The organism is Pseudoalteromonas sp. SWN166 (assembly GCF_015864485.1).
Classification (GTDB): Bacteria; Pseudomonadota; Gammaproteobacteria; order Enterobacterales; family Alteromonadaceae; genus Pseudoalteromonas.
In genome coordinates this window covers 1-115,343 of record NZ_JADYXB010000012.1, presented here as the reverse complement: position 1 = coordinate 115,343, position 115,343 = coordinate 1, and the positions used below count along the sequence as shown (strand labels likewise).

General features: G+C 40.4%; 103 protein-coding genes and 1 riboswitch (1 of these 104 running past the window's edge). Of the genes, 56 read left to right on the top strand and 47 right to left on the bottom strand.

What is annotated here, in order from left to right:
* Both I6F49_RS09735 and I6F49_RS09730 read left to right on the top strand, forming a co-directional pair.
* A protein-coding gene (locus tag I6F49_RS09735; protein ID WP_197180119.1) for a LysR family transcriptional regulator crosses the window boundary here: on the top strand, positions 1-729 show its 3' portion. The gene continues 183 nt to the left of window position 1, outside the view; only the last 729 of its 912 coding nucleotides appear in the window; the start codon falls outside the window, past its left edge; the stop codon is at positions 727-729.
* A gap of 128 nt (positions 730-857) precedes the next feature.
* Positions 858-1,103, top strand: a complete 246-nt coding sequence (locus I6F49_RS09730; RefSeq protein ID WP_197180117.1) for a YdcH family protein — start codon at positions 858-860, stop codon at positions 1,101-1,103.
* 58 nt (positions 1,104-1,161) lie between these two features.
* On the opposite strand, the gene I6F49_RS09725 is transcribed toward I6F49_RS09730, so the two are convergent.
* Together I6F49_RS09725 and I6F49_RS09720 are read right to left on the bottom strand one after the other, a co-directional pair.
* Positions 1,162-1,518: a putative quinol monooxygenase gene (locus tag I6F49_RS09725; protein WP_197180115.1), complete on the bottom strand. Its 357-nt coding sequence runs from the start codon at positions 1,516-1,518 to the stop codon at positions 1,162-1,164.
* A complete protein-coding gene (locus I6F49_RS09720; protein WP_197180114.1) occupies positions 1,518-2,348 on the bottom strand; it encodes an SDR family NAD(P)-dependent oxidoreductase in 831 nt (276 codons plus the stop codon). Before I6F49_RS09720 ends, I6F49_RS09725 begins: the two co-directional genes overlap by 1 nt.
* Before the next feature lie 267 nt (positions 2,349-2,615).
* On the opposite strand from I6F49_RS09720, the gene galE reads away from it, so the two are divergent.
* The 7 genes from galE (at position 2,616) to glpD (ending at position 11,625) form a co-directional block, all read left to right on the top strand.
* Entirely contained in the window at positions 2,616-3,629 is a 1,014-nt protein-coding gene (gene galE, locus I6F49_RS09715) for a UDP-glucose 4-epimerase GalE (protein WP_197180112.1), read from the top strand.
* A 1-nt stretch (position 3,630) separates the two neighbouring features.
* Positions 3,631-4,695 (top strand): UDP-glucose--hexose-1-phosphate uridylyltransferase, encoded by a 1,065-nt coding sequence (locus tag I6F49_RS09710; protein WP_197180109.1) that lies wholly within the window; start codon positions 3,631-3,633, stop codon positions 4,693-4,695.
* Positions 4,685-5,833, top strand: coding sequence for a galactokinase (galK, locus tag I6F49_RS09705; RefSeq protein WP_197180107.1), 1,149 nt, complete (start codon positions 4,685-4,687; stop codon positions 5,831-5,833). Before I6F49_RS09710 ends, galK begins: the two co-directional genes overlap by 11 nt.
* A 19-nt stretch (positions 5,834-5,852) precedes the next feature.
* A complete protein-coding gene (locus I6F49_RS09700; protein ID WP_166420097.1) occupies positions 5,853-6,857 on the top strand; it encodes a Gfo/Idh/MocA family protein in 1,005 nt (334 codons plus the stop codon).
* Between the two features lie 29 nt (positions 6,858-6,886).
* Positions 6,887-8,209, top strand: coding sequence for an alpha/beta hydrolase family protein (locus tag I6F49_RS09695; protein ID WP_197180106.1), 1,323 nt, complete (start codon positions 6,887-6,889; stop codon positions 8,207-8,209).
* Positions 8,210-8,416: 207 nt separating this feature from the next.
* A complete protein-coding gene (gene glpK / locus I6F49_RS09690; protein ID WP_197180105.1) occupies positions 8,417-9,916 on the top strand; it encodes a glycerol kinase GlpK in 1,500 nt (499 codons plus the stop codon).
* A 203-nt stretch (positions 9,917-10,119) separates the two neighbouring features.
* Complete coding sequence (glpD, locus tag I6F49_RS09685; protein WP_197180104.1) at positions 10,120-11,625, top strand: glycerol-3-phosphate dehydrogenase; 1,506 nt, start codon at positions 10,120-10,122, stop codon at positions 11,623-11,625.
* Between the two features lie 79 nt (positions 11,626-11,704).
* On the opposite strand, the gene I6F49_RS09680 is transcribed toward glpD, so the two are convergent.
* Together I6F49_RS09680 and I6F49_RS09675 are read right to left on the bottom strand one after the other, a co-directional pair.
* Entirely contained in the window at positions 11,705-12,655 is a 951-nt protein-coding gene (locus I6F49_RS09680; RefSeq protein ID WP_197180103.1) for a 2-dehydro-3-deoxygalactonokinase, read from the bottom strand.
* A 3-nt stretch (positions 12,656-12,658) separates the two neighbouring features.
* On the bottom strand, positions 12,659-13,417 hold the full coding sequence (locus I6F49_RS09675; RefSeq protein ID WP_197180102.1) for an SDR family NAD(P)-dependent oxidoreductase: 759 nt from the start codon (positions 13,415-13,417) through the stop codon (positions 12,659-12,661).
* A 186-nt stretch (positions 13,418-13,603) separates the two neighbouring features.
* On the opposite strand from I6F49_RS09675, the gene I6F49_RS09670 reads away from it, so the two are divergent.
* On the top strand, positions 13,604-14,305 hold the full coding sequence (locus tag I6F49_RS09670; RefSeq protein ID WP_165728301.1) for a FadR/GntR family transcriptional regulator: 702 nt from the start codon (positions 13,604-13,606) through the stop codon (positions 14,303-14,305).
* 202 nt (positions 14,306-14,507) lie between these two features.
* Here I6F49_RS09670 and accC read toward each other — a convergent pair whose 3' ends face one another.
* The 5 genes from accC to cutA all read right to left on the bottom strand — a co-directional run bounded on the left by accC (position 14,508) and on the right by cutA (position 19,210).
* Positions 14,508-15,848, bottom strand: a complete 1,341-nt coding sequence (accC, locus tag I6F49_RS09665) for an acetyl-CoA carboxylase biotin carboxylase subunit (RefSeq protein WP_165728302.1) — start codon at positions 15,846-15,848, stop codon at positions 14,508-14,510.
* Between the two features lie 26 nt (positions 15,849-15,874).
* Positions 15,875-16,333 (bottom strand): acetyl-CoA carboxylase biotin carboxyl carrier protein, encoded by a 459-nt coding sequence (gene accB / locus I6F49_RS09660; protein ID WP_007580042.1) that lies wholly within the window; start codon positions 16,331-16,333, stop codon positions 15,875-15,877.
* Between the two features lie 40 nt (positions 16,334-16,373).
* Positions 16,374-16,826 carry a type II 3-dehydroquinate dehydratase gene (gene aroQ, locus I6F49_RS09655; protein ID WP_166420101.1) on the bottom strand — a complete coding sequence of 151 codons (453 nt, stop codon included), beginning with the start codon at positions 16,824-16,826 and terminating at the stop codon, positions 16,374-16,376.
* 228 nt (positions 16,827-17,054) lie between these two features.
* Complete coding sequence (locus tag I6F49_RS09650) at positions 17,055-18,890, bottom strand: protein-disulfide reductase DsbD (protein WP_197180101.1); 1,836 nt, start codon at positions 18,888-18,890, stop codon at positions 17,055-17,057.
* Positions 18,890-19,210 (bottom strand): divalent-cation tolerance protein CutA, encoded by a 321-nt coding sequence (gene cutA, locus I6F49_RS09645; RefSeq protein WP_165728305.1) that lies wholly within the window; start codon positions 19,208-19,210, stop codon positions 18,890-18,892. Before cutA ends, I6F49_RS09650 begins: the two co-directional genes overlap by 1 nt.
* Positions 19,211-19,388: 178 nt before the next feature.
* Between cutA and I6F49_RS09640 the strand changes: the two genes are divergently transcribed.
* From I6F49_RS09640 to I6F49_RS09620, 5 genes are all read left to right on the top strand, one after another.
* Positions 19,389-19,865, top strand: coding sequence for an FxsA family protein (locus I6F49_RS09640; RefSeq protein ID WP_007580034.1), 477 nt, complete (start codon positions 19,389-19,391; stop codon positions 19,863-19,865).
* 110 nt (positions 19,866-19,975) lie between these two features.
* The gene (locus tag I6F49_RS09635) at positions 19,976-20,263 is read left to right on the top strand and encodes a co-chaperone GroES (protein WP_007580032.1); all 288 of its coding nucleotides are present in this window, start codon (positions 19,976-19,978) and stop codon (positions 20,261-20,263) included.
* A 48-nt stretch (positions 20,264-20,311) separates the two neighbouring features.
* Complete coding sequence (gene groL / locus I6F49_RS09630; RefSeq protein WP_197180099.1) at positions 20,312-21,958, top strand: chaperonin GroEL; 1,647 nt, start codon at positions 20,312-20,314, stop codon at positions 21,956-21,958.
* Between the two features lie 193 nt (positions 21,959-22,151).
* On the top strand, positions 22,152-22,565 hold the full coding sequence (gene rnk / locus I6F49_RS09625; RefSeq protein WP_166420104.1) for a nucleoside diphosphate kinase regulator: 414 nt from the start codon (positions 22,152-22,154) through the stop codon (positions 22,563-22,565).
* Positions 22,566-22,964: 399 nt separating this feature from the next.
* Complete coding sequence (locus I6F49_RS09620; RefSeq protein ID WP_197180097.1) at positions 22,965-23,426, top strand: VOC family protein; 462 nt, start codon at positions 22,965-22,967, stop codon at positions 23,424-23,426.
* 22 nt (positions 23,427-23,448) lie between these two features.
* Here I6F49_RS09620 and I6F49_RS09615 read toward each other — a convergent pair whose 3' ends face one another.
* Positions 23,449-24,924 carry an NAD(P)H-hydrate dehydratase gene (locus I6F49_RS09615; protein ID WP_197180095.1) on the bottom strand — a complete coding sequence of 492 codons (1,476 nt, stop codon included), beginning with the start codon at positions 24,922-24,924 and terminating at the stop codon, positions 23,449-23,451.
* A gap of 249 nt (positions 24,925-25,173) precedes the next feature.
* Between I6F49_RS09615 and gmk the strand changes: the two genes are divergently transcribed.
* From gmk to I6F49_RS09590, 5 genes are all read left to right on the top strand, one after another.
* Positions 25,174-25,794: a guanylate kinase gene (gene gmk, locus I6F49_RS09610; RefSeq protein WP_197180093.1), complete on the top strand. Its 621-nt coding sequence runs from the start codon at positions 25,174-25,176 to the stop codon at positions 25,792-25,794.
* A 125-nt stretch (positions 25,795-25,919) separates the two neighbouring features.
* Positions 25,920-26,195 carry a DNA-directed RNA polymerase subunit omega gene (gene rpoZ, locus I6F49_RS09605; protein WP_007378835.1) on the top strand — a complete coding sequence of 92 codons (276 nt, stop codon included), beginning with the start codon at positions 25,920-25,922 and terminating at the stop codon, positions 26,193-26,195.
* Positions 26,196-26,317: 122 nt separating this feature from the next.
* Complete coding sequence (spoT, locus tag I6F49_RS09600) at positions 26,318-28,423, top strand: bifunctional GTP diphosphokinase/guanosine-3',5'-bis pyrophosphate 3'-pyrophosphohydrolase (RefSeq protein ID WP_166420108.1); 2,106 nt, start codon at positions 26,318-26,320, stop codon at positions 28,421-28,423.
* A 12-nt stretch (positions 28,424-28,435) separates the two neighbouring features.
* Positions 28,436-28,828, top strand: coding sequence for a RidA family protein (locus I6F49_RS09595; protein ID WP_197180091.1), 393 nt, complete (start codon positions 28,436-28,438; stop codon positions 28,826-28,828).
* A 147-nt stretch (positions 28,829-28,975) separates the two neighbouring features.
* Positions 28,976-30,583: a DUF342 domain-containing protein gene (locus I6F49_RS09590; protein ID WP_197180089.1), complete on the top strand. Its 1,608-nt coding sequence runs from the start codon at positions 28,976-28,978 to the stop codon at positions 30,581-30,583.
* 40 nt (positions 30,584-30,623) lie between these two features.
* Here the strand turns inward: I6F49_RS09590 and asnA are convergent, their stop codons facing one another.
* Positions 30,624-31,619, bottom strand: a complete 996-nt coding sequence (asnA, locus tag I6F49_RS09585) for an aspartate--ammonia ligase (protein ID WP_197180087.1) — start codon at positions 31,617-31,619, stop codon at positions 30,624-30,626.
* Between the two features lie 197 nt (positions 31,620-31,816).
* On the opposite strand from asnA, the gene asnC reads away from it, so the two are divergent.
* From asnC to recG, 3 genes are read left to right on the top strand one after another with little or no spacing between them, the layout of a single operon-like run.
* On the top strand, positions 31,817-32,275 hold the full coding sequence (asnC, locus tag I6F49_RS09580; RefSeq protein ID WP_002958822.1) for a transcriptional regulator AsnC: 459 nt from the start codon (positions 31,817-31,819) through the stop codon (positions 32,273-32,275).
* Positions 32,276-32,316: 41 nt separating this feature from the next.
* A complete protein-coding gene (gene trmH / locus I6F49_RS09575) occupies positions 32,317-33,003 on the top strand; it encodes a tRNA (guanosine(18)-2'-O)-methyltransferase TrmH (RefSeq protein ID WP_076925783.1) in 687 nt (228 codons plus the stop codon).
* 58 nt (positions 33,004-33,061) lie between these two features.
* Positions 33,062-35,143: an ATP-dependent DNA helicase RecG gene (gene recG, locus I6F49_RS09570; protein ID WP_197180085.1), complete on the top strand. Its 2,082-nt coding sequence runs from the start codon at positions 33,062-33,064 to the stop codon at positions 35,141-35,143.
* Positions 35,144-35,292: 149 nt separating this feature from the next.
* On the opposite strand, the gene I6F49_RS09565 is transcribed toward recG, so the two are convergent.
* The 7 genes from I6F49_RS09565 to I6F49_RS09535 form a co-directional block, all read right to left on the bottom strand.
* Positions 35,293-37,425, bottom strand: a complete 2,133-nt coding sequence (locus I6F49_RS09565; RefSeq protein ID WP_165728310.1) for an alpha-galactosidase — start codon at positions 37,423-37,425, stop codon at positions 35,293-35,295.
* Positions 37,426-37,749: 324 nt separating this feature from the next.
* Positions 37,750-39,234 carry an SLC5 family protein gene (locus tag I6F49_RS09560; protein ID WP_165728311.1) on the bottom strand — a complete coding sequence of 495 codons (1,485 nt, stop codon included), beginning with the start codon at positions 39,232-39,234 and terminating at the stop codon, positions 37,750-37,752.
* A 52-nt stretch (positions 39,235-39,286) separates the two neighbouring features.
* Positions 39,287-40,048, bottom strand: a complete 762-nt coding sequence (locus tag I6F49_RS09555; RefSeq protein ID WP_165728312.1) for a SapC family protein — start codon at positions 40,046-40,048, stop codon at positions 39,287-39,289.
* Between the two features lie 12 nt (positions 40,049-40,060).
* Positions 40,061-41,587 (bottom strand): tryptophan halogenase family protein, encoded by a 1,527-nt coding sequence (locus tag I6F49_RS09550; RefSeq protein ID WP_165739435.1) that lies wholly within the window; start codon positions 41,585-41,587, stop codon positions 40,061-40,063.
* Positions 41,588-41,779: 192 nt separating this feature from the next.
* On the bottom strand, positions 41,780-44,527 hold the full coding sequence (locus I6F49_RS09545) for a TonB-dependent receptor (RefSeq protein WP_165728314.1): 2,748 nt from the start codon (positions 44,525-44,527) through the stop codon (positions 41,780-41,782).
* Positions 44,528-44,714: 187 nt separating this feature from the next.
* On the bottom strand, positions 44,715-45,689 hold the full coding sequence (locus tag I6F49_RS09540; RefSeq protein ID WP_197180083.1) for an aldose epimerase family protein: 975 nt from the start codon (positions 45,687-45,689) through the stop codon (positions 44,715-44,717).
* Positions 45,690-45,889: 200 nt separating this feature from the next.
* A complete protein-coding gene (locus tag I6F49_RS09535) occupies positions 45,890-46,288 on the bottom strand; it encodes an acyl-CoA thioesterase (RefSeq protein WP_165728316.1) in 399 nt (132 codons plus the stop codon).
* A 33-nt stretch (positions 46,289-46,321) separates the two neighbouring features.
* Between I6F49_RS09535 and I6F49_RS09530 the strand changes: the two genes are divergently transcribed.
* On the top strand, positions 46,322-47,026 hold the full coding sequence (locus tag I6F49_RS09530) for a 2OG-Fe(II) oxygenase (protein WP_197119395.1): 705 nt from the start codon (positions 46,322-46,324) through the stop codon (positions 47,024-47,026).
* Between the two features lie 19 nt (positions 47,027-47,045).
* On the opposite strand, the gene I6F49_RS09525 is transcribed toward I6F49_RS09530, so the two are convergent.
* From I6F49_RS09525 to I6F49_RS09500, 6 genes are all read right to left on the bottom strand, one after another.
* The gene (locus I6F49_RS09525; protein ID WP_197180081.1) at positions 47,046-48,281 is read right to left on the bottom strand and encodes a cysteine desulfurase-like protein; all 1,236 of its coding nucleotides are present in this window, start codon (positions 48,279-48,281) and stop codon (positions 47,046-47,048) included.
* A 9-nt stretch (positions 48,282-48,290) separates the two neighbouring features.
* Positions 48,291-48,923 carry a 2OG-Fe dioxygenase family protein gene (locus I6F49_RS09520; RefSeq protein ID WP_197180079.1) on the bottom strand — a complete coding sequence of 211 codons (633 nt, stop codon included), beginning with the start codon at positions 48,921-48,923 and terminating at the stop codon, positions 48,291-48,293.
* Between the two features lie 200 nt (positions 48,924-49,123).
* Positions 49,124-51,721, bottom strand: a complete 2,598-nt coding sequence (acnB, locus tag I6F49_RS09515; protein ID WP_197141284.1) for a bifunctional aconitate hydratase 2/2-methylisocitrate dehydratase — start codon at positions 51,719-51,721, stop codon at positions 49,124-49,126.
* 292 nt (positions 51,722-52,013) lie between these two features.
* A complete protein-coding gene (locus I6F49_RS09510; RefSeq protein ID WP_007579984.1) occupies positions 52,014-53,075 on the bottom strand; it encodes an OmpA family protein in 1,062 nt (353 codons plus the stop codon).
* A 396-nt stretch (positions 53,076-53,471) separates the two neighbouring features.
* Positions 53,472-54,881: a protein adenylyltransferase SelO gene (locus I6F49_RS09505; RefSeq protein ID WP_197141286.1), complete on the bottom strand. Its 1,410-nt coding sequence runs from the start codon at positions 54,879-54,881 to the stop codon at positions 53,472-53,474.
* Positions 54,882-54,892: 11 nt separating this feature from the next.
* Positions 54,893-55,588 (bottom strand): DNA-3-methyladenine glycosylase I, encoded by a 696-nt coding sequence (locus tag I6F49_RS09500; RefSeq protein ID WP_165728322.1) that lies wholly within the window; start codon positions 55,586-55,588, stop codon positions 54,893-54,895.
* Between the two features lie 192 nt (positions 55,589-55,780).
* Positions 55,781-55,980: riboswitch (Lysine riboswitch) on the top strand.
* A 190-nt stretch (positions 55,981-56,170) separates the two neighbouring features.
* Here I6F49_RS09500 and dapA point away from each other — a divergent pair.
* The 5 genes from dapA (at position 56,171) to I6F49_RS09475 (ending at position 61,385) form a co-directional block, all read left to right on the top strand.
* The gene (dapA, locus tag I6F49_RS09495) at positions 56,171-57,055 is read left to right on the top strand and encodes a 4-hydroxy-tetrahydrodipicolinate synthase (protein WP_007579977.1); all 885 of its coding nucleotides are present in this window, start codon (positions 56,171-56,173) and stop codon (positions 57,053-57,055) included.
* Between the two features lie 15 nt (positions 57,056-57,070).
* The gene (locus I6F49_RS09490) at positions 57,071-57,811 is read left to right on the top strand and encodes a 2,3,4,5-tetrahydropyridine-2,6-dicarboxylate N-succinyltransferase (RefSeq protein WP_007376223.1); all 741 of its coding nucleotides are present in this window, start codon (positions 57,071-57,073) and stop codon (positions 57,809-57,811) included.
* Positions 57,811-59,016 (top strand): PLP-dependent decarboxylase, encoded by a 1,206-nt coding sequence (locus I6F49_RS09485; protein WP_197180077.1) that lies wholly within the window; start codon positions 57,811-57,813, stop codon positions 59,014-59,016. Before I6F49_RS09490 ends, I6F49_RS09485 begins: the two co-directional genes overlap by 1 nt.
* Before the next feature lie 5 nt (positions 59,017-59,021).
* On the top strand, positions 59,022-60,143 hold the full coding sequence (locus I6F49_RS09480; RefSeq protein WP_197180075.1) for a succinylglutamate desuccinylase/aspartoacylase family protein: 1,122 nt from the start codon (positions 59,022-59,024) through the stop codon (positions 60,141-60,143).
* A gap of 207 nt (positions 60,144-60,350) precedes the next feature.
* Complete coding sequence (locus I6F49_RS09475) at positions 60,351-61,385, top strand: phospholipase A (protein ID WP_165728327.1); 1,035 nt, start codon at positions 60,351-60,353, stop codon at positions 61,383-61,385.
* A gap of 72 nt (positions 61,386-61,457) precedes the next feature.
* Here the strand turns inward: I6F49_RS09475 and I6F49_RS09470 are convergent, their stop codons facing one another.
* Positions 61,458-62,351 carry a bifunctional GNAT family N-acetyltransferase/hotdog fold thioesterase gene (locus I6F49_RS09470; protein WP_197180073.1) on the bottom strand — a complete coding sequence of 298 codons (894 nt, stop codon included), beginning with the start codon at positions 62,349-62,351 and terminating at the stop codon, positions 61,458-61,460.
* Positions 62,352-62,596: 245 nt separating this feature from the next.
* On the opposite strand from I6F49_RS09470, the gene I6F49_RS09465 reads away from it, so the two are divergent.
* Complete coding sequence (locus I6F49_RS09465; protein WP_197180071.1) at positions 62,597-63,310, top strand: spermidine synthase; 714 nt, start codon at positions 62,597-62,599, stop codon at positions 63,308-63,310.
* Here I6F49_RS09465 and dtd read toward each other — a convergent pair.
* A complete protein-coding gene (dtd, locus tag I6F49_RS09460; RefSeq protein WP_197180069.1) occupies positions 63,299-63,736 on the bottom strand; it encodes a D-aminoacyl-tRNA deacylase in 438 nt (145 codons plus the stop codon). The genes I6F49_RS09465 and dtd overlap by 12 nt on opposite strands.
* Positions 63,737-64,642: a virulence factor BrkB family protein gene (locus I6F49_RS09455; protein ID WP_007582159.1), complete on the bottom strand. Its 906-nt coding sequence runs from the start codon at positions 64,640-64,642 to the stop codon at positions 63,737-63,739.
* Positions 64,643-64,729: 87 nt separating this feature from the next.
* On the opposite strand from I6F49_RS09455, the gene I6F49_RS09450 reads away from it, so the two are divergent.
* From I6F49_RS09450 to I6F49_RS09435, 4 genes are all read left to right on the top strand, one after another.
* Positions 64,730-65,386 (top strand): DUF2959 domain-containing protein, encoded by a 657-nt coding sequence (locus I6F49_RS09450; protein ID WP_197180067.1) that lies wholly within the window; start codon positions 64,730-64,732, stop codon positions 65,384-65,386.
* A gap of 73 nt (positions 65,387-65,459) precedes the next feature.
* Positions 65,460-66,539, top strand: a complete 1,080-nt coding sequence (locus I6F49_RS09445; RefSeq protein ID WP_197180065.1) for an MBL fold metallo-hydrolase — start codon at positions 65,460-65,462, stop codon at positions 66,537-66,539.
* Between the two features lie 67 nt (positions 66,540-66,606).
* Entirely contained in the window at positions 66,607-67,335 is a 729-nt protein-coding gene (locus I6F49_RS09440) for a CBM9 family sugar-binding protein (protein WP_197160717.1), read from the top strand.
* Positions 67,336-67,695: 360 nt separating this feature from the next.
* The gene (locus I6F49_RS09435; protein ID WP_197180063.1) at positions 67,696-68,355 is read left to right on the top strand and encodes a hypothetical protein; all 660 of its coding nucleotides are present in this window, start codon (positions 67,696-67,698) and stop codon (positions 68,353-68,355) included.
* Positions 68,356-68,555: 200 nt separating this feature from the next.
* On the opposite strand, the gene typA is transcribed toward I6F49_RS09435, so the two are convergent.
* Positions 68,556-70,379 carry a translational GTPase TypA gene (gene typA, locus I6F49_RS09430; RefSeq protein WP_024589533.1) on the bottom strand — a complete coding sequence of 608 codons (1,824 nt, stop codon included), beginning with the start codon at positions 70,377-70,379 and terminating at the stop codon, positions 68,556-68,558.
* 507 nt (positions 70,380-70,886) lie between these two features.
* Here typA and glnA point away from each other — a divergent pair.
* From glnA to I6F49_RS09405, 5 genes are all read left to right on the top strand, one after another.
* Positions 70,887-72,293 carry a glutamate--ammonia ligase gene (glnA, locus tag I6F49_RS09425; RefSeq protein ID WP_024594310.1) on the top strand — a complete coding sequence of 469 codons (1,407 nt, stop codon included), beginning with the start codon at positions 70,887-70,889 and terminating at the stop codon, positions 72,291-72,293.
* Between the two features lie 113 nt (positions 72,294-72,406).
* A complete protein-coding gene (locus tag I6F49_RS09420) occupies positions 72,407-72,928 on the top strand; it encodes a DUF4124 domain-containing protein (protein ID WP_165739236.1) in 522 nt (173 codons plus the stop codon).
* An 82-nt stretch (positions 72,929-73,010) separates the two neighbouring features.
* Complete coding sequence (glnL, locus tag I6F49_RS09415; protein WP_165739234.1) at positions 73,011-74,081, top strand: nitrogen regulation protein NR(II); 1,071 nt, start codon at positions 73,011-73,013, stop codon at positions 74,079-74,081.
* 14 nt (positions 74,082-74,095) lie between these two features.
* On the top strand, positions 74,096-75,481 hold the full coding sequence (gene ntrC, locus I6F49_RS09410; protein ID WP_165739232.1) for a nitrogen regulation protein NR(I): 1,386 nt from the start codon (positions 74,096-74,098) through the stop codon (positions 75,479-75,481).
* A 29-nt stretch (positions 75,482-75,510) separates the two neighbouring features.
* Positions 75,511-75,969, top strand: a complete 459-nt coding sequence (locus I6F49_RS09405) for a cyclic nucleotide-binding domain-containing protein (protein WP_166421825.1) — start codon at positions 75,511-75,513, stop codon at positions 75,967-75,969.
* Positions 75,970-75,978: 9 nt separating this feature from the next.
* On the opposite strand, the gene I6F49_RS09400 is transcribed toward I6F49_RS09405, so the two are convergent.
* Together I6F49_RS09400 and I6F49_RS09395 are read right to left on the bottom strand one after the other, a co-directional pair.
* Entirely contained in the window at positions 75,979-76,644 is a 666-nt protein-coding gene (locus I6F49_RS09400) for a hypothetical protein (protein WP_197119408.1), read from the bottom strand.
* Between the two features lie 55 nt (positions 76,645-76,699).
* Positions 76,700-76,987 carry a hypothetical protein gene (locus tag I6F49_RS09395; RefSeq protein WP_165739228.1) on the bottom strand — a complete coding sequence of 96 codons (288 nt, stop codon included), beginning with the start codon at positions 76,985-76,987 and terminating at the stop codon, positions 76,700-76,702.
* Between the two features lie 256 nt (positions 76,988-77,243).
* Between I6F49_RS09395 and I6F49_RS09390 the strand changes: the two genes are divergently transcribed.
* The 4 genes from I6F49_RS09390 (at position 77,244) to I6F49_RS09375 (ending at position 81,496) form a co-directional block, all read left to right on the top strand.
* Positions 77,244-77,627 carry an RNA-binding S4 domain-containing protein gene (locus I6F49_RS09390; RefSeq protein ID WP_165728335.1) on the top strand — a complete coding sequence of 128 codons (384 nt, stop codon included), beginning with the start codon at positions 77,244-77,246 and terminating at the stop codon, positions 77,625-77,627.
* Between the two features lie 101 nt (positions 77,628-77,728).
* The gene (locus I6F49_RS09385) at positions 77,729-78,157 is read left to right on the top strand and encodes a hypothetical protein (RefSeq protein ID WP_165739227.1); all 429 of its coding nucleotides are present in this window, start codon (positions 77,729-77,731) and stop codon (positions 78,155-78,157) included.
* Between the two features lie 202 nt (positions 78,158-78,359).
* Positions 78,360-81,104: an aconitate hydratase AcnA gene (gene acnA / locus I6F49_RS09380; RefSeq protein WP_197180050.1), complete on the top strand. Its 2,745-nt coding sequence runs from the start codon at positions 78,360-78,362 to the stop codon at positions 81,102-81,104.
* Positions 81,105-81,241: 137 nt separating this feature from the next.
* Positions 81,242-81,496: a hypothetical protein gene (locus I6F49_RS09375; protein ID WP_165739223.1), complete on the top strand. Its 255-nt coding sequence runs from the start codon at positions 81,242-81,244 to the stop codon at positions 81,494-81,496.
* Here I6F49_RS09375 and I6F49_RS09370 read toward each other — a convergent pair whose 3' ends face one another.
* The 4 genes from I6F49_RS09370 to I6F49_RS09355 all read right to left on the bottom strand — a co-directional run bounded on the left by I6F49_RS09370 (position 81,497) and on the right by I6F49_RS09355 (position 86,547).
* On the bottom strand, positions 81,497-82,045 hold the full coding sequence (locus tag I6F49_RS09370) for a DUF4124 domain-containing protein (RefSeq protein ID WP_165739221.1): 549 nt from the start codon (positions 82,043-82,045) through the stop codon (positions 81,497-81,499).
* Between the two features lie 144 nt (positions 82,046-82,189).
* Positions 82,190-82,930, bottom strand: coding sequence for a phosphoadenylyl-sulfate reductase (locus I6F49_RS09365; protein ID WP_197180048.1), 741 nt, complete (start codon positions 82,928-82,930; stop codon positions 82,190-82,192).
* A gap of 43 nt (positions 82,931-82,973) precedes the next feature.
* Positions 82,974-84,671 carry an assimilatory sulfite reductase (NADPH) hemoprotein subunit gene (cysI, locus tag I6F49_RS09360; RefSeq protein WP_197180046.1) on the bottom strand — a complete coding sequence of 566 codons (1,698 nt, stop codon included), beginning with the start codon at positions 84,669-84,671 and terminating at the stop codon, positions 82,974-82,976.
* A 61-nt stretch (positions 84,672-84,732) separates the two neighbouring features.
* Positions 84,733-86,547, bottom strand: a complete 1,815-nt coding sequence (locus I6F49_RS09355; RefSeq protein ID WP_197180036.1) for an assimilatory sulfite reductase (NADPH) flavoprotein subunit — start codon at positions 86,545-86,547, stop codon at positions 84,733-84,735.
* Between the two features lie 303 nt (positions 86,548-86,850).
* Between I6F49_RS09355 and I6F49_RS09350 the strand changes: the two genes are divergently transcribed.
* Entirely contained in the window at positions 86,851-88,476 is a 1,626-nt protein-coding gene (locus tag I6F49_RS09350) for an endonuclease (protein WP_197180028.1), read from the top strand.
* A gap of 87 nt (positions 88,477-88,563) precedes the next feature.
* On the opposite strand, the gene I6F49_RS09345 is transcribed toward I6F49_RS09350, so the two are convergent.
* Complete coding sequence (locus tag I6F49_RS09345) at positions 88,564-89,550, bottom strand: hypothetical protein (RefSeq protein WP_197180018.1); 987 nt, start codon at positions 89,548-89,550, stop codon at positions 88,564-88,566.
* Between the two features lie 420 nt (positions 89,551-89,970).
* On the opposite strand from I6F49_RS09345, the gene I6F49_RS09340 reads away from it, so the two are divergent.
* On the top strand, positions 89,971-91,470 hold the full coding sequence (locus tag I6F49_RS09340; RefSeq protein WP_197141310.1) for a DUF3360 family protein: 1,500 nt from the start codon (positions 89,971-89,973) through the stop codon (positions 91,468-91,470).
* Positions 91,471-91,563: 93 nt separating this feature from the next.
* Here I6F49_RS09340 and leuD read toward each other — a convergent pair whose 3' ends face one another.
* The 5 genes from leuD to fabR all read right to left on the bottom strand — a co-directional run bounded on the left by leuD (position 91,564) and on the right by fabR (position 97,279).
* Positions 91,564-92,163 carry a 3-isopropylmalate dehydratase small subunit gene (leuD, locus tag I6F49_RS09335; protein ID WP_197180016.1) on the bottom strand — a complete coding sequence of 200 codons (600 nt, stop codon included), beginning with the start codon at positions 92,161-92,163 and terminating at the stop codon, positions 91,564-91,566.
* Positions 92,163-93,563, bottom strand: a complete 1,401-nt coding sequence (gene leuC, locus I6F49_RS09330) for a 3-isopropylmalate dehydratase large subunit (protein ID WP_197180015.1) — start codon at positions 93,561-93,563, stop codon at positions 92,163-92,165. The genes leuD and leuC overlap by 1 nt, the downstream gene beginning before the upstream one ends.
* Before the next feature lie 60 nt (positions 93,564-93,623).
* On the bottom strand, positions 93,624-94,700 hold the full coding sequence (leuB, locus tag I6F49_RS09325) for a 3-isopropylmalate dehydrogenase (protein WP_197180013.1): 1,077 nt from the start codon (positions 94,698-94,700) through the stop codon (positions 93,624-93,626).
* On the bottom strand, positions 94,697-96,250 hold the full coding sequence (gene leuA / locus I6F49_RS09320; protein ID WP_008171909.1) for a 2-isopropylmalate synthase: 1,554 nt from the start codon (positions 96,248-96,250) through the stop codon (positions 94,697-94,699). Before leuA ends, leuB begins: the two co-directional genes overlap by 4 nt.
* Before the next feature lie 405 nt (positions 96,251-96,655).
* Positions 96,656-97,279, bottom strand: a complete 624-nt coding sequence (gene fabR, locus I6F49_RS09315) for an HTH-type transcriptional repressor FabR (protein WP_166421497.1) — start codon at positions 97,277-97,279, stop codon at positions 96,656-96,658.
* Positions 97,280-97,406: 127 nt separating this feature from the next.
* On the opposite strand from fabR, the gene I6F49_RS09310 reads away from it, so the two are divergent.
* Together I6F49_RS09310 and sthA are read left to right on the top strand one after the other, a co-directional pair.
* Entirely contained in the window at positions 97,407-98,540 is a 1,134-nt protein-coding gene (locus I6F49_RS09310; protein WP_197180010.1) for an acyl-CoA desaturase, read from the top strand.
* A gap of 13 nt (positions 98,541-98,553) precedes the next feature.
* A complete protein-coding gene (gene sthA, locus I6F49_RS09305; protein WP_182193767.1) occupies positions 98,554-99,984 on the top strand; it encodes a Si-specific NAD(P)(+) transhydrogenase in 1,431 nt (476 codons plus the stop codon).
* A gap of 95 nt (positions 99,985-100,079) precedes the next feature.
* On the opposite strand, the gene hemE is transcribed toward sthA, so the two are convergent.
* Positions 100,080-101,144, bottom strand: coding sequence for a uroporphyrinogen decarboxylase (gene hemE / locus I6F49_RS09300; RefSeq protein ID WP_002961084.1), 1,065 nt, complete (start codon positions 101,142-101,144; stop codon positions 100,080-100,082).
* A gap of 530 nt (positions 101,145-101,674) precedes the next feature.
* Between hemE and I6F49_RS09295 the strand changes: the two genes are divergently transcribed.
* Positions 101,675-102,145, top strand: a complete 471-nt coding sequence (locus I6F49_RS09295; RefSeq protein ID WP_007582240.1) for an Rsd/AlgQ family anti-sigma factor — start codon at positions 101,675-101,677, stop codon at positions 102,143-102,145.
* Between the two features lie 65 nt (positions 102,146-102,210).
* Here the strand turns inward: I6F49_RS09295 and fkpA are convergent, their stop codons facing one another.
* On the bottom strand, positions 102,211-102,957 hold the full coding sequence (fkpA, locus tag I6F49_RS09290) for an FKBP-type peptidyl-prolyl cis-trans isomerase (protein WP_007582243.1): 747 nt from the start codon (positions 102,955-102,957) through the stop codon (positions 102,211-102,213).
* A 215-nt stretch (positions 102,958-103,172) separates the two neighbouring features.
* Between fkpA and I6F49_RS09285 the strand changes: the two genes are divergently transcribed.
* Both I6F49_RS09285 and I6F49_RS09280 read left to right on the top strand, forming a co-directional pair.
* Positions 103,173-104,171, top strand: coding sequence for a WD40 repeat domain-containing protein (locus I6F49_RS09285; protein WP_197180008.1), 999 nt, complete (start codon positions 103,173-103,175; stop codon positions 104,169-104,171).
* Positions 104,158-104,373: a SlyX family protein gene (locus I6F49_RS09280; RefSeq protein WP_004335946.1), complete on the top strand. Its 216-nt coding sequence runs from the start codon at positions 104,158-104,160 to the stop codon at positions 104,371-104,373. Before I6F49_RS09285 ends, I6F49_RS09280 begins: the two co-directional genes overlap by 14 nt.
* A 32-nt stretch (positions 104,374-104,405) precedes the next feature.
* Here the strand turns inward: I6F49_RS09280 and I6F49_RS09275 are convergent, their stop codons facing one another.
* Positions 104,406-104,609 carry a YheV family putative zinc ribbon protein gene (locus I6F49_RS09275; protein ID WP_004589620.1) on the bottom strand — a complete coding sequence of 68 codons (204 nt, stop codon included), beginning with the start codon at positions 104,607-104,609 and terminating at the stop codon, positions 104,406-104,408.
* A 132-nt stretch (positions 104,610-104,741) separates the two neighbouring features.
* Here I6F49_RS09275 and I6F49_RS09270 point away from each other — a divergent pair, with 132 nt between their 5' ends.
* From I6F49_RS09270 to I6F49_RS09250, 5 genes are all read left to right on the top strand, one after another.
* On the top strand, positions 104,742-106,664 hold the full coding sequence (locus tag I6F49_RS09270) for an ATP-binding cassette domain-containing protein (protein WP_197180007.1): 1,923 nt from the start codon (positions 104,742-104,744) through the stop codon (positions 106,662-106,664).
* Complete coding sequence (locus tag I6F49_RS09265) at positions 106,648-107,070, top strand: TIGR02444 family protein (protein WP_197179997.1); 423 nt, start codon at positions 106,648-106,650, stop codon at positions 107,068-107,070. Before I6F49_RS09270 ends, I6F49_RS09265 begins: the two co-directional genes overlap by 17 nt.
* Positions 107,071-107,817: 747 nt before the next feature.
* On the top strand, positions 107,818-108,810 hold the full coding sequence (locus I6F49_RS09260) for a hydrolase (protein ID WP_165741905.1): 993 nt from the start codon (positions 107,818-107,820) through the stop codon (positions 108,808-108,810).
* Positions 108,807-109,061, top strand: a complete 255-nt coding sequence (locus I6F49_RS09255) for a YheU family protein (protein ID WP_197179996.1) — start codon at positions 108,807-108,809, stop codon at positions 109,059-109,061. The genes I6F49_RS09260 and I6F49_RS09255 overlap by 4 nt, the downstream gene beginning before the upstream one ends.
* A gap of 57 nt (positions 109,062-109,118) precedes the next feature.
* Complete coding sequence (locus I6F49_RS09250; protein WP_197179994.1) at positions 109,119-110,315, top strand: dipeptidase; 1,197 nt, start codon at positions 109,119-109,121, stop codon at positions 110,313-110,315.
* Positions 110,316-111,132: 817 nt separating this feature from the next.
* Here the strand turns inward: I6F49_RS09250 and I6F49_RS09245 are convergent.
* Genes I6F49_RS09245 through rph form a run of 3 tightly spaced genes read right to left on the bottom strand, consistent with a single transcriptional unit; the run spans position 111,133 to position 112,942 of the window.
* A complete protein-coding gene (locus tag I6F49_RS09245) occupies positions 111,133-111,513 on the bottom strand; it encodes a diacylglycerol kinase (RefSeq protein WP_197179992.1) in 381 nt (126 codons plus the stop codon).
* Between the two features lie 56 nt (positions 111,514-111,569).
* Complete coding sequence (pyrE, locus tag I6F49_RS09240; protein ID WP_197179990.1) at positions 111,570-112,214, bottom strand: orotate phosphoribosyltransferase; 645 nt, start codon at positions 112,212-112,214, stop codon at positions 111,570-111,572.
* Between the two features lie 14 nt (positions 112,215-112,228).
* Positions 112,229-112,942, bottom strand: coding sequence for a ribonuclease PH (gene rph, locus I6F49_RS09235; RefSeq protein WP_002958890.1), 714 nt, complete (start codon positions 112,940-112,942; stop codon positions 112,229-112,231).
* Between the two features lie 179 nt (positions 112,943-113,121).
* Between rph and I6F49_RS09230 the strand changes: the two genes are divergently transcribed.
* Positions 113,122-113,982, top strand: a complete 861-nt coding sequence (locus tag I6F49_RS09230; protein WP_002958889.1) for a YicC/YloC family endoribonuclease — start codon at positions 113,122-113,124, stop codon at positions 113,980-113,982.
* Between the two features lie 338 nt (positions 113,983-114,320).
* Here I6F49_RS09230 and tuf read toward each other — a convergent pair.
* On the bottom strand, positions 114,321-115,343 hold a 1,023-nt coding region (gene tuf / locus I6F49_RS09225), incomplete at its 5' end, for an elongation factor Tu (protein WP_121955492.1).

Sequence of the window (115,343 nt, the reverse complement as noted above, 5' to 3'; positions counted from 1 at the left end):
GAGGCATTTTTACCTCATGCACAAGAAGTGTTAGCAACGCTTGAAACTGCCCGTGCGTCTGTAGGTGCAGGAAGTTTAGTACCACAAGGTACATTACGTATCACGGCTCCTGCTTCATTTGGACGCATGCATATAGTTCCTGCATTAAAAAGCTTTATGCAAGAATACCCAGAATTGACTATCGATTGTCGCTTTAGCGATACTATTATTGATTTAGTAGAAGGCGGTTTTGATATTGCAATTCGCGATGCGGCACTTAAAGATTCAAACCTAATTGCTCGTAAACTGGCATCAGATAACCGTATTGTATGCGCATCGCCTGAATACATAGCTAAAAACGGCTTGCCTAAAACGCCACAAGACTTAGTTAATCATCAAACGATTAACTTAGCCAGTGTAGAAAGTTGGGCTTTTAAATCAGGTAAAGACACTCTTAATATTAAAACCAAAGGCGCACTTCGTTTTGATAACGGCGAAGCGGTTCGTGATGCATGTGTACAAGGGTTAGGTATTACTATTAGTTCTAATTGGTGTAGCTATAAATGTTTAGAGGATGGCAGCCTAATAGAAGTGTTAAAAGACTTCCCGCTGGTAGCTAATGCCGATATTTGGGCTGTATATCCAAGCAATAGATTATTAGCTCCTAAGGTGCGTGCGTTTATCGATCATTTTATTGCTTACTTTGGTGAAGTCCCTTATTGGGAAAAAGCAGCAACTGCTAAAAAGTAAAAGCGGTTGTTTGCGCTATATCAAATTAAGTTGCCAATGGTTGATTTATGATTGTTTAAACCCCAGTGTATTATATGAAGGCAGTAATTCACTTAAACAACTCATTTATATCCTACTAAGGAGCAAATATGTTAGGCGAAGACCACTCACTCACTAATGACTTTCCAGAGTATTTAAATACCATTGCCAAGCTAAATGAAAGCGATACTGAGTTTGCAAAAAAAGCAGATAAGTACGATAAGCTAGACAAAGAAATTAGAATATTAGAACTTAAAGATGCGCCAATTAGCGACGAGCAAATGCATCTATTAAAACACGACCGATCAGAGTTAAAAGATTGGCTGTATGAGCACTTACAACAAGCTACACAATAAGCAAAAAAAAGAGCTCACTGATGAGGTGAGCTCTTTAGATCAACAATGGGTATTTTCTCTAAAACTTTACAAAGCCACCCACTGGTTTCATAAATACTGTGCTTGGGCCTGCAAAAGCTTGCGCAAACTCTTCTGATAATTGACTAAATACCGTTACTTTATCCATATCAACTACGCTTAAAAATAATGGCCCACTTTTGGCCCAACCAGCAAGATGTGTTTTAGCTGCGTCTTCATTTTGGTAGCGCTCGTAAATGTGCACACTGCGTTTATCTTCACTTACTGTCCACTCATATATTAAAGTCCCAGCTTCACTTTTAGCCGAAGCAATTAGTTGTGCCATTACCAGTAAAAACTCGTCATATTTACCTTCTTTAATTTGGCCTTGTACAGTCCACGTAACGTGATTTTTCATTATGCTTTACCTAATTTAAGTTGCGTTATAATACTGTTTAACGTGTCTACTAGCTGTTGGTTTTTAACATTATTAAGTGCATCAACATGAGGAGGCGCAAAGCGTCCTGTATCGTTATCAAAATACAGGCCTGCGGCATCTTTAAATTCATCGCTAAGCGCTGCGCGACAAAAAATGTCTGCGCCAATTTTTAAATCGCCGCCATTTATACCGTAAGCGTCTTTTACCATTTTACTACCCAATAATGATTTAGGGTTTACCGATACAACTAATGGCCCACTACCTTTAAGCTCCAACCCTAAATGACGCGACCACATAGTAATAGCCAATTTACTTTGTGCATAAGCCGCACTATCTGAAAGTTCAATGTTACCTACTAGCGCGTCTAGGTTAACGCTTGATTGCGCAGCTGATGACACATTAACCACTCGTGAATCACGGCCAAGAACAGGTAATAATAGTTTTGTAAGAAGATAAGGTGCAATCGTGTTTACAACAAAGCGAGCATCAAGACCATCAACCGTTGTAATATCAGCTAATTGATAAACGCCTGCATTATTAATCAGTACGTCGAGCTGCTTATTATTTTCGGCCAAGTCGGCTATTACTGTTTGTGCCAATACCTGTACTTGGCTCATATCGCTTAAGTCAGCAATATAGGTATGTGTACTTCCACTTGGGTATTGCTCGGTTAAAGCTATTTGTAGCGCGCTGAGTTTTGCTTGGCTGCGGCCATGCAATAATACAGTGTGACCTTGTGCTAATAACATTTTGGCGGTTTCAAGCCCAATGCCATCGGTAGCACCGGTAAGTAATATTGTTTTGTTCATGTTGATCTCCCCTTACTTTATTTTCGCTATGTTAGCACCCCAACTTACTGCTGATAATTAGGCCAATAGTTGAATCAGTTTATAGAATTAATTGATAAAGCTAAGCCTATGTTAGTTAATGTAAAAATATTACTTTAAAAGGCAGATGAGTATTTAAGCTGAATGTTTTTTATGCTTTTATTTGAATTACCCAACAATCATAACTATTGTTTTTAAACCACCTTAATAGTAGTATTTATCATATAAATACACTTTTCGAGAAATAACATGAAAGTTTTAGTTACTGGCGGCATGGGTTACATAGGTAGCCACACATGCATTGCATTACATGAAGCGGGCATTACACCTGTTATTTACGATAACTTGTCTAATGCTAGCCTTCGCGTACTTGACCAACTCGAAAAGATTACTGGTACTCGGTTTAAGTTTATTTTGGGCGACATACAAGACGAGCAACAATTTAAGCTTGCTCTAAAACACACTCAAGCTGAGGCTGTATTTCACTTCGCTGCTTTAAAAGCCGTTGGTGAATCAACTGAGCAACCACTGCGTTATTATCAAAATAATGTGTCGGGTACATTAAGTATGTTACAAAGCATGCAAGAAGCCGATGTTAACCACATTATATTTAGCTCATCAGCTACTGTGTACGGCGAGCCAGACTACCTCCCTATTGACGAAAAGCACCCTATACGCGCAACAAACCCATATGGTTGGACTAAAGTCATGGTTGAGCAAGCCATGCAAGACGTATGTAATGCCAATAGTCAATTTATGGGCATAGCTCTTCGTTACTTTAACCCAGTAGGTGCGCACCCAAGTGGTTTATTAGGTGAAAGCCCTAATGGTATTCCTAATAACTTAATGCCATTTATTGCTCAAACGGCGGTAGGTAAACGCGACGTGGTTAATATTTTTGGTGACGACTACGACACTGAAGATGGCACGGGCGTACGTGACTATATTCACGTTTTAGATTTAGCTAAAGGCCATGTGGCGGCATTTATGCAGCATAAAACAGATACCGCCTTTCATGCTTACAACCTAGGCACAGGCCAAGGTTATTCAGTGCTTGATATGATTAAGGCATTTAGCGCATCAGCTGGTAAAAATATTCCGTATAAGAGTGCACCGCGCCGTGCAGGCGATATTGCCTGTAACTACGCCGATGCCACAAAAGCGCAAAACACACTTAACTGGCACGCAGAACTAACGCTTAGCGACATGACCAACGATACATGGCGCTGGCAAACTAATTACCCTAGTGGGTTGGAGAGTTAACATGGCTTTATTAGAAAGTACTCACAGACGTAAAAACCCACTAACGGGTCGTTGGGTATTAGTTTCACCTCATCGTAATAACCGCCCATGGTTAGGCGCAACAGAAGCAGTAAACGAAAGCGTACTGCCTAAGCACGATGAAAGCTGCCCACTTTGCCCAAGTAACACCCGTGCAAATGGCGATAGCAATCCAGATTACAAATACACACATGTATTTAGAAATGATTTTGGTGCACTTACGCCTAATACCAGCGAGCAATCTCAAAGCTTAGAGTCAGACAGCGATTTATTTGTTGCTGACGAAGCAAGCGGCGAATGCCGTGTAATTTGTTTCTCGCCAGAGCATAATAAAACACTGCCAGAGCTTGAGCACGACGCCCTGCATGAAGTAGTAAAAACCTGGAAAGACAACTACACAGAACTTGCACAGCACTATGAGTGTGTGCAGGTGTTTGAAAATAAAGGCGAGATAATGGGTTGCTCGCAACCTCATCCACATGGTCAAGTGTGGGCGCATTCGCACTTATCAACCGAAATAGAAGCCGAAGATACGCAGCAGCTTGCCTATTTTAAAAAGCATGGCAGCGCAATGCTTGCCGATTACGTGCAAAAAGAGCAAACAGATAAAACCCGTGTTGTATTTGAAAACGAACATTGGCTTGTTGTGGTGCCATTTTGGGCAGCGTGGCCGTTTGAAACAATGATCGTAACTAAAGATAACATTCAAAACTTTAGCCAGCTAAACGATGCGCAAACCGACTCTTTAGCACAAGCACTTAAAGTATTAACCACTAAGTACGACAACGTATTTAATTGTAGCTTCCCGTATTCTATGGGATGGCACAATGCACCGGCTAATCGAGGCTCAGATGAGCAACATTGGCGCTTGCACGCCCATTTTTATCCGCCGCTACTTCGCTCAGCTACCGTGAAAAAACACATGGTTGGCTACGAAATGCTAGGCGAAAGCCAGCGCGATTTAAGCGCAGAAACCGCCGCTTCTATTTTACAAGCAGCCAGTACCACACACTATAAAGATACAGCAGGACACACAGATGAAGCTTAACGAATTCCAACAACAATTTTTGTCACTGTATGACGTGCCTGCTCAAGGTATTGCAGCCGCTCCAGGGCGTGTAAACCTAATTGGCGAATTTACCGACTACAACGACGGTTTTGTTTTACCGTGCTCGTTAGAGTTTCGGACCCAAATAATGTTTAAAGAGCGCGACGATAACATTATCACTGTGCATTCTTTAAATTACCCAGGCGAAAAAGACAGCTTTAGTGTTGATGAAGCAATCACTGAAGGCCAATCGCAATGGGGTAACTATATCCGTGCCGTGTCATTTGTATTAAAGCGTGCGGGCCATACTTTACGCGGCGCCGATTTACTTATCGACAGTAACTTACCGCAAGGCAGTGGCTTGTCGTCATCAGCTGCACTAGAAGTTGCTGTTGGCGGTATGTTTAACCATATTGCACAGCTTGGTTTAAGCGAAGAAAAAATTGCATTGCTAGGCCAAGAAGCCGAAAACGACTTTATGCATTGCCAATGCGGCATTATGGATCAGCTTATTTCAGCTAAAGGCGAAAACGGTCATGCGCTATTAATCGACTGTGAAAACCTAGCGACTAAATCAGTAAAAGTACCGGATGATTTAAATATTGTTATTGTTAACTCTAATTACCCACGTAAATTGGTAGATAGCGAATACAACCAGCGCCGTATTGATTGCGAACAAGCTGCTGTAAAAATGGGTGTAAAAACACTTCGCCAAGCAACCATGACTGGCCTGCAAGCAGTAAAAGCGACATTAAGCGAAAACGAATATAAACGTGCACACCATGTAATTAGCGAAAACGACCGTGTAATTGCAGCAACTACTGCACTACAAAATAATGATATGGATGCACTTCGCACGCTAATGGCTGCATCGCACCAATCACTTAAACACGACTTTGAAGTAACCGTACCTGCAACCGATGGCCTAGTAGAAATTTGTAAAGAAGCGATGGGCGATCGCGGTGCAGTTCGTATGACGGGTGGCGGCTTTGGTGGTGCTATTGTATGTTTATGTCGTGATGCAGAAGTGCCACTAATTAAAGCAGCGGTGGAGCAGCATTACTTTGAACGTTTTAACTTAAATGCCGACATTTACGTATGTTCAGCGGGTTCAGGGTTACAAATTACGTCTTTTTAAATAAAGTTAAGGAATAAGCATGGCAAAGGTTAATTGGGGAATTATTGGGTGTGGCAATATTGCTCACACCTTTGCTAAGAGTATTGCGCATTGCGCTGATGCTCAACTTATTGGCGCAGCATCGACTAGCGAGCAGCGTGCAAAAGAGTTTGCCACACACTATTCAATTAAAGGTTATGAGAGCTATCAAGCTCTTATGCAATGCCCAAATATTGATGCCATTTATATAGCTAATACCCACGAGCAACATTTTAAAGCCATAGCGCAATGCTTAACACACAATAAGCACGTGCTAAGCGAAAAACCTATTACCGTTAATGCTCAGCAGTTGCAAAGCCTCACTGAGCTTGCCAAGCAACAAAACTGCTTTTTAATGGAAGGCGTTTGGATGCGTTTTTTACCGGCCATAGTAAAATTACAACAGCTCCTAAGTGAAGGTGTTATTGGTAATGTGCACAGTGTTAATGCCAACTTTAGTTTACCTGGCAGCTTTGCCGACACTCACCGCTTAATGAACCCTGCAACAGCAGGTGGCGCCCTGCTCGATTTAGGTATTTATCCTATTTCGATTGCCGATGTGGTATTTAATAAAGCCCCAGAACACATCAAATCCTTTGTACACAAAAGCACAACCGGTGTTGATGAGCGAAGCACTGCTATAGTTGATTACGGTAACGGGCAATTTGCATCACTTACCAGCGCACTTCAGCAAAACGGCCCAACAGAAGCATGTATTAATGGTGAGCTTGGCTATATGCGTATTCCTGAATTTGTAGGCGCGCAATCTATAGAACTGCATATAAATGGCCAAGATCCGCAACACTTTGAATACGACTTTAGTGACGATGAAAACTTTAAGTTTGAAATTGCACATGTCACGCAGTGTATATTACAAAAACAAACCCAAAGCAGCGTATTACCACTGGGTACTAGCTTACGGGTTATGAACATAATGGATACCTTGCGAACACAATGGCAGCTGCAATATAGCAATGCCGTCGAGTCGGCTGAACTGACTAATTAAAAGATAAAAATACACAACAAGGACACACAATGACACACACACTCAAAGCGCTTTCAAAAGCCATATTACTTGCTACGTGCAGTTTATCTGCCAGTGCAGCCTTTGCTGAATCTAATAAACCAGAGCAGCTATATCCGCCAATCACTAGCGAAGTACTTCCAGAACTTGCGGCAAAAGGTAATTACAATGTGGGTGTGCAAACACTTGATTTAGTTAACCCCGCGCAATTTGATCCCGCCACACAAGGTCAAAAAGATCGCCCTTTAAAAGTAGAAGTATGGTATCCGGCTGCAAATACAGCAAAATCGCCACTTACCAGCTACACCAATGAAACTCGCTCAGGTAAAGAGTTTACTTTGCAAGCTGATGCTATGCGCGATGTAGCCATTAATAATAAAGAGCATTACCCTGTTATTGTGCTTTCTCACGGTTATACCGGTTACCGTACGATTATGTACTACCTAGGCGAGCATTTAGCGTCGCATGGTTACATTGTGGTAGCGATTGATCATACCGACTCAACCAATGCTGATGTTGATTTTAAAAACGCACCGTTTTCGGGCTTTTTTAGCACGCTTATAAATCGCTCACGCGATCAGCAGTTTGTTATTAATTACTTTAATGAGCAAAACAACTTTGCAAGCAAGCAAGTAGATAACAAAAGCGCAGGCGTAATTGGTTACTCAATGGGTGGCTATGGCGCGGTAAATACAATAGGTGGTTGTTACTCTTTTAATGAGCAAACTACCGCTATGTTTACAGGTATGAAAGACTCAGCTCAAATTGAAAAAGTACAGCAATTACTAAACAGCTGCGCTGGTGGGCAATACCAAAACCCAAAAGTAGACCCGCGTATAAAAGCGATGGTGGCCTTTGCACCATGGGGCGGACAGCATAATATATTTGATGCCAAAGCGATGAAAAATATTAAAGTACCGTCGCTTTATATAGCCGGTAGTTTAGATGACATATCAGGCTATGAAGGTATTAAAAGCCTTTATAACCAAACAGGTAGCGAAGATAAGTACATGCTTACTTACAAAAATGCACGCCATAATATTGCACCGCACCCAGCCCCTGCTATTGCACAAAGCAGCAGTGAGCTAGATATAGGCCATTACTACGAGCCTTCGTGGTCTATGCGCACACTAAACGAAATCAACAAACACTTTGTACTTGCCATGATGGATTGCCACGTAAAAGGTATCGCCAGCGAGTGTAAATACTTAGATTTACCACAAAATGGCGACCAAGCTGTTGTTGATGGTAAGCCGCTGCCACAGTGGCGCGGGTTTGATAATCGCTTTTCAACGGGTATGGATTGGCAACAAGCCAAACCTCACACCAAGTAATAATAAGCTTTAAGCGGCTGTTTTAATCAATAGCCGCGTACGCCCTTAAAATAATGCCAAAACAAAACGCCTTTTATATAAAAGAGTTACCAGTAAATATTGGCGCGTTTGTTTTTTAATCGGCTATTTTAAGAAAAAACCATTGCCATTAACTTCGGTTAAAGGCAATCTAGTCATATATAAGATAAGATAAATAACATAAATATCATGTCCAAATACATACTCTCAATTGATCAAGGAACCACAAGCTCTCGGGCCATCTTGTTTACAAAAGATGCAGACGTTTTTGGTACAGCACAACAAGAATTTTCGCAGCATTTTCCGCAAAATGGTTGGGTAGAACACGATCCTAACGATATTTGGCAAACAGTGCTTAGTACTAGCCGCGAAGTCTTAACTAAAAACGATGTAAAACCTGAAGAAATTATTGCCATTGGTATCACCAACCAACGCGAAACCACCCTAGTGTGGAACAAAAAAACAGGTAAACCAATTTATAACGCCATTGTATGGCAAGACCGCCGCACCAGTGATTATTGCGAAAGCCTAACGACTGATGAGCTTTGCCAAACGATTAGCGACAAAACAGGCTTATTACTCGACCCTTATTTTTCGGCGACTAAAATTCGTTGGATTTTAGATAATGTTGAAGGCGCACGCGAACAAGCCCTTGCGGGCGAACTCGCCTTCGGTACAGTTGACACTTACCTACTTTGGCAACTAACTGGCGGAAAAGAGCACCGCACAGATGCAACCAATGCATCGCGCACCATGTTATTTAATATTCATACCCAGCAGTGGGATCAAGAGCTTCTAGAATTATTCGATATTCCAGAATCTATGCTGCCAGAAGTTATGGATTCAGCTGACGAGTTTGGTTCAACAAGCGCTGAAATTTTTGGTGCACCAATTCGTGTTTGTGGCATTGCAGGCGATCAGCAAGCTGCGCTTGTTGGCCACGCATGTTTTGAACAAGGCATGGCAAAAAGCACTTACGGTACGGGCTGTTTTCTAATGCTCAATACCGGCGAAAAAGCTCTGACCTCAGAAAACCGCTTATTGACCACTGTTGCTTATAGATTAAACGGTAAGCCAACTTACGCCATTGAAGGCAGTATATTTATGGCTGGCGCAACTATGCAGTGGATTGTTGAAGGCTTAAAGCTACTTAGCCATGCTGGCGAAAGTGAGTCGATGGTTAAAGATGTACCGCTGGACCATGGTGTATTTTTAGTGCCTTCGTTTACGGGTTTAGGCGCTCCTTATTGGGACCCTAATGCACGCGGTGCAATTTTAGGCTTAACACGCGACTCCGGTATTAGCACTATTGTTGCCGCTGCTTTGCAATCGGTGGGTTATCAAACCAAAGATTTACAAAAAGCGATGGAGCGTGATGGTCTTCGCCCAAGTGTGCTTCGTGTCGATGGCGGTATGGTAAAAAATAATTGGGTTATGACCTTTTTATCAAACATTTTAGGCGCAACAGTTGAGCGCCCAACAGTGACCGAAACCACCTCTTTAGGCGTAGCATACTTAGCTGGTTTGCAAACAGGTGTGTATGAGTCGACTGAGCAGCTAGCTAAAATGTGGACATGCGACCGTCGTTTTGAGCCAACTATGAGCGCCGACGAACGAAACGACCTATACGCAAAATGGCAGCACTGCGTTGCTCAAGTATGTTTAACGAATAAAAACGGTCCGGAGTAAATAGTTAGTGGCTAAAGCCAATGCTTTAGCCACTTCGCCTTTTTAACTTAGCCAATAGCTTGATTTAAAAGGCGTGATTTACTACCTCAAATTACAAATGAATCAGCGTAAAAATAAAAAACTGGGTTTTCTATTGTCAAATGAAAACAGCAGCTTTATGATGTTTATGTCTTATTTATATTACAAATAAAAAGGTTAGCTCGGTGGAATTAGCAGATAACGAATATGACTTACTAGTCATCGGTGGCGGTGTAAACGGCACTGGAATAGCAGCTGATGCTGCAGGCAGAGGATTAAAAGTACTTTTGTGCGAACAATCTGATCTTGCCTGTGCAACATCTTCAAACAGTTCTAAGCTGATCCACGGTGGTCTACGCTACCTTGAGCATTACGAATTTAGATTAGTAAAAGAAGCCTTAGCCGAGCGTGAAGTACTACTTAAAAATGCACCACATATTATGTGGCCGCTTACTTTTAGATTACCGCATCAAAAGCATTTACGCCCTGCATGGATGATTCGCATTGGTTTGTTTATGTATGACAACCTAGCAAAGCGCGAAACACTTGCGGGATCTCGTGGTATTAAATTTGGTGAAAACAGTGTTTTAGAACCTTCAATTACTAAAGGTTTTGAATACTCAGATGGTTGGGTTGATGACTCTCGTTTAGTGGTTTTAAACGCCCTTGCAGCGCAACAAAAAGGCGCCGTTATTAGCACGCAAACTAAGTGTGTAAATGCTAAACGTGAGCAAGGTAAGTGGCAGGTAACGCTTGAGCAACAAAAGAGCAAAGCTAAATACAGCATTTCAGCTAAAGGTATTGTAAACGCTGCGGGCCCTTGGGTTGCTAAATTATTTGATGAAGCGCTAGCAGAAAAATCACCACAAAATATTCGCCTTGTAAAAGGTAGCCACATTGTAGTGCCGCGCATTCACGATGAGAAACAAGCTTACATTTTACAAAATAAAGATCAGCGTATTGTGTTTGTTATTCCGTTTGAAGATGACTTTTCGCTTGTTGGCACAACCGATGTAGAACACAAAGGCGAAGCGCAAGATGTTAAAATTAGTGATGAAGAAATCGATTACTTAATTGATATTACTAATACTTACTTTAAAAATCATATTAAACGCGAAGACATAGTGCATACCTTCTCGGGTGTACGCCCATTACTTGATGACGAATCAGTTAATGCACAAGCCGTTACTCGCGATTATAAATTAGAGCTTTCGAGTGATGCCAAGCAAACACCACTACTGAGTGTATTTGGTGGAAAAATTACCACTTATCGTAAACTTGCCGAAGCTGCGGTTAATAAGCTTGAAGAATTTTATCCGCAAATGAGCGAAGCGTGGACTAAACATAGCTCACTCCCAGGTGGCGATTTTAGCTCGGTAGAAGCACTTAAGTCAGAACTTAAAGCAAAATATAACTGGCTACCTGAAATAACGCTTAAACGCTTTGTACGCACTTATGGTACTCGTGCTAAAAACATACTCGGTAGTGCAACCGGCCTGAGTGATTTAGGTCAGGATTTTGGCCATGGTTTATTTGCAGCAGAAGTTGATTACTTATTAAATGAAGAGTGGGCAGAAAACGCATACAATATTTTATGGCGTCGGAGTAAATTAGGACTTCGCTTTAATGAAGCACAAGTTGCGACACTTAATCACTACATTGATAACAAACAAGCTGCTAAAAGCGCTTAGCTAAATTATATAGCTGCTTTTAACTGCAGCTATAATGATTTCCCGTAACCCCTTTATAATTTAACCGTTATAGAGGGGTTTATTTTTTTGACTCTAAATTAAATAAATAATTAAAGCCGCTTAGTGTGGCTGCTTTTATATCAAACTCAACACACTTCACACCAATTTGTTTAAGCGCTGTAGTAAAGCATTTATTTAGCTGCTTTGTACCAATTACCACAACTTGTGTATCACTCAATAATTGCCACTCGCTTGCATGTCGTGCAGCTCGTACATCGCTGCCAATTAACACGCCCGACAAATAAGCTTTGGCTTGTACTGGCGATAACTCTTTTGAAAGTTGACGGGTACGCACGCTAAAAATACCATGTGCTAAGTTACCGCTATCGCTGCCTAAAGTAAGCTCACAACCTTGTTCAAATGCCTTAAAGTCAAACTCACCTTCTGCGCAGTCATTCGCAATTAAAACACTTTGATGACACAACAAATCATACAACTCACCGGTCATGGCTGTTTTAAAGCAGATGATTTCGCCGTTGTTTATAAGCACCCATTTGGTATGTGTACCCGGCAAACAGAGTAATATTTTACCTTGTTGATACTGTGGATTTTGTTTTAAAAAGCCGAGTATTTGCAGCTCTTCACCACGCATTACATCAAATAAGCCATTTTGCAGCGTACATTTTGTGCCAGGGAATGCCTTAATAATATGCCCATCGCAATCAAAGCTAATAGCCGCATTAAGGAGTTCTTCGGGATTAATTGGGCATTCTAAATAAGGGGTTTTGTGCCAGCCAATACTTGAGGTAATTTGCCCTGCAATATATATAGGTAAACTGCCATATTGTTGCTTCCACACCGCAATAGTGTCTATTAAGGTTTGTTCAAAATTTTGATTCGCCTTAACCACACCCGGGCCATCACGCTGTGCTAATAATGTAAGTTTTGACTGTGCTTGCACTTCGCACAAATAAGCGCGTAAATGACTTGTGCCCCAGTCAACGGCAATAAAAAGAGATGAAGTAGCCAAACTTTACAGCCTCCCACCGTCAATTTTAATACTTTGCCCGGTGATCATACTGCTTTCGTCGGCGGCTAAAAAGAGTGCCAAATTAGCAACATCTTCAGGTGTTACTAACTTTTTAAGCGCCATGGCTTCCATCCACTTAACTTGCTCTTCCTCGGTAAACCAACTTGCTAGCTGACGGTCGGTGGCAACCCACCCTGGTAAAATAGCGTTAACGCGAATACCAAACTCGCCATAATCGCGTGCAAGTGCCTTAGTCATACCAATTAACCCTGCTTTTGCTGTTACATAACCGGCCATTTGTGGCTGGCCCATAATCGCGTTAATAGAGCTAAAGTTAATGATACTGCCCGCCTTATCACCTTTCATAAAAGACATAGCAACTTGAGAAGCAAAAAAAGCAGGGTTTAAGTTTATTTGTAAGCACTGATCCCAGTCTTGCACTGTAACGTCTTCGCTTGCTTGGCGGCGGTCGTTCGCTACATTATTAACTAGTACATTAATTGCACCAAAAGCGGCGCATGCATCTACAAGTGATTGCTGAAGTGCATGCGAGTCAGTGACATCTACTTGTCTGTACCATAGTTTTGCATCGGGTAAATCACTAATGAGCGATTGTGCAGCCTTATCATCAATATCAATAAACGCTACTTTTGCATTTTGGTTTACAAAGGATTTAACCATTGCTCTGCCAATGCCTGATGCACCACCGGTAATAAAAACAACTTTGCCAGAAATACTATGATATTGAGCTAGGGTGTCCAAATTAAACTCTCCAAACAACAACTTACAATAGTGTTTTGCTTATTAAAAACGCCAATAGACGTTATAAAGAACTAAAACGCTGTGCTAAAATAATTAGCCAATTAAAACTTTATATCATATCCTCAAGTACATTAATATGATATATGATATATAATAAAGCAATATATCAACTCGGAATCCTGCGCAATGAAAAGCCAACCTCGTCAAAATTTAACACAACAATTAACCCACGATTTGGGTTTTGCTATTGTGCGTGGTGTTTACCCTGTAAGCGAAGGCCTGCCTTCTGAAGCCGATTTATGTATAAAATACGATGTGAGTCGCAGTGCTACTCGCGAAGCCGTAAAAATGCTCTCTGCTAAAGGACTTATTTCATCTCGTCCTAAGCAAGGTATTCGCGTACTACCAGAAAGTAGCTGGAATATGTTTGACACCGACGTACTGCGTTGGATTTTAAGCAGTAAGCCATCTTTATCATTATTAAAAGAGTTTACTCAAGTGCGTGTTGCGCTTGAGCCACAAGCAGCCGCGCTTGCAGCAGTAAATGCCACTGCTGAACAGCTCGCTGAAATTGATAACGCCTTAGCTCGTATGGCTGAAGCTGACGAAGGCTTAGACGACCCACTAGAAGCTGACATTGCTTTTCATACCAGCATATTAGTGGCCAGTAACAATCGCTTTTTTGTACAGTTAACTGAGTTTATTAGTACTGCCCTTAGAGTAAGTATTCGTTACACAAACCACATTAAAGGTGTACCGGGCGCAGACGTGGCTAAACATGCTGATATTTTAGAAACTATAAAATCACGCGACCCTGAACGCGCTAAAAAAGCAGTAGAAACAATTTTAGAAGAAGCACTACAGTTAATTGAATCTAAATTAGTTTAATGCAGCTTTAGCTAAGCATATTGTATAAATATTAAGTCCATCAAATTTACTCTTTGCAGTACATTTTATGGACTTTTTTATTGCCTATAAGACTTAAATTACAGGATTACAGGCATTAAAAAATCCGATATCAGTCACCTGATATCAGATTTTTAATTACTCAAACCAGATCGATCTGATTAAGCGCCTTTTTAGGCTCGAATTATAGTCCTAATTTCTTCTCAAGATAGTGGATGTTAGTGCCACCATTTTTGAAGTTTTCATCTGCAAGAATTCTTTTATGCAAAGGAGTATTAGTTTTAATTCCGTCAATTACTAGCTCGTTAAGTGCATTGCGCGCGCGGGCAATAGCTACGTCACGGTTTTCACCGTAAGTAATTAACTTACCAATCATTGAATCGTAATGTGGTGGAACCGTGTAGTCAGCGTAAATATGGCTGTCCCAACGAATACCTAAACCACCAGCAGGATGGAAACGTGTAATTTTACCCGGTGAAGGAATAAACGTTTCAGGATCCTCAGCATTAATACGACACTCAATAGCATGACCACGAATAACAACGTCGTCTTGAGTGAATGATAAAGGCTGACCCGCTGCAATTTTTAACTGCTCTTTTACTAAATCGATACCAGTAACCATTTCAGTTACAGGGTGTTCAACCTGAATACGTGTATTCATTTCGATGAAGTAAAACTCGCCGTTTTCGTATAAAAACTCAAACGTACCTGCACCACGGTATCCAATTTCGATACACGCACGTGTACAGCGCTCGCCAATAAATTTACGCGTTTCAGCAGTAATTCCTGGTGCTGGCGCTTCTTCAACTACTTTTTGGTGACGACGTTGCATAGAGCAATCACGTTCACCTAAATGTACTGCATTACCTTGGCCGTCAGCTAATACTTGAACTTCGATATGGCGTGGGTTTTCTAGGAATTTTTCCATGTAAACCATGCTATTACCAAAGAATTGCTTAGCTTCTTGCTGTGTTAATGCAATTGAATCAATAAGTTCAGATTCGCTGCGAACAACACGCATACCACGACCACCACCGCCACCAGCGGCTTTGATGATTACCGGGTAACCGATACGCTTAGCGATTTGCATGTTGCGTTCTTTATCATCTGATACCGGGCCGTCTGAGCCTGGTACACATGGAACGCCTGCTTTACGCATTGCTGCGATAGCAGATACTTTATCGCCCATAAGACGAATAGTGTCGCCACGAGGACCAATAAATACAAAACCACTTTGCTCAACTTGGTCGGCAAAATCAGCATTTTCTGCAAGGAAACCGTAACCAGGGTGAATCGCTACAGCGTCAGTTATTTCAGCCGCAGCAATAATGCGCGGAATATCTAAATAACTTTCAGTTGCTGATGGTCTACCAATACAGATGGTTTCATCTGCAAGCAATACATGCTTAAGATCGCGATCTGCCGTTGAATGCACAGCAACCGTTTTGATCCCAAGCTCTTTGCAGGCGCGCAATATACGAAGTGCAATTTCACCTCGGTTTGCAATGACTACTTTATCTAACATTAGAGTTGGCCTTTTAGGTTACGCTATTATTCAATGATGAATAGAGGTTGATCAAATTCTATTGGCTCGCCATTTTCAGCTAAGATAGCTCTTACTGTACCGGCTTTATCTGATTCAATTTGGTTCATCATTTTCATAGCTTCGATAATACAAAGCGTGTCGCCAACTTTAACTTGTTGACCAACTTCTACATATGCTGGCGCTTCTGGAGAAGCCGCAGAGTAAAAAGAACCAACCATTGGTGATTTAACTTGATGACCAGTAGGTTCTGCTGGTGCTGCTGCTTCAACAGCTACAGGAGCCGCTGCAACTGGTGCTGCTGGCGCTGGTGCATATTGCTGTGGAGCAAATTGCGGGTAACCTGGGCCTGCGCTCATGTTGTTACGATTAATACGTACTGATTCTTCACCTTCAGTGATTTCTAGCTCAGCAATACCTGATTCTTCTACTAATTCGATAAGCTTCTTTATCTTGCGAATATCCATTACACGACCCGCCTGTTAGTTGTTTGTGTGTTAATTTAAATTAAATTGCGTTTTGCAACCGGCTCACAGCGGCATTTAATGCTGCGTGATAACCCATTGCACCTAATCCACATATCACGCCTTGCGCCACATCAGAAAAATACGAATGATGACGAAAAGCTTCACGTGCGTGCACATTGCTTAAGTGCACTTCAAAAAACGGAATATCAACACTTAGCAATGCATCACGTAATGCAACGCTTGTATGCGTAAATGCAGCAGGGTTAATTATTATGTAATCAACCGCTTGCCAAGCACTGTGTATTCGTTCAATGAGGGCTTGCTCACTATTACTTTGAAAATGCGTTAACTCAACATCTAGACTATCAGCGGCACTTGTTAGTTCGCTCATAATTTCACTTAGCGTTTGAAAACCGTATTTATCCGGTTCACGTTTGCCAAGCATGTTTAAATTTGGACCATTTATAACCAAAAGGTTAAATTTTGCAGTCATAATACGCGATATATCCTATAAGTAATGAGTTAAGCGGTTACTAACTAGTTTTTCACTTTTAAGTAAGCAGAAAAAGCAATGTAGCAACAAATTCTCACGTTAACCAACTATTATAGTGATTTCGATGTAAATAGCAGCAAAATACTGGTCCAATCTCTATTTTGGGAACGCGAGGGGAGGCATGAATTAGAAAGCCACTCGGTATACCCAAGTGGCTGTGTTGCACTATTATTGTGCGCTGGCGCGCACTGTAGCAAGGTGTTTAGCAAAATCGTCAGCGTTTAAAAAGCCGGTTACACGTTGTGTACTTAACTCTTTACCTTGGGTGTTAAAAAACAAAATACTCGGTAAACCAAACACGGTGTACTCTTCCATTAGCTCAATTGTTTTATTATCACTGTCCGTTAAATCAACTTGAATTAGCTGATAATGGCTAAATTCACTTTGCACTTGGGCATCTGGAAACGTGTAATGCTCAAACTCTTTACACGCCACGCACCAGTCGGCATATAAGTCGACCATAACCATGCGGCCTTCATCGTTTGCTTGCGCTACTGCTTCTTTTAGTTCAGCTAAATCAGCCACCTTTTTAAACTCATTACTTTGCGAGCTTACCTGTACAGATCGTACTTGTGCCGGCCAAAAGTAGTTTTTAGTTAACGTAAAGCCTGTAATAACGAGTAGCGTTGCAGCAAACCACAGCGCTGTTTTTAACTTGCTTTGCGTTTGACTGCTTTGCCAATGGTGTAAGTAAAGTGCTGTTGCTAATGCAAGCACACCTGCCATTAATAATATAATGTCGGCGCTTACTAGTCGCTCAAGTAATATCAGTGGCACTACAAGCATCACAAAACCAAACAAGGTTTTAACTTGCTCCATCCAACCACCCGCTTTAGGCAGCAATTTACCGCCAGATGTACCAAGTAATAACAATGGTAACCCCATACCTAAACTAAGCACGTACAGTGTTAAACCACCTACCAAGTAATCGCCGCTTTGCGCTACAAATAACAGAGCAGCCGACAACGGTGCCGTAGTACAAGGTGATGCTATTAAGCCCGAAAGCACGCCCATTAAAAATACGCCAACGTAGTTGCCGCCTTTTTGGTTGTTACTTACCTGGGTTAACTTGCTCATCATACTGCTTGGCAGTTTAATTTCGTACCAACCAAACATCGACATAGCGAGCAATACAAATAATAAACTAAAGCTAATTAATACAAATGGATGCTGTAAATACCCCTGCACTTGCCCACCAAGTGCCGCAACAACTAAACCAAGCGCTGCATAGGTAACTGCCATACCCTGTATATATACAAACGACAGTGCAAAGGCTTTTTTAGTTGAAAGGTTTTGCTGGCCCGCAATTAAGCTCGACAAAATAGGAAACATAGGAAATACGCACGGCGTAAAAGCAAGGCCTACACCAACAGCAAAAAATATGAGTAAATTAGTTATTAAGCTCTGACTGGCTAATTGCTCAGTAAAAGTCAGTTCTTTTTTGGTGTCATCTGAATTTGTTGTAGGTTCAGTCGTTGGCTCGTTGAGTGCCGCAAATGTACTTTGCGCTGTTGCCGCTTCATCGGTAGCGCTATTTTGATCTACATTTTTAATCTGCGCGCCACTAATTACACTTAGCGGAATACTAATAACTTCAGGCGGATAACAAAGCCCTGCTTTTGCACAGCCCTGATAGCGAACTTTAACAACGGCGCCTTCGGTTATATTGCTTAGCTTACTTACAACACTCGCAGAATTGAAAAAGACTTCTGTTTTACCAAAAAATTCATCTTCAATAATTTCGCCACTACCAGAGTCACCTACTTTAATGCTTGCTCCTTTGGCAATGATTTCTATTTTCTTTTTATATAAATAATAATCTGGCGCTATATCCCAACCCACAAACAAGGTTTTTCCTTGCTGGTCAAAGTCAAATACAAACGCTTGGTCTACAGGTAAAAAAGAGTGTTGAGGAGGCCCAAGTAGATCACCAAGCACATTATTAGCCGCAGCCTTTACAGGTACGGTTAATAACGTTACCAATAATAAAAAGAAAAACCGCATTAATTTAGTACCTCATCCATCCAATTAAAATATGCCAAGTTACCTGTTGAAACTTCTACAACCTGAATCTCTGGCACTTCGTAGCTATGTAGCTCTTTTATTGTTAAAAACACATCGTTCATTTTGTCTGCTTTCGTTTTTATAAGTAGCTTGGCTTCAGTTGCTTCTGCCACTTCGCCTTCCCACATATAAACAGAGCCCATGTTAGATAAAATATTTACACAAGCTGCCAGTTTTTTTTCTACTAACGCCCTTGCTAGGCTGCGTGCTTCTGCTTCGTCTTTGCAGGTCGTAAAAATCATTTTAAAATGCGTAGTCATTATGAACCTATACTTATTTAACAGTGTCTAGCTTCATAGTATCTGATAGCCGATACAATGTGTAGACGCTAAAATATCAGTAAAATGACGATACCTATGCCCTAACCTTGAAAAGAGACCTCGTCACCCTCATTTATATTTCATCAACTCTTTTGAGTGTCATTATTTAGAGAGCGCTATGTTTAGATTTTTATTTGTGTTGTTTATCATCATTCCTATTATCGAAATCGCCTTGCTGATTCAAGTAAGCGACGTGATTGGTGGATTTGCAACAATAGCACTGGTTGTTATTACTGCGATTTTAGGTGCCAAAATGGTTAAAACACAAGGTATGGGTGCGCTGCAAAATGTACAAGCGCAAATGGCGCAAGGGCAAATGCCAGCCAAAGAATTATTTACCGGAATATGCGTGGTAATTGCAGGTGTATTATTACTTACCCCTGGCATTATGACAGACGTATTTGGATTACTATTATTAACCCCTGCAATTCGTAACAAATTGGCTGCAGGCCTTGCTAGCCAAGCAACTGTTAGAATGAGCGCAGGTATGCAACAAGGGCCATCACCGTTTGCTGGGCAGCAACATGCTGAACGAGAGCAAGGGCAAATGGAACGACCAACAACTATTGATGGCGAGTATGAGAGAAAAGATTAAAAATTTATCGTTTTTTCTCTTGGAATTTTACACTCCACCCCCATTAATGAATGCAAATTAGAAAAGCTTTTTTCTGTACTGTTCAGAAACTGTTAGGAGAACTAAAAAACATGAACATTCGTCCTTTACAAGATCGCGTAATCGTTAAACGTCTAGAAGAAGAAACAAAATCTGCTGGCGGTATTGTATTAACTGGCTCTGCAGCTGAAAAATCAACTCGCGGAGAAGTTGTAGCCGTAGGTAATGGTCGCGTTTTAGAAAACGGTGACGTGAGAGCGTTAGAAGTTAAAGCCGGTGACACTGTGTTATTTGGCTCATATGTTGAAAAAGTTGAAAAGATCGAAGGTCAAGAGTACCTGATCATGCGTGAAGATAATATTTTAGGCATTGTAGGCTAAACCTACTTTTCGTTTATAAACATTTAAGAATTTAGAGGAATTTAAAACATGGCAGCAAAAGAAGTACTTTTTGCAGGTGACGCACGCGCTAAAATGCTAACTGGCGTAAACATCCTAGCAAACGCAGTAAAAGTTACATTAGGTCCTAAAGGCCGTAACGTTGTACTAGATAAATCATTTGGCTCACCAGTTATCACTAAAGATGGTGTATCTGTAGCAAAAGAAATCGAACTTGAAGACAAGTTTGAAAACATGGGCGCACAAATGGTTAAAGAAGTTGCATCTAAAGCAAATGATGCAGCCGGCGATGGTACAACTACCGCTACAGTACTTGCACAGTCTATTGTTAATGAAGGCCTTAAAGCTGTTGCAGCAGGCATGAACCCAATGGATCTTAAGCGCGGCATCGACAAAGCAGTTATTGCTGCTGTTGCAGAGCTTAAAGCATTATCGGTTCCTTGTTCTGATACTAAAGCAATTGCACAAGTAGGTACTATTTCAGCTAACTCTGATAAAGAGATTGGCGACATCATTGCACAAGCAATGGAAAAAGTAGGCCGTAACAGTGGTGTTATTACTGTAGAAGAAGGTCAATCACTTGAAAACGAACTAGATGTTGTTGAAGGCATGCAGTTTGACCGTGGTTACTTATCTCCTTACTTTATCAACAGCCCAGAAAAAGGCACTGTTGAACTAGATAATCCATTTATTCTACTTGTAGATAAAAAAATATCTAACATCCGTGAATTATTACCAACATTAGAAGCGGTTGCTAAAGCAAGTAAACCACTACTAATCATCGCAGAAGACCTTGAAGGCGAAGCACTAGCTACATTAGTAGTTAATAACATGCGCGGTATTGTTAAAGTATCAGCTGTTAAAGCACCTGGTTTTGGCGATCGTCGTAAAGCAATGCTACAAGATATTGCTGTATTAACTGGCGGTACTGTAATTTCTGAAGAAATCGGCTTAGAGCTTGAAAAAGCAACAGTTGAAGACCTAGGTACAGCTAAGCGCGTAATTATCACTAAAGATGATACTACTATCATTGATGGTGCTGGTGAAGAAGCGGGTATTAGCGGTCGTGTTTCACAAATTAAAGCACAAATCGAAGAAGCAACATCAGACTACGATAAAGAGAAACTACAAGAGCGCATGGCTAAATTAGCTGGCGGTGTTGCAGTTATCAAAGTAGGTGCTGCTACTGAAATGGAAATGAAAGAGAAAAAAGACCGCGTTGAAGATGCATTAAATGCAACTCGTGCAGCGGTTGAAGAAGGCGTAGTACCTGGTGGCGGTGTTGCACTTGTACGTGCTGCAAGTAAGCTGGTTGATTTAGTTGGCGACAACGAAGATCAAAACCACGGTATTAAAGTTGCACTTCGTGCGATGGAAGCACCACTTCGTCAAATCGTAACTAACGCGGGCGACGAAGCATCAGTTGTTATTAACGCAGTTAAAGGCGGCGAAGGTAACTACGGTTACAACGCAGCAACTGGCGAATACAACGACATGATTGAAATGGGTATCCTAGATCCAACTAAAGTAACACGCTCTGCATTACAGTTTGCAGGGTCTATTGCGGGTCTAATGATCACTACTGAAGCAATGGTAGCTGAAATCCCGAAAGATGAAGCTGGTGGCGCTGATATGGGTGGCATGGGCGGAATGGGTGGTATGGGCGGAATGATGTAATCATCCCCTAAACACCTAGCTCAAATAAAAACCCAGCTTCGGCTGGGTTTTTAGCTATTGGGCAAAAAGAAAATAAACGCCACAGGTGTGGCTAATTAATAAAATGACTTCGCGTATCCCTTTGCTTCTTAAATGCATGCCGAGCCATACTCAGAGTTAATTTTATTTATTAAAAATTATTAAGGATATTAAGATGAATAAAAAACCTGAACTAATCATCTCATCACTCGATGCAGATAGATTGTATGACTTAATGGAATCATTGCCTGCAGGTAGCTTTGCTAACAAAGAAGAATTGGAAGCTGAACTGGCACGAGCAACAATAGTCGAACCTAAAGATATGCCATCGTCAGTTGTAACGATGAACTCAACTGTAAACTTTATTGTTGAGTCTTCTAAAGAAGAATTTACGTTAACCTTGGTGTACCCAAAGAACAGTGACTCTAGCGGCGATAAAATATCGATATTATCACCCGTTGGTAGCGCATTACTTGGGCTAGCTCAAGGCGACGAAATTGAGTGGCCAAAACCGAGTGGCGGCTTAATAAAAGTAAAAATAAAAGAAGTAACCTACCAGCCAGAACGTGCTGGTGAATTACACAGATAAATATTTTATGTACTTAGCACTAAAACTCAATTTAAAGTAGACCCAGCCTCGGCTGGGTTTTGCTTTTTGTTATAAAGCAGATTGATACTGTTTAATTTATACCTATAACTAAGTTACATACTGCGGGCATATACCCTGCATAATCGTTTACCAAGCAACCTAAACTCTGGATAATAAATCTATCTCAAGCAGCTATTTTCAGCGATCACTGCGTTGAATTTACTTGCAATAGGCCAGCTATTGACGCGTAAGTTCGCATTGTTTTCACTGAAAATCTCTGGCTAGAGAAAATAAATTTAAATATCACTATAATTCAATGTTTTGGTAAATATCTTAACCAAAGTTCAGGTTGAATATGATAAAAAGCACATTTATTTAATAGTACGGAGTAAACCAAACATGGCTAACGTTCAACAGCATATCGGCAGCATTGCATTAGTTGTTAAGGACTACGATGAGGCAATTAAGTTTTATACTCAAAAGCTCAACTTTGAGTTAGTAGAGGATACTAACTTAGGAGAGGGTAAACGCTGGGTGTTAATTTCACCTCCAAATTCAAACGGGACTAGTTCAAATGGGGCTAGTTCAAACACTGCTAGTTCAAAAGGAACTAATTCGAGCAGGACTAATCTGCTACTTGCTAAAGCCACAACGCCCGAACAGATAAGCGCTATTGGTAACCAAACGGGTGGTCGCGTGTTTTTATTTTTGCATACCAATGACTTTTGGCGAGATTATAATTTAATGCTTTCAAAAGGCGTTACATTTACCGAAGAGCCTCGAGTAGAACCTTATGGCACCGTAGTGGTTTTTGAAGACCTATATGGTACAAAGTGGGATTTACTGCAGCTTAATAGTTAGTTATATAGAGTGGCGCTTAAACTCACGTCACTTTATTAACTAACTCTCTGACAATTGAAAATAAATCGCTGGGTAGCATTCCCCTTTGCCCATCTCGCTCACTGGCGATATCACCGGCTTTAGCGTGCAGTGTTACACCATAGCGTGCTGCTTCATCAATATTTAAACCTTGAGCAAGTAAGGCACCAATAATACCAGTGAGTACATCGCCACTGCCGCCAACGGCCAATGCCGGGTTGCCGTCCTCACATACCCACGTTTGCCCGCCATTATCTATTAATGTTCCAGCCCCTTTTAATACACAAGTCGCGGTATAGCGCTTGGCGCAAAGGCGAGCATAATTAAAACGATCAGATTCGATTTCACTGGTGGTAACACTTAGCAGTCGAGAAGCTTCGCCGGGGTGCGGCGTAAGTACGCATTGCTCTAACATGTATGATGAAGCTTGCTTAGCGAGTAAATTAAGGGCATCTGCATCTATAACCAATGGCATTTTATTGTTTTGGCAATATTGCATTACTTCATCGAATGTTTGTTGTGCCCATTCGTCTTGCCCAAGCCCTGGGCCAATAACAACGCAGCTTGCCCACTCTAGCGCTTGATGTAAGTTATTACTGCTTACCATCAGCTCTGGTCTGCCAATACTAATAGGCGTTATTGAGCTTTCGTGTGTATATACCCTCACCATGCCAGCCCCCGTTCTAAGAGCTGCTTCACTACTTAACCTAATTGCACCTGCAGTACCTTGATTGCCACCAACACATAAAAGTTTACCGTGGCTTCCTTTGTGACTATTGATTGCTCGCGTGGCTATTCCTTTAAAGCTATTGATATTAACAAGGGTTCCTGAAGGTTGAGCGATACAAGTAAACGCATCGCCAATTGCTAAATCATCAAATACTAACTTACCGCTATATTGTTTACCTGCCGTCGTTGTCAGCCCTTGCTTAATACCCACAAAAGTAACGGTTGAAGTGGCTTGTACTGCGCACCCTAAAGGCTGCCCTGTATTAGCCTCAATACCTGATGGAATATCAATGCTTATAACTGGCTTACCACTGTTATTTACAGCTTTTATTATATTCGCAAAATTATCGCGCACGGTGCTTTTAAGGCCAGTACCAAGGAGCGCATCAATAACTATATCGCACTCATCAAGAGCGTCTTTTGTAAAATGAGAAACCACCCCACCCGCTTCAATCCATAACTGCTGCGCTTTTGCTGCATCACCGGTTAATACTTTATTAGGCTCAGCTACGCATACTGTTATCTTTTTACCTGATTGCATAATAAGCCTAGCTACAACGTAACCGTCTCCAGCGTTGTTACCATGACCAACAATGACTAATGTATGCTGTGCATCAAATAACTGCCATTGCTTATATACAGCCTCGCCTGCACGCTGCATTAGGGTAAATAAATCACAATGACTGTTTCTAGCAGCTAAAGCTTCATTGTCTCTTACTTGTTGTGCGGTAAATAAAGTTTTATTGAGCATGAAGGTTCCTATAATGAGTGATACTTCACCTTATCAAATACTTATATCTAGCGGCTAGTTCTGTTGATAAATTTAAACCTCAATTTTATTTAAAATGTAATTTAGTAAAATACGCCCAAGCCAATTTGGGCATGACCAACATGTGCACGACTAACTTGAGCAAGGTGAGCTAATTAAAGTACAATGTAGCTAATTAAAGGCTTGGCTTACCTGTAACCCAAGCCTGTTTATTTTTAGGTAGAGAAAAACATGGCACAAACTCGCGGTAATTTATTTATTTTGTCAGCCCCTTCTGGTGCAGGCAAATCAAGCTTAATCAATGCGTTATTGAAAAATCACGCTGATATGAAAGTATCTGTATCACATACAACTCGCGCCCCTCGCCCAGGTGAAGAAAATGGCGTGCATTATCACTTTGCATCTACAGATGAATTTAAAGCGCTTATTGCCAAAGATGACTTTTTTGAATGGGCTCAAGTATTCGATAATTACTACGGCACATCAAAGCAGGCTATTGAGTCGCAACTTGATGCGGGTATTGATGTGTTTTTAGATATTGATTGGCAAGGCGCTCAGCAAGTGCGCAAAATTATGCCAAGCGTACAAACTATTTTTATTCTACCGCCTTCAAAAGAGGAATTAGAACAACGCTTAAATAACCGTGGCCAAGATTCGGCTGAAGTTATTGCCTCTCGTATGGCAAAAGCACAATCTGAAACATCACATTATAACGAATACGACTTTGTAATTGTTAATGATGACTTTGAGACTGCACTTGCTGACATAAAAATAATTGTAATGGCTCAACGCTTAACGCTAAAAGCCCAAGAAAATCGCCATCAAGCTTTACTAAATAGTCTGCTTAAATAATTTAAGCCTACTTAAATTAGGCTTAGGCAAGTAAAACTGATAAAAATTGAACACTGGCTATTGGCGAAAGTGGCTCCTTGGAGTAAACTACGTCTTTGCTTTTAAATTATTTTTGGAGTGCTGTGATGGCCCGCGTAACAGTTGAAGATGCAGTAGATGCAGTTGGTAATCGTTTTGACTTAATTTTAGTTGCGGCTCGTCGTGCCCGCCAAATTGCTGTTGGTGGTAAAACTCCGCTAGTAGATCCTGAAAACGATAAGCCAACGGTAGTTGCTTTACGTGAAATTGAATTAGGTTTAGTTGATAGCGCTTCAATGGACTTAATTGACCGTGAAGAACAACAACACCAAGAAGCAGCAGAATTAGCTGCTGTTGCTGCCATTGTTGGTGGCAACCAATAATCGACCTCCCGGTCTGATTTAGCCAACGGCGCAGTATTTCTACTATAGCCGTTGGCAATCCTTTCATTTCATCGTATATTCGTAGCTTACCTAATTTGCTTCACAAGAACATTGGAGTGTGAATGTATCTTTTTGAAGGTCTTAAAAAGAAAATTTCAGAATACTTGCCCGCTGCTGATGTAGAGCTGGTTCAAAAATCTTACGTGGTAGCCCGAGAGGCCCATGAAGGACAAACTCGCTCAAGTGGCGAACCTTACATAACTCATCCAGTAGAAGTAACCCAAATTCTTGCAGGAATGCATCTTGATCATGAAACGCTCATGGCCGCGCTAATGCATGATGTAATTGAAGATACTGATTTTAGCCAACAAGATTTAGCCGAAATTTTTGGCGAAACTGTGGCAGAACTCGTTGAAGGTGTAAGTAAGCTCGATAAGCTCAGCTTTAAAGATAAAAAAGAATTCCAAGCTGAAAACTACCGTAAAATGATTATGGCAATGACTCAGGATATTCGAGTTATTTTAATCAAGCTTGCTGATAGAACACACAACATGCGTACTTTAGGCGCACTGCGACCAGATAAGCGCCGCAGAATAGCGCGTGAAACGCTAGAAATTTATGCGCCAATAGCAAACCGTTTAGGTATCCACGATATTAAAAATGAGCTTGAAGACCTAGGTTTTCAAGCTTTATACCCTATGCGTCATCGTGCACTTAAATCTGAAGTTGCAAAAGCACGGGGTAATCGCAAAGAAGTTATTACGAATATCCAACATGAAATAGAAGCACGTCTTGAAGAGTCAGGTATTAAAGCGACTGTGTCGGGCCGTGAAAAACATTTATATAGTATTTATAAAAAAATGCTTAATAAAGAACTGCTATTTAACGAAGTTATGGATATTTACGCGTTTAGAATTGCAGTTGATTCTATGGATACGTGTTATCGCGTATTAGGTGTGGCTCACAGTCTTTATAAGCCTATTGAAACACGCTTTAAAGATTATATTGCGGTACCAAAAACAAACGGTTACCAATCGCTTCATACTTCATTAGTTGGCCCACACGGCATACCTGTTGAGATTCAGATTCGTACTCACGATATGGATCAGATGGCCGACAAAGGTGTAGCGGCGCACTGGATGTATAAAAAATCAGGTGATGGTGCCGGTAATACGTCGCAGCAACGTGCTCGCCAATGGATGCAAAGCTTATTAGAGCTTCAGCAAAGTGCGGGTTCATCATTTGAATTTATTGAAAACGTAAAAACTGAGCTATTCCCAGAAGAAATTTACGTATTTACGCCAGATGGTCGTATTGTTGAGCTACCAATGGGTGCTACCGCAGTCGATTTTGCTTATGCAGTACATACAGATGTAGGTAATACCTGTGTAGGTGCTCGCGTTAATCGCAAGCCACACCCTTTAAGTAAACCACTCGATACAGGGCAAACCATAGAGATAATAACAAGCTCAGGCGCCCACCCTAATGCGACTTGGCTAAACTTTATTGTTACTGGTAAAGCACGTTTAGGCGTTCGTAATTACCTAAGAAGCCAACATCACGAAGAAGCAATGCTTTTAGGCCGTCGTTTACTTGATTCTGCGTTAGGCGAAAACAAACTCGATAGCATTGCTGATGAAAATATAGCAAGAGTGCTTGAAGAGCATGAACTCTCTACAGTCCTTGAGTTATTGGTAGAAATTGGTTCTGGTAACTTAATGAGCATGTTAATTGCTAAGCGCTTATTACAAAATGACAATGACGACTTAACTGATATAACTAACCAAGCCAAGGCGACCATTATTGGTACTGAAGGCATGCTAGTTAATTACTCTAAGTGTTGCCGCCCAGTACCAGGCGATGCCATTACGGCTCATATAAGCCAAGGTAAAGGCCTGACTGTTCATCGCCAAGAATGTAAAAACATTCGTGGTTGGGAAAATGAACGCTCTAAATACTTAGTTGTAAAATGGGACGATAACCCAGAAAAAGAATATATTGCAGCTCTGAGAGTTGAAATTATTAATCATCAAGGGGCGCTGGCTAAATTAACCAATGTGGTTGCTACTACTCAGGCCAATATTGTAGAAATTACCACCGACGAAAAAGAAAGTAATTTATACGTGATAGATTTAGGGGTTACCGTTAAAAACCGTATCCACGTTGCTAACATTATGCGCCGCATTCGCGTTATGCCTGATGTACAAAAAGTCTATCGTAAAAAGTAAAATAGGAAACACATGAATAAAGCATTTATCTCTACCGACAAAGCACCTGCTGCCATTGGCACATACAGCCAAGCAGTTAAAGTAGGTACCGCCGTTTATTTATCTGGTCAAATTCCATTAGTTCCAGAAACGATGGAAATGATTTCAGAAGACTTTAGCGAGCAAACGCATCAGGTATTCAAAAATATTACTGCGGTATGTGAAGAAGCTGGCGGAAAAATTCAAGACTTGGTAAAAATTAATATCTACCTTACTGATTTATCAAACTTTGCCACAGTTAATGAAGTAATGAGCCTGTACTTTAAACAGCCTTACCCTGCACGTGCAGCACTAGGTGTTAGAGCATTACCAAAAGGTGCGCAAGTTGAAATAGACGGCATTATGGAATTACCTTCTACTAACTAAGCTTTACAGGCTATGGCTCTACCCCATAGCCTTATTTCCCTCTTAAAATTCACTCCCTCTCATTTCTTGACTCAAATACTATTTTCTAGCACTCTATAGTTGTTTTTTATAAAAAATTTAACTTAAGTAGTAGAAAAGGATCAACTAGTGTTTAAGCTTGCAAATAATGGAAATGTTTTACTTGATGTAAAAGAGCATATTCCTCCCAGCGCTGCATTTATTTTAGAGGCTCTCGAAAAGTCAGCTTTTTGCGACTGTAAAATAAATCATGACGCTATTAATGATTTTTTTAAAAACGAAAACACACAACAAACTCTGGTTGTAGCAACAAAACACAACGCCACTTTAAATGTAACTATTAGCGACGATAAAATGCTGGCTATTGGCGAGCTAACACTTGCCCAAGGCGGAAAGCTATTAAGTCTAGAAGATGCAAAAAAACAGCTTATCAAAGCAGGAATTGTTCGTGGCTATAAACAAGCATTTTTAGAGCTGTTACTGCAAAAGCAATTTGAGCACCCAGCAGGCTCTTTAGTTAAAGGTATATTAGCTAAAGGCAGACTTCCAAGCGACGGTTTAGCTACAAAACTAATAGCAACAGTAGAAACCTTAAAAGATCGCTTAAAAACACCCAAACTCAAAGAAGATGGCAGTGTGGATATGCGTGATTTTGGCAAGCTGGCAAGTGTAGAGCCAGGCTCTGTGCTTATTCGTCAGCAACCAGCAACCCCCGGAAAAGAAGGCTTTACTGTAGTAGGTGACATACTGCCCGCAAAACCTGGAGAAAATAAGCAATTAGTTGCTGGTGAAGGTACCGAAATATCAAAGCTAAACCCGCTTGAGCTAGTCTCTACTATTGCAGGTGTTCCTGTTGAAATAAATAACGGTATGCGTGTCGACGATATTTTTACTATTTCAGATGTAAATGTAAAAAGCGGCCATATTGACTTTCAAGGCAGTGTTATTGTCACTCGCAATATAGAGCCTGGTATGAAAGTAACCGCCAAAGGTGATATTACTATATTTGGCACTGTTGAATCTGGCGAGCTTACCGCAGGCGGAAACATAACTGTTAAACAAGGTATTATTGGCCATCAACAATCAGATAATAAGTCACTTTCTTGCAAACTAATTGCGCTTGGTGATATCCATGTATCTCACTCACAGTATTGCTACCTAGAAGCAAATAATATTTTTATTGATCGCCAAACAAGCCACTGTGTAATGAAAGCTAAACGCTTACTGCAAGTTGGTCAATCCGACTTACCTAAGGGTAAAATATTTGGTGGTGAAATACTTGATGCAACGACCCTCATTGCTGGCGAAATAGGGAATGAGTCAGGCGCTAAAATGATTATTAATTTAGCAGCGTCAGGCGCTGAAATAACCGCCGATACCGATAACTGCTTTAAAGACTTAGCTAAAACAGATTCGCAATTAGATGCACTGCAAGCGGCGCTAGAAAAAACTGATTTAGTGAAAGACATCGAAAAAAAGAAAATATTAATTACTAAAATTGGTGCTACTCAAAAACATTATTGTGAGCAAGCAGAACAGTTAGAAAAACGTCTTTCAAACTTAGATCACGACTTACATGATTTGCTTAACGACGCTAATTTAGCGATAAATTCTGTTTTGCATTCAGGTGTAGAAATTCATATTTTTGATAAAGTGCTAAAAACAATCCGTAATTACCCTCCTTGCAACGTTAAACTTTTAAATAACAAAATTGAAATAGAGTTTAAAACAAGCTAAGAACTGAGTGCTCTATTGAGCACTCAAATTAATTAACGTTTTAAAGTAAGCCACTTACCGTATCATAAGTTTGACTTGGCCATACACCCACTTGTACTTGACCAATATGTTGCTTTTGCAGTAATAACATAGCTAGCCGCGACTGCCCTATTCCACCGCCAATTGTTTGCGGGAATTTGCTTTGTAAAAGCGCTTTGTGCCAATCAAACTCTAAGCGGTCTTCATCCCCTGTTGTACTTAACTGCGCTTTTAAAACCTCAGGGCTTACACGTATACCCATTGATGATATTTCAAAGGCATCTTCAAGTACTGGGTTCCATACTAAAATATCACCATTTAAACCCATGTATTCATCGCATGTTGGTGTAGACCAATCATCGTAATCTGGGGCTCTTACATCATGAATTTTGCCATCTCCCAGCACGCCACCAATACCAATTAAAAATACAGCACCATATTCTTGTGCAATGGCTTTTTCGCGTTGCTTAGCACTAAAGTCAGGATACATTTTACGTAGTTCTTCACTGTGCACAAACTTTATGTCGCCTGGCAAAAATGGCGTTAAGCCATAAGACTCACTTACAAAAGCTTCCGTCTCTTTTATCCCTTTATAAATAGATTGAACAGTTTGCTTGAGCGTTGTCAGCGAACGCTCTGTGGTTTCGTTAATTACTTTTTCCCAATCCCACTGATCAACATATACAGAATGAATAGGGCTTAATGAATCTTCATCTGGGCGCAAAGCCTTCATTTGAGTGTAAATACCCTCACCAACACCAAAGCCATAAGTAGCCAGTGTTTTACGCTTCCACTTAGCCAGTGAATGCACCACTTCGTAGCGGCTATCTGTAATCGCTTTCACATTTACAGCAACTGCGTTTTCATGGCCGCTTAAGTTATCTTGCGTGCCGTCGCCTACTTTGGCCAAAATAGGGGCTTGAACCTCAACCAGCCCTAGTTGCTGCTCTAATTGCTGTGAAAAAAATTGCTTAACTTTACTTATTTGCTGCTGTTGCTGCACATAGTGTGAACTCATAATAATTGGCCTCATTCCCAGTTATTGTTACTTGCTTAATTGATAAAAAACGCTCTAACTAGCACCTTTAATGAAGTTAATGTAACGATTTAAAGGATTAATTCAACATCCCATAGCAAAAATAGCTTTAATATATAAAAACCATCAATTAAGTGGTATAAAAACCATATATTCGATAATTTCATGAGAAAAATAGAATGGAAAATTATTTAATCGATAATCTCGATAAACAAATACTTCATGCGTTAATGGCAAATGCCCGTACTGCGTACGCCGAATTAGCAAAAAGATTTAATGTAAGCGCAGGGACAATTCACGTAAGAATTGAAAAAATGAAGCAAGCAGGGATCATTACAGGCACCCAATTAACGATTAATACTAAACAGCTAGGCTACGATGTATGTTGCTTTATAGGTATTAATTTAAATAACGCACGTGATTACCCGCAAACGCTTATAAAGCTAGAAGCATTGGAGGAAGTGGTAGAGGCTTATTACACAACAGGTAACTACAGTATATTTATAAAAGTAATGACAAAATCCATTGACCACTTACAAGATGTGCTGATTAATAAAATACAGGCAATAGAAGCCATTCAATCAACAGAAACACTTATTTCTCTACAAAACCCAATTAGCCGTACGGTAATGCCTTAACTGTAAAAATCTCGTATAATTGCCGAAAAAAGAGGATAACCATGCAGCAAACTCGCTATCAAAGAATCGAAGACGTACTTTCGCGCCGTCAAACAGACTTAACCGTGTGTTTAGAAGACGTGCACAAACACCATAACTTATCTGCAATAGTACGAAGTGCTGATGCGGTTGGTTGCCATCACGTACATGCTGTATGGCCTGAAAAACAAAAATGGCTAACAAATAATACCTCTGGTGGCAGTAAAAACTGGCTAGAAACGCACCTACACAGAAACATTGATGATGCCGTAGTGGCAATGCGTGAACGCAATCCAGAAATACAAATACTCGCGACTCATCTATCAGAAGATGCCGTTGATTTTAGAGAAGTAGATTATACCAAGCCAACGGCTATTATTGTGGGCCAAGAAAAAACGGGGATATCTGAAAAAGCCCTAGAATATGCCGATCAAAATATTATTATTCCAATGCAAGGCATGGTGCAATCGCTAAATGTTTCGGTTGCTGCTGCGCTAATATTGTTTGAAGCACAGCGCCAACGCGAGCTGGCTGGTTTATATAATAGAGATATGCTGAGTGCCGAAGTTAAGCACCCACTTTACTTTGAAGGCTGCCACCCTATTATTGCAAGGCAGTGCAAGCAAAAAAAATTACCTTATCCTGCACTTGATGAAAACGGCGAAATAGTCGCTGACGAGCAATTTTGGCAAGCTTTAAAACATACTTGATGGACTAAAGCTCTGTAAGTACACTTAACTGACTCACAAATAATAAGATTGGTACAATTTGTCTAAACCTAGCTTAAATCAATACCCAATTACAGAGCTCAAAGGGGTCGGCCCAAAGATGGCTGAACGTTTGTTAAAGCTAGGTATTTTAACTGTGCAAGATATGCTTTTTCATTTGCCACTTCGCTATGAAGATCGCACTCGCTTATATGCGATTAGCGAGTTGTCACTTCACAGCCACGTAAGTGTTGAAGCAACAATTGAAACAAGCCAAATTACGTTTGGTAAAAGGCGCATGCTGGTTTGCCAAATCAATGATGGTACAGGCAGGCTAACACTACGATTTTTTAATTTTACCGCTGCACAAAAAAATGCATTTAGTGCCGGTAAAATAATACGTTGTTTTGGTGAAGTACGCCGTGGCCGCGTTGGCTTTGAAATGAGCCATCCTGAATACAGCATCAGCGATACTTCTAACGAACAACCAGTAGCTACAACGCTTACGCCCGTGTATTCAACAACCGAAGGTTTAAAGCAGCTATCGATTAGAGCTTTAAGCGAGCAGGCTATTGATTTACTACATAAATACTCAGTAGAAGAGCTACTACCTACAAAATGGCAGCCATCAAGTATGGCGCTAAGCGACGCCTTATTATTACTGCACCGCCCACCTAATGATGTTGATGTAACTGCATTAGAGCAAGGTACTCACCCTGCTCAGCAACGTCTTGTATTTGAGGAGCTACTTGCACAAAACCTCAGCTTATTAAAAGTGCGAGAGCAAGGACAACAAGTTAAAGCCGTGGCATTAAATCCGGTAAACACATTAGAAAGCCAACTTTTAGAACAACTTCCTTTTGCACCCACAAATGCACAAAGCCGCGTAGTTGCTGAAATTAAAGGTGATATGCAACACGCATATCCTATGATGCGTTTAGTGCAAGGTGATGTAGGTTCAGGTAAAACGCTGGTAGCGGCACTGAGTGCACTAACCGCCATTGCGCAGGGCTTTCAAGTAGCTTTAATGGCGCCAACTGAGATTTTATCAGAGCAACATGGGGTCAATTTTACTGCTTGGTTTAATCCGCTCGGTATTTCAGTTGCTTGGCTTGGCGGTAAAACAAAGGGTAAAGAGCGCGTAGCAACACTTGAAAAAATAGCCTCTGGTGAGGCGCAAATGATTGTAGGTACTCACGCTTTATTTCAAGATGAAGTTAAGTTTAATAACTTAGTGCTTATTGTTATTGATGAACAACACCGCTTTGGTGTCCACCAGCGTTTATCACTGCGTGAAAAAGGTAAATTTGGTGATTGCTATCCTCATCAACTAGTCATGACCGCAACACCTATTCCACGCACACTCGCGATGACCGCCTATGCCGACTTAGAAACCTCGGTCATTGATGAATTACCACCAGGGCGTACACCCATCACAACAGTGGCACTTCCTGATACTCGCAGAGACGATATTATTGCCCGCGTTAAATTAGCGTGTAACGAGCAAGGCCGCCAAGTTTATTGGGTGTGTACACTTATTGATGAATCTGAAGTACTGCAATGCCAAGCCGCGGAGGACAGTGCACTGCAGTTAAAAGAAGCACTACCAGAGCTAAACGTAGGCTTAGTACATGGCCGAATGAAGTCAGCTGAAAAACAAGCCATTATGAGTGAGTTTAAAGCAGGTAATATACATGTTTTAGTTGCCACGACCGTTATTGAGGTTGGCGTTGATGTACCTAACGCGAGCTTAATCATTATAGAAAACCCCGAGCGCTTAGGCTTGGCACAATTGCACCAATTACGTGGGCGAGTTGGTCGCGGCGCTACGGCATCGCATTGTGTGCTTTTATATCACGCACCGTTGTCTCACACCGCTCAAAAGCGATTAGGGGTACTACGCGATAGTAACGATGGTTTTGTGATAGCAGAGCGCGACTTAGAAATTCGTGGCCCAGGTGAAGTACTCGGTACAAAACAAACGGGTTTAGCCGAATTTAAAATTGCCGATCTTATCCGCGATAAGCACATACTCAACCAAGTAAGACCGATTGCACAGCAAATGCTTAAGCAACACCCAGAAGTTGTTGACTCGCTAATTCAGCGCTGGTTAGGTAATAAGCAAAATTACGCGCAAGCGTAACCACTCTATTTTCGATATTTTTGAGTCTACTAAGTTAGCGATGCTAAATTAGAGGTGCTAAATTTATTCGTTAGCATTTTGAGGATATAAAAAAGTCAGCCCTAAACAATATAGAGCTGACAATACATATCATACTAATTATATTAAATTTAAGCTTTGTTAAGCTCAAAAATAAGTGATGTTTGCGGGAATGAAATTGGCATTTGTAAGCCAAACTGCATTAACGCTTCACCTGTAAATGCTTGACCATTTACCGCAGCAATAGAAGACGGACGATACTCTTCAAATTTAACCGGCCACACTAAATTAAGTGTGTACTGCGCATCGCCATCTAGGCCAACAAAACGAAGCTTATTAGGCGCTGTACGCGGTGTTTCACGTACACTGTTATAAGCAAACAACGCTTTTGATTTTTGCTCGTCGATTAAACCAAAGTTAATTGATAAATCGTCGCTATCAAGGCGGTACAAATCGGCGCTATGAATAAACTCACGATGCTCTTTATGAAGCGCTATTGCCGCTTTAAGGGCATTGTATTCATGATCGTTCAGCTCACGTGGGTCCATTTCGATTCCCATGTGGCCAAACATTGATACCGCAGCACGCATTTCAATACTTACATTACGCCCTGTGATATGACAATCACGCGGACCTACGTGTGCCCCCATAACCGACGATGGGAAGAAGAACGAACATCCACGTTGTATTTCAAGGCGATCAAGCGCATCGTTAGAGTCTGACGTCCATACACGGTCGGTGTGTGCAAGTACGCCGTAATCTACACGTGCACCACCTGACGAACAGCTTTCTATTTCAAGCCCAGGATGCGCCGCTTTAATACGGTCAATTAGACGATAAAGTGCTAATGTTTGCTGGTGTACTGCTGGCTTACCATCAAAATTACCCGCATGATTAATATCGCGGTTCATATCCCACTTAATGTATTTAATAGTTGGGTATTCAACTAAAATGTCGTCAATCGCTTTGTATAAGTACTCAACAACTTCTGTGCGAGTTAAATCAAGCACTAGCTGATTTCTAAAGCTTAACTGTTCGTTGTTCTCAGAACCTAAAACCCAATCAGGATGTGCACGATATAAATCGCTATCTGGGTTAACCATTTCTGGTTCAAACCAAATACCAAACTCCATGCCTAAACTGTTTACATGGTCGATTACTGGCGATAAACCATCTGGGTAGATTTTGTAATCTACTGTCCAATCACCTAGCCCAGCGTTGTCGCCACGGCGACCTTTAAACCAACCATCATCAAGTACAAAACGCTCAATACCTAACGGCGCTACTTTGTCGGCTAGTTGCTTAAGCGTGTCTACGTCGTGATCGAAGTATATGCCTTCCCATGTGTTGTAATGCACAGGACGTGTTTTTTCACGCTGTGCTTGGCTAAGTAAATTAGCTTTAACAAAACGATGAAAATTACGAGAAAGCGCACTAAAACCTTCACTCGAAAACGAGCCATAAATGCTCGGGCTTTGATACGTTTGACCTTTAGCAAGCGTAAGCTCACCAGGTAATAATAACTCACCCATTTGCACGTAACGACGACCTTCAGCTAAAAGCTCTGCGCGTAGTTTATTATTACCACTCCAACCTAAATGAAAGCCGTAACATTCGCCGTGCTGCTCGCCTGCATTTTCGTTATGCACTAATAAACCAGGAAATACATCGTGTGATGTTTTACCTTTACGGTTTTCACGTACAAAGCTGCCTAAGACTAAATCAACTGATTGACGTTGGAATTCGTTTGACCAACGACCTTCAAAACTTACTATTTTACTTACGCTATCTGGCAGCTGGAATGTTGGCGCCGCGCAAAAGTTAACACTTAATGGCGAATCGCCTAAATTAGTTAATACGGTATGCGCGCTCAATACGTCAGTGTTTTTATCAAGCGTGATGCTGTGCACTACTTCAATACCACGAAGTTTATCTACACTTACAAATTCAAGTGTTGCAGCTGAAGGCTCACGTACTTCTTGAAGTTGTGGCCCTACTGACCATGCGATTGAATCATTTACTAGCTCAAGCCCTGGCGCACCAGTAAAGCCCTCGCCTAATAACGGAGATAGAGAAATAGGCGCTTCTTCAACCACGGCACATTTTACTTCTTGGCGGGTAGCAAGCTGAGTTAGCATTGTTTCTGTTGTTTGCTCAGATAGGCGTTTACCAAAGTACAGTAACGCCGGTGTTTTGCTCTGGCAGTCGAAAATAACGGTGCTGTTTACACTGTCTAATCGATAAAATGATTTAGTGTCGGCCATGATTTTCCTATCCTCTTGTTCATTGTGTGAGTTATAAATATAACGAAAGTAACTTAGTGATACTAAGTATTAATGTGTCTCTCGTTCTTTGAGGCACAATCTATCAGACGGTGACATTCAATAATAATAGTATATATCATATAAATTGGGTTTTGATAGTCTTTACATCGCAAATAGTTAGATAAACTCACTGGAAGTACCACTGTAGCAAAAAGCTATAAACCAACCTTAACTTTAAAGTGCTGTTACTAATTTCTTATACATATAAAAAAATCGGCCAGAGTTGTCCCATGACCGATTTTGTCAGCTTAAATTATTTATACGTTATTTTTGTACTTGTGCTTGTGCTTGTCCTGCGTCATCAAGTTCAGATGTTTTACCTGCCCATTGTGCATTCAAACCAAACACCACTTTATTTACTATTAATGCAAAAGCCACACATACAATCAGTGTAATTGGCATTAAGTGAATGTAATGAATATCAGTATGTAGTGGTGAGCTTGCAAATGTAAGCATGCCGTACATTACAACACCTAAAATTACTGCTGCAATACCCGCACGTGCATCAACATTTTTAAACAATAATCCCACTACAAAAATAGAGAATATAGGCATACTTAGTAAGCCATTTAATTGCTGTAGTAAGTTAATAATACTATCTGCTTGCTGATAAATTGGTACAAGTACCAGTGTTAAGCTTGTTAGTAGCAATGTTACGTAACCACTTAGCTTTACAACACTTGGCTCTTTATTAAAATATGCTTCGTGAATGTCACATACATACAATGCGGTTGCTGAGTTTAATAAGCTGTTGTAAGTAGACAGTACTGCTGCAGCCATTGCCGCTGCAAATACACCGGTTAACCATGCTGGCATTACATCACCCACAATTCGACCATAAGCGGCGTCGCCAATATCACCATAAAGCTTAAACGAAATAATACCCGGTAATACCACGATTGCAGGGACGATTAAAAAGCGAATACCCGCCGCTGCAAATATACCTTTTTGCGCTTCTTTAACATTAGGCGCTGCCATTGCTCGCTGCGTAATTGTTTGGTTAGTACCCCAGTAATACATTTGAATGAAGATCATACCGGTTAAAAGTGTTGGCCAAGGAATAGGTGAATCAGCATCGCCAATTAATGTTAAACGTTCTTCTGGAATACCCGTAAAGTCATAATCAATTGCATTAAGTGCTAAAAACACCACTAAAACAGCCATACCGAGTACAAGTATACCGTTGTAAGTATCCGATACTGCAACTGCACGCAGACCACCAAAGAAGGCATAAACAGCACCAAGAATGGCAAAGGCGGTGGCAATATACATAAGCGGAATATCAACTTTAAACATGGTTTGCATAAACAGCGCACCAGAGTAGATTACCGCTGGCATATAAATAAGTGCATTACCTAAAAAGAACAACCCACCAATAACAGCGCGAATATGCTTGTTGTTATAGCGCTTTTCTAAAAGCTCTGTGGTGGTTGTACAGTTGTATTTGTAATAAACAGGGATGAATACTTTGGCTAAAATAATCAACCCTATAATAGCGGCAAGCTCCCACCAAACAAGCAAAGCCATTTGGTTACCATTCATACCTACAAGTTGGTCAGTACTTAAATTAGTTAATGTGATTGAACCTGCAACAAACATCCAAGTAAGGCCACCGCCCGCTAAAAAATACTCTTTGGTTTGGCTTTGTCCGTTATTACGATTTTGGCCTCGGCATTTCCAATAAGTAAGGCCACCAATTAAAGCGGTGACAAAAACAAAAACCACCAGCTGTAAAATGTTATCTGACATGTGTGTGTCTCCTGCGCGTTATGCGCAATGTCTGGGTAATAAAAAATGCACGCTACAGCGCGTGCGCATCTCGACTTAGTTCTAACTTAATCTGCTTTAAAGGCATAAGTTCGGGACGTTGGTTGTGCAGCTTTACCAATGCATTTAACTGAAACAGTGAAATGAGCATGCTGTTAAGCACACTTAAGTAACCCTGCTTTTGTAGTTCTGCAATGGTATTGCTATCTAATGTTTGCAGTTTGTCTTCATCAACGGTGCTCAAACCTTGAATGGTTTGGGTTTCGCCTTGTTCAAACTGCAATACAATATCTATGTTTTTAATGAGTCCTAAACGCGCAACTTCTTGGGTAAATTGATACGTTTGGTAATCATTTTTTAAATCGCTTTCTAACAACTTTTGCTGTGCACTTAAAAATAAACTTGGGTTACCTTTAGCATCAAATAGTGACTCACCCTGCTCGGTGTTTACGGCTAAGCTTTGCTCATCAATCGCAATAAAATAATCGCTACTATTTGCTTCTCGAGTCATTAAGTAAAGCGGCTGGGTTTGCATGCATACCGGAGTGTAAAGTGCCTGCCATTGGTTGTTATTTACCAATAGACTTTGCCCAGCACTAAAGCTTGTTAACGCTGATACTGTATAGCTGCCATTTTGTGCGTTACGTGCTAAAAAAACAGGTAAATCGCAGGCTGCTTTTGCTATTTCATTTGCTCTTAAATTAACTAAATGCTGTGTTTTTGCGTATTCAACAGCGGCATTGGGGTTAATTTTTAATGTTTGGTGTTTGGTGTTTACTAGTTCACTAATAGCCATAGTTACACATCCTTAAACTGGGTTAGCTGCTAACCACTGCTCTATAAAAGCACGGTGCGGTGGTAAAGTTTGCAACATCTGCTGTGTAAGCTGGCTGTTACGTTCTATTATTTGTTTAGCTTGCGCGTCTTGTGAATACAAATACGCTTGTTTAGTAAAGTCAGGCTTAAAGCCCATACCGTACAAAACATACTGATAGCTGGCGGCTGGAAATAACTCTAATGCGCCATGAAAATCTTGAATAAGCGGGCCACGGCTTCCCCAAAGAAGTAAGTCTTCTTGCAGGGTTTCTGGAATAGTATCAGGCTGTACATGTGCTTGCCAGTAAGGTTCTGGGCGCTTGGTTAGCATGTAATGTAGCTTTAAAAAGTCGATAATACGCTGCCAACGATAATCCATCTGCTCATTAAAGCGCTTAGCTACAATAGGCATTACTTGGGTATCTGCTGGCATATGTTCAGCAACAAAGCGTGCTGAAATTTCAACAAGCATAATGGCGGTAGCTTCAAGCGGCTCTACAAACCCTGCCGACATACCAATGGCAACACAGTTTTTATGCCAAAACTTCTCACGGTATCCTGATTCAAAGTTGATTTTACGGGCAGTTAAACCGTTTGCTGCATCTCCTAAATAGTCTCTTAGGTTTTGCTCTGCTTCATCGTCTGATAAAAATTTGCTTGAATAAACATGCCCTACACCTCGGCGGTGCGTTAAACCAATATCCCAAATCCATCCAGCGTTTTGCGCTGTTGCTATGGTGTGGCTCGCCAAAGACTCATCGTTTTCATCGTAAGGAACTTGCATAGCCAATGCGCTGTCGTTAAATAGCACGTGGTCCATTTTTTTAAACGGTACGTTAAGCGCTTGGCCTAATAACAATGATGAAAAGCCAGTACAGTCTATGTATAAGTCGGCATTTATGGTGCGGGTTTGATCTTTTAGAGTAAGCTCATTTATTGCACCATCGTCATCAAGCTTTACCTGATCAACAGTACCAATAATATGATCTACACCAAGCTTACTTTTACAATGCTGTTTAAGCATTTCGGCAAAAGCGCCGGCATCTAAGTGATAAGCGTAATTACAATTACCTTGATATTCACCTTGCGCTATACCTCTTGGGGCTAAGCTTGCTTCGCAAATATCATGTTGAAAATTTGTTTGCTGTGCAAAGTCTTCAACATTATCTAAATAAGGGGCTAAATCTATACGGCCGTAGCCTAGTGGTACAGTAAATGGATGGTAGTAAAAGTCATTATTGCCATGAGTCCAATTTACAAACTTTCCACCTTGTTTAAAAGTGGCATTACAGGCTTTAAACACGTCAACTTCACGTAAACCAATTTGCTGAAGCGTGTTTTTCATAGTGGGCCAGGTACCTTCACCTACGCCAATTGTTGGAATGTCTGACGATTCAACCAATATCACTTTTAAGCCGTCACCATTTTGACCTTGGTGATACGAAGCTATAATTGCAGCGCTCAGCCATCCTGCTGTACCACCGCCAACTACCGCTACTGTTTTTATTGCTTTATTCATAATGGACTACTCTTTGAGTATTTTTGATAACGTTTTATACAACAAATGCCCGTTAGGGCATTTTGATTTAATGTAGTTTCATTTTAGCCAATTAGGTTAACTAACATACATTACTGCTAAATCAACCTAATTGGTATTAGCACCAAAGTGCTGCAATGAAACAAGAGGCGAGAAATTCGCCTCAAGCATTAATTAAAACGATCCGCGAATACCAAACGCGTAACGTGAGCCATTATCTTCAACCGAATAGATTTGGTTAGCAAAACGACCCGTTTGTACTAACTCTTCTTCAGTGATGTTGATGCCTTCAGCAAAAATAGTGAAGTTTTCGTTAATATCGTAGCTTGCACTAATATCCCACTGACCGTAAGTTTCTACGTTCACTGGTTCACCGTTAAAACCATTATCAACTAAGCGTAAAAAACCTTCACGGTTGTTAAATGCAACACGTGCTTGCCAGTTATCTTGCTCATAAAATAATATTAAGTTTTGTGAATCGCCTAAACCTTCAAGTGCAAATGTTTGTGTGGTGTCTGCACCTACGCTAATGTCACTATCTACGACAGTCGCATTGGCTATAATACCAAAGCCATTTTCAAATATGTGCGTCACACCTACTTCGTAGCCAGTTACTTTAGCTGACTCACCATTTTGAGGGCGAGTTACTGTGTATATTTCTGAGCTACCATTAAGCTCATCATCTGCTTGACCTGTACAAGTGGTACACGCAAAACCAGGACCTGAGCGGTCAGCCATTTCAAATGTTTCTTCACCTGTTAGCGTAACAATAAAGTCATCGACTTCTTTACTAAATACTGCAAAGCTAAATAAGTTAGCGTCGTTGTAGTACCACTCGTAAGAAATATCCCAGTTTTCTGACTGGAATGGCTTAAGTGCAGGGTTACCACCATTTGCTGTTAAGTTTTGACGGCGTGGCTCGTTAAATGTAGTAGCAGGAGATAATTGAGACATCGTTGGACGAGTAATACTGTCGTACGTTGCAAAACGTAAAATCATATTGTCTTGCAGCTCTAACTTAACATTCAAAGATGGTAGTAAGTTTGAGTAGCTAGTGCCCTGTTCAATGTTCGTTGCTGGGCCAAATACGTTAGCAAATAATGTTGCATCAGTTGTTGGCACTACATCGCTAATAAAGCTTTGTACTGCAGCTACTTCAATATCAGTTTCTGAGTAACGTGCACCTAAATTAACAGTTACTGGCATATCAGCTAGGTCAAAACCAAGCGTAAAGTCCATGTATAAGCTAGTGATATCTTCGTTAATTGTGTAACGGTTATTTTGTAGTGTTGGCTCTACTGGGAAACCTTGATCGGCTAGGTAATCAAGCATTTTATCACCGTCGTAGGTGTAGAATGTATCGATTAAGCCTGGGAAGTAGTTGCTTGCTTGGTAAGCTTCAAAATCAATTGCATCAAGTGGTGCTTCAGTACCGTAACCACAGAACTGACATTGGGTACCATAAACTTGGAAGCTTGATTTTTCACGCTCTTGACGATAAGCACCAAAGTTAATGCGATCTACTGGGCCTTTATCTGGCACGTATTCAAAATCAGCTTTTACTTCAGTAATTTCATCTTCATCAGTAAACTGTAGACCCACTTCGTTATAGTGAAGGCGGGCAAGGCTTGGATCTGGCAATGAACCATTTTCAAAGCCATCATGCTGTACAGTAGGAATACTGCCTGTACCGTCAAAAGTATAACTATTAATAATACCGACAACGTTAAAACGGTCAGTACCTGCACGGTCATTTTCGGCTGTTGAACGAGATACATCAAATTTTGCTTTTAATGAATCATTTACTTGCCAATCAACGTTAATACCAAATGCTTTATTAGTTACATCACGTGAGTTACGTGTATGTGATACAAAGTCACTTGCAGGGTCACCACTTGGTGCGCCTAAACCAACGTCTTGAGAGAAAGTTAAAAGAGTACCTGTTTCTGGATCAATCGTTGCGCTACCTACGCGGTCTGGTTCAAACCAAGATGCTAAATCGCGTACTGTTGAATCAACTTCAAATTTTGAAATCATACCATCAACAGTAATCGTAACATCGTCAGATGGTGCGTATTGCAATACTAAACTTGCGTTTGTACGTTCACGGTCTTGCTCATCAACAACTTGATCCCAGTTACGCGGAATGTAGGCATTTTCAAACAATACACCATCTGTTGGATTAGAGATTGTTTGGCCGCCGCGCCAACCTGCCGTTAAAATTTGGTTATTTTGAAGTTTACGTTGTTGATTAGTGATGGCAAAAAGCACACCTAACTTATCATCGTTAAACGTATTACTTATTAAGAATGATGTTGATGGAGATACTTCTTCAGAAAGGCTTTCGTACATACCTTTAACTGAACCTAAAATATGTAAACCACCAAAGTCAAAAGGACGTGCTGTAGTTACGTTAACCGTACCACCAATGCCGCCTTCTTGAAGTGTTGCTGTATTACTTTTATAAATATCAGCACCGGTGATTTGGTCTGCTGCTAATACATCAAAATTAAATTCACGACCTGCACTGTCTGTCGCAATTTGACGACCATTAACAAGTACAGTATTAAATTGTGGACCAAAGCCACGAATAGTTACCGCTTGGCCTTCACCACCACTACGGTCAATTGCTACACCTGTAATACGTTGCAGAGATTCTGCTACGTTTAAATCAGGAAATTTACCAAGATCTTCTGCTTTAATCCCGTCTGTAACAACATTAGATGCTTTTTTATCTAACATTGATGAACGTAAACTGCTGCGGATACCCGTTACTGCGATAACTTCAACATCTTCATTTACTACTGTAGGCGTATTGCCTTCAGCGCCTTGAGCTGCAACGTTTCCGCTTGCCAATATGCCAGTAATAGCAATACTGATCGCGGTTTTCTTGTTGAACGATAACTTATTGTTAATTATCATTTTTTAAAAACTCCTGATTGTGTGTAGTCGTTGTGTCGTTGTGGTAGTGTATATAGTTTCAAATACTATTTATATTATAAATACTTTAAACCGATAAAAAGTGCAACCTTTTCCTTAATTATGAGCATCATTTAATCACTGTATTTTTGCTTTTAATTTTCTTTAAATTAACATTGCAATGCTGTATTCACTCAGAAAAAGAGTAAATAATAACCTGTTCGTAATCCTCTCCCGGTAATAAATTAGCTTTAGGGTAATTTTCTCTATTTGGCGCATCAGGCCAATTTTGCGCTTCAAAACACAAAGCTTGACGTGCTTTAAATGGCGCGCCTACAAAGTTAGCGGTATAAAGCTGCATACCTGGCTGCGTACTTTTAAGTGTTAAATTAACCTTCGTGTGTGGCGAAGTTAACGTAGCCATCGTTTTTAAACTGCTGTCATCATTAAAAATATAGCAGTGATCAAAACCATTGCCAGCTTCTAGCTGAGAATGTGCGGCGCTTAATGCCTCACCAATTTGAGCTGATTTAGTAAAGTCAAAGCAGGTACCTGTAGCTAATGCGGCTTCATTGAGTGGAATACTGGTTTTATCGATAGGAAGATAGTGATTAGTGTTAATTTGTACACAATGTTCATTAATTGATTCGCTGCCATCAAGGTTAAAATAACAATGGTTAGTAAAATTAACGAGTGTTTCTTTGTTAGTTATCGCTTTAAAGCTCAGAGTAAGCTCGCCGTTTTTAGCACTAATCGTTTGCCAAACCTGCAACTCACCGGGGAACCCTTGTTCGCCATCGGGTGAGCAATAATAAAGCTCCACTTCACTTTCACTTTGTTTAGTTACTTGCCAAAGTACTTTATTAAAGCCTTTAACACCGCCGTGCAGGCTATTAGGGCCATTATTTGCTTCTAATTGATACTGCGTACCAGATAAGTTAAAACGCCCCCCTGCAATGCGATTAGCGTATCGACCTACTGTTGCACCTAAGTAAAATGGATTTTCAAGATAGTATTGAGGGTCATCGACGCTAAGCGTCATTTCTTGTTTTTTAAATTTAATGCTTTTTATGATTGCGCCAAATGGCAAAATTTCAGCTGTTAAGTTTTGACCATCACTGAGCTGAATAACTTGTAAAGGTTGGTTATTGGCAATAGATGTCACACGTATTCTCCAATCAAATTACCGAATTAACATTTCCTGTTATAACGGCGCAACAATATATAATATAAATAGTATATAACTGAAGCCTGTAACTCAATCTAAATACGTTAAAAATTCTCGACAAAAAATTACAGTTGCCATCATATATTTACAATAATTCAGCTCAGTATGGGCTTATGTAAAATATAAGCCTCGTAAGGTTAACTGCTTTGGTAAATATGCTCGTTAAGCGCTGCTTTTTCGTCAATGCTAAGTGCTTGCTTTGATTTAGCAATAAAGTCGTACCTCACCATAATGGCCTTACCTATTGCGCAGCATTTATCGTGTTGCCACGCTTCTTGTCTCAGCGTAAAAGAGCTAGTGCCTATGTGCTCTACAGACGTTTTAACTGTTACCTCATGGCCGTAAAATAATTCACCGACAAATGATACTTCAACTTTGGCGATAATCAATTTCCAATCGTGTGGATTTAAGTCCGGTGTAAAAAACTTAAAAATAGGTCCACGTGCGACTTCAAACCATACTGGGAGTACGGTATTGTTAATGTGTCCGAGTGCATCTGTTTCGCTAAAGCGCGGCATCACTTTTTCAATAAACATAAAAATCCAATAATAATTATATAAAGGTAAACCATGACGGACTTTATACGCGTTGTTGATAACGCATTAAGCGATGAATTTTGCGATCAATTTATTACCATATTTGCGCAAAGCCCGCATGTAAAACAAGGAGTGACATCGGGCGGTGTCGACTTAAAGAAAAAAGACAGCCACGACCTACACCTAAACAATCACCCCGAATATGCACAACAATTAAAACACATACAACAAACGACTGCACAGCATGTTTTTAAGTATGTTGAGGAGCATATTTTTATGCTGATTGGGGCGTTTGGTTTAAAGGTCTATCACCCAAAAACAGGTGACGTAGTCGATTTAACCCAAGAGAATTTTGAAGAAGTAGGCAAACCGCAATTACCTTTGCTAGTTCAGCAAATTTTTAGACTCGGTAATATTCAGGCGCAAAAATACGAAGTAAATAAAGGTGGCTATCCTTACTGGCACAGTGAGGTTTACCCTCAGTTACAGCATAACGAGGCGTTGCATCGCGTGTTGCTCTTTATGTTTTATTTAAACGATGTAGAAGAAGGTGGTGAAACAGAGTTTTACTATCAAAATCGTAAAATAGCCCCAAAAAAAGGCACTATGGTAATAGCCCCAGGCTACTTTACACATACTCATAGAGGTAATAAGCCAGTATCAAACGATAAATATATTTTAACCTCGTGGGTACTGTTTAACCGCGCAGAACAAATATACGGTGCGCCAAAGAGTTAGCGCACCAAAACTTACATGATTAACCGAGTAGTTCATCAAATAAGTCAAATAGCTTATCAAGTTCAGCAATCGTGTTGTAATGCATACAACCAATGCGCACTACACCGCCTTTATCAAGCACACCTAATTGCTTACACAAACCTTGTGCGTAAAAATTACCATCCCACACGCAAATATGCTGCTTACCTAAAAATTCAGACACTTCACGTGGCTCAAGCCCTTCAAACGTTAAAGCAAAAGTAGGTGTGCGCTCGTTTAAGCGATCAAAGTCATCAATACCAAATAATTTAATACGCGGATAATTTACCAAGCGCGTTAAAAAGTGCTCACTAAGCGCCATTTCGTGTTGTTTAGTTTTAGCAAAAGCTATGCTTAACTTTTCGCGGCGTGAATGGCTATCGTCAAGTTCGCTAATTGCTGCAATGTAATCAACAGCAGCAATAAAGCCCGCCATAGCTTCAAAGCTTTGTGTGCCGGTTTCCCAACGACCTGGTGCTACGTCTTTAGCGGGTTCTACTTTATAAGGCGTAAACCCGTCTAAATGTTCTTTTTTACCGTAAACCATGCCTAAATGCGGGCCAAAAAACTTATATGCAGAGCAGGCTAAAAAGTCGCAATCAAGCGCTTGCACGTCAACAAGTTCATGCGGTGCGTAATGTACGGCATCAACATAAACAAGTGCGCCTACAGCGTGAGCAAGCTCAACAATACGTTTAATATTATTAATTGAACCTGTGGTATTTGAAGCATACGTTACCGCTACAAGCTTAGTGTTGCTGTTTAATAAGCTTTCAAATTGCACCATATCTAAGCTGCAATCAGCTTCATTAATAAGCGCAGTATTTACCTTTGCGCCTTTATCTTCTGCGGCTTGTTGCCACGACGATACATTTGAGAAATGATCGGCATTGGTTACAATTATTTCATCGCCAGCCTGCCAGTCACGTGAAATTGCACGGCTAAAGCTAAATGTTAGGCTGGTCATGTTTGGACCAAACACAATTTGTTGTGAGCTAGGTGCATTAAGTAAATCAGCGGCGGCTTGACGCGCATTCGCCATCAACTCAACCGTTTTATCACTTGAAAAAAACGCGCCACCTAAGTTCGAATTATAATGACCTAAATAAGCTGTCATCGCATTAAGCACCGATGTTGGCACTTGCGAGCCACCTGGTCCGTCTAAAAATACGGGCGATTTACCATCAACGTTTTGCATTAATGCAGGAAACTGCTCACGTAATTGCGTTATGTTCATGCTTATTCCTTAAGACGTTAATACAAAACAATCCAGGTAACCTGGTTTGCTAGCATCAATTTTGTTCATAGGTGTTGCGTTGTGCCACACTTGACGGTCATTTATTAATGCAAACATACCGTCTTTTATTTCCATTTTAAAACAAGGCTCAGCTTGCTTGTTTTCGTATACAAGTAGCTCGCCGCCTTCTAAGTTCTCGTGAGAAACGCCGCATATACATACATGATCAAAACCATCTTGATGCACGCCTTCTGGCGCTGCAGGTGTATCGCTATCAATGGCAAGCATACGGAATTGATGGATTTCAATATCACGTTCTTCATCAATACCGGTAAGTTGGCGAAACTCATTCACAATGCTTTTCATGCCTTCTGACTCAAGTAAACTTTGCGCTAGGTTTTCGTAAGTACGCTCTACATTACCCTGAAAAGTATTAATTGAATCGTCTTGAACAAATGCTTTGGTTTCTTGTAACTTTATTTCACCATTTTGCATTTTAACTACTGAGTAACGACGTTTACGAAAGGCACCATCTGCATAAGGATTAGCAGGCAGGTTATCAAAAGAAGGCTTAACCAAATCAATATTTGCTTGGTTAACAAAACGTAGTTGCAGTAAATTCTGGTTGTTTAATGCTGTCATAAAATCTCGCCTAAAATAATGAGAATATTGGTGAGGATTTTAATGCATATAGAAAGGAATTTTTGCTTTATTATTTATATTTAAATCAATTATTAGCTAAATTCAATGTAATAAACCATAAAATAGAGCATTAACTATCTAATATTTATTTTAGCCAATAAAAAACCCGCCGAAGCGGGTTTTTAAACAAACTCTAAAAATTATACAGCTTGTTGAATAATCACGTTGTCTGCTTTTTTAGTGTAAGCAGGCATACGGTGGAAGTTCAAGTAACGGTATGTATCTGACGCCGTTGCATTGATCTTCGCTGCATATTCTTGGTACTCGGCAGATGTTGGTAATCTACCTAAAATAGCGGCTACTGCAGCAAGCTCAGATGATGCTAAGAATACATTAGCGCCATTACCTAAACGGTTAGGGAAGTTACGTGTAGAAGTAGATACTACAGTCGCTTTATCTGCAACACGTGCTTGGTTACCCATACACAGTGAACAACCTGGAGTTTCGATACGTGCGCCAACACGACCAAAGATACCGTAGTAACCTTCTTCCGTAAGTTGGTCTTTGTCCATCTTAGTAGGTGGAGCAACCCAAAGTTGAGTTGGAAGTTGTCCTTTAAAGCCATCAAGCAACTTACCAGCAGCACGGAAGTGACCAATGTTAGTCATACAAGAACCGATGAATACTTCATCAATTTTCTCGCCAGCAACATCAGAAAGAAGACGCGCATCATCTGGGTCATTTGGAGCACAAAGAACAGGTTCTTTAATCTCAGCTAAATCAATTTCAACGATATGCTTATACTCTGCATCAGCGTCAGCTTCCATTAGTTCTGGGTTAGCTAACCAATCTTGCATTGCAGTAATACGACGTTCAATCGTACGTACATCGCCGTAACCTTCAGAGATCATCCACTTAAGCATAACAATGTTAGACTCAAGGTACTCAGAAATAGACTCTTTAGAAAGTTTAACTGTACAACCAGCAGCAGAACGCTCTGCAGATGCATCTGATAATTCAAATGCTTGCTCAACAGTAAGGTGCTCAACGCCTTCAATTTCTAGTACGCGACCAGAGAATTCGTTAATTTTACCTTTTTTCTCAACTGTTAATAAACCTTGCTTGATACCGTAGTAAGGGATTGCATGAACAAGGTCACGTAACGTGATACCTGGTTGCATTTCGCCTTTAAAACGAACCAAAATAGATTCTGGCATATCAAGTGGCATAACACCCGTTGCTGCTGCGAATGCTACTGCACCCGAACCTGCTGGGAATGAAATACCTAATGGGAAACGTGTATGTGAATCACCACCAGTACCTACGGTATCTGGTAATAACATACGGTTTAACCACGAGTGAATAATACCATCACCTGGACGAAGTGAAACACCGCCACGGTTCATGATGAAATCAGGAAGCGTATGGTGAGTGCTTACATCGATAGGCTTAGGATAAGCTGATGTATGACAGAATGACTGCATTGTTAAATCTGCAGAGAAACCTAAACATGCTAGATCTTTAAGTTCATCACGTGTCATAGGACCTGTTGTATCTTGCGAACCAACAGTTGTCATTTTAGGCTCACAGTACTGACCTGGGCGAATACCTGCAACGTTACATGCTTTACCAACCATTTTTTGCGCTAGTGTGAAGCCTTTATCAGAAACTTCTGTTGCTGTTGGTACTTTAAATGTATCAGTTGCACCTAAGCCAAGAGATGTACGCGCTTTATCAGTTAAACCACGACCGATAATTAGTGGAATACGACCACCAGCACGAACTTCATCTAAAATCACATCAGATTTAAGCTCAAAAGTAGAAATCACTTTATCAGTACCATGTTGCTTAACAACACCTTCGTACGGATAAATGTCGATTTGCTCGCCCATGTTGAGTTCATCAACATTTAATTCGATTGGTAATGCGCCTGAATCTTCCATTGTGTTGAAGAAGATTGGAGCAATTTTATTACCTAAACATACACCGCCAACACGCTTGTTTGGTACAAACGGGATATCATCGCCCATAAACCAAAGTACAGAGTTAGTTGCAGACTTACGAGAAGAACCCGTACCAACAACATCACCTACGTAAGCAAGTGGTAAACCTTTAGTTTTTAATTCTTCAATCTGAGTAATTGGACCTACTTCGCCCGCTTTATCAGGTGTAATACCATCGCGTTCAATTTTTAGCATTGCTAAAGCATGAAGTGGGATATCTGGACGAGACCATGCATCTGGTGCAGGAGACAAGTCATCAGTATTTGTTTCGCCAGTTACTTTAAATACAGTAACTGAAATCTTTTCAGCAACAGCTGGTTTATTAGTAAACCATTCTGCATTTGCCCAAGACTCAATAATTTGCTTAGCGAATGTATTACCTGCTTTTGCTTTTTCTTCTACATCGTAGAACGCATCAAACATAAGTAATGTATTTGAAAGGCCTTTAACTACGATTGGTGCAAGTGTTTCGTCATCAAGTAGGTCAATCATTGGTGCGATATTGTAACCGCCCAACATTGTACCTAATAATTCTGCCGCTTTTTCTTTAGAAACAAGTGGAGAATTAGTTTCACCTTTAGCTACAGCTGCTAAGAAGCCCGCTTTAATGTAAGCAGCATCATCAACACCTGCTGGTATACGCTGAATGAACAAATCTAAAATGAATTCTTCTTCACCTGCAGGTGGAGTTTTGATTAATTCAATAAGATCAGCAGTTTGCTGAGCATCTAATGGCGCTGGTACGATACCTAACGCGGCACGTTCTTCTACGTGTTTACGATATTCTTGTAGCACAATATTGCCCTCTTGGTGACGTGAAAGTATCCGGTAGCGCTTCAAGCGCAAATAAGTTACCCAATACTTATAGTATTCTAACGCGTAATTATAAAGCTTTTATGGATAGATGAAAATCCATCCAGTTACGCAACTGATTATACCGATTATAAATACTATGAATAGTGGTTGTAGTAAAAACTATTTTCATGAATACTTGTTAAGTAAGAATCATTACCATTAACCAATATTAATTTATTACAGGCATAAAAAAACCCAGCACTTGGCTGGGTTTTTATTACAAACTATTTAATTAACGTAAAACTTTAACGTTTTTGATAGTTTTGATATGCGCTTCTACACGACGGTTCTCTGCGTTTGCAGCTTTAGTGTTTGCATCATTTTTAAGACGCTCTTCACCTAAACCAACTGTAGTAATACGGTCTTTAGCAATGCCATCAGAAACTAATTGCTTAGCTACTGCATCAGCACGTTTTTTAGATAACCATTTGTTGTAAGTTGCTTTACCTACAGAAGAAGTGTGACCTTCTAAAAGTACTGTTGTATCTGGGTACTCTTTTAAGAATGCAGATACTTTTTCAATATCGTTTAAGTACTGAGTAGATACTGCTGAAGCATTGTTAGGGAAAGTCACTAATAAGCTTACAGTTACTTCTTTATCTTCATATAAAGTACAACCAGTGCCATCAACTGCATCAGTCATAGGCGTGTTAGCACACTTATCATCTGCATCAGGAATGTTGTCGTTGTCGCTATCTGTAGGAGCTACAGCTACTTCAATTACCTTAGGCTCTGGAGCTGGTTTAACTGGCTCTACAGGAGCTGAATTTTGGCCAAATAAGTAGTTAATACCAATTTTAGCGCCTACATCTGTGTAACCACGGTCAAGACCTTGGTATACAGCTGTTTCAGCATTTACAAATAAGCCATCTGTAATGAAATGTTGGTAACCAACACCTGCATTTAAGAATGTGTTGTCATCTACTACGTCCATTTCTTTAATACCGAAAAGACCGTAGAAAGGACCACCATTTAAATGGTAAAGAGCATCAATACCGTAACGCTCGCCATCAATACTGTTGCGGTTGCCAGCAACTTTATCAAAAGCATTAAAATCCATATCTGCATATTCAAGACGTGCGCTCCAGTAATCACTGAAACGGTAACCGGCTTCAACACCCCAGCCAGTTGATTCATTTACGTCAAGACCAGCTTGAGCACGCATGTTTTTCCAAGATGCGTCATAGTAGTCGCCAAATGCGCCAATGTAGAAACCTTCTTCTTTATCAGCAGCGAATGTAGATGCGCTAGTTGCAGCCAACGCGATTGCAATTGTAAGTGATTTTAATTTCATTGTTTTCTTCCCATTTGAACAATTTTAAATTGTAGCTAATCGATACTAGCTCAATCAGTTTTATATAGACTAACTGAGCCTTTGTTAATCAATACTTAACGAAAAATAAAGTTTATAACTTTTTTCTATGCCCAGTCACAACACACATCCACTTACTATAGGCGAAATTAAAACTTTATTGAAAAATAAATATAGTAGTTTTTTGTAAATTAGTACTTAGCAAGGAATGTAAGAGCAATTAAATTAAATGCACTTATAAATGTAAATGCAAAAAAACATTGCTTGGCTTTAATTCGGCGCATAATACCACCAGAATTAACATTCCCCTAGATATATGCGCATGTTTGATTAAAAAATGACTCTTTTTAATCATGTGGTTATATTTAAAGTTAAGAGTTAAGTACCACAAAAAGTCTGGTAATCATTATCATTTATCGGTGCAGCCTGAAACTCTGATAGCTTTTCATCATCAGAATACGGATTTCCCACTATTTTCATAAAGCGCTCTAGTAACTCACTAGACCCTGCAGCATTATACTCTGCAATTATTTTTTCGATCATATGGTTACGAGGAATTACACGAGGATTTGCCGCTCTCATTACTTCATAACTATTATTGTCAGTTAAGTTTACCCACTTAGCTCTCCATTTGATTAGCGACTCTGGTACTACTGTTTCTCCCTTTAAGGATTCAGTAAGTGCATCAAAGGTATTGGTGTAGTCGAGCTGGTTATCTTTTAATAGCGTTAATAACTCTGCAATTAACTCACTTCCGCTTGCATTTTTTGCACTCAAGCCCAGTTTTTTCTCCCACATAGCCGTAAACTCAGTATTAAACTGCTCAGCAAAACTATTAATAAATGGCGTCATTAACGAAACAGCTTGCTCGTCATCATCACTAATAAGCGGTATTAAGCTCTCAGCTAAGCGTGCGCAGTTCCAGTTAGCTATATTAGGTTGATTACCAAAGGCATAACGACCTTGTTTATCGATAGAGCTAAACACGGTGTCAAAATCAAAATTATTCATCATGGCGCAGGGGCCGTAATCAATGGTTTCTCCACTTACTAGCGTATTATCGGTATTCATTACTCCATGAATAAAGCCAACACGCATCCAGCTCACAACTAGCTTAACTTGGTTTTTAATCACAGCGCCTAAAAATGCTAAATAACGCTGCGATCCTGTATCGGTTATTTCTGGGTAGTGTCGCTCTATAGCTAAATCGGCTAAATTTTTAAGTCCTTCAACATCGCCTTGCGTCGCTAAATATTGAAACGAGCCAACACGAATATGGCTCGTTGCTAAACGAGTCACTATGGCGCCTGCTTGTGGTGGATTACGATAAACCGTTTCACCACTACCAACAACCGCTAAGCAGCGTGTGGTTTTAATGCCTAGTGCATGCATTGCCTCGCTCATTACGTATTCACGAATAGCAGGACCAAGAGCACAACGTCCATCTCCCCCTCTTGAGTAAGGAGTAGCACCAGAGCCTTTTAATTGAATATCCCACAACTGGTTTTTATCATCATTAATAGCGCCCAATAAATGCGCTCGCCCATCGCCTAAACGTGGTGAAAAATGTCCAAATTGGTGCCCAGAGTAACCAAGTGCTACCGCAGGAATCGCCTGTTTCTCGTTACCGCTAAAAGTGCTAGCACGCAAATCAGCTGCAACGTTAATATTAAACTCTTTTGCTAAGCTCTCGTTCCACAGCAATAACTGAGGAGAGGCAACACTTGCAGGGAAATCTTCTATCGCAAAGTTTTCCGTAATGTCTGTGTATCTTGGCACTAATTTCATGGTAATTCCTATTATTGCTGACTTATACCAACACGGTTGTCACCAACGCCATAAGCAACAATTAAACTTAACTCTTGCATACTTAAGCCGCTTTGCTTTTGCATTTCATTAAAAAAAGCTTGGGCAGCACTCAGTGATTTTTTAGTTTGTAAGCCGCCGTCTATAATTTTATGAGCACGTAAGTAATTCTCTACATCGCGTGATAGTAAAAAAGTATCTTTACCAAGTGCTCGTAGCGCATAAGGTCCTGTATTTCCGCCTAAACGCGAACCATGTTTTTTTAAATACGCCCATAAACCAATAATATCGTCTGCTGGCCAATTAGCGACAAACTGGCTAAAACTGCCATGTTCCCCTGCTATTTCGTGGATCATGTAAGCATTTTCGGTAATTGTTTTTACTTTTTTATAGTTACGAACGATTCGCTCATCCGTTGCTTTTTGTTCCAGCATATCAGGTGGCATCATTAATAACTTATCAACGCTAAAATTCCAAAAAACCTCTCTAAAGCCTGGCCACTTATTATTAATGACTGACCAATAAAAGCCGCTTTGAAATACTTTTCGAGTAAATTCCTCAAGCCAATCGTCGTCACTTAACGTGCTTAGTTGTTTTTTAGATAGCGGTTTTGCAAGTAATAACTTAAGCATTTTTTCGGAGCCTTTTCGCTCTACCGCTCGCTTATAAATATCGCTAAATTTTTCCATACTAATTAAATACCTCACTACTTATATTGCTAGTGTACGAGAAAAGCACCCAATACGTAACCACTCCCATTATGGATGAATGAATATGCATTTAGTCGCTTGACACCTAGACGGCTTAAATGCTTTAATCGCCGTAATTACCCTATTTAAATTGCACAGGTTTGTAAGTTTTTACTCTACAAACAGGTGTAAAGGGCTAGAAGAGGTGCGTTATTCAGGTAGCGTATGTTAGGAGCGCAAACTCCAGTGAGCATACGTGAGGGGAATTAACGCCGAGAAGTAACCACTTTTGCGAGGTGTTTATTTCGGGCGACTAGGTTGAACCCTAGCGACTGTCACCAATAGCTGCTTATAAAAGCAGCTTATTAGTTTGGTGGAGAGCTTCTGGTCTTAAATATTAAGGCCGTGCGCCCTATTATTTTAAGCCCATTCGCTCTTCGAATTATTAGTTCGAACGACGTTAATGCGGCTCCTTCCATAAAGCTTTTTAACTCTTCGAATAATACCAATTGCATTAAATTAGTTATCGCTAAAATGATCACGTTTTTAATAAAGTTGGTACAAATTATAAGTTCGTGAGAGATGATCAACAACTTCAATTTAAACGACTACTCATTGTGGACCGCGCTCGTAACGCCATTTGATCAACACGGCGATGTTGACTACAACACGTTAACTAAACTGGTTAGCGATCAAGAAGCGGCACATAACGGTATTTTACTACTTGGCAGTACGGGCGAAGGTTTAGCACTCACGCTAAAAGAGCAACAAGCCATTGTTGAACACGTATGCCAACTAAAACCAGCAGTACCACTCATGGTTGCTGTGGGCGGTAGTAACTTAAAGCAACAAATTGAGTGGGTTAACTACTGTAATACACTCCCAATTCATAGCTTTTTACTTGGCTCACCGCTTTATGCAAAGCCTGGCGCTATAGGTCAAACTCATTGGTTTGAAAGCCTACTTAATGCAAGTGTTCACCCGTGTATGCTTTATAACGTACCGGGTCGAAGTGCTGTTAGCATTCCAACGGCAACAATTCAAAACTTACAAAATAATAAAAATTTATGGGCACTAAAAGAAGCGAGCGGCAGCATTGCTCAGTTTGAAGCTTATCGCCAAGCAGCGCCTAATTTAGCTATTTTTAGTGGCGACGATGCGCTAATGCCATATTTTGCCCAAGCCGGTGCAAAAGGTTTAGTGTCGGTAGCTGCAAATGCATGGCCCGCACAAACTCACGAGTTTGTTAAACGCAGCTTAAGTGGTCAACACCCTAATTTATTTGCCCAGTGGTCAAGCGCTATTAATAGCCTATTTGCTGTTGCAAACCCTATTCCCGTAAAGGTATTGATGCATTTGCAAGGTCGCTTAAGCAGCCCGCAACTTCGTCCACCTTTAACACACCTTGAGTTAACTCAAACCGATTGCATCACAACTGCAAACAACACCATTTTATCTTGGCATTAAATACAGGTTTTTATAATGAGCTGGTTAGAACTATTAAATAATTTAGAATCGGGCGCAGTACGCGCAGCATCACAAAACGAAAGCGGCCAATGGCAAGCTAACGTAGAAGTAAAACAAGGCATTTTGGATGCCTTCAAAAATGGCACTAATACTGAGTTTGCAGGTGGTTTTGTTGATAAACATAACTTAGCTCCGCAAGAATTTAGTACTGACGATGGCGTACGTATGGTGCCGGGTGGCTCTAGTGTTCGCCGTGGTGCTTATGTTGCTAAAGGCACGATTATTATGCCACCAGCGTATGTAAACATTGGTGCATACATCGACGAAGGCACAATGGTAGATAGCCACGCATTAGTTGGCTCGTGTGCACAAGTAGGTAAAAACGTACATTTAAGTGCTGCAGTGCAGCTTGGTGGTGTACTTGAGCCAATTGGTGCAAGCCCAGTAGTTGTAGAAGACGACGCCTTTATTGGCGCTGGCTGTATTATTGTTGAAGGTGTAGTCATTAAAAAAGGTGCAGTACTTGCCCCAGGCGTGCGTTTATCGGCGACTATTCCGGTATACGACTGCGTAAACGAGCGCCAACTAGATAAAGGCGAGCCAATCCCAGAATACGCGATTGTAATACCAGGCTCTCGCCCTGCGTCAAACGAGTGGGCGCGCGAGCAAGGCTTAAGCATGTCGTGTGCGTTAATTGTTAAATACCGCGACGAGAAAAGCGATGCATCGTTATTGCTTGAAGAGGTTTTACGATAATGAGCTTTTTGAGCACGCCTATCAAAACCGCTGTAAATACAATTACACAACAACTTGATACACCTTTTTTTGTTTACGACCTAGATCAACTAAACGCGCATCTTGCACGTTTAGTTGCGCAAACCGATGTAAAACTGTGGTACGCGGTAAAAGCAAATCCACTGTCTAAAATTATTCAAAGCTTAGACAACGCTGGTTTTAATTTTGACGTAGCAAGTAAAGGTGAGCTTGAGCAAGTGCTAGCACAAGGTATTAGCTCACAGCGCGTGCTCAACACAGGGCCTGCAAAAAGCCCTAAACAAATTAAACACTTTATTGAGCGCGGAGTACGTATATTCGTAGCCGAAAGCCTCAATCAAGTACGTTGGTTAAACCAACAAGCGCAACTGCAAAATACGCAGTTACAAGTATTACTCCGAGTGCAATTACGCTGGCCTGAAGGTGAAAAAAATCCACTGGGCGGCGACAGCCTTACACCGTTTGGTTTGGGTTGTGATGAGTGGCAAGCACTCAATGTAACCGACTACCCTGCACTTAAGTTTGACGGCTTACATATTTTTCAGTGGGGCAACATGCTTAGCACGCAAAAACTAAGCGACTTGTGGTCACAAATGATTGCACCTCTTAGCCAACTTGCCAGCGATTTAAATATTAGCCTTAAAATTCTCGATTTAGGTGGCGGTTTAGGTATTCCTTATACACAAAATGAAGCAACGCTTGATTGGGATGACTTAATAGCTGCGCTCGCTAAAATTAAAAATGATGCGGGTGTAGAGGAATTATGGATGGAACTTGGTCGTTATGCCGTTGGCGAATGTGGTCATTACGCAAACCCAGTAATAGAGCGCAAACAAAACTATAATCAACAGCAAGTCATTTTAAGCGGCGGTATAAACCACTTATTACGCCCTGCTGTTACCAGCCAAGATTTTCCTGCTGCGTTACTGCGTGAATCCAGTGCTAAAACTCAAGCGGTCACTTTATACGGCCCACTTTGTACAGCGCTTGATTGCTTGGGTGAACATAACTTACCAAGCGATTTAAATGAGCACGACTGGCTAGTGTTTAGCCAGTGCGGTGCTTACGGCTTTACCGAAAGTATGCCGTATTTTTTATGCCACGAGCTCGCCGGCGAGTACACATTGCAAAACGGTGAACTTACCTGTGTTCGCCAAGCCGAAAATGCCAGCCACTACTTAAGGTAATAAGCATGAGTAATACAACACACATCGGCCAAGAGAACATTGTAGTAGGGGAAGTTGCAAACGGCTTACCGCTTACAATTCCGGTGTATCGCCTAAAAGGTAATGGAACAGGACCAAGCGTTTATATTCAGGCCAATATGCATGGCGCTGAAGTGCAAGGCAACGCAGTTATTTTTCAGCTACTTGAGCAATTAAAACACCTAAACCTTAATGGCGATATTACATTAGTACCTTATGCTAACCCAATTGGTTGTAATCAAAAATCTGGCGAGTTTACCCTTGGCAGGTTCGATCCGATTACGGGCACTAATTGGAATCGCATGTATCACTACAATAAAAATTTAGTGGCACAGTTTGCACAAAATCATACCCAGTATGACGACGCGACATTAAAAAGTAACTTCAAACAGGCGCTTATTGACGAAGTAGACAGCAAACTTAACGGCCCTGCTTATTTACTTAATACGGGTAAACGCATTGCACTTAACCTACAAAAGCTCGCTCATCAGGCTGATATAGTACTCGATTTACACACAGGTCCTATTTCAAGCAAGCATTTGTACTGCCCAACCTATGCAACCGACAGCGCGCGTTACTTTAATATTGAGCATGTATTGCTTATTCCTAGTGATTTTGACGGTGCGATGGATGAAGCTAACTTTTGCCCATGGTGGCATTTAAGTGATGCACTTAGCGAGCAAGGTCGTGAATTATCAATACCTGTAGAAGCATTTACTGTAGAGCTAGGCAGCCAAGAAAAAATAGACTTAAAAGAAGCACTAAACGATGCTAACAGCATTTTAAGTTACTTAAATCACAAAGGTGTTTTACAAAACGCACCACATACGCCAGCTAATATCACTCGCTATGCATGTAATTTAGATGACTACTTTACTTATTACGCCCCCATTGGCGGCATGGTTGAATACATAGCCCCACTTGGCGGACACATTAAAGCCGGTGAGCCTATTGCTAATATTTTACGAATGGAGCGCTACTTAAGCGAGCAACCACTGCAAACACTTACTCTCGATTGCGATGCAATTGCCATTTTGCACTTTGCCTCGGCGAGTGTTAACCAAGGCACCGAACTTTATAAGTTTTTTACTAACATATTTGAGCTTTAGCTCACCCTTCTCATTGCGTGAGAGCACATAGTTAATGTGCATTAAAAAAGCGGCCTAGGCCGCTTTTTTTCTGATCTATATTTACTTTGTATACGTATAAACCTCGTTATAAATACAAATTCAGTAAAAGTTCACCGTTACATATGTAAAAAGACGTTATAATTAAATTAACGCATACAACACACCCCGAACCCACAAGGAATTACAATGAGCTGGCGCCACTGGATCACACTTTCTGCCTTAATAAGTACAGCTACCTTCGCACAAGAAGAAGTTGCTACAAATGAGCAAGACAACGACATCGAACTTGTAAAGCAGTGTATTTTAAATGAAGTAATTGGCGGAGATGGTAAACAAACATTAGACGATCTTCGTAAAAAGTGTTCAGCTCTTGAAGAAAACAAACAACTTACCGCGCTTGATAAACGCCAAGCTCGTGAAGAAGTAGGTAAAAAAAATAGAAATGTAATTACGCCACATAAGCGTAACTATATTTTACCGCTTTCGTACGTATCACACCCAAACGATCGCCCATTTGATGGCTTTGATGCACTAACCGACGACAACGACGGTGAACCGCTCGACAACTTAGAAGCAAAATACCAGCTATCGATAAAAGTGCCTCTTTACGATGATTTTTCGGATAAAGACCAAGCCATATTTTTTGGCTTTACACTGCAATCGTATTGGCAGCTTTATAACTCAGAAATTTCTTCTCCATTTCGTGAGACCAACTACGAACCAGAGATATTTTGGATAAATTACCTCGACCCAGAAAACGTATTATGGGGCGACGAAATGGCAATTGCTTTAGGTATTTCGCATCAGTCAAATGGTCGAAGCCAACCAAACTCACGTTCGTGGAACCGTATTTATGCAGACTTTATTTGGGAAAACAGAGGCTTTGTTTTTAGCTTTAAACCTTGGTACCGAATAGCTGAGGACGAAAAAGAAGATATTTTAGAAGCCAATGGCGACGACAACCCAGACATATATAAATACATGGGTTACTTTGAGTTTAGCGGCGCGTATCGTTTTCATGACCATGAATTTAGCTTTATGACACGTAACAACTTAAATTCAGATAATCGTGGTGCAATTCAACTCGACTGGTCGTTTCCTTTATGGGGCCGCGTTCGTGGTTATGCACAATACTTTAACGGTTATGGCGAAAGCTTAATTGATTACAATGCGGATGTAGAACGTATTGGTGTAGGTATATTATTAACCGATCTGCTGTGATACTTCCCTAAGTTTTACGCACGAAAAAGCCAAGCATCGCTTGGCTTTTTTGTGTTTTGAACAGCTAAACAGTTATTTTTTTACTACAAACTGTCCTTCAAATTCGGCAACCACGTTATCACCATCGTAAATAGTTACTGGCACTACGTAACTTGCTCTACCATCGGTTTCTAAATCGCTTAACTTGCCCTTACAGGTTTGTATATCAACACAGCCACGTGGGTCAGTAGTAAGCGGTTTTAAGTACTTAATGTTAGCATCGGCTAATACAATATTACCTTCAAGCCCAGCTTCTTTAAGTGCTAAGTACGTAGCGCCCCAACCTGTTAGCGTAGCCAAGCTATAAATAGAGCCTGCAAACATGGTGTTATGTAGGTTTAAGTTAGCGTCTAGGTCCGCGCTGGTTGTAAATTGCCAATCGGTATAGCTTTCTACCTTAATACCCATCGCGTCACTAATTGGAATAGACTCACGCCACGTATTTTGTAGTACTTGCGTCCAATTTGGATGACGGAACCAACCTGGCTCACTTGGCTTTTGCTTTATCATTTTAAAGTGCTGTACATCGCCGTAAGCTAAATGCGCTTTTTCTTTTAATTCGTAACCGTGGCGCTTATAAAACTCAAGCGCTCGTTCGCGAGCAAATAACACCAGTTCACCGGCATTTTGCGTCCAGGCTATTTTTTCAAGTTCGTGAAGTAATCGGCTACCAATATGTTGATTACGGTTCCCCTCCGCAACCGCCATATAGCGTACTTGTGCTTGTTCATGACTGTTAAAGTGCAAACGTGCTACGCCTAGCACTTCGCCTTCTTTATTTTTTATAAAGCGATGCTCAGAGTCTTGTTCCATATCGTCTTGTTCAGAGCCACGAGGCTCGCCCCAAGGTGCGCGTAATACCTGCCAACGCAGTTGATAATACGCTTGCCAATCTTCGCTGCTTTGTGGGGTGCTTACCTGAAACATACATACTCCTGTTGTTATATAAACCGCAAATAAAAGTCAAAAAAGGCTACGGCGCTATATTAATAGTATTGATTATCTACCAAGCTAGAAAAATAAAATAATTAAGTCTGTTGGTATTATTATGGCAAATACCATACTCCATCTTTAAAAAACTGCAAATACGACTTTGGTGATGGCTGTAAAATAACATAAAAAATAATGACAAAGGTCATTGCGCTTTAACGTTGCTAGTTTATGCTGAGGACATGACTGAAAAAAGCAATTATATAAATTCACTAACTGGTTTGCTAAGCGATCAATTTATTGAAAGCAGCCACCGTATTGGGCAGTTAATTTATTGGCATAAGTGCAGTGGCGATCACATTCAAGTACGTGAACATGAGCAGTTACGCTGGCTACTTATTAACGACACTCTTCAATCTGTTATTGATTTAAATAACCCGAGTTTATTACTTTTTCCACATTTATTGTGCCTAAGTAAGCATTGGCAGACTCTTAGTGCGCCACAAAAGGTGTTAGAACTTGGCCTTGGCGGCGGTGCAATTCGTAATTATTTACAACACAAATACCCCAAAGCACAGATAACATCCGTTGAAAAAAATGCTGATATTATTGATTGCTACACACAATTTTTTTCGTCAAATAAAAATGAGCGATTGCTTTGCGCCGATGCACAGCAGGTTTTAAAAAGTGCACAAAAAATTGATTGGATTATTCTCGATTTATTTAGCCAAATAGACGCGCCTCGATTTTTATTTGAAGAGGCATTTTATAAAAAAATCTACTCGGCTTTAAATAACAACGGCATGCTATTTATTAACTTTTTATCGCAGCATGATTCGCAATTAAAGCAACTTCAGCAGCTATTACTCGATGTATTTGGCTGTAACGTCAGCCCGCAAAAAATTACGGGCTACGTAAATCATATTGTAGTGGTAACCAAAAACTTAAACAGATAAGTTAAACGTAACGGGTCCGTCGTTACACAAGCTTACTTGCATATCGGCTCCAAACTCACCTGTGGCTATTGTAAGCCCCAACACTTTAGCTTGAGTAACAAAGTATTCGTAAAGCTCGTTAGCTTGGCTTGGCGTTGCCGCAGATGAAAAACTAGGGCGCATACCCTTTTTAGTATCAGCCGCTAGCGTAAATTGCGAAACAACAAGTAACTCACCTTTAATATCTTTAAGGCTTAGGTTCATTTTGTCGTTTTCGTCAGTAAAAATACGATAATTACTTACCTTGTGTAAAAGCTTATCGGCCGTTTGTTTGTCGTCGTGTTTTTCAACGCCCAGCAACAACAATATACCTTGGCTAATTTCGCCTACCACTTGGTTGTTAATTTCTACTTTGGCATGCTTTACACGTTGTATTAAACCTTGCATTTAAACTGTGTCCTTTACTGCTGGTTCATCATCTTCTAGTTCAAGCTCTGGTGTTTCTGGAATATCATTTGGGCTAATGCACGCAGTAAATTCAGCGCCAAGCAAAACAACGACCCACGACAAATACACCCATACAAATAAAATAGGAATGGTTGCTACTGCGCCATAAATAACTTCGTACGACGGAAAATGACTAATATAAAGTGCAAACCCTTTTTTGGTCAGCTCAAATAAAAGTGCCGCAAAAAAAGCGCCAGGTATTGCCGCTCTAAACGACACCCGTGTATTAGGCACTAAGGTGTAGAGCATAATAAAGCCCACCATCGAAATTCCATACGGCAATAGCTTTAACAAAAACCCGCTAAACCCCGGAATTCCCTGATCAGCAAACGACACCAAAGATACAATATAAGAGGTAACACCAATACTGGCACCGAGCAACATAGGCCCTAAGCTCAAAACCATCCAGTACACAGCAAATGAGATCATCATTGGGCGCTTTTTCTTTATGCGCCAAATTCGGTTCAATGTGGCATCTACATTACGTATTAACAGCAAGGCTATTGCAGCTAGAAAGCCAATACCTACCGCCGTCATTTGGTTGGCATTGCCCGCAAAGGAGCTAATATGCTCTCTAATAACATCGGTAGAGGTAGGGACAAAGTTGGTAAACAAAAAGCTCTCAATTTCCATGCGAGTAGATTCAAAGCCCGGAAAGGCTGAAAATATAGCAACACCCACCGCAATTAATGGCACTAAAGAAAGAAGTGTCACGTAAGCAAGGTAACCTGCATTAACCGTTATTTGATCGTCTATACAACGATTAAAATACTGCATCCACCAACCAGGTTGCTGGCGTATAAAGGACTTAACTTGCTGTTTGTAATGTGAGAGCTTATCATTCATACAATTGACTTGTGCTTATATAGTTTTGATTATAATAACAATCAGCGCCATAATTTACAGCACTAACGCTCGTAAACAGGAATTCAAATGAAAAAACAAACATTACTCAGTGTTTCAATGCTTGTAGTAACACTTACTTTAACTGGCTGCCAATCAGCTTATTATTCTGCGATGGAAAAAGTGGGTGTTCACAAACGCGATATTCTTATTGACCGCGTAGAAGAAACAAAAGATTCACAGCAGGAGTCGCAAGAAGAATTTAAATCGGCTCTTGAACGTTTAACTACACTTATTGATTTTAATGGTGGCGAACTACAAGACACCTACAATCAATTAAACGATGACTACGAGTCGAGCTTAAAAGCCGCTAACGAAGTGTCAACTAACATCAATAAAGTAGAAGACGTAGCAGAGGCGCTTTTTGATGAATGGGCCGATGAGCTAGAGCAATACAAAAGCGCATCACTTAAACGTGAAAGCAGCAAAAAGCTAGCCGCTACTAAGCGTCAATTTGATCAGCTACTCAGCTCTATGCGCAGCGCAGAGAGTAAAATGGAGCCAGTATTAACATCGCTTCATGATAACGTTTTGTACTTAAAGCATAACTTAAATGCACAAGCGGTATCGGCTATTAAAGGTGAATTCACTAACCTTAAGCGCGATATTCAATTGTTGATGAACGACATGAACAAATCGATTGCCGATTCAAACAAATTTATTGAACAAATGAATAGCGCTGGCTAATTATTTGTTACTTTAACAAGCCTGCTTAATTGCAGGCTTTTTTATGTTAAAGGCATGCTAAAAGGGATTTACAATGAAACGCTTTTTAACCGCAACAATACTCTTATGTATACTAACTGCCTGCGGTGCACCTAATAATATTAATCGTATTACCAGCTCTGACTCAGTTGTTGTTATTAATGATAAGAACGGTCGTTATAAAAATTTATACGCAGATGAAAAAACATATCCCACTACCTGTACTAAAAACTGCTACCCAGCCCACCCAGACTTACTATGCAAAACCGGCAGCGAAAACTGCCAGTACCAAGGCCAGCAAACTAAACCACAACTTAGTACCGGCTATACCGTACGCTGGCTTGGCCACGCTAGTTTTGTAATTAACACCCCAAATGGTCAAAATGTGCTGTTTGATCCGGTAAAAAATCAGTTTGATTCTCCAGTCGCACTTGGCTTTAAACTCGGCGGTGGTATTTATCGTAAAGCAGGCGCTTGGCCTAGTGAGCAAGAACTGGAAAATATTGATGCGGTAATGTATTCGCATATTCATTACGATCATTTTAATAAAGCCGACATACAAAGCATTGGCAATAAACCTCGTTATTTAACACCACTCGGGATGGCCGACAACTTCCCTACTGGCAGTTTTAACATTACCGAAATGCCGTGGTACTCAACAACCAACATTGACGACTTAGTTATTAACGCCGTGCCAGCTCATCATTTTAGCGCTCGCGTATTAGTGCCCTTTATTTACGAAGATAATAATAAAGACTTATGGAATGGCTGGCTGCTTGAACAAAACGGCAGTACCTTATTTTTTGCAGGCGATACAGGCTACTCAAAACACTTTAAAGACATACAGCAAAAATATGGCGATATAGATGTGTGCTTAATCCCAATCGCTTCTTACTACAGTAAAGAAAGTGGTAAATTTTATCGTTACGTTCACACCACACCAGAGGACGCACTAAACGCCGCGAATGATCTTAACTGCAAAGTAATGATACCGTGGGGATACGGTAACTCAAGTTGGAAAATGGGCGACCATACTAGCCACTCGGCCTTACTGCGCTTATTACACATGGTTAAAAAAATGGATGCTCAAACACCGCTGTATATTTTAAACGAAGGCGAAAGGATTTCACTGTAACTAATTACTCAACTGTTTTAGGATGTGTGTTACACCAATATAAATACACAATAAAATTGAGAGATTAATGAAAAAATTAGCACTCGCCTTAAGCTTTTTATTAAGCGCTCCTGCAATGGCGATTGATGTTGAACATACATCAACCCCAATTACTGTCGATGGCGTATCAGAAAGCGCATGGGATAAAGCCGCTTGGCACGATATGCCTTATTTAATGGATGGCACACTGCCATCAAGCGATGCCGACTTTAAAGGGCGTTATCGTTTACTGTGGGATCAAAACTATTTATATCTACAAGCCGATATTGTGGATGACGTTTTAATTGATACACACGCCGATCCAACCTATAAATATTGGGATGACGATGCGCTAGAAGTGTTTATAGACAGCGATGCATCGGGCGGAAACCACCAATTTAATCACACCGCTTTGGCGTACCACATTGGCCTTGATAACCAAGCTGCCGATTACGGCCCTGATAAAAAAGCCCATTTGTACACCGACCACCTAGTCAGTAACTGGAAGCGCAACACCGCTGCACCTTTTAACATCACGTGGGAAGTAGCGATAAAGCTCTACCCTAACGACTACAAAGAAGGCGCTGTAAATACACCAATTACACTGAGCGAAAAACAAGTCATTGGCTTTATGTTAGCGTATTGCGATAACGACGGCAGCAAAGTGCGCGAACACTTTATGGGTTCACACGAAGTACAGCCAGTAAATGGCGACAGAAACCGTGGGTTTATAGACGCAGACGTATTTGGCAAAATCACCCTACTCCCTAAAAAGTAAGCCACCCCACCAATAAAAAATTAAGTAGGTTGGGTTGAGCGCAGCGAAACCCAACGAAAAAATATCCTACCAACAAACACAGGAGCTTTGCATTATCGATTGTTTTAAACATCCTTAAACCAACACAAACATACAATAATGCTGGTTTTAAGCTCACCTATTTTACCTCTCATTTCCTTCTCCTTGTACAAAAGATCTTTAAGTAAATTATTCACAAAGAGGTTAAGAGGCGCTGCGCTTTTAGAGGCGCACATGTACTTGATACGACAACTAACTTGAAAAACTTCGGATAAAAGTAAAAAAGTAAGAAGTAACCCTGTAATCTCTTTATTCTAAGTGGATAAAAAAGAGTATTAAGGCATGATCGACATAATTAAAGGTTTAACACTTTCAAAAATAATAATCCCCGTACTTACAGTATTGGGAGGAGCACTAGCTGCTCGCTTATGGATAGGCTATAAGTTTAGAAAAGAAGTAAGCAGACTACAAACTGATTTATATTTAATACAAGAAGCCTATGAAGGGCTTTGTTGGAATACAATAAAAAATGAGCATCACCAAAAAGCCAAATTACACATACCTGTTTTAGGTCAACTCGATTGGGATGAAATACAATTACCGCTAAAAATGTGCAAATGGTTTTTCAATTCTAGTGATAGACGAGCAATACGATATTTTTTAAAAATGGAAGACTTTTTCAAAGAGCAACCCAACTACTTGGAGCTAACAGAAGGAGAAGCTATTATTGAGTTCAAAAAATATACTATGAGACATATTTGGTGCCTTAATTTTATTAAGAACATAGGATATTTATCAACAAATAAAACAACTATAAAAAATCAAAAGACTTATTATGAGTCATTACCTATATTATTTAATTTAGACCTAAATAAGAAGAGTGCATATAAAAAGTATGCTTTAAAGCATAATATTAAAATTATCAAAATAGACGAAAACTCTAACTTAGTTAATAGCCTTACTAACGATAGGATAAAGTTTAAAAAGAGTAGTGAAATTTAGAGGCAAGTGCAACACACTTTTTTCGACTTAGAATTTAATATAAAGACCCTTAACTAGGAATGATTATTTTTTTATAGCCAGTGAATCGAAATACTCAAACCCTTAAAGCTCAACTTTAGTGAAATTAATCACCAAACACAAAAAAGCCGCTGTATTTTGCAATACAGCGGCTTTTAAAATCACAATTCTAAATTAATAGATTATGCTTTAGGTCCACGACCTGCACGTTTACGTTCGTTTTCTGTAAGGTAACGCTTACGGATACGAATGTTTAGTGGAGTTACTTCAACTAGCTCGTCATCATCGATGAACTCAAGCGCTTGCTCAAGTGAGTAGTTAAGGTGTGGAGAAAGCGTTTGCGCTTCATCAGTACCAGATGCACGTACGTTAGTTAACTGCTTGCCTTTAAGGGCGTTAACTGTAAGGTCGTTATCACGGTTATGAATACCGATAACCATACCTTCGTATACTTCAACACCGTGACCGATGAATAAACGGCCGCGTTCTTGTAAGTTGAATAATGCGTTAGTAAGTGCTTTACCTGTTGCGTTTGCAATCATTACGCCGTTCTTACGAACACCGATGTCGCCACCTTTGTGAGGACCGTAATGATCGAACGTATGGTACATAAGACCAGAACCCGAAGTAAGCGTCATGAAATCAGTTTGGAAACCAATTAAACCACGGCTAGGGATCATGAAATCTAAACGCATACGGCCTTTGCCATCTGGAGTCATGTTAGTAAGTTCACCTTTACGTAGGCCAACTTGTTCCATAACAGAACCCTGATGCTCGTCTTGACAGTCAATAGTAACTGTTTCAAACGGTTCTTCTAGAACGCCATCTACAGTACGTAAGATAACTTCTGGACGAGAAACTGAAAGCTCGTAACCTTCACGACGCATGTTCTCGATTAAGATACCTAGGTGTAATTCACCACGACCAGAAACACGGAAGCTATCTGGGCTACCAGTATCTTCAACGCGAAGTGCTACGTTGTGTACTAATTCTTTGTCTAAACGTTCACGGATATTACGTGACGTTACAAACTTACCTTCTTTACCACAGAAAGGTGAGTTATTTACAGAGAATGTCATTGTTACAGTTGGCTCATCAACACTTAATGGTGGTAATGCTTCAACGTTTCCTGGGAAACAAACTGTATCAGAAATCTTAAGCTCACCAATACCTGTTACAGTTACGATGTTACCAGCGTAAGCTCTATCAGTTTCGATACGTTCAAGACCTAGGTAGCTTTGTACTGCGCCAATTTTACCATTACGTGTAGTGCCATCAGCACTGATAATAGTAACTTGTTGGTTAGGAGCAACAGAACCACGTTTAATACGACCAATACCAACTACACCAACATAAGAGTTGTAATCTAGTTGAGAAATTTGCATTTGGAAGTCACCTTCAGGATCTGCATCCGGTGGTGATACTTCGTCAACGATCATCTTGAACATAGGTTCCATGTTGTCTGATGGCTCGTCTAAATCTAGTGTTGCCCAGCCGTTGATAGCTGAAGCGTAGATTACTTTAAAGTCTAACTGTTCGTCAGTTGCGCCAAGGTTGTCGAATAAATCAAAGATTTGATCCATAACCCAATCAGGACGTGAACCTGGCTTATCAATTTTATTGATAACTACGATTGGCTTTAAGCCTTGCGCGAATGCCTTTTGCGTAACGAAACGCGTTTGTGGCATTGGACCTTCTTGAGCATCAACAAGTAATAATACTGAGTCAGCCATCGAAAGTACGCGTTCAACTTCACCACCGAAATCGGCGTGTCCCGGAGTATCTACGATATTGATATGGTAGTCGTTCCAAGAGATGGCTGTGTTTTTAGCCAAAATGGTAATACCACGTTCTTTCTCAATGTCGTTTGAGTCCATCACGCGCTCTTCGTTACCGCCGCGTGTTTCTAATGTACCTGATTGCTCAAGTAGTTTGTCAACCAGAGTTGTTTTACCGTGGTCAACGTGCGCGATAATCGCTATATTTCTTAACTTTTCGATGCTCATATATTTACTCAGAGAAATTAAATTCTCAATGATCCTGCAAGATCTACGCACTCATCCACGCTTTCGCGAGATGTCCCAGCATAGGATTTAAAAGGGCGCATATTATCCCTCATTAATGACATGGATGAAAGTTTATCCAATACATATTTTAAAACTTTCTCAATACTTTTACTAAGTATCTGTTTTATATATGACAATTATATGAATTAAATTTCAATATTTTTTTGAAAAACAGTCTTTTTGGCTATTTTTCCGATCTTTTTGTTACTCTTTTACATTTAGGTTATGCTAATTTCAGCTGATTAAATTAACAACAAATTACGCTCTGTAAATTTTGCACCGAAATGGAATATTTACGCACCAATGTGGTGCGTTTATATATTCCATTTTGATGCAATGATATTTTTTTAATTTATAAACAGCCAGTTACAATAATGGCACAAAATCAGCTTAGTAAATACCAAAGCAATTATGCAGCAATAACAAAACCCAATAGTTGGAGGACACATGTCACAATCGGTTTTAGATTTTATTAAAGAAAATGACGTCAAGTTCATTGATTTACGCTTTACTGACACTAAGGGTAAAGAGCAACATGTATCGATTCCTCATCACCAAGTTGATGAAGATTTTTTCGAAGACGGTAAAATGTTCGACGGTTCTTCAATTGCAGGCTGGAAAGGCATAAACGAATCAGACATGGTATTAATGCCAGTTCCTGAGTCAATCAAACTAGACCCTTTCACTGAAGAAGCGACATTAATTTTACGTTGTGACGTAGTAGAGCCTTCTACACTACAAGGCTATGAGCGCGACCCGCGTTCTGTTGCTAAGCGTGCTGAAGACTACATGCGCTCTACAGGTATTGCAGATACAGTTTTATTTGGCCCAGAGCCAGAATTTTTCGTATTTGACGACGTTAAATACAAATCAGATATGTCTGGTTCTATGTACAAAATTGATTCTAAGCAAGCTGCTTGGAACTCAGATAAAGAATATGCAGATGGCAACACTGGTCACCGTCCAGGTGTTAAAGGCGGTTACTTCCCTGTTGCTCCAGTTGATGACTTCCAAGATTGGCGTTCAGCTACGTGTCTAGTTCTAGAAGAAATGGGCCAAGTAGTAGAAGCACATCACCACGAAGTAGCAACAGCAGGTCAAAACGAAATCGCTACTCGCTTTAATACAATGGTATTAAAAGCGGATGAAATTCAAGAAATGAAATATGTTATCCATAACATGGCTCACTTATACGGTAAAACAGCAACGTTTATGCCTAAGCCAGTTGTTGGTGATAACGGTTCTGGTATGCATTGTCACCAGTCTTTAGCTAAAGACGGTGTTAACCTTTTTGCTGGCGATAAGTACGGCGGTCTTTCTGAAGATGCACTTTACTACATTGGCGGCATCATCAAGCATGCTAAAGCAATTAACGCTTTCGCAAATGCCTCTACTAACTCGTACAAACGTTTAGTACCAGGTTTTGAAGCACCAGTTATGCTTGCATACTCTGCACGTAACCGTTCTGCATCAATCCGTATCCCAGTGGTTCCATCTGAAAAAGGTCGTCGTATTGAAGTACGCTTCCCGGATCCAACTGCTAACCCATACCTTGCTTTCTCAGCAATGCTTATGGCTGGCCTTGATGGTATCAAAAACAAGATCCATCCTGGCGATGCTATGGATAAAGATTTATACGACTTACCAGCTGAAGAAGCAGCAGAAATTCCAACTGTTGCAGCATCACTTGACGAAGCACTATCTGCACTTAGCGCAGACCGTGAATTCTTAACTCAAGGTGGCGTTTTCACTGATGACTTAATCGATGCTTACATCTCACTTAAGTCTCAAGAAGTTGAAAAGCTTAACATGACAACTCACCCAGTTGAGTTTGAAATGTACTACAGCTGTTAATTAAGCTGTAAAAAATATGTGTGTTCTCAAGCCCGCTTTGCGGGCTTTTTTAATGGTAAAATTAGTCAATCTCCACTAAAGTTAAGTTACCGATAAAAATGCAGGGCTGCAGAGTGAATAACAAGATTTTATTACTATTAATTGCTTTAGGATTAAGTAATTATGGTTATGCCGGTGAAACAAAAATATACGCTTGGAAAGATAAAAATGGCGTATTAGTGTTCTCAGACACCCCTCATAAAGGGGCCCAAGAGGTAAAGCTCACCAGCCAAGATCTTAATATGCCTGCAACAAATACTGACATTTTTGACGAGCAACCTCAGCCTCAACAAGCGGCCTTTAGTATTGCTATTTCCTCACCTGATCATAACCAGACTATTCGTGAAAATACCGGCACTGTTTATGTAACTAGCCGAATAAAACCACGCTTTGAAACTGGTTTTACTATACAACTTTTTATTGATGGTAAAGCACACGGCCCAGCCAGTGACAGCTCAACCTTTGCAATTAGAGATGTAGAACGTGGTCAGCACACACTACAATTAAAGCTTTTTAATAGTAAAAACCAAGTTATTGCTACAAGCGAACCCTGCATATTTTTTATGCACCGAAAAGGGCTAAACCTAGGTAACTAAATTGGGTCATTACTAAACGTGCAGCAGTGTATTTAACCATATAACTTGCTTGCAAACATCCACGCACTAAAATGGTGCAGCTATGATTAATAATAAAAACTTTAGCCCTGAGCTACTCGATGCCATTTGGCAAAATCAAACAACCGCTATCATGTTACTTGATAAAAACTTCACCGTTGTATATGCCAATACCAGTACCAGCGAGCTGCTTGGCCTTGGTAATAAGCGCCTATTAGATCAACCGTTTGATAGCCTTTTTAACTACCATTCAATCGATTTAAAGCGTATAGAACAATACTCACTAGTTGAAGGCGTAGATTGCCAGCAGCATAGAGCTGACGTGGTTTTTAGCGATTCTCGCCATGCAAAAGTAGCCGTAAGTACACGACAAATTAAGTTTAATGGCTCGCTTTATATTTTATTTGAGTGGCGCCAAACCGATGACGAAATTAAGCACGACCAAGCGTCTAATCAAATGCATCAATATCAAGCTGCCCGAAACCTAATTAGAGGGTTAGCTCACGAAATTAAAAATCCTTTAGGTGGAATTCGCGGAGCGGCGCAGTTATTGCAGTATGAGGTTGATCAACAAGAAAGAGATCAATGTGCTGAGCTCATCATTGAGCAAGCCGACCGATTACGCGAGCTAGTAGATAGGCTTTTGGGGCCCAATCAACTTCCTCAAAAATCGTATGGCAATATACATCAATCACTTGAATCAGTTGCAAGGCTAAGTACGTTAGATAATTGTTCTAACATTAGCTTAGTTAAAGATTACGACCCGAGTATTCCTGATGTATACATTGATCAAGGCAAAATTCAGCAAGTGGTATTAAACATTGTTCGAAATGCCCAACAGGCGCTTGTAGATGGCGGTGAAATAACAATAAAAACCCGCATAAATCATCAGCATCGTCGCCCGGGTAAAGCACCTAAAAAAGCCTTGTTGATCCAAATATCTGATAACGGACCAGGTATTGATCCCAGTGTACGCGAAACACTGTTCTACCCTATGATCACCAATAAAGAAGGTGGCTCTGGGTTGGGCCTTTCAATAGCGCAAACACTGATTGATCAACATGATGGCTATATAGAATGTGATAGCTGGCCTGGACATACTGAATTTAATATCTATCTGCCCTTTGCAGATTAATGTTTGGAGTTTGCATGAAAACAGTTTGGCTTGTAGATGATGATGCTTCTATTCGATTTGTACTCGAAAAAGCACTAACCCGTGCAGGGTTTAACGCAGAAAGCTTTTCTAACGCGCAAGATGTATTAAGCGCATTGAAGTTTAGCCAACCTACTGTTTTAGTTTCGGACGTACGAATGCCAGGTATGGATGGTATGGCGTTGCTTGAACTTATTGCAGAGCAAAACCCTGGATTGCCCGTTATTATAATGACCGCGCATTCAGATTTAGACTCTGCCGTTAATGCATTTCAAAAAGGTGCTTTTGAATACCTCGCTAAGCCGTTTGATTTAAACGAAGCGGTAGCACTAGTCGAAAGCGCATGCAGAGCAAATTCCACTAAAAAAACTAAGCGTAAGCAAGCTCCACCAAAAAGTGCGCATATAATTGGTGAAGCACCCGCCATGCAAGAAGTGTTTAGAGCGATAGGTAAACTATCGGCTTCTAGCATGAGCGTATTAATAAATGGCGAATCTGGAACAGGTAAAGAACTTGTCGCCAGTGCTTTGCACAATCATAGCCCACGTAAAGAAAACCAATTTATTGCACTTAACATGGCAGCCATTCCAAAAGAGCTTGTTGAGTCAGAGTTATTTGGCCACGAAAAAGGCGCATTTACGGGCGCCGACAGCGTGCGTAAAGGCCGTTTTGAGCAAGCCAATGGCGGCACACTATTTTTAGATGAAATTGGTGATATGCCACTTGATGTACAAACACGTTTATTACGCGTTCTTGCCGATGGTGAGTTTTATCGCGTTGGTGGCCATCAAAGTATAAAAGTAGACGTGCGTATTATTGCGGCTACGCATCAAAACCTTGAAGATTTAGTTAAACAGGGCAAATTTAGGGATGATTTATTTCATCGTCTTAATGTTGTGCGCCTACGTTTACCCGCTCTTCGAGAACGTACTGAAGATATAGAAAGTTTATCGCAACACTTTTTACATAAAAGCGCTAAAGAGCTACAAGTAGAAAGCAAAGTGCTGAGCCCTAAGGCAACTGAGCAATTACGCTTATTTAATTGGCCAGGCAATGTACGCCAATTAGAAAACACCTGTCGCTGGCTTACTGTAATGGCACCGGGTGAGCTTGTGAGCGAGCAAGACTTACCGCCTGAAATTCTTGATGCCACACCAACTCAAGAAGAAGGTGATTGGTTAGATGCGTTTCAGCAATGGCTTAATCAAGAGCTTAAACAAGGTAAAGAAAATATTTGGCCTGACATTCAAGCTCAGCTAGAAACCCGCTTAATAAAAACAGCTCTCGCTAATTGCTCTGGCCATAAGCAAGATGCCGCTATAAAAATTGGTTGGGGACGCAACACGTTGACCCGAAAATTAAAAGAGCGCAATATTAGCTGATTAAACGCTTTTAACACATTTGGTTATTGATGAAGCTAATCGAACATATTCCCTTATTCAAACAAATGGAAATTATAAACAGGCTGCACTTTTTTAAAGAATTTACGCTCAGCGAGCGTCAAGTCTTATTGGAGTCGTTCGGCCTGTTATATTTAGTAAGCCAGCATCAGTTTTTATTTAAGCAATACGATAACGACAAGCGCTTATATATTGTACTTAGCGGTGCGTTGTTAGTATTTAAACATAATCATTTGCTAGAACTTGGAACGATAGTACCTGGTGAATTTATAGGTGAAGGCGCTTTTATAAATAACCGAGAGCGTAGCACTAGCGCACGCGCTAAAACCGACAGTATCGTCCTTGCCATTACCCCTGAAGCACTCACCCGTTTACCTAATGTTATCCGCGAAAAAATTAAAGACCGAATTATAGAAGGTATGAGTCTGCGTATTGCAAAACTTAGCGAGCATATAGAAACCCACGGTTAACTCTATCACTCAGTCCATATAAACAATTTGTAGTGAGCAATCAAGCCAGCTGGGGTTATTAACATGAGCTGTAAACCTGTAAGTATCGGATGGCTTGGCGCCAAAGGGAGTATTTACAAGCGGCTGTGAGTGGCTATATGTCTGGGAATAGATTTTATAATAAATAACAACATACCCATACAAATACTCCCAATTAAGCCTCACAACCGCACCACTTGGTAAGGTAAAGTCAGCATATTTATCTGTAAATGTGACGAGTAAATCATTGTACTTGTCTTCGCTGCATTGAGTTGTTCGTAACTTTTTAGGCATAACAAAGGTTGTACCCGCCACTGCATTTTTTAGATAAAAGCCTATATTGCCATCACCATAAAAATGATTTGAACGCGTTGTATAGCTAACTTGTGGCTCGTAACCTAGCCCCTGCATAATAGTAGCTAACTGCTCAGTCTCTTTTGGGTAAATTTTGTCACTTGATAAGAGTAATGTAGCCTCACCAAACTCTGATGGGATTGCCAGCGGTACATATTCATAAGGGAGCGATTGTGCTTTTAGCGCAGCATCGAGCTGATCGCGCTGTTCATCTTGCAAGTTTTCACTAAATACATACACGGTAGGTTGTTGGCACGCAGCTAATAGTAATGCCAACACATATATTAAAATTCCATTTTTCATAGTTACCCCTTTTGATTACGCTTGTAGTCTATTAAAGGTAACTATTTATAGCAATTTAATTTGTTTGGCTATTTAACCACGCATCAACACTTTTACGAGTGTATAAAACTTCTTTAAATAAGCGATGGCGTTGAAATTCAAGTACCGATTTTTTTTTCATATCGCCACTCACTAAGCGGCTATGGTGATCGTTAAATTTTGAAATCACAGAAAAACCACGTTCAGCATTTTCCTTTTGCTCTTTTACTTGATTAGTAAGATGTGACCTAACATCGTCTGCGGTAAGCATATCTGAATTATCTAAGCCCATTAGCTCTTTTTTCATTGCTAATCTTACGCCCATTTTCTACTCCGTTTTATATGTATTCATTACACATTGATTAATCCGCCAGAGTTTTAGCAATTAGCGAGCCATACGTAAAAAAGATTGCAACGAAGCTTAACTTTTAATTGCTTCAGTTTTTTTAAAGACAGATAAAATACCTAAAAACTTTCATAACTAATTGTGTATTACCGCTATCTAAAGTTACTTGCTTTGGTGCAAAAGTCGCTGTAAGCCTTTATACTAAAGCCTGTGCGTTACCCCACCGAGAGCAAATATGAACGAAGAATATATAGAAATAGAGTTAGAAGAAGAGCCGATTGAGCTTTGTAAATTATTAAAAGTACTAAACTTAGTTGAAGGTGGCGGCCAAGCTAAAAACCTAATTACTGAAGGCTATGTGGGTGTTAACCATGAAATTTGTACAATAAAGCGGAAAAAATTATACAGTGGCGATGTACTAGAATTCGATGGTGAGTTTTTTCAACTTGCGTTAAGTGAAGATGCTGTACCTGCAGAAAAACCTGCGGTACACACTCAAACAGAGTCAAAGCAAGCCGCACCACAACCAACAAATCAGCCAGCTAAAGCTAAGCGCAAGCGAACTAAAAAGCCAAAAGTAGATGATAAAACAGGTCGTCGTCCTATTTCGTTTGGTTAAGCATTTAAAAACCCTCTTTTTATATAAAAAGGTCAACTTGTATAGTTGGCCTTTTTACTCTTTAATAACCTAGTTAATAATAATAAAAACAAGGTTATAAAATGTCTGTTAAAACACCTAAAAATTGGTTTAAGCCCGTTGTATGGGCGGCACTCGTATGGAACTTACTTGGCGTTATTGCATTTGCTATGCACATGATGATGACACCAGAAATGATAGGTAAACTTCCGCTAGATCAACAAGCTGCCTACTCTAACGTTCCTATTTGGTCAACCATTGCATTTGCTATAGCTGTATTTGGAAGCACTTTGGGTTGTATTTTTTTACTTGCTAAAAACGCGCTGGCAACACCTACTTTTGCGCTATCGCTCGGCGCTATTTTAATTCAGCAATATTATAATTTTATGGTCATAAACAGTATTGAGCTACTTGGTACAAGTGCTGTATTTATGCCTATATTTGTAATCATTATTGCCATAGCTTTACTTTGTTTGAGTATTAAAGGTAAGCAACAAGGTTGGTTACAGTAATTAATAAGGGTCGAAATAACTTTTGACCCTACCTCTTTCAAATCATCTCTTGAAATTAAACTTTTCAGCATCATCTCTACTATATTAACTGTATAAAATTCGTTCTCTAAATACGGCTTTTTACATTGGTATGCACTTTGCAACTCAAGCACTACAGAGGTCACTCTTCAAAATATTTTTATAATTCATAAAGGGGCAAATAATGAATAATAGTTTCGATACCCAACATCAGCTCACAATAAATGGTGAGCAATATCATATTCATTCTCTAAAAGGACTTGGCGACAAAGCGAAACGATTGCCCTTCTCCTTAAAAGTATTACTTGAAAACCTTCTTCGTAACGAAGACGGCGCAAATATTAAAGAACAAGACATTCAAGCCCTACTTAATTGGGACCCTCAAGCGAAACCTGCATCTGAAGTTGCCTTTACCCCCGCTCGCGTAGTTATGCAAGACTTTACCGGTGTACCCGCTATTGTAGATTTAGCCGCGATGCGTGACGCAATGGAAAAACTAGGTGGTGATCCTGCAAAAATAAACCCGTTATCACCTGCTGAACTTGTTATTGACCATTCGGTACAAGTAGATGGCTACGGAAATGATGGTGCATTTGATTTAAATGCAAAACTTGAATACGACCGAAATAAAGAACGTTATGAATTTTTACGTTGGGGACAAACCGCTTTTGATAATTTAAAAGTAGTGCCACCAGCAACCGGTATTGTTCACCAAGTAAACCTAGAATACTTAGCGCGCGTTGTTTTTAATGAAGAGCGCGACGGCAAAAAATTCGCTTACCCAGATACGCTTGTAGGGACTGACTCTCACACCACCATGATTAATGGCTTAGGTGTGCTTGGTTGGGGTGTAGGCGGTATTGAAGCTGAAGCAGCCATGCTTGGTCAGCCAATTAGCTTACTCATTCCACAAGTAGTAGGTATGAAGCTAAGCGGCCGTTTACCTGAAGGTACGACCGCAACCGATTTAGTGTTAACAGTAACCGAAATACTGCGTAACCACGGCGTAGTGGGTAAATTTGTAGAGTTTTATGGTGACGGCCTTGCTGACTTACCACTTGCAGACAGAGCTACCATTGCTAATATGGCACCAGAGTACGGTGCTACATGTGGTATTTTTCCGATTGATGATGAAACCATTAACTACCTTCGCTTAACAAACCGCGACGAAAACCACTTAAAACTGATTGAAGATTATGCTAAGCATCAAGGCTTATGGCGTAACGATGGCGACGAAGCTAGCTACACCGATACACTTGAACTTAAATTAGATGATGTTGTACCAAGCCTTGCAGGCCCTAAACGTCCACAAGATAGAATTGCCCTAAACGAAGCTGGCAAAGTTATTGGCGATCATTTAAAAGGCTTCCAAGACGAACGTATGGCTCGTCGCGATAAAAGCGATGAAGAACAAGCTCGTATTGAAAGTGAAGGCCCAGCAACAAACCCAGACGAACCAGTTAACGAAGCGCAGTTTATGGGTGCCGCTAAGGTTAAATTTAAAGGCCAAGAGTTTGAACTAAACGATGGCGCATGTGTAATTGCTGCGATTACCAGCTGTACTAATACTTCTAACCCAAGTGTTATTTTAGCCGCAGGCTTAGTCGCTAAAAAAGCAAAACAGTTAGGCATTAATGTAAAACCTTGGGTTAAAACATCACTTGCACCAGGCTCTAAAGTAGTTACCGACTACCTAGAAAAAGCAGGCCTGATGGATGACCTAGAAAGCCTAGGCTTTAACTTAGTTGGCTACGGCTGTACTACGTGTATTGGTAACTCAGGGCCGCTTGCAACTGAAATATCAGACGCAATTCAAAAACATAAATTGGTAGTGAGCTCTATTTTATCGGGTAACCGTAACTTTGAAGGGCGTATTCACCAAGATGTTAAAATGAACTTTTTAGCCTCTCCTCCGCTTGTTGTAGCTTATGCTATTGCAGGTAGAACCGATATTGACGTATACAACGAACCCCTTGCTCAAGATGCTAACGGTAACGACATTTACCTTAAAAATATTTGGCCAAGTGTTAAAGAAGTAAGCGACCTAGTTAAAGAAACAGTAACTAAAGAAATGTTCGAAAAAAGCTACGCTAACGTTTACGAAGGCGATAGCCGCTGGCAGCAAATTAAAATACCGGATGGCAAACTTTACGATTGGAACGATGCTTCTACCTACATTAAAAAAGCACCATTTTTTGATGGTATGAAAGTAGAACCACCGGGCATTCCTACTATTGAAGGTGCACGTTGTTTAGCTAAGCTTGGGGATTCAGTAACCACTGACCATATTTCTCCAGCGGGTGCTATTAAAGCAGAAGCGCCAGCAGGTTTATACTTGCAAGAGAAAGGTGTAGAAAAATCGCAGTTTAACTCGTATGGCTCACGCCGTGGTAATCACGAAGTAATGATGCGCGGAACGTTTGCCAATGTTCGTCTTAAAAACTTACTTGCTCCAGGTACTGAAGGTGGCGTAACACGTACGCAACCAGAAAACGATTTAGCAAGCATTTACGATGCGGCTATGGAGTATCAAAAAAATAATACTCCACTTATTATTTTAGCGGGTAAAGAGTACGGTACAGGTTCATCTCGTGACTGGGCGGCTAAAGGCTCACTATTACTTGGTGTAAAAGCCGTTGTAGCACAAAGCTATGAGCGTATTCACCGTTCTAACCTAATTGGCATGGGTGTATTACCGCTACAATTTAAAGAAGGTGAAAGCTACGAGTCACACGGGTTAACAGGGCAAGAACAATTTGATATTGATGGCCTGTACGATAAAACCGATGAAGTAACCGTCATTGCAACCAATGCCGAAGGTAAAAAAGTAACCTTGAGTGCTGATGTACGTATTGATACCCCTAAAGAGTGGGATTACTACAAACACGGCGGTATTTTACAATATGTACTGCGTAATATGCTCGATTAATACGCGCTGTAATTAGTGCATTTAAAAGCCCAGTTTAGTAATAAGCTGGGCTTTTTTATGTGTGCCGTTTATTGTTTCAAATCAATGCCGAATATTTAAAGCCGGCCTACACTAGGGTTACTCTTAGTGAGGTGACTATGTCGCAAATAATGATTATTCGACTGCTTAAAACATCAATAGTGTTTGGATTATGCCTTATTGTGACTGGCCACTCTTTAATTGTGTCGAGTTATTTCACTGTTAATCATGGTATTAAAGGAATAATTACAGCGGCAGCATTTATCGCTATAGGGGTGCTATTATCACTTCCCACTAAAATATATTTAACCATACTGTTAATGGAAGCCGAAAAACGTTATTTAAAAAACCATAAAAGCCCTAACTCAGAATAGCTAAAGTGCGCTTAAATTATTAATTTCTTTATTACGTTTTTCTAGTTTGTCTTTTACATTTTCGGCGTCATTAAATAGCTTTTTAACAGAGTCTGGGTTCAAAATACTGATCCCCTCTTGTGCAGCCGACATTGTATTTGTACTTGGAGAGGTATTTAAAATAGACGTGTCTTCTGCAGCAATAACAGTAATATCTTTAGGATCGAGTTTTACTTCAATACTTTTTGCATGCGGGTTAGGTGTATCAGAAAAGTGCCATTGACCGGTTTCGTCTTGCCACTTAAAAATTTTACTACTTGAGTTAGTACTTGCAGGCATTGGTTCATCAGAAATACTGCTCGCAATTTTATCGCCCGCTTGCTTAACGCCCTGCACAGCTTGATCTAGAGTATTGCTTGAAAGCGCGACCATTTTTTCTTTAATTTGCTGAGATTCATTACTAATAGATGATGCAGAAAGCCATGTTTGACCATCGGGCTTTTTTAAATAAAACAAAGAGATGACTGCAATAGCCATGATTGATATAGCTAAGTAGGTAAAGTATTTCATAGCGTTCCTGCTTTAATTAATCCTTTATTTCCTTGAGTTTAATAAAAAATACTTAATTAGGCAATTTTTGTACCCTAATTAAAGAAAATAAAAACGCAGCCTAAGCTGCGTTGTTGTTATTGATTTAACTACAACTTAGTAACGTTAAATACCGTCACCATCCATGTGTAGTCCGCATTCTCGGTTTAAACCAAAAAAGCGAGTTTCTTCTTCTGTCATTCCAGGTTCTAACTTACGCGTTGTATGCACGTCGCCCATCGACACATAACCTTGCTCCCATAATGGGTGATAAGGTAAATCGTGCTTAGTTAGGTACTGATACACGTCGCGGTTAGACCATTCAATAATTGGGTACACTTTAACCGTGCCACGGCTAATTTCTACAAACTGTTTATCAGCACGCGATGATGATTGATCGCGGCGCAGGCCACTAAACCACGTGCCCGCTTCTATTTCTTTTAACGCACGGGTCATCGGCTCTACTTTATTAAGCTGATTATATTGCTTAATGCCGTCTTCGCCTTTCTCCCATAGTTTACCAAATTTAGCCTCTTGCCATGCTGGGCTAAGCGGCGCTCTATACACCTTTAAGTTAAGTGATAAACGCTCACTCATTTGCTCAATAAACTGATACGTTTCAGGAAACAAATAGCCTGTATCGGTTAATACAACGGGAATATCTGGACGTTGTGAGGTCATTAAATGCAGCATTACTGCCGCTTGAATACCAAAGCTAGATGATAAAAAAGCCGTATTAGGCAAGTTATCAAGCGCCCATGCAACACGCTGTTCTGCGCTCATATTCGCTAGTAAACCATTAGCATCAGCTAACATAGCCGTTTGGCTTTGTTTATCTAGCTGTAAAATGTTTTTAAATTCACTCATGGTAAATTCCAAACCTCACCAGCGCCAAAGCGCTGGTATTTAATTAAGCGTGAAAATCGGTTACTGATACTTTTACTTCAGCAACAATGCCTTTGCGTATAACAAAGTCACCAAAACACTCACCGTCGTTACGCTCTTTAGCCCATTGGCCAATTAGCTTATCGAATGCGTCTAGGTAAACGTCTTCGCCTACGTTCTCAAGGTACAATTTAGGAATACGTGTACCTTCTAAATTACCACCTAAGTAAACGTTGTATTTACCTGGGCCTTTACCCACTAAACCAGCTTCTGCAAGCATTGCGCGGCCACAGCCGTTAGGGCAACCTACAACGCGCATAATAATGCTGTCATCGGGTATACCGTGCTTAGCAAGTAATGCTTCAGTTTTTTCTACTAGGCTTGGTAAGTAACGCTCTGCTTCGGCCATTGCAAGTGGGCACGTTGGCAGTGAAACACACGCCATAGAATTTTTACGCTGCTGCGAATCTGTGTCGTCAATCAGGCCATGGCTACGTGCAATCTCTTCAATCACGGCTTTTTGATCTGCAGGTACGCCAGCAATAATTAAGTTTTGGTTTGCCGTCATACGCATGTCACCTTGGTGAACTTCTGCGATTTTACGACAACCTGTTTTAAGCGGCTTGCCTGGGTAGTCTAAAATACGACCACTTTGAATAAATAGCGTTAAGTGGTGCTTACCATCAATGCCTTCAACCCAACCAATGCGGTCGCCACGATGAGTAAACTCAAACGGACGGCTTGGTGCAAACGTAACGCCTGAGCGCTTTTCAACTTCTGCTTTAAATACATCAACGCCTACACGGTCTAATGTGTATTTAGTTTTTGCATTTTTACGGTTTGAACGATTACCCCAATCGCGCTGCACAGATACAACATGCTCTGCAATTTTTAAGGTATCTTCTAACGTAATAAAGCCAAAGTCATCAGCCTTACGCGGATAAGTTGCTGTATCGCCGTGCGTCATGGCAAGGCCACCGCCCACTAATACGTTAAAACCAACAAGTTTGCCGTTATCAGCAATTGCCACAAAGTTTAAATCGTTAGCGTGCACATCAACTTCGTTGTTAGGTGGAATAGTCACCGTGGTTTTAAACTTACGCGGTAAGTAGTTAGATCCTAAAATTGGCTCTTCTGTGGTTTCTGCTTTTTCGCCATTTAACCAAATTTCGGCATACGCTTTCGTTTTTGGTAATAAATGTTCAGAAATTTTTGCAGCCCAGTCGTAAGCTTCTTGGTGTAACTCAGACTCAACTGGGTTCGTTGTACAAAGTACATTACGGTTAACGTCACCCGCTGTAGCAATAGAGTCTATACCTACGCTATCAAGCATTTGGTGCATGCCTTTAATATTAGGCTTTAACACTCCATGAAACTGAAACGTTTGACGCGTTGTTAAACGAATGCTGCCGTAGCTTGTTTTGTCATCTGCAAACTTATCGATTGCTAGCCATTGCTCTGGCTTAATAATACCGCCAGGCATACGTGCACGTAACATTACATTATGCAGCGGCTCTAGCTTTTGCTTAGCGCGCTCACCACGTATATCGCGGTCGTCTTGTTGGTACATACCGTGAAAACGAATTAGCTGAAAGTTATCGGCAGTAAAGCCACCGGTAATTTCGTCTGTTAAATCTTTTTCTATGGTGCCACGTAAAAAGTTACTTTCTCTTTTCAAACGTTCGTTATCAGAAAGTTTTACGTTTTTATCTTGTTCGCTCATTTTAAATCCTAAATTTGTTACAGTGACGGCTGTTAGCTGTTAAATAAAATAAGAAACGTGATTAATACACGTCTTTCTGATAGCGGTTTGCGCTACGCAAATCTTTTAAATATTGCTCTGCGTCTTCATTGCTCTTGCCTGTGTTTTCTTTAACAATATCAAGCAAGGCGTTGTGTACATCTTTTGCCATGCGATTTGCATCGCCACAAATATAAAAGTGAGCACCGGCTTCTAACCATTCAAAAACGTCTTTACTGTTACTGCGTAACTTATCTTGCACATATACTTTTTCGGCTTGATCACGGCTAAATGCAACATCTACTTTGTTAAGTAAACCCGATTTTAAATAACCCTGTATTTCTACTTGGTATAAAAAGTCTTGAGTGAAATGTGGGTTACCAAAAAACAACCAGTTTTTGCCTTGCGCTTCACGCGAATCACGTTCTTGTAAAAATGCACGGAACGGCGCAATGCCAGTACCAGGGCCAACCATAATCACAGGTGTATCATCGTTAGTGGGTAAGCGGAAATTGTCGTTGTGTTCGCTAAATACTTTAACTTTACAACCTTCTTCTGCACGACGAGTTAAGTAACCTGTACAGCCACCTAAATGCTCGCTATCAAATGCATCAAACTGCACTAGACCTAGTGTTAAATGCACTTCGTCTTCAACCTCAGCTTGGCTAGATGCAATTGAGTACAAACGAGCTTGTAGTTTACGTAGGCAATCTACTAATGTTTGTACATCAATTTTTGCAGGGTTTTGGCGAATTACATCAAATATTTGGCGAGGTTCAATATACGCACGCATTGCGGCTTTATCTTCTACAAGCTTTAATAATTCAGGCGCACCAGTTGCTATTGCGTATTTTTCTACAAAACCAGGGTATGACTGAGTCAGCTCTAGTTTTTCAATTAATGCATCACGTACGCTTAGCTCTTCATCACCTACTTTTACAATGCTTGTTGCATCTATTTGAGTAAGTGTAAGTACTTCATCAACTAATACATCATCATTTAAAAAGTACACACCTAATGAATCACCTGGTGTGTAAGTAATGTCTGACCCTTCAAGTGAAATTTCAACGTGGCGTACATCTTTAGTTGAGTCGCGACCGGTAATTTTTTGAACGGTTAATAGCTCTGCTTCAAATGGATTTTGTTTTGTATATTGGCTTGAAGCTGTTGTTGGTGCACCAAATGGCATTGATACAACTTGGCCACCAGCTGCATCTTGTTGCGCTTTTAAATCAGGTTCAAATGCATCAATTGCGCCCGCAATCCATATTGCAGCTTCTTCTTCATAATCTACGTCTAAATCAGCACGTTGATATATAGTTTGCGCACCGAGTTTATTTAAACGCTCTTCAAAGTCTTTTGCTGTTTGGCAGAAAAACTCATAGCTAGAATCACCTAAACCAATGACCGCTATTTTTACATCGTCTAGTTTTGGCGCTTTTTTAGTAGCTAAAAATTCGTGAAGTGTTTCTGCGTCCTCAGGTGGCTCACCTTCGCCGTAAGTAGATACAACGATAGTTAAAAACTTTTCTTTTTTCAGGGCTGTTGGTTTGTAATCTGACATGCTAACAAGCTTAACTGCTAAGCCGCGCGACTCAGCCTGCTCTTTCATTTTGCTTGCTACGCCTTTTGCGTTACCCGTTTGCGAACCATATAAAATAGTTAGCGCTGCTGCATCACCCGCAGCCGGTACGCCAGCAGTAGGAGCACCTAATGCAGCTGAGTTAGCATTAGCAGCTAAGTAACCACTTACCCATGCTTGTTGAATTGGATTAAGTTCAGCCACTAAACCTTGCAGCTTTTGTACTTGATCTTGCGATAGCGGGCTTGCCGCAGCATTTAGTTGACCTAACAACATGAATCGATTCCCCATAACCCTGAAAATTAAACACAACACACTTTGTGTATTGTTAAAAATGAGTTTTACCTCATCCAGAGCGTATCTGTTGAGGTTTTCTAAGTATGTAGGATAACGGGCTCTGCATAGATAAAAAAAGAATAGAATCTGCTTTGATATTCCATTTAGTTATTAATTTATAAAAATACCTTCAAAAACAGATTAAAGGACGATTATTGCCTTTTACAGTGCTTTAAATTAACAATTTTGTAACCTAACTAATGTAGGGTATATTCCTCATTCAAAATAAAAATAGGAACAACTATGTTACACGGGAAATATAAAAATAAACTACTTAGTACCGCATTGTTACTTGGCTCATTACCTGTAATGGCCAATGTAGCTAATGGCGGATTTGAACAATGGTCAGGTAATACACCTGATGCATGGACTACGATAGATAGCGGAATTGCTTTATCTCGCTCAACCAGTACAGTTAAAAGTGGTAGTAGCTCTGCTGCTGTCAATGTAACAACAGGATCGCAAAGTAACACTGATTTACTACAACAAGTTGCTGTAGAAGCAGGTAAAACCTATAACTTTTCGGCTGATGTTTACCACACCGAAGGTAAAATTAAAGCTCGCTTGTATGTAGATGGTTATCAAGGCTATTCAAATCAAGCACAAACTAACCAATGGCAAACAGTTAGCCATAGCTATACAGCAAGCAGTAATAAAACAATTAGTGTTGGCCTTAGGTTTTACGATGTAAGTGGATTTGATGGCAGCGAAACCGTATACGTAGATAACTTTTTACCAAACGCTGATGGCAGCGCATCAACAAGCTGTACTGACAATAGCCTCATCTTAACGCTTAGTACCGATAATTACGGTAGCGAAACTAGCTGGGCCGTTAATAACAATCAAGGTAGTGCTGTTGCTAACGGCAGTGGTTACGCATCAAACACTCAGTATGATGAGCAAATATGCCTAACTGATGGAACTTACACACTTGTTATTAACGACAGCTACGGCGATGGCATGTGTTGTTCAACAGGTAATGGCAGTTATGCACTTAAGCAAGGCTCTACCACATTTGCTAGCGGTGCAAGTTTTAATAATACAGACAGCACAGCATTTACTTTAGGTAGTGGCTCTGGTGATGGCGGCGGGACCAACCCAACACCCACTGGCTACTATGTTACTGCTCAAGGGTTATCGGGTTATGCACTAAAAACTGAGCTTTATAATATTATTAAAGATCATAATGCACAGGGTTACTCGGCTATTTGGAATTTTTACGACTCATCAGCACGTGATACATACTTTGAAAACGATAACAGCATTTTAGATATGTATAGCGAAAAACCAAACGGCTCAGATAGCTACAATTATGCTGCGGTGAGTGATCAATGTGGTAACTATAGTGGAGAAGGCGGCTGTTACAACCGTGAGCATTCATTCCCTAAAAGTTGGTTTGGCGGCACTATTGAGCCAATGAACTCAGATGTGCATCATATTTACGCAACCGACGGTTATGTAAACTCAAAACGCAGTAACTTCCCATTTGGTGAAGTAGCAAGCGCTTCATTTACATCAACTAACGGAAGTAAGTTAGGCTCTGCCGCAAGTTCGTTAAATTACACAGGTACTGTGTTTGAGCCAATTGACGAATTTAAAGGCGACTTTGCTCGTGCTTATTTTTACATGGCAACACGCTACGAAAATGTAATAGGCACTTGGCAAACAAAAACGACCTCAAGTAATGCGGTACTTAATGGCTCAAGCAATAAAGTATTTGAAAGCTGGGTTGTAGCCATGCTATTAAATTGGCATAACAGTGACCCTGTGAGTCAAATGGAACTTGACCGTAACCAAGCAGCGTTTGAATTTCAAGGCAATCGTAATCCGTATATCGACCACCCTGAATTTGTAGAAATGATTTGGTAAAAGTTAGCAGCTAAAACATAAGCCTTTGCAATTGCAGAGGCTTTTAACTTTTAGTGTGTAATATTTTTATAGTCACAATGATTTAAGCTAATTGTAAGAAACAGCTGCGGTAGTCGATTTTTCAGCTCTGCTTTTCATCAGCGTTAACAGTGAGTGATGAAAATCTTGAAATATCACCTCTCCCCATATTCGCGAATAAACACCAAAATTTGTATTGTCTTGCACGGTCGTTTTTAAAGTTAAAATTGTATTGCCGCTTTTATCTTCACTTAGCTGATAACCACCGTAAAGTGGAGAAAAGTATTCACCGCCAAGTTTTACGTGTTTATCGAGTGCGTCATCGGGAATAGCATCTGGGTCTATGTCAAATCTATAAAGCATCTGTTTATTTGGTTGCCAATCCGTAATAACTTCTTTAAATATAACCCCTTTTTGCCAAGTACTTGTGCGAACAGCGCCTATATCGCTTGCATTCATACTTGCCTTTAATGGCTTTGGTACACCAATTAATTGAGTGAGTGAAAAAGGCACTTCCTGTGGTTTTATATCACTCACATTAGCTAACTGTTGCCACACAACATTGATGGGCGCGTTAATAGTTATTGAATTTGTTACTTCGTATATTTTTGATAACTTTAAAAAATTAACTTCAATAGGTGAGAGCAATATAGGTAACAAGGCAATTGATAATAACGAGCTATTCGCTTTTTTTATTTTGCGCTTTCTAACAAAGCCCGCAAGTAATCCACCAATGCTGGCAAAAAACATAAAAGCAGGCAAAGCCATTGCCACACAAATGCTCCCTTCAAGCAAAGTAATTACACTTACAAATAAAAAAACAAAAATAGGCTGCCAAGCAATCGTGATCATTTGCCTTTTAGTTAATATCTTTGATTCGTTGTACTCAAAGTGAATACGAATATAGCCAATAGCAACAGGCACTAAAAACATAAATGATATGGAAACTAGGCTACCTAAATTATAAGCATTGACTAGCTCTACAAACAGCCGCATAAATATGCCGTAAAGCGTACCAAGTAAAATACCAATTGATTTAGGGGAGTTGAGTTGCATCTATATTCTTTATTGTTGTTATTAACAATCCGAAAGTAACAGAAGTATTATTTCACCACAAATAAAACGAAATTAACGGCTGCTGTAAAAAAAACAGCTTGAAATATAACGGCTTTAACAACCACTAAGACTAAAGGATAATAACCTGCCATTAACACGATACTATTCTGAAAACAGTCCTTCACCCCTTTAAAATAAAACACAAACACTTGATTTTTAGTAGTTTTTAACCTGCATATGTAATTTTATAATTTTTAACGTAAAGCTATTTTTCAGATTAACTGTATTAAAAACAACCATGCACGACCTTTTGCCTATACATCCCAGCCTAAAAGCTGATTTACCCTGCATGTTCAATATTCATTTGCTTTAACAAAAGCCGTATTTATTTGACTAAGCAACAATGTTGCAGGAGAACGCATGCAAACTACACCGCCCGGTGATGTACCATCAAACACGCACAAGGATGCTCAAAGCTACGAGCAGCTTCATAAACCGAGCTCAGAGTTTAATACTCGCGACGAGTATCTCGAACATGAATTACAAATTATGCAGCCTAAACGTTGGCGCCCTAATTTACCGTTTAGAGATTACCGATTTGAATTTGAAGACACTATCCCAGCAATGGCGGGCACTATTGGTAAAGTGGTTATGGTGGGCGCTATTGCAGCAACCTTCGCGGCACCTCTTGGTTTAGGCGATGCATTTGTTTTAGAAAATGTGCGTTACGAATTACTCATTGTTTCTATTTTTATCATTTTGTTTTCAGGCTTTATTTTACCAACAGCCAACTTAGCCGGTACTCACGGCCCGCTTATTCCGTTAATTCCTATTGTAGTTGCAGCTGGCGGCCATCCTATGGCATTTGGCTTACTCATTGGTGCCTTTGGATTTATTTTAGCCATAACCAAGGGGGGAAGTATGCTCGCGCGACTCACCAGTAAAGGGGTGTGTGGCGGACTACTTATTTATTTGGGCTTTATTGGCACTATTTCGCAAGTTAAAAAGCTGTTTGCTTGGGCTGAAGCCATTGATATGGCACACATTGCATTTATTGTTATTTTAGCCACCATTTTATTGTATGCACTTTTAGAGCACTTTAAAAAGCGCTGGTTAGCGGTGCCGTTAAGCTGCCTTATTGGTGGTGTGGTTGCCTTTGCTTTAGGTGCACCCTTTGAGTTTCATACTGCACCGGGTTTACCAAATATGAACCCAGCATACTGGTGGGGCGAAAACACAGGTTGGATGCTTGGCCTACCAACACTTGAAAGCTTTGTTGTTGTACTCCCTTTCGCTGTACTTGCTGTCGCCATGTGGTCACCTGATTTTTTAGGTCATCAAGTATTTCAAAAAATAAGCTATCCACAACGCACTGAAAAAGTACAAATGAATATTGACGACACCATGCTAAGTGCATCGGTTAGACAAACGTTTGGCTCACTTGCCGGTGGTGCTAACTTTGCGTCCTCTTGGGGTACTTATATTGTGCCTGCAGCTATTGCTAAACGCCCTATTCCTGCTGGCGCTATTTTAACTGCATTATTTTGTATTATTGCTGGTTTATGGGGCTACCCTATGGATTTAGCAATTTGGCAGCCTGTATTGTGTGTTGCGCTTATTGTGGGTGTGTTTATCCCGCTACTTGAGGCTGGCATGGAAATGACACGCGAAGGTAAAACAACGCAATCAGCCGCTATTGTGGTATTTGCTTCGACCTTGGTGAATCCGGCTTTTGGTTGGTCGCTTACTATGTTACTTGATAACTTAGGGCTAATTGGCTGTAAAGAGCGCAGCGCTGAGCTAACTAAAATGAGCCGCTGGGTGATTCCACTTATTATGTTTGTACTACTTACCACTGTAATGGCAATTGTAGGAATGTTACCTGGTATACCTGCGTTAATGGCTGACTTTAGGCATTAACCTTTAGCTACCACATCTAATATTTACCCACAAAAAAGCACGGCAATTGCCGTGCTTTTTAATACGTGACTCTTAATACACTCGGTTAAACAATTACTGCCAAGGGCGCTCAGCAGCGAGTTGTTTTTCAAACGCATCTATTTGTGGGTTTAGCGTTTCGGTTACACCGATAAAATCTAAGCCACTTAATAAGCGCTCTTTTACTTCTTTACTAATATCAAAGCTAATTGGCGCAAATTTACTGCTTGTTAGTGTTTGATTTTCAAGATCGATTTCAATGTTTATATCGTCATGCTGCTCGCTAAGTACAAACAACTGCTCAAGCGTATCGGCAGGTAACGCTATGGCTAACATTTGGTTGTTACCACAGTTATTAAAGAAAATATCTGCAAAGCTTTCAGCTAAAATAACTTCAAAACCGTATTGCTTAAGTGCCCATGGTGCATGCTCGCGAGATGAGCCACAGCCAAAGTTATCGCGCGTTAATAATATTTGCGCGCCTTGGTAACACGGGCGATTTAAAATAAAGTCAGGGTTTGGCTCATCGTTATCTAGGTAACGCCAATCATAAAACAATGCCGCATCAAAGCCTTCGCGGCTAGTTGATGTTAAAAATTGCTTAGGAATAATTTGATCAGTATCTACATTGTTTTTATCAAGTGGGGCCATTAAGCCACTAAAAAATACGCTCATTATGCCTCTCCTCTAATATCAACAAAGTGACCATGTATTGCAGCTGCTGCAGCCATTGCAGGGCTTACTAAATGCGTACGCCCACCACGACCTTGACGACCCTCAAAGTTACGGTTAGAAGTAGATGCACAACGCTTGCCTGCTCCTAGGCGGTCATCGTTCATCGCTAAACACATAGAACAACCCGGTTCGCGCCATTCAAAGCCTGCGGCTTTAAAAATATCAGCTAAACCTTCATCTTCAGCTTGTTTTTTAACTAAGCCAGAGCCCGGTACAATTAACGCCTCTATGCCGGCTACAACATGTTTGCCTTCAACAATTTTTGCCGCTGCGCGTAAATCTTCAATACGGCTATTCGTACATGAGCCAATAAATACCGTGTCTACTTTTGCGCTTGATAATTTATCGCCCGCTTTTAAGTCCATGTATTTAAGTGCGCTGCGAATAGCATCGGCTTTAATTAAATCTGGCTCTTTATCTGGATCAGGTATGCACTCATCAACACCAATTACTTGCTCAGGGCTTGTGCCCCAGGTAATTTGCGGTTGAATGTCGTCAGCATTTAGCTCAACAACTAAATCAAAGTGTGCGCCTTCATCCGTTTTTAATGTTTCCCAATATTCAACGGCTGCATCAAAATCAGCGCCTTTAGGTGCAAACGGACGACCTTTTAAGTAATCATAAGTAATTTGGTCTGAGGCAATCAAACCGGCCTTTGCACCCATTTCTATACTCATATTACATAGCGTCATACGGGCTTCCATTGAAAGCGCTTCAATGCCTGCACCACAAAACTCTGCTACATAACCTGTACCACCAGCAGTACCTAACTTACCAATAACCGCCATAATTAAATCTTTAGCCGTAACCGTTGGACGCAGTACACCATTAATTTGAATTTTTAATGATTTCGCTTTTTTTTGCTGAAGCGTTTGCGTTGCTAAGACGTGCTCAACTTCAGATGTGCCAATACCATGTGCTAATGCGCCAAACGCACCATGCGTAGAAGTATGGCTGTCGCCACATACAATGGTTGTGCCTGGCAAAGTAATACCTTGCTCAGGGCCCATTACATGCACAATGCCTTGGTTAATTGAGTTTAAATCGTAAAGTATAATACCAAACTCTTTACAGTTTTTATCAAGCGCCATTAATTGGTTTTTAGATACTTCGCTTGCGGCATCGAGCGATCGGCTTTTAGTCGATACGTTATGATCCATAGTTGCAAAGGTTTTTTCTGGGCAACGCACAGTACGGTTTTTTTCACGCAAGCCTGCAAAAGCCTGCGGAGAAGTAACTTCATGCACTAAATGGCGGTCAATATAAAGTAAGTCGGTTTGCTCATTTATGCTGGCAACGGTGTGTGCTTGCCAAATTTTTTCGTATAACGTTTGGGCCACTTGCTAATTCCCTAATCTGTTTGAGTTGCAGCATAACGGTGCTGAAACTTTAATATGTTATTAAATGCGTGAAACGATGGCTGCTGCCACATCGCTTGTGCTGTAACCTGCATTTGGATATATATCTGGTGTGCCAACGCCTGCTTCTACGGCTTCTGCTACTGCTTTTTCAATCGTGCGAGCCGCTTCGTCTTGCCCTAGCGAGTAACGTAGCATAAGTGCAGCACTTAAAATTTGTGCTATTGGGTTTGCAACGCCTTTACCTGCAATATCTGGTGCTGAGCCGCCTGCTGGCTCGTATAAGCCAAAGCCCGATTGGTTCAAGCTTGCCGATGGTAATAAGCCCATTGAGCCTGTGATCATGGCGCACTCATCTGACAAAATATCGCCAAATAAGTTATCACAAAGTAGTACGTCAAACTGGCTAGGCTGCTTAACTAACTGCATAGCTGCGTTATCTACGTAAATGTAATCTAGGCTTACTTCTGGGTAGTCTTTGCTTACTTCGGTTACTACTTCGCGCCATAATACGCTTGATGCTAATACATTGGCTTTATCAACAGATGTTACGTGGTTACTACGTAGCTTTGCAGCTTCAAAAGCGAAGCGGGCAATACGTTCAATTTCTTTTCGTGAGTATGTTTGCGTATCAAATGCAAACTCTTCTGCGCCTTCACCACTGCGGCCTTTTTCGCCAAAGTAAATGCCGCCAGTTAGTTCGCGCACACATAAAATATCAAAGCCTTTTTCGCTAATATCTGCGCGAAGTGGCGACGCTGCACTTAATGCAGGTAATAACTGTGCAGGGCGTAAATTACAAAACAAACCAAAGTGCTTACGAAGCGGCAATAACGATGCGCGCTCCGGTTGCTCATCTGGTGGTAAGTTTTCCCATTTAGGACCGCCTACCGAACCAAATAAAATAGCGTCTGAGTTTTCACACGCAGTAAGTGTACTCTCTGGTAATGCTTTACCAAATTCGTCAATGGCTGCGCCGCCAATTGCATAATGCTCGCGGTTTAGGGTAAAACCAAACTTATTGCTCACAGCATCAAGTACTTGCTCTGCTGCTGCCATTACTTCTGGACCAATACCGTCGCCAGCTAATACCGCAACGCTGTAGTTTGTTTTACTCATCCTGCTTTCCTTTGTTGTTTTAAATCAGACACTTTTTGTGCACGATAAATTAAGTTATAAACACGGATCATGGCGCGTACCGACGCTTCAACCACATCCGCTGCAATGCCCGCACCGTGGTAAGGTCGGCCATCGTATTTAGCTATAATATTTACTTGGCCTAATGAGCTTGCACCTTGGCCTGTCGCTTCTAAGTTATATTCAATCATTTCAACGCTCATACCGGTTAAGCGCTCAATAGCTGCAAACGAAGCTTCAACTGGGCCATTACCTGTCGCGGCTTCTTGTTTAGCTTCGCCATCAATGCGCATTCCAATGGTAGAGCTTGCTACCGATTGCGAGTTAGAGGCTGAGTTAACAAATTCTAATTGGTATTTTTCGTCTTTGTCGTTAATTTGATTAAAGTAAATCATCGCCTCAAGGTCGTAATCGTATACTGTGCCTTTTTGGTCAGCCAACTCGATAAAGCTTTTATATAAGCCATCCATATCGTAATCAGATTTTTGATAACCTAACTCTTCTAGGCGATGCTCAATAACATGGCGACCCGAACGCGAAGTCATATTTAATTGGTTACTTGGCACACCAACGCTTTCTGGCGACATAATCTCATAAGTATTTTGCGCTTTTAATACACCGTCTTGGTGAATGCCTGAGCTGTGTGCAAAGGCGTTTTCGCCAACAATCGCTTTATTTGGTTGTACTGGCATATTACAAATTTTAGCCACTTGACGAGAGGCGCGATAAATTTCTTCACTTTTAATATCTGTGTATACTTTTAAGTGGTCGTGGCGCATTTTCATGATCATCGCCACTTCTTCAAGTGAGCAGTTACCAGCACGCTCACCAATGCCATTAATAGTACACTCAATTTGACGTGCTCCGGCTTGCACTGCAGCCACCGAGTTTGCTACGGCTAAACCTAAATCGTTATGGCAATGCACACTTAAGCGCGCTTTATCAATATTTGGCACGTTATTCATTAAATGGCGGATCATCGCGGCGTATTCGTCTGGCGTTACAAAACCAACGGTATCTGGCAAGTTAATAGTTGAAGCTCCAGCATTAATTGCCTGCTCAACAATTTTACATAAATCCCAATGCGGCGTACGACCAGCATCTTCACACGAAAACTCAACATCATCAGTATAGTTACGTGCCAATTTAATTGATTTAACGGCCATTGCTGTTGCATCGTCTAGGCTCATACGTAATTTATGTTCAAGGTGCAAAGGGCTTGTAGCAATAAAAGTATGAATACGGCTTTGCTGAGCTGTGCGAAGTGCTTCGCCACAGGCTTCAATGTCTTTAGCAACTGAGCGCGCTAAACCACAAATAATCGGGCCTTTTACTTCGGTTGCAATACGTTGCACCGAGCGAAAATCAGCAGGGCTCGAAACCGGAAAACCCACTTCCATCACATCCACATTCAAGCGGCTAATTGTATGTGCTAATTGAATTTTATCATCTTCAGTAAGGCTTGCTTTAAGCGCCTGTTCGCCATCACGTAAGGTGGTATCAAAAATCCATACTTTATCTTGCTCTTGCATAACTGCCCCTCATTCCTATGTTACCCAAATTTCAATTAATCCCAGCCGCGAGATAAAAAAAACCCCGCAATTGCGGGGTTTTTAGTGTTCAACTCGATGCAAACACACTAATCCCCGCTTACTTGCCATAGCAGTAAGAGGTTAAGTTTTAGTGTAATTAAACGAATAATATGCATCTTGTTTTCTTGTGTGTGTGTTCAGTGAAGCCTATTTTTAACATTCATAGCCGCACCAAGCAAGCATAAATATTCCACATAATAGATTTAAAAACGATTCAATTGGGTTTTTTAATTTAACATAGGTCAACATAGGGAATTAAAATAACAAATACGCAACTAGTGGCGCTTAAATTAATAAGCACTGCAATATACCGTGCTTATATTAACTTTTTGCAATTTTTTTAAGCTATGCCTCTTTATTCGTTTCTCTTACGTAATGCGACGCACCGCGAGTAATATAACGTAATTGCCAAATAACGCGCTCAATCAATTCGTCGCGTTGTAGCCCTTCTATGTCGAGCGCTTCTGCGCCGGCATTAAATACCAGAGTGACCATAGATTCAGCCTGAATATAGGCATGCATGGAGTTACATTTGGTTTCGCTTTCTAAATAATGAGCCAGCTCTAAAATAAAATGTTTTACCTCGCGCGCTACTGCGGCTCTAAATGCTTTAGACGTACCAGAGCGTTCTCGTAGCAATAATCTAAATTGGTTACTTGAGTTATCAATAAACTCCATAAACGTAACCACTGAGGTGTTTATAACACTGCCGCCATCGTTTGCTATGCGCCTACGTGCTTGACGCATTAGTTGGCGAAGAGTTAAACCTGCTTCGTCTACCATGGTTAAGCCAAGCTCATCCATGTCTTTAAAATGACGATAAAAAGAAGTTGGGGCAATACCGGCTTCTCGCGCAACTTCGCGTAAACTTAAATTAGAAAAACTATGATCAGCACTCAGCTGATTAAATGCCGCCTCAATTAAAGCCTGTCGTGTTTTTTGTTTCTGTTGCGCTCTAACACCCGACATCAACAGCTCCTAGAATGAATTTATGTGAATTTTTAGTGAAAATGTGCCTAATTCCCTAGTCTAATACTTGACGCCAAGAGTTTGAAATACTATTTTAGCTTACAGTTGTACGCTGAGATTGAGAATTATGAATAAACCACCGATTATTTGGACAAACGTCCTGTTTTTTAGCCTAACCTTTTTGGCGGCTGCCACCCTTGTACCTTGGTACGCTATTAGCTACGGATTTACCAGCGCGCATTGGATTGCTTTTGTAGGCTGCATGTTTTATGCGGGCTTATCTATTACTGCCGGTTACCACCGATTATGGGCACATAAAACCTATAACGCACACCCTGCGGTTGAATTTATTTTTGCGCTTGGCGGTGCTTTTGCACTACAAAACAGTGCTTTGCACTGGAGTAGCGATCACCGTGTACATCACGGCCAAGTTGACGACCCAATAAAAGACCCTTACGCAGCTACTAATGGCTTTTGGTACAGCCATATTGGCTGGATGTTACGTGACTACCAAGGCGATAGCTATAACGACTATAGTAATTGTCGTGATTTACAACGAAATAAAGTCGTTACGTGGCAACATAAGCACTACTTAAAACTAGCTATTGCTATGAACGTAGGTTTGCCACTCGCACTAGGCTTAATGGTAGGTGATGTATGGGGTATGTTAATTCTTGCAGGCTTACTACGCTTAGTACTAAGCCAACACTTTACTTTTTTTATTAATTCGGTTGCACATATTTGGGGTTCTCGCCCATACACCGAAAAAAATACAGCACGCGATAACGGCTTTTTAGCATTATTTACTTATGGCGAGGGTTACCATAACTTCCACCATATTTTTGCAAGCGACTATCGTAACGGTATTAAATGGTTTCATTACGATCCAACAAAATGGATGATTCGCTCTTTAGCAGCTGTTGGTTTAGCTAATAAATTAAAGCGTACGCCAGTTGAACGCATCGAAAAAGCGAAGGCCGAAACGCTAATGGGTAAAACGCAAACGCGTCTTGCAAAATTGCCTTTAGCGCAAGATAAGCTTACATTATTACAACAAGAGTACGATTTACTGCTGAAAAAACTGCAGAATTATTGTTCACTACAAAAACAAGTGTTAGAAGTTAAAAAAAATAACATGGCAAAGCAGTGTGAACGCTCAGCATTAATGGCACAATACCATGAGTTGGAAGCCGCCTGGGAAAATCAAAAACAGGCATGGCTAGCACTTAATGCGAGGTTATTAAAAGCCTCTTTTAATTAATTTAGGAGTGGCTGTGGCCAAACAACCAGAACAAAAAAAAGTACCCGTGACATACCAATATGATGCAATAATTATTGGCACGGGTCCTGGCGGTGAAGGTACCGCCATGAACCTTTCAAAAAATGACAAAAAAGTAGCGGTTATTGAACGCCAAGAAGCTGTTGGTGGCGGTTGTGTGCATTGGGGAACAATTCCTTCAAAAGCGCTTCGCCACTCTGTTAGCCGTTATATTGAATACAAAGCAAACCCGTTATTTAATGTTGGCGAGCGTCCTAGCCGCTTAACATTTCCTGATATTTTGCGTCATGCCAGTTCTGTTATTTCTAAGCAATCTAATTTACGTAGCAGCTTTTACGATCGCAACCGCATTCATATGTTTCAAGGTGATGCGAGCTTTGTAGATAAGCACACAATTGAAATAAAAAGAAATGATGGCTCAACTGAGCGACTAACTGCTAAAACAATTGTTATAGCGACCGGTTCACGCCCTTACCGCCCGCCTGAAGTCGATTTTACGCATTCTCGTATTTACGAAAGCGATACAATACTTGGCCTTGAACATGACCCTCATCGCGTACTTATTTATGGCGCTGGTGTAATTGGTTGTGAGTACGCTTCTATATTTAAAGGTTTAGGCGCTAAAGTTGATTTAGTTAATACACGCGACCGACTACTTGCTTTTATGGATGCTGAAATATCTGACGCGCTTAGCTATCACTTTTGGAACAGCGGTATTGTTATTCGTCATAACGAAGAGTTTGACCGAATAGAGACCCGTGACGACTGCGTTATTATGCATTTAAAATCAGGCAAACGCGTAAAAGCTGACTGTATTTTATTTGCTAATGGCCGTACTGGTAACACTGATACGCTAAACCTTGAAGCCATTGGTTTAAAAGCCGATAGCCGTGGCCAATTAAAAGTTAACGAAACATATCAAACAGAAATTGATAACGTTTACGCTGTAGGTGATGTAATTGGCTATCCAAGCCTTGCAAGTGCTGCGTTTGACCAAGGTCGCATAGCTGCTGATGCCATTGCGTGTGGTAACTGTGACGACCGCCTGATTGTTGATATTCCAGCTGGTATTTATACCATCCCAGAAATGAGCTCAGTAGGTAAAACAGAGCAAGAACTTACAGCCGCTAAAGTACCGTATGAAGTTGGCCGTGCACAGTTTAAGCATTTGGCTCGCGCGCAAATTGCTGGTACTGAAGTAGGTAGTTTAAAAATATTATTCCACACTGAAACCAAAGAAGTACTTGGCGTACATTGTTTTGGCGAGCGTGCCTCTGAAATTGTTCACATTGGCCAAGCCATTATGGAGCAAAAAAATGGTGGCAATAATATCGACTACTTTGTAAATACCACATTTAACTACCCAACCATGGCTGAAGCCTACCGTGTTGCGGCATTAAATGGTTTAAATCGCTTATTTAAATAAGTAGTTTTAAAAGCCTTTATAAATAGATAACAAAAAACCCGCAACTTAGCGGGTTTTTTACTTTTAAACAGTTTTAAAGTTTATTTAAGTAGCTATTACTTATGGTACTTAGCACTTAGCTCATGTACTGCATTAATGAATACACCAGCATTTTCAGGGTCTACATCTGGTGTAATACCGTGGCCTAAGTTAAACACGTGGCCATTGCCTGTACCGAAGTCTTCTAAAATAGTGCCTACTTCTTGGCGAATACGCTCTGGTGTACCGTGTAACATAGATGGATCCATATTACCTTGTAGAGCTACTTTATCACCCACACGGCGTTTAGCGTCGCTAATATTAATAGTCCAATCAAGACCAATTGCATCACAACCTGTTGCTGCAATAGCTTCAATCCATTGACCACCATTTTTAGTGAACAAAGTAACCGGTACTTTACGACCATCGTATTCACGAATTAAGCCATCTACAATTTTATGCATATATTGCAGTGAAAATTCGTTGTAATCGCGCGGGCTTAATACACCACCCCATGAGTCAAATACCATTAGCGATTGCGCGCCAGCTTTAATTTGAGCATTTAAATAATCAATAACTGAGTCAGCTAACTTATCGAGTAATAAATGAAGTGTTTGCGGCTCTGCAAACGCCATTTTTTTGATTTTACCAAATACTTTGCTGCTACCGCCTTCAACCATGTAAGTTGCTAGTGTCCAAGGTGAACCAGAAAAACCAATGAGCGGTACTTCACCCTTAAGCTCACGACGAATAGTGCTTACTGCGTTCATTACGTAGCCAAGCTCGTCTGTAGGGTCTAACTTTGGAATTTTTTTAACATCAGCAAGTGATGAAATAGGACGTTCAAATTTAGGGCCTTCGCCAGTTTCAAAGTAAAGACCTAAACCCATCGCATCTGGAATCGTTAAAATATCACTAAATAATATAGCGGCATCTAACGGGTAGCGACGTAGTGGCTGCAGTGTTACTTCACATGCAAGCTCAGCATTACGGCACAGGCTCATAAAATCGCCCGCTTGTGCACGTGTAGCGCGATACTCTGGTAAATAGCGTCCTGCTTGGCGCATCATCCATACCGGAGTTACATCAACAGGTTGTTTTGCAAGTGCACGTAAATAACGGTCGTTTTTTAATTCGCTCATGGCGTAAATGATCCTAAGACTTGTATAAATTGTGCAAGATTGTACCACCATATTCTCCGACCCTCTATTGCTTAGGGACGAAAACAGCTTTACCTAGAGGCAGATCAATATAATGGCGTGCTTTAATCCATTTTGACTATAAAGTAAGCAAAAAAGAATAACATTTAAAACTTTTTATTAATATGTTTGCAACATTACAAAAACCTTGTTATTGTTTGTCCCGCGTTAACAAAAAAAATAATAAAAATCTTAAAACAATAAAAATAAATGTTTTAAAATAATAACAATAAAAATCATCTCATAAAAATAAGAAAGCTTGTTATAACAAGTCACTGAAAGAAATTAGACCACCGTAACTGGTGGTTTTTTCTTGCCTAAAATAAAATCCCTCGCCTTAGATTATATAAAAAGGTACACCCCTCAAAGTAGCTCAACTTTACTTGTTGATATACTCGCAAATTAAATATATCTTGATGTACATAAACTTATTATATTCTAATTGAAAGACCAACCCAGCTAGGAGAACAGTTATGCTGACGCGTGTAGAAAAAGCTCAACAAAAATGGGGTGGTAGCCACACAGTAATTGATAAATGGCTAAACGAACGCCAAGACCTTATTGTACTTTATTGCAAAATTGCAGGTTTTACGCCGTACGAAAAACAAGATCAAGCATTGCCAGAGCCAAAACTAATTGAATCATTTTGCCAACTTTTAATGGATTACCTATCTGCGGGCCATTTTGAAGTGTATGACGATATAGCAAAAGCATGTGAAAAAAAGGGCTTACAGAGCCAAGAGCTTGCAAACTCTATTTACCCGCGTATTTCCAGTACAACCGACATAGCGTTAGATTTTAATGATAAGTACGCTGAAGTAGACAAAGAAGACTTGTTAAAGGGTTTTGATGATGACTTGTCTGTTATTGGTGAGGCATTAGAAGCACGCTTTGCACTTGAAGATGAGCTTATTGATAACTTGTTTTCTAATCACGCAAACTAATATGTTATTTACGCATATTAAAAAAGGGACCTAAGGTCCCTTTTTGCATTTACACAATAAGCTTATTATTGTGCTGGTGCTTCTTCATTTTGAATTTCAAGTAATTCAACTTCAAATACAAGTGTTGAATTAGCTGGAATCTTACCTAAGTCGCGGTCGCCGTAAGCAAGTTCTGAAGGAATAGTGAACTTGTACTTAGAACCCACTGACATAAGTTGTAAACCTTCAGTCCAACCAGCAATTACGCGGTTAAGAGGGAAAGTTGTAGGTTCGTTACGTGCATATGAGCTATCAAACTCAGTACCGTCTAATAAAGTACCTTTGTAGTGTACTTTAACTACGTCTGTTGCTACTGGCTTTTCGCCATCGCCTTCGCTAAGTACTTCATACTGCAGGCCAGACTCAGTTACTGTAACGCCTTCTTTTTTAGCGTTGTCAGCTAGGTATTTAACACCCGCTTCTTTGCTTTTTTCAGACTCTACTTTTGCTTTTTCTTCTTGCTTAGTACGTACTGATGTATCTAGTTCAGTTAATACTTCGCGAATTTTTTCTTCGTCAATTTTTGCATTACCAGCAAGTGCATCTTCAAAACCACGGATTAGAAGTGCTTGGTCTAGCTCAATACCAATTTCTGTTTTGTCTGCTAGGTCTTTATTTAAAAAGTTACCTACAGATGCACCAATACCGTATGCTTGTTGCTGTTCTACAGTGTCTAATTTAACTTCAGCTTGTTCTTTTTTTGCTTCTTGATTACAAGCTGTAAGCGCTAAAACTGACGCTGCAATCAATGACAATCTAATCGTCTTTTTCATTTTAAATCTCCGACACACTTTGCAGTTGTCATTTTAATGTATTATTACTAGTTAAAGATTAACGGCCCACATGATAGGCTGCTTGTTTAATGACTAAATTCCACATTGTTAGCTAAACTAAAAACATATCCAGTGATTAGACAAACAACCTAGGCATTTAACGCGTCCTAGTCTAACCTCTCAGTCACTAAGAGTTAAGGGGAAATACCTGTAATATGTCGATATTTCGTACTTTTTTAATCGTATTTAGCTGTTTTTTAGCCATCGCCTGTACCGATAAAAAGCAACACGCTGTAGCAAGTTACGAACATGCTGCACAAGGTGCGTTTTCATCAACACTTTCAAACGATGGTAAATACAGTTTGATCTCCTCTATCAACCATGGGGTCGCCCTGTGGGATAATCAACAGCAGGTACTAAAATACCAATGGTTTCAGCAGCAAGCTCAAGACAGTTTGGTATACGCCGTTGCTATTGCTTTTGATAACAGCGTGGCTGTTACCGCCGAAAAAACCACGTTTGCTGTGTGGGATATAGCCACAGGCAAAAATAAAGGTTATTACAAAATACAAAAAGCCAGTATTCGCGATATTGCTATTAGCAATCAAGGCCGTAGTGTTTTATACGGCCGTAGCGACGGCGTTGTCGTATTTGTAAACCTAGAAACCGGACGTCGTATTGAGTTTTTAGGTCATCAAGATAAAGTTAACACTGTTGACCTGTCTCCTAACGGACGCTACGCCTTAAGTGGCTCTAACGATTATGTTGCTTACTTTTGGGATACACGTACAGGGCAAGTAATTCATCGATTTAATCACCCAACGCGTGTTACCCAAGTAACGCTCGATCCACAAGGTCGCTATGCGTTTACGGCCGATAGTATGGCACAAGCAAATGTATGGAAGCTGACTACAGGTGATCTTGTGAGTAAACTGAAGTATATTGCGCGTCAGAAAATTTTTACTGCTGTGCGTTTTAACGAACAAGGCACTTTGCTTGCAACCGGCTCGCCAAATAAGCGCGTTGATTTATGGCAAATACTAAGCGGCGAAAAAATTCAAACTTGGCAGGTTACCCCGCGCGAAGGCAGTAAGCCTAAATCGGCGGTGGTGCTAGATGTGACATTTACAGATAACGGTAAGTCGTTGTTAACCGAAAGCTCCAGCGGTATCGCAGAGCGATTTATTATACGAGAGAATAATGAACACAATTGAACATCGCTTAATGGAACTTGAAGCCAAAGTGGCTTTTCAAGACGAAACGATTGAAGTTTTAAATGATGAAATAAAAGTGCACCAGCAACTTTTAGCAAAAATGAAACGCCAAACAGAGCTGCTAGCAGAAAAAATTAAAGAGTCGCAGTCATCATCGTCTATGATGTCTGAAGTACCTGAGCCGCCTCCACCGCATTACTAAAGCCGGTAAAAATTAGGCAATAAAAAACCGGGTTAGTCGCCCGGTTTAAATACACCAATTACTTGTTCAAATTGGCGAGTAGACGCCTGAACAGCGTTATCGGGTTGCGCCATTTTATGACCGCACTCAACACACTCTACTTTTTCAACATCATGTTCTCTGTATAGCATCATAGTATCCATGGCTTTACACTCAGGGCACGATGCACCAGCAATAAATCGCTTCTTTTGTCTCACAACATTTTTCCTGTGGTTTGAACTGCCGCTATTTTATCGTATAACTTCACTTGTTGATACGCTTGATAAGAGCATTAAGTTCTATGTTATGATAGCGCCAACTTAACAAGGGCACAGCAAAGTAACGCATTCATGATCCAAATCTCAGAAATAGAACTACTTCGTGGCGGTAAAGCCTTATTAAAAAACGCATCAGCTACGTTATTCCCAGAGCACAAAGTAGGCCTTGTTGGCGCTAATGGCTGTGGTAAATCTACGTTATTTGGTTTACTAAAATCTGAATTACAACTGGATGCCGGTAATTGCAGTATTCCAAAAGATTGGTCTATTGCCTCAGTAAAACAAGAAACCCCAGCCCTTGAAATAAGCGCCATTGACTATGTACTTCAAGGCCACCCAGAATACTATGCAATGCGTATAGCACTGCGTGAGGCCGAGAAAAACAACGATGGCGACACACAAGCCAAAGTACATATTCAGCTTGAAAACATTAAAGGTTACAGCATTGAATCAACCGCTGGTGAGCTATTACACGGCTTAGGCTTTGCCAATAACCTTATAGAAAACCCTGTCAGCTCGTTTTCGGGTGGTTGGCGTATGCGTTTAAACCTTGCCCAAGCATTAATACGCGACGCCGATTTACTACTTCTCGATGAGCCAACAAACCACCTTGATTTAGATGCCGTTTATTGGCTTGAACGCTTTTTACGTGCGTATACAGGCACCCTTGTACTTATATCGCATGACCGTGAGTTTTTAGATGCCGTGGTTGATCAAATTTGGCATGTAGATAAACAACTTATCAATGTGTACAAAGGTAACTACTCGCAGTTTGAACGCCAAAAAGCAGAGCGTTTATTACAACAACAAGCGATGTTTGATAAGCAACAAGATCAAATTGCCCACTTAGAGCAGTTTATAACTCGTTTTAAAGCCAAAGCCAGTAAAGCTAAACAAGCACAAAGCCGTGTAAAAGCGCTTGAACGCATGGAAAAATTAGCGCCGGCACATGCCGATTCACCCTTTAACTTTGAGTTTGCAGAGCCAAAAGCATTACCAAATCCACTAATGACAATAGATAAAGCCAAAGCGGGTTATGGTGACGTCACCATTTTAAATAATATAGAGCTAAACTTAGTACCAGGCAGCCGAATTGCTTTACTTGGAAGAAATGGTGCGGGTAAATCAACGTTAATTAAACTGCTTTCTGGTGATTTAGAGCCGCAAGCGGGCGAAGTTATTCAGCATCACGGATTAAATATTGGTTACTTTGCGCAGCATCAGCTTGAATCTCTTGATTTAAAAGCCAGTGCAATAACGCACATACAACGACTAGACCCAAAAGCCACTGAACAATCACTACGTGACTTTTTAGGCGGCTTTGCCTTCATTGGCGATAAAGCACTTGAGCCTGTAGCCCCATTTTCGGGCGGCGAAAAAGCACGTTTAGTGCTTGCCATGTTGGTATATCAAAAACCAAATTTATTACTACTGGATGAGCCAACTAACCACCTTGATTTAGAAATGCGCCATGCACTTGTTATGGCACTACAAGGGTTTGAAGGCGCAATGGTTACCGTATCGCATGATCGCCATATGCTTAAAAATACTGCCGATGAGTTTTACTTAGTAGATGACGGCAAAGTAACCCAGTTTGGTTACGACTTAGATGCGTATTATCAATGGTTACTTAACGCGAATAAAGAAGCGGTTAAAGCGCAGCAAACCGACGAGCCTAAAGCAAACCCAGGTGTTAACCGTAAGGAGCAAAAGCGTTTAGAGGCTGAGTTTAGAAAAGCCACTCAGCCACTTAAAAAGCAAATTGAAAAGCTTGAAAAGCAACTCGATAAATTCACCGCTGAATTAAGTGAAGTGGAAGTAGCCCTTGGCGACAACGAACTCTACAACGACGACAACAAAGCTAAGCTCAAAGAGTTATTGGCCAAGCAAGCAACGCTTACGCCTAAACTTAACGACGTTGAAGAAGAGCTACTGATGGCACTTGAAGAAATGGAAGAAAAAGAACAGGCATTCGCCGATGAACTTGCTCAATAGCGACCATTTTTGGCAGTTTGCGTGCACCTTGTACGCAAAGCCTGATCAACAAACAACCTTGCTGGCACTACAAAACCAGCAAGGTAAAAACGTTAATTTATGCTTATTACTGCTTTATTTAGACTCATTAAATTTAAGCGTTAACGCCGAGCAACTAAGTGAGTTAATACACACTATTAGTGAGTTTGATAACCAAGCTTTGCAACCACTACGTGCTGCACGTAGCTATTTAAAAACTAACCAAAATTCAATAAGTGATTACGCCACAATACGCGCAGAGTTACTAAGCGCTGAGCTAAAGCTTGAAAAACAACAGCAACATATGTTGATTGAAACAGTAAATGAGTTTGAATTAGTCGAGTATGCAGAGCCAAACAATATTGAGCTATATGTGAAAGCCCCTTAAGCGGCTCGTTTTTATACCCCCTTTCACTGCTCATTCTCTTTTCTTTGTGCAAAAAAACTTTAAGTGATTTATTCACAAAGAGGTTAAGAGACGCTGCGCTTTTAGAGGAAAAAAAACTAGATTACTTAGACAAAAATATAAATATTGAGCAATTATTTGGCTCAAGTAGTTTATAGCTCTACCCTCATTTACTTCTCATTTACTTCTCATTCTTTTCTCTTTGTGAAAATTTTTTAAGTGGTTTACTCAAAAAAGTTAAAAGCACTACGCTTTGGGGGAAGTGAAAAAACATGGATTACGATCAGCTCACTATTTCAAGCGAAAAACTCTCTTTACCCTTTGGTAATAACTTATTAGTCCTCAAAGCATGATCTAAATCAACTTAGCTTCGCTCCTACATCTGCTTATGTAAATAACTTGATCTCGATCACGTTGGGCTTTCTAAACACCGCTTATGATTAACCCATCAACAACGAGGGGAACAAATCATGAGCGTATTCTTTAGAGATTTTTTTACAGATCCAGTTTTATTTATGTCTTTTGGGTTTTTAACTATCGTTGTTTCTTTGTGTATCTTTTTTGCTTTTTTCTTTCTGAAAAAAATACATGATGCAGAAATTCCTGACCAAAATTAAGCACGACGCACTAAAGCGCCTTATTAGTTTACTAGTTAGGCGCTTTTTATTTTCTGAAGCGAAAAATTTGGTACACTAGCTTTTCGTTTAATACAAAGTGCGTAGTACAAACATGATCTCTCAGTTCAAACCAGCATGGTGGATGACCAATCGTCACGTTCAGACCATAATGCCGCGTTTTTTCCGCCCATTTCACCACACTCGCTACGAACTTGAGCAACTTGATACACCTGATGGTGACTTTATTGAGCTTGCATGGTCACTTCCACATAACGAAACCGCACCACTAGCCGTTGTTTTGCATGGCCTTGAAGGCAATATAAATAGCTTTTATGCCAAAGGCATGATGAAGGCGTTAAAAAAACAAGGTTACGCAGTGGTGCTTATGCACTTTAGAAATTGCTCAACAGAGGTAAACCGCCTGCCGCGAGCTTATCACAGTGGTGATACCGCCGATTTAGCCTTTTTTATAAATCACTTAAAGCTGCAGTTTCCTGAGCGCACTATGGTCGCCGTAGGTTTTTCGTTAGGCGGTAACGTACTGGCCAAATACTTAGGTGAACAATCACAAGCATGCCCACTAAGTGCTGCAGCGGTGGTATCTGCTCCTTATGATTTGTCGTCATCAAGTGATGTTATTCGTAAAAGTTTAGGTAAAATTTATCAAAAGTATTTGCTCGATCGAATGAAAAAGTCGATGCAACGTAAATTGCCGCAAATTAAGCAGCAAATACCTATAACTACCGATCAATTAATGAATATTGATGATTTATTAGAGTTCGATAACCAACTTACAGCACCGTTACACGGCTTTGAAAATGCCCACGATTACTATCGTAAAGCCAGTGCCATGCCGTACTTAAAAGATATAGCGATACCCACACTTATTATTCATGCCAAAGACGACCCAATGCTCTCAATTAAGGCCGTACCGAGTAGGCAAGATGTAAGTGAGCATGTTACGCTGCGCATCTCTGACAAGGGCGGACACGTTGGTTTTATTAGCGGTAAAAATCCGTTTAAGCCCATATTTTGGTTAGAGAAAGCCGTGCCATGCTATTTTGGGCAACATGTTTTAGGCAACGCAAACAAAGAGCAATTATGATTATCCCTTTTGAACAACTCGATAAAGATACACTATACAACCTAATAGAAAGCTATGTACTGCGCGAAGGCACCGATTATGGCGAAGTAGAAGCAAGCATTGAATCTAAAGTTAACCAAGTTAAGCTACAGCTTAAAAATGGCGAAGCAATGGTGTTTTTCTCTGAATTACATGAGTCTGTAACTATCATTTCGAAGGGCGAATTTAAAGCGCTGCAAAGTGAAGAGCATCAAGCAGAGTCATTTGATTAGCACTTGTAACTTTTGAATTGAACGTACACAATGGCTTTTTACCCAAAGAGCCAAAACATGATAAAACTCAGCACTCTAGTGGTAGCCGTATCACTAGCTTTAACTAGCCAAGCCCAAGCAGAACAAACAATAACAGCATCTGACAAGGCAATTAAACTCGCTAAAGACACCATTTTAATTGATACCCATATAGACGTACCTTATCGAATTCACGAAAGCTGGGTTGATGTAACTAAAGCGACAACTGATGGCGATTTTGACTACCCTCGCGCTGTAAAAGGCGGTTTAAACGCACCGTTTATGTCGATTTATATTCCTGCGCATTTGGAATTTGAAGGTAAAGGAAAAAGCTACCAACTAGCCAATCAAATGATTGATAGTATGGAAGCTATAGCCCAGCGCGCACCCGATAAGTTTGCTATTGCCAGCTCAAGCACTGATATAGAAGAGCAGTTTAAGCAAGGTAAGCTGTCTATTGCAATGGGTATGGAAAATGGATCTCCTATCGAAGGAGATATGAAAAACCTTCAGCACTTTTACGACCGCGGTATTCGCTACATCACGCTAGCGCACTCGCAAAGCAACCATATTTCAGATTCGTCTTATGATATTCGCCGCAAATGGAAAGGTTTAAGCCCATTTGGTAAAAAGCTAATTACTGAAATGAATAATATTGGTATGTTAATCGACGTTTCTCATATTTCTGATGATGCGTTTTATCAGGTTATGGATCTCTCTAAAACACCCGTAATTGCCTCTCATTCATCACTTCGTAAATATACTCCTGGCTTTGAGCGTAATATGAATGACGATATGTTATTAGCACTTAAAGAAAATGGCGGTGTTATTCAAATCAACTTTGGCTCAAGTTTTGTTACCGCTAAAGCAGGCAGTTGGGGCAAGCAGTTAAAAAGTACAAAAGAGTCGGTTAAAAAAGACGGGACTAAATTAAGCAAAGATTTTGATGCTGTATACCGTGCCAAAAACCCTTACCCATTTGCAAGCCTTGAGCAAGTACTTGATCATATTGATCACGTAGTTGAGCTAATTGGTATTGATTATGTCGGTATTGGCTCCGATTATGATGGAGTAGGCGATTCATTACCTATCGGTTTAAAAGATGTATCTAGCTACCCTAACCTTGTTCAAGGTTTAATGGATAGAGATTACAGCGATGCTGATATTAAAAAAATTCTTAGCGGTAATTTATTAAGAGTTTTAAAGCAAGCTGAAGAGTATGCTAAAAAGCATTAAAGCTTTTATCATATATTAGTAATTGGCTAAAAGACCAAGAGCTAACTCAATATAAGCGCGGCCTAGCCGTGCTTTTTTATTGGTACCAATTTTATTAAAAGCATGATCATTTTAACGTATTAAATAGCCCATTAACTGCGTAGTTATCTTCAGCAATCTTTTTCCTCGGGTTTCGTAAAACTCAACCCAAGCTACGGCAATAAAGCTATAACGAAAAGCCAATCACTTTTCTTCAGGTATTAAAAAAGGCCACCTAAGTGACCTTTTTCTAATAATTAACTTTAAGGTTAATTATTACGCTACGATAGTTGCTACAAAGTACCTACGCCTAAGATAAGAGCGCCACCTTNAACTATTCTGTTGGTCACTCAGTTTTCAATTGAGACTCTAATTTGTTTGCCTCGCTACCTAAGTAGGTTGGCTGTTAGAACTCAATCTGTACGAGTGCCCACACAGATGATTGCTTTATATTTTTAAAGAACGTTTTGATTCGCTTTAGCGTCTCAAGGGATGCGAATAATACACCCTTTATTTTTCGAGTCAACACTTAGTTTTAAACTTTCTTTTTGGAAGATTTAAAACCGAAGTTTTATTTAACTCTCTGAGGTATTTCGTGCCTCGCTATGCGTTGGCGTTTCCCGTCTCAGTGGGGTCGCATTATAGGGAGATCCGAAAACAGATCAACCCTTTTTTGAAGAAAACTTGAAATAAAGTGCTGTTCGCTGAGTATTTGAGCTAAACACGTTAAAAACACAACATAACTAGCAAGTTATTAACAACTAAAGGCGCTTTAACTATTCTAATATCAAATATTGTATCAAACGATCTTCATGTAGAGGCTTACACCCCAAATGATCAACACGATCGCTAATGAAAGTGTTACGGCTGCAGATCCCATATCTTTAGCTCTACCTGACAATACATGCAATTCTGTACTTACTCGATCTGTTAATGCTTCGATGGCAGAATTTAATAATTCAACGATTAGTATAACCAGCAGTGAACTTACTAATATTGCCCAGTGCAGTAATGATGAAGCAAGCCAAAATGAAATAGGAAATAATATAAGACTTAGTAATAGCTCTTGTCTAAATGCGGCTTCCTCTTTAAATGCAGCTCTAAAGCCTAGGTAGGAACAGTAAGTTGCTTTAAAAACACGTTTGAGGCCTAAGCCATTTGGTTTAAGTATATCTTTCATTAATAAACTCTATGAATGAAGGTCAAAATAAAGCCCCGCATTGCGAGGCTTTTTATTTATGCTACACCGTATTGATCACGATAAGCTTTAACTGAGGCTAAATGTTCTTCCATCGTCCCTTGAACTTCAAGGTAGCTAATAAGATCAGCTAATTTTACAATAGAGATTACTTTGGTATTAAAGTCGCGCTCAACTTCTTGAATAGCTGATAACTCAGCTTTACCTTTTTCTTGGCGATCTAATGCTATTAAAACGCCACTAAGGTCTGCGCCATTCTCAGCAATAATTTCCATAGACTCACGTATAGCGGTACCAGCGGTAATTACATCATCAACTAGCATTATTTTGCCATTAAGTTCTGATCCCACCAACGTGCCACCTTCACCGTGTGATTTTTTTTCTTTACGGTTAAAACAGTACGGTACATCTTTATCATGGTGATCTGCTAATGCAACTGCCGTTGTTGTCGCTATTGGTATACCTTTATAAGCAGGACCAAATAATACATCATACTCTATCGATGAATCTTCCAATGCTGCAGCATAGAAGCGACCTAAACGCGCTAAATCACGACCAGTATTAAATAAGCCGGCATTGAAAAAGTACGGACTTGTTCGGCCTGACTTTAAAGTAAACTCACCAAACTTTAATACCTGCTTCTCTAAAGCAAATTCTATAAACTCTTTTTGATAATCTTTCATATCTAGTGGCCTATTTATGCTAATGCTTGCTTTTGTACGTCAATGATTTCGCGTATAGAATGTTTGGCTAAAGTAAGTAATTCATCCAGCTCATCAAACGAGAAAGGTTCACCTTCGGCTGTACCTTGAATTTCAATAATTTTACCTGTCTCAGTTAAAATTACGTTCATATCAGTCTCAGCAGCTGAATCTTCTATATACTCTAAATCGCTAATTGCCTGACCTTTGTATATGCCTACTGAAATAGCCGCAATCATATGCTTTAGTGGGTTTGAGTTAATCATACCTTTAGCACGCATATGCGTTAGTGCATCAACTAGTGCAACACATGCGCCACTTATAGAAGCAGTACGTGTACCACCATCTGCTTGAATAACATCACAGTCGATAGTAATCGTGTTTTCACCAAGGGCTTTTAAATCAACAGCTGCACGAAGTGCACGTGCAATTAAGCGTTGAATTTCCATAGTACGACCGCCCTGCTTACCACGTGCAGCTTCACGCGCATTACGTGTATGCGTAGCTCGCGGTAACATACCGTATTCAGCATTGATCCAACCCTTACCTTGCCCTTTCATGAAACGAGGAACGCCCGATTCAACAGTCGCTGTACAAAGTACTTTGGTGTTACCAAACTCAACAAGTACTGAGCCTTCAGCATGCAAAGTATAATTACGTGTAAATGTAACAGGTCTAATTTGGTTAGGTGTTCTTTCGCTTGGACGCATTGACGATCCCCTTAATTCAGAATTTGCGACATTATAAGTGTATGTGGGTATAGATACCATGCTGATTTAAATAAATAGCTGTATGCAAAATATTCAGTGTATTAAATTTTCCCTAGAGCTTAAGCGGTGTTACGGTATAATCATCGTAATATTGTATTTATAAATTTAGGAAAATATCCATGATCCACAGTATGACAGCTTATGCGCGTCGCGAAATAAAAGGCGATTGGGGAACTGGCACTTGGGAAGTTCGTTCAGTGAACCAGCGTTACCTTGAAACATTTATTCGCGCACCAGAGCAATTTCGTGGCATGGAGCCAGTTATTCGTGAGCGTTTACGCAAACACTTACAACGCGGTAAAGTTGAGGTTTTTTTAAAGTTTGTAGCAAATCCTGCCCATGTTGGTGAGCTATCAATTAACCAAGCCCTTGCTGAGCAACTTATAAATAGCGCGAAATGGGTTCAACAGCAAAGTAATGGCGACATTAACCCTGTTGATATATTGCGTTGGCCTGGTGTTATGGAAGCTGAAGAACTTGATATGGATAGCGTTAATACCGCACTAATTGCTGGTCTTGATCAAGTAATCGAAGATTTTAAATCAGCTCGTGGCGATGAAGGTGCAAACCTTGAAGAAATGATAGCAATCCGCCTTGATGCGATTTTAGAGCAAGTAGAAATTGTAGAAACGCATATGCCCGAGATTGCTAAGTGGCAGCGTGAAAAACTGGCTCAAAAGCTAGAAGACTTAACAGCAAACATTGACGAGTCACGCCTTGAACAAGAACTTATTTATCTTGCTCAAAAACAAGATGTAGCTGAAGAATTAGATCGTTTAAAGTCTCACGTTAAAGAAACTAAAAAAATCCTTAAAAAAGGTGGCGCATGTGGTCGTCGTTTAGATTTTATGATGCAAGAGTTTAATCGTGAAGCTAACACGCTAGCGTCTAAGTCTATTAATAGTGACATCACTACTGCCGCTGTAGAGCTAAAAGTGTTGATAGAACAAATGAGAGAACAAATTCAAAACATTGAGTAATTTTTAGCCAAAATAGTATATTCATTACTGATCAAACCCGGCTTGGCTCGGGTTTTTTATTAATACCAATAATGATATTTCGAATGTTGTTACCTAGCACTTCGCTTAATGTGAAATCCTCACCTTCAAATCACACTTTATTTTAGACATTAAAAACCCGAGACTAAGCTCGGGCTTTTTGGTAACAATTAGCTAAGCTAATAATTACGCTTTGAACGTTGCTACAAAGTACCTACGCCTAAGGTAAGAGCGCCACCTTCATATGACACTTTATTTTAGGCATTAAAAAACCCGAGACTAAGCTCGGGCTTTTTGGTAACAATTAGCTAGGCTAATAATTACGCTACGATAGTTGCTACAACACCAGCACCTACAGTACGACCACCTTCACGGATAGCAAAACGAAGACCTTCATCCATCGCGATTGGTGCGATTAGAGTTACTGTCATCTTGATGTTATCACCAGGCATTACCATTTCTACGCCATCTGGTAACTGTACGTCACCAGTTACGTCAGTTGTACGGAAGTAGAACTGTGGACGGTAACCTTTGAAGAATGGAGTATGACGACCACCTTCATCTTTCGAAAGTACGTATACTTCTGAAGTGAATGTAGTATGTGGGTTGATTGAACCAGGCTTAGCTAGTACTTGACCACGTTCAACGTCTTCACGCTTAGTACCACGTAGAAGTGCGCCGATGTTTTCGCCAGCACGACCTTCGTCTAGAAGCTTACGGAACATTTCAACACCAGTACAAGTAGAACGAGTTGTATCATTGATACCAACAATTTCTACTTCGTCATTGATGCGGATGATACCAGCTTCAACACGACCAGTTACAACTGTACCACGACCCTGGATTGAGAAAACGTCTTCGATAGGCATGATGAAAGGCTTATCGATGTCACGCTCTGGCTCTGGGATGTAAGTATCAAGTGCGTTTGCAAGCTCAACAATCTTATCTTCCCACTCTTTCTCGCCTTCTAACGCTTTAAGCGCAGAACCAGCAATTAGAGGTAAGTCATCACCTGGGAAATCGTATTCTGAAAGAAGTTCACGAACTTCCATTTCTACTAGTTCAAGTAGCTCTTCGTCATCTACCATGTCACATTTGTTCATGAACACGATGATGTAAGGAACGCCAACTTGACGAGAAAGAAGGATGTGCTCACGCGTTTGTGGCATAGGGCCATCAGTCGCAGCAACTACTAAGATCGCGCCGTCCATTTGAGCAGCACCAGTGATCATGTTTTTAACATAATCGGCGTGACCAGGACAATCTACGTGTGCGTAGTGACGTGAAGGAGTATCGTATTCAACGTGAGACGTTGAAATAGTGATACCACGTTCGCGCTCTTC

What these genes read in the sequence shown, in the direction of transcription:
- I6F49_RS09730 (WP_197180117.1), top strand. Translation starts at nt 858, where the DNA reads ATGTTAGGCGAAGACCACTCACTCACTAATGACTTTCCAGAGTATTTA.
- I6F49_RS09725 (WP_197180115.1), bottom strand. Translation starts at nt 1,518, where the DNA reads ATGAAAAATCACGTTACGTGGACTGTACAAGGCCAAATTAAAGAAGGT.
- I6F49_RS09720 (WP_197180114.1), bottom strand. Translation starts at nt 2,348, where the DNA reads ATGAACAAAACAATATTACTTACCGGTGCTACCGATGGCATTGGGCTT.
- galE (WP_197180112.1), top strand. Translation starts at nt 2,616, where the DNA reads ATGAAAGTTTTAGTTACTGGCGGCATGGGTTACATAGGTAGCCACACA.
- I6F49_RS09710 (WP_197180109.1), top strand. Translation starts at nt 3,631, where the DNA reads ATGGCTTTATTAGAAAGTACTCACAGACGTAAAAACCCACTAACGGGT.
- galK (WP_197180107.1), top strand. Translation starts at nt 4,685, where the DNA reads ATGAAGCTTAACGAATTCCAACAACAATTTTTGTCACTGTATGACGTG.
- I6F49_RS09700 (WP_166420097.1), top strand. Translation starts at nt 5,853, where the DNA reads ATGGCAAAGGTTAATTGGGGAATTATTGGGTGTGGCAATATTGCTCAC.
- I6F49_RS09695 (WP_197180106.1), top strand. Translation starts at nt 6,887, where the DNA reads ATGACACACACACTCAAAGCGCTTTCAAAAGCCATATTACTTGCTACG.
- glpK (WP_197180105.1), top strand. Translation starts at nt 8,417, where the DNA reads ATGTCCAAATACATACTCTCAATTGATCAAGGAACCACAAGCTCTCGG.
- I6F49_RS09670 (WP_165728301.1), top strand. Translation starts at nt 13,604, where the DNA reads ATGAAAAGCCAACCTCGTCAAAATTTAACACAACAATTAACCCACGAT.
- accC (WP_165728302.1), bottom strand. Translation starts at nt 15,848, where the DNA reads ATGTTAGATAAAGTAGTCATTGCAAACCGAGGTGAAATTGCACTTCGT.
- accB (WP_007580042.1), bottom strand. Translation starts at nt 16,333, where the DNA reads ATGGATATTCGCAAGATAAAGAAGCTTATCGAATTAGTAGAAGAATCA.
- aroQ (WP_166420101.1), bottom strand. Translation starts at nt 16,826, where the DNA reads ATGACTGCAAAATTTAACCTTTTGGTTATAAATGGTCCAAATTTAAAC.
- I6F49_RS09650 (WP_197180101.1), bottom strand. Translation starts at nt 18,890, where the DNA reads ATGCGGTTTTTCTTTTTATTATTGGTAACGTTATTAACCGTACCTGTA.
- cutA (WP_165728305.1), bottom strand. Translation starts at nt 19,210, where the DNA reads ATGACTACGCATTTTAAAATGATTTTTACGACCTGCAAAGACGAAGCA.
- I6F49_RS09640 (WP_007580034.1), top strand. Translation starts at nt 19,389, where the DNA reads ATGTTTAGATTTTTATTTGTGTTGTTTATCATCATTCCTATTATCGAA.
- I6F49_RS09635 (WP_007580032.1), top strand. Translation starts at nt 19,976, where the DNA reads ATGAACATTCGTCCTTTACAAGATCGCGTAATCGTTAAACGTCTAGAA.
- groL (WP_197180099.1), top strand. Translation starts at nt 20,312, where the DNA reads ATGGCAGCAAAAGAAGTACTTTTTGCAGGTGACGCACGCGCTAAAATG.
- rnk (WP_166420104.1), top strand. Translation starts at nt 22,152, where the DNA reads ATGAATAAAAAACCTGAACTAATCATCTCATCACTCGATGCAGATAGA.
- I6F49_RS09620 (WP_197180097.1), top strand. Translation starts at nt 22,965, where the DNA reads ATGGCTAACGTTCAACAGCATATCGGCAGCATTGCATTAGTTGTTAAG.
- I6F49_RS09615 (WP_197180095.1), bottom strand. Translation starts at nt 24,924, where the DNA reads ATGCTCAATAAAACTTTATTTACCGCACAACAAGTAAGAGACAATGAA.
- gmk (WP_197180093.1), top strand. Translation starts at nt 25,174, where the DNA reads ATGGCACAAACTCGCGGTAATTTATTTATTTTGTCAGCCCCTTCTGGT.
- rpoZ (WP_007378835.1), top strand. Translation starts at nt 25,920, where the DNA reads ATGGCCCGCGTAACAGTTGAAGATGCAGTAGATGCAGTTGGTAATCGT.
- spoT (WP_166420108.1), top strand. Translation starts at nt 26,318, where the DNA reads ATGTATCTTTTTGAAGGTCTTAAAAAGAAAATTTCAGAATACTTGCCC.
- I6F49_RS09595 (WP_197180091.1), top strand. Translation starts at nt 28,436, where the DNA reads ATGAATAAAGCATTTATCTCTACCGACAAAGCACCTGCTGCCATTGGC.
- asnA (WP_197180087.1), bottom strand. Translation starts at nt 31,619, where the DNA reads ATGAGTTCACACTATGTGCAGCAACAGCAGCAAATAAGTAAAGTTAAG.
- asnC (WP_002958822.1), top strand. Translation starts at nt 31,817, where the DNA reads ATGGAAAATTATTTAATCGATAATCTCGATAAACAAATACTTCATGCG.
- trmH (WP_076925783.1), top strand. Translation starts at nt 32,317, where the DNA reads ATGCAGCAAACTCGCTATCAAAGAATCGAAGACGTACTTTCGCGCCGT.
- I6F49_RS09565 (WP_165728310.1), bottom strand. Translation starts at nt 37,425, where the DNA reads ATGGCCGACACTAAATCATTTTATCGATTAGACAGTGTAAACAGCACC.
- I6F49_RS09560 (WP_165728311.1), bottom strand. Translation starts at nt 39,234, where the DNA reads ATGTCAGATAACATTTTACAGCTGGTGGTTTTTGTTTTTGTCACCGCT.
- I6F49_RS09555 (WP_165728312.1), bottom strand. Translation starts at nt 40,048, where the DNA reads ATGGCTATTAGTGAACTAGTAAACACCAAACACCAAACATTAAAAATT.
- I6F49_RS09550 (WP_165739435.1), bottom strand. Translation starts at nt 41,587, where the DNA reads ATGAATAAAGCAATAAAAACAGTAGCGGTAGTTGGCGGTGGTACAGCA.
- I6F49_RS09545 (WP_165728314.1), bottom strand. Translation starts at nt 44,527, where the DNA reads ATGATAATTAACAATAAGTTATCGTTCAACAAGAAAACCGCGATCAGT.
- I6F49_RS09535 (WP_165728316.1), bottom strand. Translation starts at nt 46,288, where the DNA reads ATGTTTATTGAAAAAGTGATGCCGCGCTTTAGCGAAACAGATGCACTC.
- I6F49_RS09530 (WP_197119395.1), top strand. Translation starts at nt 46,322, where the DNA reads ATGACGGACTTTATACGCGTTGTTGATAACGCATTAAGCGATGAATTT.
- I6F49_RS09525 (WP_197180081.1), bottom strand. Translation starts at nt 48,281, where the DNA reads ATGAACATAACGCAATTACGTGAGCAGTTTCCTGCATTAATGCAAAAC.
- I6F49_RS09520 (WP_197180079.1), bottom strand. Translation starts at nt 48,923, where the DNA reads ATGACAGCATTAAACAACCAGAATTTACTGCAACTACGTTTTGTTAAC.
- I6F49_RS09510 (WP_007579984.1), bottom strand. Translation starts at nt 53,075, where the DNA reads ATGAAATTAAAATCACTTACAATTGCAATCGCGTTGGCTGCAACTAGC.
- I6F49_RS09505 (WP_197141286.1), bottom strand. Translation starts at nt 54,881, where the DNA reads ATGAAATTAGTGCCAAGATACACAGACATTACGGAAAACTTTGCGATA.
- I6F49_RS09500 (WP_165728322.1), bottom strand. Translation starts at nt 55,588, where the DNA reads ATGGAAAAATTTAGCGATATTTATAAGCGAGCGGTAGAGCGAAAAGGC.
- dapA (WP_007579977.1), top strand. Translation starts at nt 56,171, where the DNA reads ATGATCAACAACTTCAATTTAAACGACTACTCATTGTGGACCGCGCTC.
- I6F49_RS09490 (WP_007376223.1), top strand. Translation starts at nt 57,071, where the DNA reads ATGAGCTGGTTAGAACTATTAAATAATTTAGAATCGGGCGCAGTACGC.
- I6F49_RS09485 (WP_197180077.1), top strand. Translation starts at nt 57,811, where the DNA reads ATGAGCTTTTTGAGCACGCCTATCAAAACCGCTGTAAATACAATTACA.
- I6F49_RS09480 (WP_197180075.1), top strand. Translation starts at nt 59,022, where the DNA reads ATGAGTAATACAACACACATCGGCCAAGAGAACATTGTAGTAGGGGAA.
- I6F49_RS09475 (WP_165728327.1), top strand. Translation starts at nt 60,351, where the DNA reads ATGAGCTGGCGCCACTGGATCACACTTTCTGCCTTAATAAGTACAGCT.
- I6F49_RS09470 (WP_197180073.1), bottom strand. Translation starts at nt 62,351, where the DNA reads ATGTTTCAGGTAAGCACCCCACAAAGCAGCGAAGATTGGCAAGCGTAT.
- I6F49_RS09465 (WP_197180071.1), top strand. Translation starts at nt 62,597, where the DNA reads ATGACTGAAAAAAGCAATTATATAAATTCACTAACTGGTTTGCTAAGC.
- dtd (WP_197180069.1), bottom strand. Translation starts at nt 63,736, where the DNA reads ATGCAAGGTTTAATACAACGTGTAAAGCATGCCAAAGTAGAAATTAAC.
- I6F49_RS09455 (WP_007582159.1), bottom strand. Translation starts at nt 64,642, where the DNA reads ATGAATGATAAGCTCTCACATTACAAACAGCAAGTTAAGTCCTTTATA.
- I6F49_RS09450 (WP_197180067.1), top strand. Translation starts at nt 64,730, where the DNA reads ATGAAAAAACAAACATTACTCAGTGTTTCAATGCTTGTAGTAACACTT.
- I6F49_RS09445 (WP_197180065.1), top strand. Translation starts at nt 65,460, where the DNA reads ATGAAACGCTTTTTAACCGCAACAATACTCTTATGTATACTAACTGCC.
- I6F49_RS09440 (WP_197160717.1), top strand. Translation starts at nt 66,607, where the DNA reads ATGAAAAAATTAGCACTCGCCTTAAGCTTTTTATTAAGCGCTCCTGCA.
- I6F49_RS09435 (WP_197180063.1), top strand. Translation starts at nt 67,696, where the DNA reads ATGATCGACATAATTAAAGGTTTAACACTTTCAAAAATAATAATCCCC.
- typA (WP_024589533.1), bottom strand. Translation starts at nt 70,379, where the DNA reads ATGAGCATCGAAAAGTTAAGAAATATAGCGATTATCGCGCACGTTGAC.
- glnA (WP_024594310.1), top strand. Translation starts at nt 70,887, where the DNA reads ATGTCACAATCGGTTTTAGATTTTATTAAAGAAAATGACGTCAAGTTC.
- glnL (WP_165739234.1), top strand. Translation starts at nt 73,011, where the DNA reads ATGATTAATAATAAAAACTTTAGCCCTGAGCTACTCGATGCCATTTGG.
- ntrC (WP_165739232.1), top strand. Translation starts at nt 74,096, where the DNA reads ATGAAAACAGTTTGGCTTGTAGATGATGATGCTTCTATTCGATTTGTA.
- I6F49_RS09405 (WP_166421825.1), top strand. Translation starts at nt 75,511, where the DNA reads ATGAAGCTAATCGAACATATTCCCTTATTCAAACAAATGGAAATTATA.
- I6F49_RS09400 (WP_197119408.1), bottom strand. Translation starts at nt 76,644, where the DNA reads ATGAAAAATGGAATTTTAATATATGTGTTGGCATTACTATTAGCTGCG.
- I6F49_RS09395 (WP_165739228.1), bottom strand. Translation starts at nt 76,987, where the DNA reads ATGGGCGTAAGATTAGCAATGAAAAAAGAGCTAATGGGCTTAGATAAT.
- I6F49_RS09390 (WP_165728335.1), top strand. Translation starts at nt 77,244, where the DNA reads ATGAACGAAGAATATATAGAAATAGAGTTAGAAGAAGAGCCGATTGAG.
- I6F49_RS09385 (WP_165739227.1), top strand. Translation starts at nt 77,729, where the DNA reads ATGTCTGTTAAAACACCTAAAAATTGGTTTAAGCCCGTTGTATGGGCG.
- acnA (WP_197180050.1), top strand. Translation starts at nt 78,360, where the DNA reads ATGAATAATAGTTTCGATACCCAACATCAGCTCACAATAAATGGTGAG.
- I6F49_RS09375 (WP_165739223.1), top strand. Translation starts at nt 81,242, where the DNA reads ATGTCGCAAATAATGATTATTCGACTGCTTAAAACATCAATAGTGTTT.
- I6F49_RS09370 (WP_165739221.1), bottom strand. Translation starts at nt 82,045, where the DNA reads ATGAAATACTTTACCTACTTAGCTATATCAATCATGGCTATTGCAGTC.
- I6F49_RS09365 (WP_197180048.1), bottom strand. Translation starts at nt 82,930, where the DNA reads ATGAGTGAATTTAAAAACATTTTACAGCTAGATAAACAAAGCCAAACG.
- cysI (WP_197180046.1), bottom strand. Translation starts at nt 84,671, where the DNA reads ATGAGCGAACAAGATAAAAACGTAAAACTTTCTGATAACGAACGTTTG.
- I6F49_RS09355 (WP_197180036.1), bottom strand. Translation starts at nt 86,547, where the DNA reads ATGTTGTTAGGTCAACTAAATGCTGCGGCAAGCCCGCTATCGCAAGAT.
- I6F49_RS09350 (WP_197180028.1), top strand. Translation starts at nt 86,851, where the DNA reads ATGTTACACGGGAAATATAAAAATAAACTACTTAGTACCGCATTGTTA.
- I6F49_RS09345 (WP_197180018.1), bottom strand. Translation starts at nt 89,550, where the DNA reads ATGCAACTCAACTCCCCTAAATCAATTGGTATTTTACTTGGTACGCTT.
- I6F49_RS09340 (WP_197141310.1), top strand. Translation starts at nt 89,971, where the DNA reads ATGCAAACTACACCGCCCGGTGATGTACCATCAAACACGCACAAGGAT.
- leuD (WP_197180016.1), bottom strand. Translation starts at nt 92,163, where the DNA reads ATGAGCGTATTTTTTAGTGGCTTAATGGCCCCACTTGATAAAAACAAT.
- leuB (WP_197180013.1), bottom strand. Translation starts at nt 94,700, where the DNA reads ATGAGTAAAACAAACTACAGCGTTGCGGTATTAGCTGGCGACGGTATT.
- leuA (WP_008171909.1), bottom strand. Translation starts at nt 96,250, where the DNA reads ATGCAAGAGCAAGATAAAGTATGGATTTTTGATACCACCTTACGTGAT.
- fabR (WP_166421497.1), bottom strand. Translation starts at nt 97,279, where the DNA reads ATGTCGGGTGTTAGAGCGCAACAGAAACAAAAAACACGACAGGCTTTA.
- I6F49_RS09310 (WP_197180010.1), top strand. Translation starts at nt 97,407, where the DNA reads ATGAATAAACCACCGATTATTTGGACAAACGTCCTGTTTTTTAGCCTA.
- hemE (WP_002961084.1), bottom strand. Translation starts at nt 101,144, where the DNA reads ATGAGCGAATTAAAAAACGACCGTTATTTACGTGCACTTGCAAAACAA.
- I6F49_RS09295 (WP_007582240.1), top strand. Translation starts at nt 101,675, where the DNA reads ATGCTGACGCGTGTAGAAAAAGCTCAACAAAAATGGGGTGGTAGCCAC.
- fkpA (WP_007582243.1), bottom strand. Translation starts at nt 102,957, where the DNA reads ATGAAAAAGACGATTAGATTGTCATTGATTGCAGCGTCAGTTTTAGCG.
- I6F49_RS09285 (WP_197180008.1), top strand. Translation starts at nt 103,173, where the DNA reads ATGTCGATATTTCGTACTTTTTTAATCGTATTTAGCTGTTTTTTAGCC.
- I6F49_RS09280 (WP_004335946.1), top strand. Translation starts at nt 104,158, where the DNA reads ATGAACACAATTGAACATCGCTTAATGGAACTTGAAGCCAAAGTGGCT.
- I6F49_RS09270 (WP_197180007.1), top strand. Translation starts at nt 104,742, where the DNA reads ATGATCCAAATCTCAGAAATAGAACTACTTCGTGGCGGTAAAGCCTTA.
- I6F49_RS09265 (WP_197179997.1), top strand. Translation starts at nt 106,648, where the DNA reads ATGAACTTGCTCAATAGCGACCATTTTTGGCAGTTTGCGTGCACCTTG.
- I6F49_RS09260 (WP_165741905.1), top strand. Translation starts at nt 107,818, where the DNA reads ATGATCTCTCAGTTCAAACCAGCATGGTGGATGACCAATCGTCACGTT.
- I6F49_RS09255 (WP_197179996.1), top strand. Translation starts at nt 108,807, where the DNA reads ATGATTATCCCTTTTGAACAACTCGATAAAGATACACTATACAACCTA.
- I6F49_RS09250 (WP_197179994.1), top strand. Translation starts at nt 109,119, where the DNA reads ATGATAAAACTCAGCACTCTAGTGGTAGCCGTATCACTAGCTTTAACT.
- I6F49_RS09245 (WP_197179992.1), bottom strand. Translation starts at nt 111,513, where the DNA reads ATGAAAGATATACTTAAACCAAATGGCTTAGGCCTCAAACGTGTTTTT.
- pyrE (WP_197179990.1), bottom strand. Translation starts at nt 112,214, where the DNA reads ATGAAAGATTATCAAAAAGAGTTTATAGAATTTGCTTTAGAGAAGCAG.
- rph (WP_002958890.1), bottom strand. Translation starts at nt 112,942, where the DNA reads ATGCGTCCAAGCGAAAGAACACCTAACCAAATTAGACCTGTTACATTT.
- I6F49_RS09230 (WP_002958889.1), top strand. Translation starts at nt 113,122, where the DNA reads ATGATCCACAGTATGACAGCTTATGCGCGTCGCGAAATAAAAGGCGAT.